Genomic DNA, 108,281 nt, shown 5'->3' on the forward strand with positions numbered 1-108,281 from the left:
TACACCGACCACACCCGGACCCCGTCGCACGTCGCGCCGATCGCCCGCGGTTCGGTCTCGTCCTCGTACGGCGGCTGCCCGGTCAGTCCACGCTGGACGTCGGCGAGGCCGGCCTTGGACAGGATCGCGACGCCGTTCCAGCGGCCGAGTCCGTGCGCCGCGACCTCGTAGCCGAGTTCGGTGACCTCGCCGTGCGGGAACGCTTCCGTCGTGCACTTGAGCTCCTGCAGGCACAGCACGTCCGGCCGGGCGGAATCGAGCCAGGACAGCAGGCGGGGGAGCCGGGCGGCGACGGAGTTGACGTTCCAGGTGGCGATGCGCATGGGGCAGAGGATGGCACACTGCGTTCATGGCAGTCCGGCGCCCCGACGTCGTGTTGTTCGACGTCTTCGAAACCCTGCTCCAGCTCGGCGCGCTGCGCGAGCGGTTCGTGGCGGCGGGCAGGCCGCCGCATGAGCTGGAGCTGTTCTTCGCCCGCACGCTGCGCGACGGCATGGCGTACACGCTCGCCGGCGATGCGCCGCCGTTCCGCGACGTCGCCCGCGCGCAGCTTAAGATCACCAGTGGTCTGGACGGCGAGCGGGCCGACGCGGTGCTCGCCGGGTTCGCCGAGCTGCCGCTGCAACCGGACGCGCTGCCCGCGTTCGAACTGCTCGGTCAGGCCGGGATCCCGTTCTACGCCTTCACCCACGGCGCGGCCGCGGTGGCCGAGTCGGCGCTGACGAACGCGGGCGTGCGGGACCGGTTCGCGGGCGTGCTGTCCGCGGAGACGATCCACTCGTTCAAGCCGCCGGCCCGCGTCTACCACTGGGCGTGCGAGCAGGCCGGCGCCGACCCCGCGGCGACCGCGCTGGTGGCGGTGCATTCCTGGGACACGCACGGCGCGGTGCGGGCGGGCTTGTTCGCGGGCCTGGCGACGCGGCTCGAAGGCGGCCTTTCGCCCGTCGTGGAGCGGCCGCACGTGGTGGCCGAACGCGTGGACGAGGTGGTGTCGGGCCTGCTCGGCCTGGGGTGAGGTCCCCACGGCACAAAGTGCGGCGGCGGTGATTTGATCTTATGCTGCGACTCCGCCGAAGGAGCCGCCATGAAACGCATCGCCGCCGTCCTGATCACGGTCCTGACCAGCCTGTTCGTACCGGCCGTCGCGGCTTCGGCCGCTTCCGGCTGTCAGCCCGTCGTGCTGTTGCACGGCCTCGGCGCCAACGGGCCGGGCAATTTCGCCTACCTCTCGCCGTATCTGCAGAACGCGGGGTACTGCCCGTTCACCTTCACCTACGGCCAGGCCTCCCCGGCGTTCCCGGTGGGCGGCACCATCCCGATCGAGGACTCCGCACGCCAGATCAAGGAGTTCATCGACCACGTCCGGGCGACCACGGGCGCGGCCAAGGTCGACGTCGTGGGTCACTCCGAGGGCGGTTTCCAGTCCCTGTACGGGCCCAAGATGCTCGGCTACGCCGGCGAGATCGGCCACGTCGTGGCGCTCGCGCCGCCCACCCACGGCACCGACGTCGCGGGCACCGTCGCCTTCGCCGACTACCTCGGGCTGCGGCCGTCGCTGGACACCGTGCTGAGCACGTTCGGCTGCCAGTCCTGCCCCGAGATGCTTCCCGGCGGCTCGGCGGTCGACGCGCTCACAGCGGGGCCGATCGCCCAGCCGGGCATCGACTACACGATCATCGCGTCCCAGCTCGACGCGGTGGTCACGCCGCACGAGACGTCCTTCGTCCGTGAGCCCGGCGTGCACAACCTGTTCGTGCAGGACTACTGCCCGGCCGACCCGGTCGGGCACGTCGGGCTGGCCTTCGACAGCGCGGTCGCCGGGCTGGTGCTGGGCGCGCTGAACCCGGGCAAGCCCGTGGCCGTGCAGTGCGCCCCGGGCCCGCCGCTGTAGGGGCCTCTCAAGACTGTCGGAGGTGAGCCATAGGCTTGGAGCGTGGCTGACCCGTCCACCTACCGTCCCTCGCCGGGGAGCATCCCGGATGACCCCGGCGTCTACAAGTTCCGTGACGCGACGAAGCGGGTCATCTACGTCGGCAAGGCGAAAAGCCTGCGCAGCAGGCTGAACTCCTACTTCGCCGACCTCTCCGGCCTGCATCCGCGCACCCGCCAGATGGTCACCACGGCGGCCAGCGTCGAGTGGACCGTGGTCACCACCGAGGTCGAGGCACTCCAGCTGGAGTACAACTGGATCAAGGAGTTCGATCCCCGCTTCAACGTCCGCTACCGGGACGACAAGTCCTACCCGGTGCTCGCGGTCACGATGAACGAGGAGTTCCCGCGCCTGCACGTCTACCGGGGCCCGCGCAAGAAGGGCGTGCGCTACTTCGGCCCGTACGCGCACGCGTGGGCGATCCGCGAGACGCTGGACCTGCTGCTGCGCGTGTTCCCGGCGCGCACCTGCTCGGCGGGCGTGTTCCGCCGCCACACCCAGATCGGCCGCCCGTGCCTGCTGGGCTACATCGACAAATGCTCCGCGCCGTGCGTCGGCAAGGTCACCGCCGAACAGCACCGGTCGATCGTCGAGGACTTCTGCGACTTTCTCGCCGGCCGCACGGACACGATGGTGCGGCGGCTCGAGAAGGAAATGGCGCGGGCGTCGGAGGAACTGGAGTTCGAGCGCGCCGCGCGGCTGCGCGACGATCTGGGCGCCCTGCGCCGCGCGATGGAGAAGCAGGCGGTGGTGCTCGGCGACGGCACCGACGCCGACGTGGTCGCGTTCGCGCACGACGAGCTGGAGGCCGCTGTGCAGGTCTTCCACGTGCGCGGCGGCCGGGTGCGCGGCCAGCGGGGCTGGGTGATCGACAAGGCCGAGGAGATGGACGTCCCCGCGCTGGTCGATCAGTTCCTGGCCCAGTTCTACGGCGAGCAGGTCGAACTGGCCGAGCAGGCGCCGGACAATTCCTCGCCCGTGCCGCGCGAGGTGCTGGTGCCGGAGCTGCCTGCCGACGCCGAGGCGCTCACCGAATGGCTGTCCGGGCTGCGGGGTTCACGCGTGCAGTTGCGCGTGCCGCAGCGCGGGGACAAACGCGCGCTCGCCGAAACCGTGCAGCGCAACGCGGAAGAAGCCTTCCAGCAACACAAACTGCGCCGCGCGGGCGACCTCACCGCGCGTTCCGCGGCGCTGGCCGAGCTGCAGGAGCAACTCGGCCTGGACAGCGCGCCGCTGCGCATCGAATGCATCGACATCAGCCACATCCAGGGCAGCGACGTGGTCGCCTCGCTCGTCGTCTTCGAAGACGGCGTGCCCCGCAAGTCCGAGTACCGCCGGTTCGCGCTGCGGGAGGCCGCGCAGGAGGGCGACGTCGCCTCGATCGCGGAGGTCGTGCGACGGCGTTTTCACCGCTACCTCAAGGAAACGGCCGAGGCCGGGAACGAGAGCACGCCGGGCATCGACCCGGAGACCGGCCGCCCGCGCAGGTTCGCCTACCCGCCGAACCTGCTCGTCGTGGACGGCGCGGGCCCGCAGGCGACGGCCGCCGCGGACGTGCTGGCCGAACTGGGGATCACCGACGTCGCGGTGGTGGGCCTTGCCAAGCGGCTGGAGGAGGTCTGGCTGCCCGCCGATCCGGATCCGGTGATCCTGCCGCGCACGTCCGAGGCGCTGTATCTGTTGCAGCGCGTGCGGGACGAGGCGCACCGGTTCGCCATCCGCTACCACCGCGAGAAGCGGTCCAAGCGGATTCAGGTGTCTGCTTTGGACGGTGTGCCGGGGCTCGGGCAGAGCCGGCGGGCCGCGCTCATCAAGCATTTCGGCTCGGTGAAGAAACTGAAGCAGGCGGGCGTCGAGGAGATCGCACAGGTGCCGGGAGTGGGGAAGCGCACGGCGGAGGCCGTGCACGCGGCACTCAATACAGGGGAAAGGGAGTCATGAGCGAACACGACGAGCACAAATCCGGGATGGAGGTCGCGGTCGTCACCGGGCTGTCCGGTGCCGGCCGCAGCACCGCCGCGAAATGCCTGGAGGACCTCGGCTGGTTCGTGGTGGACAACCTCCCGCCCGAGCTGATCGCCACCATGGTCGAACTGGGCGCGCAGGCACGGGGCGCGATCACGAAGGTCGCGGTCGTGATGGACGTGCGCTCGCGCGCGTTCACCGACGATCTCGCCTCGGTGATCAAGGATCTCGACGCGCGCGGGTACAAACCCCGCGTCGTGTTCCTGGAAGCCACCGACGCGGTGCTGGTGCGCCGGTTCGAGTCGGTCCGCCGTGGACACCCGATGCAGGGCGACGGCAGGCTCGCCGACGGCATCACAGCCGAGCGCGCGCTGCTGGCGCCGTTGCGCGAGGAAGCCGATCTGGTGCTGGAGACCTCGGCGCTGTCGGTGCACGACCTGCGCGCCAAGATCGAGGACGCGTTCGGCACCGAGTCGGCGACGCAGACCCGCGTCACCGTGCTGTCCTTCGGGTACAAGTACGGCCTGCCGATGGACGCCGATCTCGTGATGGACGTGCGTTTCCTGCCCAACCCGTTCTGGATCCCCGAACTGCGCGACCACACGGGGCTGGACGCCGAGGTGCGCAACTACGTGCTGTCGCAGGAAGGTGCGGAGGAGTTCCTCGACCGCTACCACCAGCTGCTGCGGCTGATCGGCGCCGGGTACAAGCGTGAGGGCAAGCGGTATCTGACCCTGGCCGTGGGCTGTACCGGCGGGAAGCACCGCAGCGTGGCCATTTCCGAGGAACTGGCCCGTCTGCTGTCCAATGAGGACGGTATGGCGGTGAAGGTGATCCACCGGGACCTGGGTCGCGAGTGAGCGAAGCGGCACCGCTGCGCGCGGTCGCACTCGGCGGCGGCCACGGTCTGCACGCGACGTTGACGGCGTTGCGGCGGATCACCGCGGACGTGACGGCCGTGGTGACCGTCGCCGACGACGGCGGCTCGTCGGGCCGGCTGCGCCGCGAACTCGGGCTGCTGCCGCCGGGGGACCTGCGGCAGGCGCTGGCCGCGCTCGCGTCCGCGGACGACGGCGGCACGCTGTGGGCGGAGGTCTTCCAGCACCGGTTCGGCGGCAGCGGAGCGCTGACCGGGCACGCCGTGGGCAACCTGCTGCTGGCCGGGTTGTTCGAGGTGCTCGGCGATCCGGTGGCGGCGCTGGACGAGGCGGCGCGGCTGCTCGGCGCGTCCGGGCGGGTGCTGCCGATGTCCACCGAACCGCTGGAGATCGAGGGCGAGGTCTCCGGGCTCAGTAACGATGGCGAGCTGAGGACGATCAGAGGTCAGGTGGCGGTCGCGAGCACTCCCGGCCGGGTCGAGCGGATCGAGCTGCGCAGCTCGCGGCGGCCGGAGGGCGCGCCGACCGCGTGCCCGCAGGCGGTGGCGGCGGTCCTCGGCGCCGACGTGGTCTTTCTCGGCCCCGGATCGTGGTTCACCAGCGTGCTTCCGCACCTGCTGGTGCCGGAACTGCACGACGCGCTGGTCCGTACCGAGGCGACGAAGGTGGTGATCCTGAACCTGGTCCCCCAGCCGGGCGAGACGCCGGGCTTCTCACCCGAACGGCACCTGGACGTACTCTGCCAGCATGCTCCGGCGCTGCGCGTCGACGCGGTGATCGCGGATCGGTCCTCGGTGCCCACACCAGCGAGGCTGCGTGACGCGGCGGCGGAGCTGGGGGCGCGGGCGCTGCTCGCGGACGTGGCTGACCCGAACGTGGTGGGTTTGCACGATCCGGATGCGCTCGCTGACTGTGTGCGGGAAGCTCTCGGACGCCGCTGGAACGCGACCGGCCGGGACGGAGAACAGCAGGAGGGGACATGGCGATGACCGCCGCGGTGAAGGACGAGCTGAGCAGGCTCACGATCACCAAGATCGGACCGCGCCGCGCCGAGGTCGCGTCGATGCTCCGGTTCGCGGGCGGATTGCACATCGTGGGCGGCCGGGTCGTGGTGGAGGCCGAGCTGGACACCGGTTCGGTGGCGCGGCGGCTGCGCAAGGAGATCCAGGAACTCTACGGTCACCATTCCGACGTGCACGTGCTTTCCGCGGGCGGGCTGCGCAAGACCACCCGCTACCTGGTGCGGGTCGTGAAGGACGGCGAGGGCCTGGCGCGGCAGACGGGCCTGATCGACAACCGCGGCCGCCCGGTGCGTGGCCTGCCCGCGGCGGTCGTGTCGGGCGGGATCGCCGACGCGGAGGCCGCGTGGCGCGGCGCGTTCCTGGCGCACGGGTCGCTGACCGAACCGGGCCGCTCGTCGTCGCTGGAGGTCACCTGCCCCGGCCCGGAGGCGGCGCTCGCGCTCGTCGGCGCCGCGCGCAGGCTCGGCATCCAGGCGAAATCGCGCGAGGTGCGCGGTGCGGACCGGGTCGTGGTGCGCGACGGCGACGCCATCGGCGCGCTGCTGACGCGGCTGGGCGCGCACGCGAGCGTGCTGCAGTGGGAGGAGCGCCGCATGCGCCGCGAGGTGCGCGCGACGGCGAACCGGCTCGCGAACTTCGACGACGCCAACCTGCGCCGCTCCGCGCGTGCCGCGGTGGCCGCCGCCGCGCGGGTGGAGCGCGCGATGGACATCCTGGGCGACACCGCGCCCGATCACCTGCTGGCGGCGGGCAAGCTGCGCCTGTCCAACCGGCAGGCGTCGCTGGAGGAGCTGGGCCAGCTCGCCGATCCGCCGATGACGAAGGACGCCGTGGCGGGCAGGATCCGGCGCCTGCTGGCGATGGCCGACAAGCGCGCCAAGGACCTCGACATTCCCGACACCGAATCGGCCGTGACCGCGGAGATGCTGGAGGAGGAGGTCTAGCGGCTGATCGGCCATGCGTAGCCTTTGTTACGTGTATTACTTGTGTGGCCGCAACTCGTAACCTAGCGGTTTCATCGCAGCGTGGTCGGTGAAACCCGGCGCACAGACTCTGGATCATGGCTACGACCGGTTCGGGGAAGGGGATAGTCGTGCGTACCAACAGGGCGAACGAGCACGCGGACCTGCACGTTTCCGCCGACGTGGGCAGCTGGCTCCCCCGGCGCAGCAGCCACGCGGCCGACTGGCGGGCCGAGGATCTGCTCGCCGCCAAGCGCGGCACCACGGTCAGTGTCGTGATCCCGGCACGTGACGAGGAGGCCACGGTCGGTGACATCGTTCGCACGATCCGCCGGGATCTGGTGGACGGGGTGCCGCTGGTGGACGAGATCCTCGTGGTGGACTCGCGATCGCAGGACGCGACCGCGCGTGTGGCCGCCGAGGCGGGCGCGACCGTCGTCGCGCAGGATTCGGTGCTGCCGATGCTGCCCGGTATGGCGGGCAAGGGTGAGGCGCTGTGGAAGGGCGTCGCCGCGACCACCGGCGATCTCGTGGTGTTCGTCGACGGCGACCTCTACGACTTCACCAGCGACTACGTGACGGGGCTGCTGGGCCCGCTGCTGACCGACGAGTCGGTGGCCTACGTCAAGGGCTTCTACCACCGGCCGCTGGTGGGCTCCACCGGCACGGACGCCGACGGCGGCGGCCGGGTGACGGAGCTGGTCGCGCGGCCGCTGCTGAACATGTACTGGCCGGAGCTTGCCGGTTTCGTGCAGCCGCTGGCCGGGGAGTACGCGGGCCGTCGCGAGGTGCTGGAGAGCATCCCGTTCGTGGTGAACTACGGCGTCGAGGTCGGGCACCTGATCGACATCCTGGAGTGGCGCGGGCTCGACGCGCTCGCGCAGGTCGATCTCGGCAAGCGCACGCACCGGCACCAGACCACGCAGGCGCTGGGCCGGATGTCGGGGCAGATCATGCTGACCGTGTTCGACCGGCTGGAGCGTTACGGGCGCCTGGTGTCCGCGCAGCCGCCCGCCACGCTGCTGGCCCAGTTCCGGCGTGGCGAAGGCGCCGACGGCGTCGAGCGGGAGATGGTGCTGACCGATCTCACCTGCGAGCAACGCCCACCACTGGCAACCCTGCACACCGCAGACCGCGAAATCGCCTAACCCACCCCCGCGAGTCGAGCGCTGCGCGCGCCCGAGTCGGGGGTTGCGTGCGCCTGAGTCGGGGGTTGCGCGTGCGCGAGTTGGGCGTTGCGTGCGCCCGAGTCGGGTGTTGTGTTTGCGCGAGTTGGGCGTTCCGTGCGCCCGAGTCGGGTGTTGTGTGCGTCTGAGTCGGGCGTTGCGCGTGCCCGAGTCGGGCGTTCGGTGTGCCCGAGTCGGGGGTTGTGTGCGCGCGAGTCGGGCGTTGCGCGTGCGTGAGTCGAGTGTGCTGTGTTGTGCGCGAGTTGGGCGTTGCGCGTGCCCGAGTCGGGGGTTGCGTGCGCCTGAGTCGGGTGTTCCGCGCGCCCGAGTCCGCCCTTCGGAGTGCGTGCGAATTCAGGCCGCGTCGTGGAAGACGAGCCCCAGGGTGTGCCGGATGCCGGACCGGACAGTGCTGACGCCGTGCCGGACCGGCGCCGCCGACCAGCCGGGCTGTCGCCCACTACCCTCGACGGACGCGCTGCGCGCAGCTTGCCTCGACCGGGACGAGCGCACCGGACGATCCCGCGTGGTGAAGATGAGCCCGTGCCCCTGCGGCAGCTGCGTCACCGTGCCGCGTGACTGCGCGCGCGGCCGTTGTTCGACGAGCAGGAACTCACCGCCGGTGTGGTCGGTGCCCGGCACGTCGAGCCCGATCACGACCTGCAGCGGGAAGACCAGCTCACCGTAGAGATCGCGGTGCAGCGCGTTCCAGTCGTTTTCCCGGTACCGCAACAGAATCGGCGTCGGCTTGACCTGGCCGGCCCGGTGACAGCGCGCGAGCCAGCTCTCCAGGTCCTCCGGCCACGGCGCGTCCCACCCGAGCTTGGCGGCCCAGTCGCGCGCGATGGGCAGCAGCCGCGGGTAGAACGCCTCCCGCAGTTGCCGCACCGCCTCCGGCAGCGGATAGCCGAAGTACTGGTACTGGCCGGAGCCGAACCGGTAGCGCGCCATGTCGATCGTGGACCGGAACCGCCGCTCGTCGTCGTAGAGCGCCGACAGGTCACGGCATTCCGCGGGTTCGAGCAGCTTCGGAGTGAGCGCGTAGCCGTGCTCGTTCACCTCGGCGGACAGCTGCGCCCAGTCCAGCTTGTCGATCCGTTCGCTGAGCTTCACACCACCCAGTCTGCGTGGCACGCACGGTCCGGGCTGGCGGAAATCAGTCGGCGAGATCGGCGTGCGCGACGACCTTGGTGATCTTCGCGCGGACGAGGTACTCGCCGTGTACGGCGTTGCGTTTGCCGAACTGCTCGGCCTGGTCCTCGCCCATGTAGCGGGCGCCGAGCCTGGTGGCCCACGGCAGCGTCTCGTCGGGATCGTCGATCAGCGTCGCGACGCCGGTGAAATGCACGTACGAGTAGGGCGGCCGCTGGTCGTCCACGGCCATCGAAATCCGCGGCTCGCGGCGCAGCGCGCGGCCCTTCACCGCTTCGTGCCAGGTCGTGAAGATCAGTTCGTCGCCGTCGGGGCCTTCGTTGAGCACGAACCAGATCGGCGTCACGTGCGGCGACCCGTCGGCGCGGACCACGGCCAGTTTCCCGGTGCGGGTGCCCTCGCTCGCGAAGGCCCACCACTCATCCCTGCTCATCTCACGCATGATCCAAGAAAATACGTCATGGCAGGATTGGCGCATGGCGACCGGGCCGAGCGTGGACGAGGGCGTGCGGACCATGCTGCTGCTGATGCCGCGGCTGGTCGGGCGCGCGAAGCGGCTGCCCGTTCCGGAAAGCCTGCGCTCGTTCTCGCTGGCGCCCCGGCACCTTTCGCTGCTGGCGTACCTGCTGTTCGACGGCCCGCTCGGGGTCAACGAGCTGGCCGCCCGGCTGGAGGTCGCGCCGACCACGGTGAGCCTGATGGTCGGCGATCTGAGCCGCAGCGGCATCCTCGAACGCAACGAGGACGAGGCCGACCGCCGCCGCACGATCGTGAGCATCGCCGACCGCTACCGCGCCGACGTCGAGGGCTGGCTCGCCGGCGGCGCCGGCGCGTGGCGCAAGGCGCTCGACCCGCTGACCCCGGAGCAGCGGCAGATCGTCATCGACACGCTGCTCACCTACGAGCGCGAAGTCGAACGCGCGGCACCGAAGAGCGACGGCTAGTCTGGGCGGCTGTGCGTGACTCCGAGCTGATCAGCGGCGGACTGGTCGACGAGGGCCTGGCCCGCCGGCTCAAGGCGCTCGCCTGCACCGCGCCGCTGCACGACCTGGACGCGCGCAAGGCGAAACTCGACTGGGCCGACGCCACGGTGTACCAGATGGCCGAGATCGCGCTGCACACGATCGACCAGGTCACCATCGCGATGGACTTCGACACCGGTGCGAACCACGACGACGTCGTGCGCAGGCTCGGCCCGTTCATCGCCGCGCAGGCGCCCGGCCGCCGCGCGAGCGAACACGAGCGCGTCGCGCGCTGGGTGCTGGACAACCTGATCAACGTCGGCACCGCCGACCGCGGCTTCCGGCGGGTCTACGGCAGCGTCGACGCCCACGGTGTCTACCAGCGCCGCGCGTTCGACTTCAAACTGCTGATCGAGGTCGCCGCCCCCGACGGGGAGGTGTACCTGCGCGCGAGCGACGAGGCGATCAACGTGCTCGTCGGGGCGCTGGACACCGACGTGGAGTCGGCGCAGATCGCGGCCGAGGTGAAGCTGGAGAACCTGATCAGCCGCGGCCGTCTCGCCGACGCGAAGCTCGCCGCCGAGCAGGCCCGCTACCGCACGGTGCAGTACGGCGAGACGCTGCGCGCGAAACTCGACGCGACGCGCCGTGACGTGCGCGCCGTGGACTGGGCCGAGGAGATGCCGGAGCTGCTGGACTCGGCGCTGTCCCACATCGAGACCCGGTTCCGCGCCGAGAACGCGATCCTGCGCAACATCACCCGCGCCCGCGACGAGGCCGAAGACCCCGACCACAAACGCCGCGCCGCCGAGCTGGTCGACATCGTCGGCGACTGCATCTCCCGGCACACCCAGCTCCAGTCACGCCTGCAGGCCGCGGGCGCGATCTTCCGCGCCGAGCAGGACCGGCAGCAGTTCTCCGGCCCGCCGCAGCGCGCGACGATCGACCTGTTCGGCCAGCTGCTGGTGCCCACGCTGGAACTGCCGATCGCGGACGCGGTGAGCCCGGCCGAGAAGTTCTTCCACGCCTCGGCGGGCCTCAACGTGCCCGTGGTGCCCGCGCTGCCGTCGCTGGTCTCGCTGCTGCTGCGGCCGGCGCCCGAACGCGACAAGCTCATCGGCGAGATCCCCGAGCCGGAGCTCGTCCCGTCGGAGAGCACCGACTACTACAGTGACGAGCAATGGCGGCGTGCCGACGAGCTGCTGGACCTGCCTGACGTGCCGCGGCGGCTGTCCGGTCTGCTCGCCGAGGCCAGGGAGAGTGATCCGCAGCTGGCCCGTCTGGTCGCGCTGCGGGCGCTGCACTCCTACAGTCCGGAGGTCGGCGCGGCCGTGCGGCAGGGGGACCAGGCCACGCTGCTCGCCGTTGACGACGGCACGCTGCTGGAGGACGACGAGTTCGGCGGTGCCGATCTGCTGCTGGGGAACGCGAAGATCGAACGCGGGGAAGAAGAGGAGGAGGTCGCGTGAGTGCCGAGGCCCGCACGAAGCGTCCGCGACGGAGGAGCGGGCGCGGCGGAGGACCGATCGGGTGCGGGTGTCCCGCATGAGCACGAGTACCGATGTGGAGTCGGCCGCCCGGCTGATCTCCTTCGGGATGCGGCCGAAACAGCTGCCGGGCCGCGACGTCGTCTACGCCGAACTGGTCCGCCGCTACGGCGAGGACAGCGCGTTCAAGCAGCTCACCCACTCCGTGGCCGCCGGGCTCGGACTGATGGTGCTCGACGTGTCCACCCAGGCCGGGGCCGTGCTCGCCGCCACCGACGAGTCCGTGTTCGAGATCAAGATGGACTCCTACGCGCGGCAGAGCAAGATCCGCGAACGTCGCGAGACGGAGAAGGTGCTGCACGGCCTGGTGCACCTGGCCACCGCCGCGCTCGGCTACCCGCGGCCCGACGATCTCGCCAACGACACCTACATCGGCCGGGTGAGCGTCGAGCAGGTCGACGGCGTGGTGCGCGAGGCGTGCCGGATCCTTGACGAGCGGGCGGCCAAGGCCGAGCGCAACAACGATCCGCTGTCCGACGCGCCGGAGCTGGAGCAGGCGTGGCGTGCCTACGCCCGCCGTCCCGCCGCCGCGGCCACCAAGGACGGGCGGCTGGCTTCGGACACCACCCGCGGCATGGTGTCGCGGGCGCTGCGTTTCCTTGCCGACCAAGGATTTCTGGTGCAGGTGAACTCCGAGCAGGGCGGCACCTACCGGACCACACCGCGGTACCAGGTGCAGGTGCGGGAGCTGGCCGCGGACAGCGCTTTCGAGGAACTGCTGGAACTCGGCGTGGTGGCGGTGGGGGATTCCGCCGGCACGCTCCGTCCGTCCATTTCGGACACTCTGTAGGGGGAGCATGTACGAGCTTTCGCGGGTGCGCCTGCATTCGGTGGGTCCGGCGGGTGCGCGGTATCAGGACGTGCTGCTGGACTTCTCCGGCGTCGGGCAGGTCGTCAAGGCACCCACGCAGGACGCGCTGTTCAGCGCGGGCATCCACTCCGCCGAGCAGGGGCTGCCGCGCCGGCCCTCGCCCGCGAGCGTGCTGTTCCTGGAGAACGGCGGCGGGAAGTCCGTGCTCATCAAGCTGATCTTCTCCGTGATGCTGCCCGGCCGTCGCCAGGTCGTGGGCACCACGAACACGCGCGTGCTGGAGAAGTTCGTCGCCGCCAAGGACGTCTCGCACGTCGTGCTGGAATGGCAGCACACCGAGACCGGACAGCGGATCATCACCGGCAAGGCCTCCGAGTGGCGCGGGCACGTCGTGTCCAACGACCCGGCCAACCTCGTCGACACCTGGTACTGCTTCCGCCCCAGCGCGAACACCGGTCTGACGTCGCTGCCGTTCACCGCCGACGGGCGGCTGCTGACCATGTCCGGGTTCCAGGAGAAGCTGGACGAGGCGCACCACGCCGAACCGGAGCTGGAGCTGTCCTGGACGCGCCGTCACCACGAGTGGACCGAGCGGCTGGACGCGCTCGGGCTGGACACCGAGCTGTTCCGTTATCAGCGCGCGATGAACGCGGGCGAGGGCGAGGCCGCCGACGCGTTCGCCTTCACCTCCGACGAGGCGTTCGTCGAGTTCCTGCTCAAGGCCGTCATCACCGAGGACGATCCCCGCGATCTCGCCGACGTCGTCAAGACCTACGCGCACAACCTCGGCCAGCGCGGCGCGCTGATGTCCGAACGCGATTTCGTCGCCGGGGCGCTGGAACTGCTCGGCCCGCTGGTCGACGAGGAGTCGCTCGCCGCCGCGTCACGCAAACTGGCCACCGTCGCCCGGTCCGACGCCCGCGCCTTCGCCGGATCCGTTGCGGCACGGCATAAACTCGAGGACGACCGGCTGTCCGGTCTGGCCGCGTTCGCCGACGAGACGCGGGACGCCGAGAAACTCGCCGAGGGCGACCACCGCAGGCTGTCCGCGGTCGTGACCGAACTGCGCCGGGTCGTGGCGGAGCTGCGGCTGGCCGACGCGACCGCCGGCAAGAAGCGCATCGACGGCGAGCTGGCGCAGGCCAGGGCGGGCGCCGAGGCTTGGCGCGAAACGGGAACCGTGCTCGCGCACCGGCACGCGGTGCGCAAGGCCAGTGACATCCGCGAGCTGGTGGGGGAGCGCGAGCAGTCCGCGAAACCCGCGCTGGAGGCGAAGAACGCGGCCGCGAACGCGCTCGCCAGGGGCCTGCTGGCGCTGGCCCGCGACGCCGAAGACCAGGCGAAGGCCGCGGAGGAACGCGCCGGGGCCGCCCGTGCCGAGGCAGCCGCGGCGCAGGACCAGCGCGATGAAGCGACCACCACCGCGGCCCGTCATCGCGCCGAGGAGGCGCAGCTCACCGCGCGCATCGAAGAGGTCCGCGGCCAGGTGCAGCAGGCGGTGCGCGAGGGGTTGCTCAGCGACGGCACGCAGGTCGCCGCCGCGGCGCAGGAAGCCCGTGCCCGCCAGGAGAACGCGGGCACCGAGCTGGCGGCGCGGGAGGCGGAGCTGGAACGCGTCGCCGAAGAACACGCGACCGCGCAGTCGGCCCTGCACGCCGCCCAGCAGAAGGCCGCCGCCGCGCAGTCCCGGGCGGACCGGGCGGCGAGCGAACTGTCGAAGGCGCATCGGCGCACCGACAGTCTCGCGGCGCACCCGCGGCTGCTGGAACTGCTCGGCGGCGACAACGTCCAGCTGGAGACCGACACGCCCGCGTTGCTGAAACGCCTGCGGGAAGCCAGGTCCACGGCCGAGCGTGAGCAGACCTCGTTGCGTATGGAGGAATCCGTCGACGAGCGTGCGCTGGCCGCGCTCGGCAGCGGTGGCCTGCTGCCGGCGTCGCCCGAGGTGCAGGCCGCGCTCGACGTGCTGGAGGAAGCCGGGATCACCGCGTGGTCCGGCTGGCGCTATCTGTCCACTATGGATGCGAAGGCGCGGGAGGACGTGCTGTCGCGGCTGCCGCACCTTGTCGGTGGTGTGCTGGTCAACGACGCGGCACAGTTGTCGCGGGCGCGGCAGGCCCTCGCCGACGCGAAGCTCCTGCCCAGCGTCGTGCTCCCGGTCGGCACCAAGGACGCGCTCAAGGCCGGCGGGTCGACGCCGGGTGTGGAATTCCTGGTCCCGCCCAATCCGGCGATGTACGACGAGGAGGCCGCCGACACCGAACGGCAGGCGATCCTCGCCCGGCATTCGCGGCGGCAGAAGCAACTGGAGGCGCTGGCGACCGCGATCGGCGACGACGCGGCCCTGGAGTGGAAGCTGACCACCTGGCGTGAGGACTACCCGCCCGGTGCGCTCGCGACGCTCGCCGAAGAGGCCGAAGCCGCGACGAGCGAGCGCGGTGACGGCCAGGAGGCGGTCACGGTGGCGCAGCGCGAACTGGACGAGCTGGCGGCACGGCGGAACCGGTTGCGCGAAGCGATTCCCGCGCTGCGCGCCGAGGCGCGCACCGGAGAGGAACGCGCACGCAAGCTCGGCGAACTGGCCGAGCGGGCCGCTCGTCTTCCACAATGGACGGATGAGGCCGAGCGCGCGCGGGAAATCGTGGCGCGGGCGGAGGCCGAGGCGGAGCAAGCGGGTTCGCGTGCGGCGCGGGCACGCGAAGAAGCCGCGGAGGAGCAGCGGACCGCGGATGGGCACCGGCGCACGGTCAGCGGCGCCCGTGCGGAACTGGCCGAGGTGCCTGGCGGCGGTTCGGTGTCCGAAGAGGACGCTCCGCCGAACGAACCGGTCGACGTGCTGCGCCGCGCGTTCGCCTCGGCGAGCGATGCCTACGCCAAGGTCGAGGTCGGCAGCGACCTGCGTGCCGAACTGGAACAGGCGGAAAGCGCGGAGTCCTCGGCACGGGCCGCGCTGGAGGTGCTCGACCCGGTGGTGCGCGAGCAGGCGGGCAAGCTGCTGGAGACCGCCGACGGCGCGGACGCCGCGACACGGGCGGCCGCGCAGGCGCGGGCCGGGCGTGCCGTGGCCGCGCTGGAAGCCGAGCACAGCGAGGCGATCGGCCTGGTCGCGACCTGCAAGGCCGAGCTGGACCAGCTGCCGAAGCAGAACGCGTCGCTGGAGACCCGGCCGCGCGACGTCGAACACGGTCGTGAGCTGATCGATGAGGCCACCGAGGAGGCCGGCGCCGCCGCGCGGGCGTGGGAAGAGGCGCAGGCGCGGCGTGCCGAGGCCGAGCACGCGCTCGAAACGGCGAACACGTCCGCGGCCGGTTTCCGCCTGCTGGCCGAGTCGATGGCGCATCTGGTGCCCGACGGCGAACCGGACAGTGTCTTCGACGGTGACGTCGAGGCCGCGCAGGCGCGCTACCGCAAGCTGACCACGGCGCTCGCCGACGCCGACGCGGCCGTCGAGACGGCGGAGAAGCGTGTGCGCTCGGCGGCCGACGCGCTGGCCCAGTACGCCACCGAGAAACGGTTCGAGCACCTGGCCAGCCCGGTGCGGCAACAGATCATCTCGGTGCGCCGCGACAGCCTGCCCGCGAACGCCGCGGAGTGGGCGAACGCGCTGAAGCCGCGGCTGCGCACACTGACCGACGACCTGGCGCAGATCGACCGGCACCGGTCGGGCATCGTCGCGCGGCTACAGGGAATGGTCGAGGGCGCGCTGCGGATGCTGCGCTCGGCGCAACGGCTCTCGCGCCTTCCGGAGGGGCTCGGCGACTGGTCGGGCCAGGAGTTCCTGCGCATCCGGTTCGGCGACCCCGACGAGGCGGAGCTGGCCGAGGCGCTCGGCGAGGTCGTGGACGAGGCCGCCGCCGGCAAGACGAGCGACGGCCGCGACGTCAAACGCGACGGCATGTCGCTGGTGCTGCGCGGGGTTCGGGCCGCCGTGCCCAAGGGGTTCCGGGTGGACATGCTCAAACCGGACTCCGTGTTGCGCACCGAACGGCAGCGCGTGTCGGAGATCCGGGACGTGTTCTCCGGCGGGCAGCAGCTCACCGCGGCGATCATCCTGTACTGCACGCTCGCGGCACTGCGGGCGAACAACCGGGGCAAGATGCGCAACCGGCATTCGGGCGTGCTGTTCCTGGACAACCCGATCGGCCGCGCGTCGGCGGGGTACCTGCTGGAGCTGCAGCGGGTGGTCGCCGAGGCGCTGGGCGTGCAGCTGATCTACACGACGGGCCTGTTCGACGCCGGTGCGCTCTCGGAATTCCCGCTGATCATCCGGCTGCGCAACGACGCCGACCTGCGCGCGGGCCGCAAGTACCTCTCGGTCGACGCGACCCTGCGCAACCATCTGGACGCCCTGTCCGACCCGGACGGCACGTCCCATCTCTCGGCGACGCGGCTGTTCACGAAGGCGGAGTCCGCCTGAGGGCGGTGTCCAGCCCGCGCCCGCGCTTCCTGCGCGCACTCGGCGGCGTAGGCGGCAGTGCTGAGCATCAATCCTTGCGGCCGTTGATCGCCAGCCCCGCGCCGAGACCGATCATCACCAGCCCGCTCGTGCCGCCCACCAGCGCCAGCCTGCGGGGCGAGCGGGCGAACCACGCACGGGCCCCGCTGGCGACCAGCGCCCACAGCGAATCGGACACGAGCGCGATCACCGGAAGGCACACGCCCAGCAACAGCACCTGCCCGGGCACCCAGTCCGCCGAGGGCACGACGAACTGCGGCAGCACCGCGCCGAAGAACGCCAGCGTCTTCGGGTTGGTGAAACCGACGACGAACCCGTCGCGCAGCACCGTCAGCGTGCGGCGCGTTCCGGTGCCGACCTCGGCGCCCAGCGCCTCGCTCAGCCGATGGCGGTGCCGGATCGCCTGCACGCCCAGACAGATCAGGTACGCCGCGCCGGCCAGCTTGATCGCGGTGAACACCGCGGTGGAGGCCGACACAATCGCCCCGAGCCCGAACGCCAGCGCGACCACCTGCAGGTAGGAGCCCGTCGCGTTGCCGAGCACGGTGAGCAGCGCGCCGCGCTTGCCGACGGTGAGCGCGCGGCTCACGGTGAACAGCACGCTCGGGCCGGGCACGACCACCATCAGGAAGACAAGCGCCGCGAACGCGGCGAAATGACTTGAAGACACCACGGCGGAAGCCTAGTTCCGCGGCCTGTGCCCGCGCGACGATTTTTGTCGGACACCCCTGGTAGGAAGAGGTTCGTGACCCGAAGATTCTCCGTCGCCGAACGGCGCGCGCGGCTGGTCGCCCGGCATCACCTCGGCACGCCCGCGGGCAGTGTCGAGCAGATCGCGGCCGGTCTCGTCGCGCTGCACGCCACCGACCCGGCGTCGGTGCACCTGTCCGCCGCGGCCCGCCTGCGTGAACCGGACACGGCGGAGCGCGCGCTGTACGAGGACCGCACGCTGCTGCGGATGCTGGGCATGCGCCGCACGGTGTTCGTCGTCCCGGCCGGGCTCGCGCCGGTCGTGCAGGCCGCGTGCGCCGACGACATCGCGGCCAGACAGCGCAAGCTCCTGCTCCAGCACCTGACCACGGCCGGCCTCGACGAGGATCTGGACGCCTGGCTCGCCGACGTCGAGGAGGGCGCCTTCGCCGCGCTCGCGGCCCGCGGCACCGGCTACGCGGCCGAGATCGCCGACGGGGAGCCCCGGCTGCGCACGAGAATCGTGGTCTCGCGAGGAAAACCCTACGAATCGAACGGCTACATCACCAACCGCGTGCTGTTCCTGCTCGCCGCGCGGGGCCGGATCGTGCGCGGCCGCCCGCGCGGTTCCTGGCTGTCCACCCAGTACGAGTGGGCCACCGCCGAGTCGTGGCTGGGCGGCATCCCGGCGATGCCCGCCGGGCAGGCCCGTGCCGAACTGGCCCGCCGCTGGCTGTCCGCGTTCGGTCCCGCGCCGGTCGAGGACCTCAAGTGGTGGACCGGCTGGACCGTCGGCCAGGTCAGGAAGGCACTGGCCGAGATCGGCCCGGCCGAGGTCGACCTCGACGGCGTCCCGGGCATCGCGCTCGCCGACGACCTCGAGCCGGTGCCGGAGCCGGAGCCGGCCGCCCGGCTGCTGCCCGCGCTGGATCCCACGCCGATGGGCTGGGCCGAGCGCGACTGGTACCTCGGCCCGCACCGCGAGGCACTGTTCGACCGCAGCGGCAACATCGGCCCGACCATCTGGTGGGGCGGCCGTGTGGTGGGCGGCTGGGTGCAGCGCGCGGACGGCGAGATCGCCTGCCGCCTACTCGAAGACGTCGGGGCGCACGCTGAGGCGGCCATCCGGGCGGAGGCGGAGCGGCTTCGCGAGTGGCTCGGGCCGATGCGGGTAATCCCGAAGTTCCGGACACCGCTGGAGCGGGAACTGGCTTCGTGAAACGCCTCATCTTGATCGATTCGCCTGGGTGGCGGATATCTCGCCGGTCGGGGTCAGTACGCGCAGGCCAGCACGCTAGGGTGGCCAGGAGCCCGAAGACGTGTGGCCCGGTAGCGACCGGGCCGGACCCGAGGAGAGAAGAGCAGTGACGGTTCGCGTAGGTGTGAACGGCTTCGGCCGGATCGGCCGCAACTTCTTCCGTGCCGTGCAGGCCGGCGGTCACGACATCGAGATCGTGGCGTTCAACGACCTTGGCGACGTCAACACGATGGCCCAGCTGCTCAAGTACGACAGCGTCCTTGGCCGTTACCCGGAGGAGGTCACCGTCAGCGGCGAGGGCATCGTCGTCGGCGGCAAGACCATCAAGGCCCTCGCCGAGCGCGACCCGGCGAACCTGCCCTGGGGTGACCTCGGTGTGGACGTCGTCGTCGAGTCGACCGGCTTCTTCACCAACGCCGACGCCGCCAAGGCCCACATCGCGGGCGGTGCCAAGAAGGTGATCATCTCCGCGCCGGCCAAGGGTGAGGACCTGACCGTCGTGCTCGGCGTCAACGACAACCTCTACGACGGTTCGCAGACGATCATCTCCAACGCGTCCTGCACCACCAACTGCCTCGGCCCGCTCGCCAAGGTTCTCCACGAGAACTTCGGCATCGAGAAGGGCCTGATGACCACGATCCACGCCTACACGCAGGATCAGAACCTGCAGGACGGCCCGCACAAGGACCCGCGCCGTGCCCGTGCCGCCGCGCTGAACGTCGTGCCGACCTCCACCGGTGCCGCCAAGGCCATCGGCCTCGTGCTGCCGGAGCTCAACGGCAAGCTGGACGGCTACTCGCTGCGCGTCCCGGTGCCCACCGGCTCGATCACCGACCTGACCGTCAACCTCACCAAGAAGGCCACGGCCGAGGAGATCAACGCCGCCTACAAGGCCGCGGCGGACGGCGCGCTCAAGGGCATCCTGCGCTACAGCGAGGACCCGATCGTCTCCTCCGACATCGTCAACGACCCGGCCTCGTGCATCTACGACGCGCCGCTGACGAAGGTCATCGACGACCAGGTCAAGGTGTTCGGCTGGTACGACAACGAGTGGGGCTACTCCAACCGCCTCGCCGACCTGGTGAAGCTCGTCGGCTCGAAGCTCTCCTGAGGCCATGGCTGTCAAAACGCTGGAAGACCTTTTCGCCGGCGGTGTCGCGGGCAAGCGCGTTCTGGTCCGCTCGGACCTGAACGTGCCGCTCGACGGCACCACCATCACCGACGACGGTCGGGTGCGCGCCGCGCTGCCCACCATCAAGCGGCTGGCCGAGGCCGGCGCGAAGGTGGTCGTCGCGGCGCACCTCGGTCGCCCCAAGGGTGAGCCCGACGCCAAGTACTCGCTGCGGCCGGTCGCCGACCGGCTCGGCGAGCTGCTCGGCGCCGAGGTCGAGCTCGCCGGGGACGTCGTGGGTTCCTCCGCGAAGGAGCTGACCGCCGCGCAGGCCGACGGTTCGGTCGTGCTGCTGGAGAACGTGCGGTTCGACCCGCGCGAGACCAGCAAGAACGACGCCGAGCGCGCCGAGCTGGCCGCCGAGTTCGCCCAGCTCGCCGACGCGTTCGTCTCCGACGGGTTCGGCGTCGTGCACCGCAAGCAGGCCTCGGTCTACGACGTGGCGCGTGCGCTGCCGGCCTACGCCGGTGGCCTCGTGCTCGCCGAGCTGGAGGTGCTGAGCAAGCTCACCGGCAACCCGGAGCGGCCGTACGTGGTGGTGCTCGGCGGTTCGAAGGTCTCGGACAAGCTCGCGGTCATCGAGGCCCTGCTGCCCAAGGTCGACACGCTGCTCATCGGTGGCGGCATGGCGTTCACGTTCCTCGCCGCCCAGGGCCACAGTGTGGGTTCCTCGCTGCTGGAGCAGGACTTCGTGCAGACCGCGCGCAAGCTGCTCGACGAGCACGGCGGCAAGATCGTCATCCCGTCCGACGTGGTGGTGGCGGACAAGTTCGCCGCCGACGCCGCGACGGACACCGTCGCCGCCGACGCGATCCCGGACGGCTGGATGGGCCTGGACATCGGCCCGAAGACGACCGAGGCGTTCGCAGCCAAGGTCTCCGGTGCCAAGACGGTGTTCTGGAACGGCCCGGCCGGCGTGTTCGAGATGGCGCCGTTCGCGGCCGGCACCAGGGGTGTGGCGCAGGCGATCGCCGATTCGGCCGCGTTCAGCGTGGTCGGCGGCGGCGATTCGGCCGCCGCGGTTCGGGTGCTCGGCCTGCCGGAGGAGAAGTTCTCGCACATCTCCACCGGTGGCGGTGCGTCGCTGGAGTATCTCGAGGGCAAGGAACTGCCCGGTGTGGCGGTACTGGGGGAGGGTGCCTGATGGCGCGCAAGACGTTCATCGCGGGCAACTGGAAGATGAACCTCAATCACCTCGAGGCCATCGCCCTGGTGCAGAAGATCGCGTTCTCGCTGCCCGAGAAGTACTACGCGAAGGTGGATGTCACCGTACTTCCGCCCTTCACCGACATCCGCAGCATCCAGACCCTGATCGACGGGGACAAGCTCCTGCTCACCTACGGCGCGCAGGACCTCTCGCCGCACGATTCGGGTGCCTACACCGGGGACGTGTCGGGTCCGATGCTGGCCAAGCTCGGCTGCTCCTACGTCACCGTCGGCCACTCCGAGCGGCGCGAGTACCACAACGAGGACGACGAGATCGTCAACAAGAAGGTGCGCGCCGCGATCAAGCACGGCATCAAGCCGATCCTGTGTGTCGGCGAGCAGCTGGACGTGCGTGAGTCCGGCGGGCACGTCGAGCACTGCACGAGCCAGCTGATCGCCGGGCTCAAGGGGCTCAAGGCCGAGCAGGTCAAGGACAGTGTGGTCGTCGCCTACGAGCCGGTGTGGGCGATCGGTACCGGCAGGGTCGCCACCCCGGCCGACGCCGAGGAGGTCTGCAAGTCGCTGCGTGCGGCGCTCACCGAGAAGTACGGCGCCGAGGTGGCCGACGAGGTGCGCGTGCTCTACGGCGGTTCGGTGAAGTCGGGCAACATCGCCGAGCTGGTCGGGTGCGACAACATCGACGGTGCCCTGGTCGGCGGCGCGAGCCTGCAGGCCGAGGAGTTCACGAAACTGTGCGCGCTGGCTGCCGGGGGTCCGCTGCCGTAAGGGTTGCGGCCGCCGAGTAGTCTGACAACCTCAGACCGTCACACCATCAGGGCACACCTTTGCGGTGACGTACGATCGGGCTGCGGATCGTACGTCACCGGTGAAGACACAGAGGATGAGATGAAGCTGTTCCTCCAAATCCTGTTGATCGCGACCAGCGTGCTGTTGGTGGTCGCCGTGCTGCTGCACCGTGGGCGGGGCGGCGGCTTGTCTTCGCTGTTCGGTGGTGGCATGCAGTCGAGTCTCGCGGGATCGAGCGTGGCCGAGAAGAACCTCGACCGCATCACCCTCTTGCTCGGCGCCGTGTGGTTGATCAGCATTGTGGGTCTGGGCCTGCTGCTGAAGGTCTGAGTGCACGGGCGTGCCTATGGGGGGCGCGCCGCCGATAACACTGTGAGGATTCATGGTTGGCGGTAACGCGATTCGAGGTACCAGGGTCGGTGCCGGTCCTTCCGGCGAGTCCGAGCGCGGCGAGTCCGCGCCCCGGCGCCGGGTTTCCTACTGGTGCGCGAATGGGCACGAGTCCCGTCCCTCGTTCGCGATGGACGCCGACATTCCCGAGGAGTGGGACTGCCCCCGCTGCGGGCTGCCCGGCGGGCAGGACTCGCAGAACCCACCGGCCGCACCCCGCACCGAGCCGTACAAGACGCACCTGGCGTACGTGAAGGAACGGCGCAGCGACGCCGACGGTGAGGCCATTCTCGCCGAGGCGCTGGAACGCCTGCGCCAGCGCCGCCAGATCAACTAGCCCAATCTCGTGAGGGACCCCCTGATGGTGCTCAAGCACCATCAGGGGGTCCCTCACGGTGTTTTTGGGGCAACGGAGGCAGAGGCCGGGCGAGGATGGCGAGGCCGAGCGAACGCCAGACCTGCCCCGATCCCCAGCCGAACAACGCCGCGCTCCGCCGTGTCCAGGCTTGCGCAGCAACCGCGCAGCGGCGCGGAAGGCGGCTTCAGCTCCCTACCGGGTAACTGGCCCGGACCCGGAAACCGCCGTCCGGAGTCGGGGACGTCTCGAAGCTGCCGCCGAGCAGCCGGGCGCGTTCGGCCAGGCCCATCAGGCCGTGGCCGCCCGAGGGCAACGGGGTCACCGTCTCGCGCGGGCTCGCGTTGCAGACCTCGATGTTCAGCTCGTCCCCGGCGCCCAGGATCCGGACGGTCGCGGACGCACCCGGCGCATGTTTGCGCACGTTGGTGAGGCATTCCTGCACTGTCCGGTACGCGGCGGCGGACACCTTCGCGGGCAGCTGCTCGGGCAGGCTGTCGACCGTCAGCTGCACCGGCACCTCGCAGTCCTTCACCAGCTGGTCCAGTTCCCCGAGGCCGGGCTGCGGACCGTCGTCGGCCAGTCCCGAGCGCAGGACGCCCACCAGCGAACGCAGCTCCTCGAGCGTGCGGGTGGACAACTGCCGGATCACCTTGGCCGTGTCCTGCGCGCTCTGCGAGTCCGAACCCGCGGCGAGCACCCCTGCTTGCATGGCGATCAGGGTGATGTCGTGCGAGACGACGTCGTGCATCTCCCGCGCCAGCCGGGCACGTTCCTCCGCGCGCACAGCGTCGGCATGCAGCTTCTGTTCCCGGTCACGGCTCGCGGCGAGCTCACCGAGTTTCTGCGACAGCTGGGCCCGCGCGCCGATGAGCAGCCCGATCGCGATCGGCATTCCGGCGACCAGGACGCCGTAAATCGCATCGAGGACGTGTTCGCGCCAGGACAGGGTGGCGAAGTCCGACAGCGGCCACTGGATGAAACGGCACGCCCACACCAGCGCCGCGCCGACCCACACCTGCCAGTGTGTCTGCTTGCGGGTGGCGAGCATGCCCAAGGCGATCATCGCGGCGAGTTGCGACCAGCCGGTGAGAAAACCGGGCACCGTGCCCAGCACGACGACGAACGGCAGCCAGCGCCGCGCTGCGAGCGCGAGGCACGCCAGTCCGGACAGGTAGATCGAGTAGGTGGGTGCTTTGTCCGGGATGACCAGCCAGACGTCGAGCACCGCGAGCACGATCGCGGTCGCGTCGATCGCCAGCGGCGCGAGGGCCACTCGTTTGAGCCGCAGATGCCGCCGGAAATCTGTGTTTCCGTGCGCCCGGTCGGCGCCTGCTGGGATCCCGATGGAGATTCCCTGTGTGCTCATGCCCTTGCCCCTCGTCGTCTCGTGGACTCGAGAGTGAGATGTCTGAACAACTCGATCGGGACGCATATTCGCAAATAAATGTGCGGATGCTAACGCCCCACCTTTCACCCCGCGAGTTCAGGTTTCCCGGCGGCCGAGTCCCGAGTTCCCTGCGGCCGGGATGGCTGAAAGAGTGGACGCAAACGCCGGGAAACCCGAACTCGCACGCCAGGAAACCTGTACTCGCCGGGGGCCGGGAAGCCCTGACTCGCCCGCCGGGGAACAGGGACTCGGGCGCCCGTAAACCCGAACTCGCGCGGTTGGAAACCCAAACTTGCACGCCTGGAAAATCTCAACTCGGGCTCCCAGAAACCTGACCTCGCGCGCTCCTAAGCCCGGACTCGGACGCCGGCAAACCCGAACTCGCTCGCCGCCAAACTCAGACTCGGCCCCTGAGAAACCCGGACTCGCACGCCTGGAAACCTGAACTCGCGTGCCCGAAATCCGTACTCAAGGCCGGGAAGCCCGATTCGCGCGCCGTCAAGGCCGGACTCGGGTGCCCGGAAACCTAGACTCGGGCGCCGCCAAACCCAGACTCGCGCGCTTCGAAGCCCAGACTCGTGCGGTCGGAAGCCTGGACTCGGGCACTCCCAGGCCTGGACTCGGGCGCTGGGAAGGCTGGACTCGCGGGGTTAGGCCGTGGGGGGTTTGTAGACGTGGGAGAGTTTTGAGGCGGCGGGGGTGTCCAGCAGCCACAGGGTGCGGCGTTGGCCGCGCGCGCCTGCCACGGGTATCTGCACCTCGCCCGCGCCCGACAGCGCGAGCGCGACGGCGTCCGCCTTCGCCTCGCCGGTGGTCATCAGCCACACGTCGTGCGCACGCCGGATCGCGGGCAGGGTCAGCGAGACCCGGGTCGGCGGCGGCTTCGGGCAGTTGCGCACCGCCACCACCGATCGCTCGGTCTCGTACACCGCGGGCGACTCCGGGAACACCGACGCCGTGTGCCCCTCGCCGCCGAGCCCGAGCAACATGATGTCGAAGCTCGGCACGTCGCCGTGGTCCTCCGGCAGCGCGTTCTCGGCCAGCACCCGTGCGTAGGCCTCGGCCGCGGCGTCGACGTCGTCGCCGAACTCGCCGTCGGAGGGCGCCATCGCGTGCACCCGCTTCGGGTCGACGGGCACGTGGTTCAGCAGCGCCTCACGGGCTTGCTTCTCGTTGCGCTCGTCGTCGTCCGCGGGCACGAACCGCTCGTCGCCCCAGTACAGGTCCAGCCGCGACCAGTCCACCGCGTCCCGCGCGGGGGAGTCACGCAGCTGCTCCAGTACCGCGATGCCCGTGCTGCCGCCGGTGAGCACCAGCGAAGCCGAGCCCTTGGCCGCCTGCAGATCCACCAGCCTGGTGACGAGCCGGGCGGCCGCGGCCGCGGCGAGCAGATCCGGATTGGCGTAGACCACGACCTCGCCGTCGCTCATGACGCGGACGCCTTCGCCGGAGTCTTCTTACCGTTCTTCGCCTTGGCCGCCGTCTTCGGCGCGCTCGCGCTGAGCTTGTCCAGCCCGTGCAGAGCGGCCTCGTAGATCTCGTCCGGATCCAGCCGCCGCAGCTCCTCGATCAGGCAGTCCTTGGTGCTGCGCCGGTGCAGGGCGATCCGCCGGGTGGGCTGACCGGGCTGCGCCAGCGTGCCGATCTTGCCGTCGGGCCGGTGCAGCTCCACCACACCGGAGCGGCGCTCCAGCGTGACCGACACGATGCCCTGCGCCGAGGCCGTCTTGACCCGCTTCACCGGCACCCGCAGGTATTCCGCGAGCCAGCCGGCGAGCAGCTCGGTGGACGGCGAGTCCGACTCGCCGGTGACCGTCGCCGCGGTGATCTTCTCGTACGGCGGCAGGTCCAGCGCGGCCACGAGCTGGGCACGCCAGTTCGTCAGCCTGGTCCACGCCAGATCGGTGTCACCCTCCACATAGGACTTTCGGCGGGTGGCCAGTGCCCTTATCGGGTTGCGCTCGGCGGCGGAGTCGGTGATCCGGCGCTGCGCGAGCTGGCCGATCGGGTCCTCCGCCGGGACCTTCGGGCCCGAGCTGGGCCACCAGATCACGATCGGCGCGTCGGGCAGCAACAGCGGCACGACCGCGCTCTGCCCCTGCGAGGCGAGCGGACCGTACAGTCGCAGGATCACGACCTCGCTGGCACCGGCGTCGCCGCCGACGCGGATCTGGCCGTCGATGCGCGCCGCCGCCGTGCGGGAGCCGCGCGCGATCACGATCACCCGGCACGGGTGCTCGCGGCTGGCCTCGTTGGCCGCGTCGATGTGCTCTTCGAGGTGCTCGCCGTCGTCGTCGACGATCACCAGGGTGAGCACGCGGCCGAGCGCGACGGCACCGCCGCGTTCCCGCAGTTCGACCAGCTTGCGGTTGACCTGCGAGGTGGTGGTCGAGGGCAGGTCGATGATCACGGGCGCCTCCAGTTCCGGCCGGACCGTTCCAGCACCTCGTCCGCCGACGCGGGGCCCCAGCTGCCCGGCGAGTACGGCTCCGGGGCGCCCTGCTTTGCCCAGTGCTCCAGGATCGGGTCGAGGATCCGCCAGGACAGCTCGACCTCTTCGTTGACCGGGAACAGCGACGGCTCGCCGAGCAGTACGTCCAGGATCAGCCGCTCGTAGGCCTCCGGCGAGGACTCGGTGAACGCGTGGCCGTAGCCGAAGTCCATCGTGACGTCGCGGACCTCCATCGTGGTGCCGGGCACCTTGGAGCCGAACCGCATCGTCACGCCCTCGTCCGGCTGCACCCGGATCACCAGCGCGTTCTGCCCCAGTTCCTCGGTCGAGGTGTAGTCGAAGGGCAGGTGCGGGGCGCGTTTGAACATCACCGCGATCTCGGTGACGCGGCGGCCGAGCCGCTTGCCGGTGCGCAGGTAGAACGGCACCCCGGCCCAGCGCCGGTTCTGCACCTCCAGGGTCACCGCGGCGTAGGTCTCGGTGGTCGAGTCCTTCGCGAACCCGGCCTCCTGCAGCAGGCCTGGCACCTTCTTGCCGCCCTGCCAGCCGCCCGCGTACTGCCCGCGCGCGGTCGTCTCGTCCAGCGGCCTCAGTGGTTTGGTCGCCGAGAGCACCTTGACCTTCTCCGCACGCAGGGCACGCGGCTCGAAGGACAGCGGCTCCTCCATCGCGGTGAAGGCCAGCAGCTGCAGCAGGTGGTTCTGGATCACGTCGCGCGCCGCGCCGATGCCGTCGTAGTAGCCCGCGCGGCCGCCGAGGCCGATGTCCTCGGCCATGGTGATCTGCACGTGGTCGACGTAGTTGGCGTTCCAGATCGGCTCGAACAGCTGGTTGGCGAAGCGCAGCGCCAGGATGTTCTGCACCGTCTCCTTGCCGAGGTAGTGGTCGATGCGGAACACCGACTCCTCGGGAAACACGTCGTTGACGATGCCGTTGAGTTCCTTGGCGCTGGCCAGGTCGTGCCCGAACGGCTTCTCGATCACGACCCGGCGCCAGGAGTCCTCATCGGACTGCGCGAGGCCGCACCGGGCCAGCTGCTTGGTGACGACCGGGAACGCGCTCGGCGGGATCGACAGGTAGAAGGCGGTGTTGCCGCCCGTGCCCCGCTCGTTGTCCAGCTCGTGCACGGTCTGCGCGAGCCGGTCGAACGCGTCGTCGTCGTCGAAAGTGCCCTGCACGAAACGGATGCCCTCGGCGAGCCGGTGCCAGACCGACTCCCGGAACGGCGTGCGGGCGTGCTCGGCGACCGAATCGTGCACGAGCTGGCCGAAGTCCTCGTTCTCCCAGTCCCGGCGCGCGAAACCCACCAGCGAGAAGCCGGCGGGCAGCAGACCGCGATTGGCCAGGTCGTAGATCGCCGGCATCAGCTTCTTGCGGGACAGGTCACCGGTCACGCCGAAGATCACCATGCTCGATGGCCCGGCGATCCTCGGCAGTCGTTTGTCGCGGGGGTCCCGAAGCGGGTTGGTCCACCGCTGGCTCATTCACCGACCTCCTGTACGGCGCGAACGAGTTGAGCCAGGCCTGCGGCCCGGTCGGTCAGGTGCAGCCGTAGTACGGGCCTGCCGTGTTCGGTGAGGACCTGACCGTCGCCGAGGGCCTGCGCGTGCTGCAGCTTGCCCAGAGTGTAGGGCCGGTCCGGCACTTCCAGGTCGCTTTCCGCGTTACCGGTGAGCTGCAGGAAGATGCCGTTCTGGTGACCGCCCTTGTGGTACTGGCCGGTGGAGTGCAGAAAGCGCGGGCCCCAGCCGAACGTGGTCTGCAGCCCGGTGCGCTTGGCCAGCTCCGCGCGCAGCAGCGACGCCGAGGCGTCGTCGAGGCGGTCGAGGTAGGCCTGCACCGCGAGGTACCCGTGCTCCGGTGCGGAATCCAGGAACTCCTTGAGCACGTCGAGCAGCTTGCCCTCGCCCGAGACTCCTGCCGACGCGAAGATCTCCACCGAGCCATCCACAGTGGACGGTGTCTCGCCGCCCTCCAGTTTGGCCGGATCATCCAACAGCGCGCGCGCCGCGGCCTTGGCGGCCTCGACGTCGGGCTGGTCGAACGGGTTGATCTCCAGCAGCCGTCCCGCGATCGCGGTGGCGAACTCCCACAGCAGGAACTGCGCTCCCAGCGGGCCCGAGGTGGCGATCTTCGCGCCGCGCGCCGCGGATCCGATCGCCACCGCCGTGGCGTCGGAACCCGCGTCGGCGAAGCCCGGCGCCTCCGGGCCCTCGACCGCGACCGGCAGCAGGCCGGTGCCCTGCTTGCCGGTGGACTCGGCGATCAGCTGCTCCGCCCAGTCCGGAAAGCCCTTGATACCCGAGCCGGCGTCGGCCAGCACGACCTTCTCCGCGCCGTCGGCGTGCGCCGCGCCCCACGCCGCCGCCAGCCGCAGCGCCGGGTTGTCCGCGTCATCGCTCGCCAGCGTCTGCGCGACCGCGGCCGCCTGGTCCAGCAGCCGCGCCACGTCCGCACCGGCCAGCCCTGCGGGCACGAGCCCGAACGCGGTCAGCGCCGAGTACCGGCCGCCCACGTGCGGGTCGGCGAGGAAGACCTTGCGGTAGCCCTCGCTCTCGGCCAGCTCGGACAGCGGCGAACCCGGGTCGGTGACCACGACGATGCGGCTCGCGGCATCGATTCCCGACTCCTCGAACGCCTTGGTGAAGATCCGCCGGTGGCTGTCGGTCTCGACGGTGCCGCCGGACTTCGACGACACCACGATCACCGTGCGGCTGAGGTCCCCGGCGAGCGCGTCCGCGACCTGACCGGGGTCGGTCGTGTCGAGCACGGTCAGCGGGGCGCCCTCGGTGCCGGTGATGACCTCGGGGGCGAGCGAGGAACCGCCCATCCCGGCGAGCACCACCCGGTCGATCCCCTCGCCGCGCAGTTGCTCGCGCAGCGCTTCGATCTCGCCGATCAGCGGGCGTGAGGTCTTGTGCAACGTCGTCCAGGACAGCCGGATCGACGCCTCGGGCTCGGCGCCGGAACCCCACAGCGTGGCGTCACCGGCGGCGAGCTTCGAGGCGACCTGGTCGGCGACCAGCTTGTCGATCAGCGGGGCGGCCTTGGCCGCCAGCTCGCCGTCGACGATGGAGACCGCGGTCTCTTCCCCCACCATCTCAGTTCTTCGCCTTCCCGAGCTGCCCTTCGACCGTGTCGAGCAGCTCCTGCCAGGACTTCTCGAACTTCTCCACGCCTTCGTCCTCCAGCACCCGGAAGACGTCGGCCACGTCGATGCCCGCGGCGGCGAGGTTGTCGAAGACCTGCTGCGCCCGCGTGCCGGTGCCGGTGACCTTGTCGCCCTCGATCTGGGCGTGGTCGGCGACGGCGTGCAGCGTCTTCTCCGGCATGGTGTTGACCGTGTTGGCCACGACGAGCTGGTCGACGTAGCGGGTGTCGGAGTAGGACGGGTCCTTCACGCCGGTGGAGGCCCACAGCGGGCGCTGCGGCTTGGCACCGGCGTCGGCCAGCGCCTTCCAGCGGTCGGAGGCGAACAGCTCCTCGTAGGCGGCGTAGGCCAGCCGCGCGTTGGCGATCGCGGCCTCGCCGCGCAGCGCCTTGGCCTCGTCGGTGCCGATCGCGTCCAGCCGCTTGTCGACCTCGGTGTCCACACGGGACACGAAGAACGACGCCACGGACTCGATCATGCGCAGGTCGTGGCCGTTGGCCTTGGCCTGCTCCAGCCCGGCGAAGAAGGCCGCGATGACGTCCCTGTAGCGCTCCACCGAGAAGATCAGCGTGACGTTGACGCTGATGCCCTCGGCCAGCGTGCGCGTGATCGCGGGCAGGCCCTCCTCGGTGGCCGGGATCTTGATGAAGATGTTGGGCCGGTCCACGGTCTTCCACAGGTCCTTGGCCTCGGCCGCGGTCTTCTCCGCGTCCTTGGCCAGCCGCGGGTCGACCTCGATCGACACGCGGCCGTCCACCCCGTCGGTGGCGCGGTAGACGTCACGGAACAGGTCCGCGGCGTTGCGCACGTCGGTGGTGGTCAGCTCGCGGACGGTGGCGTCCAGGTCGGCGCCGCGCGCGGCCAGCTCACGGACCTGCTCGTCGTAGGCCTCGCCGGCGGACAGCGCATTGGCGAAGATCGTCGGGTTGGTCGTGACGCCGACGACGTGCCGGTCTCGGATCAGCTCGGCGAGGTTGCCGGAGTTGAGCCGTTCGCGCGACAGGTCGTCGAGCCAGATCGAGACACCCGCTTCGGAAAGCTGTGCGAGTCGGTCGCTCATGACAGACAATCCCCTTTCTGGGTCAGGCTTTCTTGGTCTTCGCGAGCGAGGTGCGCGCGGCGTCGACCACGGCGTCGGCGGTGAACCCGAACTCGCGGAACAGGGTCTTGAAGTCGGCCGAGGCACCGAAGTGCTCGATCGACACGATCGCACCGGAGTCGCCGACGAAGCGGTACCAGGGCTGGGAGATACCGGCCTCGACCGCCACCCGCGCCTTGACTCCGGACGGGATCACCGACTCCCGGTACGCCTCGTCCTGCGCGTCGAACCATTCCACACACGGCATCGAGACCACGCGGGTTCGAATCCCGTCGGCTTCCAGGCTCGCGCGGGCCTCGACGGCCAGCTGCACCTCGGAACCGGTCGCGATCAGCACGACCTCGGGCGTGCCGCCGGAGGCCTCGGCGAGCACGTACCCGCCCTTGGCCACGCCCTCGTGCGAGGTGCCTTCCAGCACCGGGACGTTCTGCCGGGTCAGCGCGAGGCCGGTCGGGTGGTGGATGTCCTCCAGCGCGGCCTTCCAGGCGCCGGCGGTCTCGTTCGCGTCGGCGGGCCGGACCACGTTCAGGCCCGGGATGGCGCGCAGCGCGGCGAGCTGCTCGATCGGCTGGTGCGTCGGGCCGTCCTCGCCGAGGCCGATCGAGTCGTGCGTCCACACGTAGACGACCGGGGCCTTCATCAGCGCGGCCAGCCGCACCGGCGGGCGCATGTAGTCGGAGAAGATGAGGAAGGTGGCGCCGTAGGGCCGGGTGCCGCCGTGCAGCGCGATGCCGTTGAGGATCGAGCCCATCGCGTGCTCGCGGACACCGAAGTGCAGCGTGCGGCCGTAGGGGTTGGCCTGCCACATGCCGGTGGAGGCCTTCTCCGGCCCGAACGAGTCGGCGCCCTTCATCGTGGTGTTGTTCGACTCGGCCAGGTCGGCCGAACCGCCCCACAGCTCCGGCAGCACGCCGGAGAGCGCGTTGAGGACCTCACCGGAGGCCTTGCGGGTGGCGATGCCCTTCGCGTCCGGCTCCCAGGTGGGCAGGTTGTCCGCGAAGCCCTGCGGCAGCGAACGGGTGGACAGGCGGTCGGCCAGCGCCTTGCGCTCCGGGTCGGCCTGGCCCCACGCGTCGAACTTCTCCTGCCACTCGGCGCGCCACTGCTTGCCGCGGTCCACGGCCTTGCGCGTGGTGGCGAGGACCTCGTCCTCGATCTGGAAGTCCTTGGCCGGGTCGAAGCCGAGGATCTCCTTGACCGCGGCGACCTCCTCGGCGCCCAGCGCGGCACCATGTGCCTTGCCGGTGTTCATCTTCTTCGGCGCCGGGTAGCCGATGATCGTGCGGAGCAGGATGAACGACGGGCGCGGGTCGGCCTTGGCCGCCTTGATCGCGTCCTGGATCGCGACGACGTCCTCGCCGCCGTCGACGACCTGCACGTGCCAGCCGTAGGCCTCGTAGCGCTTGGCGGTGTCCTCCGACAGCGCGATGTTGGTGTCGTCCTCGATCGAGATCTTGTTGTCGTCGTAGAAGACGATCAGGTTGCCCAGTTCCTGGCGGCCCGCGATCGAGGAGGCCTCGGAGGTGACGCCTTCCTCGATGTCACCGTCGGAGGCGACCACATAGATGTAGTGGTCGAAGATGCTCTCGCCGGGAGCGGCGTCGGGGTCGAGCAGGCCGCGCTCGCGGCGGGCGGCCATCGCCATGCCGACGCCGTTGGCCAGGCCCTGGCCCAGCGGGCCGGTCGTGGTCTCGACGCCGGGGGTGTGCCGGTACTCCGGGTGGCCGGGGGTCTTGGAGTCCCACTTGCGCAGCTGCTTGAGGTCCTCCATCTCCAGGCCGTAGCCCGCGAGGAACAGCTGGATGTAGAGGGTCAGGCTGCTGTGCCCGGCGGAGAGGATGAACCGGTCACGAGCGGGCCACTCGGGGTCGCTGGGGTCGTGCCGCATCTCACGCTGGAAGAGCGTGTAGGCCAGGGGTGCCAGGCTCATCGCGGTGCCGGGGTGACCACTGCCACAGTTCTCGACTGCGTCCGCGGCCAGGACCCGGATGGTGTCCACGGCGCGAGTGTCGAGGTCGGTCCAGTCGGCGGGCACGTTCCGCCGGAGCAGAGGGTTGTTCTCGCTGATAGAAGCGGTTTCGGACACTGAACTCGAACTCCCCGTGCGGTCGTTGGGTCGGTTTGCTCACACTTGTCGCGCTCCGCGGCGGCCCTCATTCATCTCAATCGATCCCGAAGGAACAATATTCCTGCTAGGAGCCGTGCGCGCGCCGACAGTCAGGCAGCCTAGTAGGTCGGGTACCCGAGCGTCGGAAGGCCAACACCCCGGCCCGCCTGCCCGGCCGCCACCCCTGGTGGAAGTCGCTCCGCTCCTTTCGTGCCGAACCCCCACAGCGCGGAGATCAATCGCCGATGACTACGATCAATCGCGGTGCCGCGTTTCGCGTGACACCACCCGAAACTGACTCAGGGAGCGAAATGTCGTTGGTGGACGCTGCGCACGGTCGCAGTGACAGCACCAGCGCTGCACATCCCGGTAGCGGAAACCGCCTCCGGCAGCGCGTCGGCGCGTATCTCGCGCTGGCCAAGCCACGGGTGATCGAACTGCTGCTGGTGACCACCATCCCCGCGATGTTCCTCGCCGCGCGCACCATCCCGTCGCCGTGGCTCGTGGTGGCCACCCTCGTCGGCGGCACGATGGCCGCCGGCAGCGCGAACGCCCTCAACTGCGTCATCGACGCGGACATCGACAAGGTGATGAACCGCACGAAGCGCCGCCCGCTCGTGCGGGACTCGGTGCCGCGGCGCAACGCACTCGTGTTCGGCCTCGCGCTGGGCGTGGCCTCGTTCACGTTGCTGTACTTCACCGTGAACCTGCTCGCGGCGGTGCTCGCCGTCGCGACGATCCTGTTCTACATCTTCGTGTACACGCTGGTGCTCAAGCGCCGCACCGCGCAGAACGTGGTGTGGGGCGGCGCGGCGGGCTGTATGCCGGTGGTGATCGGCTGGGCCGCGGTCACCGGCACCGTGCAGTGGCCCGCGTTCGTGATGTTCGGCGTGATCTTCTTCTGGACGCCGCCGCACACGTGGGCGCTGGCGATGAAGTACCGCGAGGACTACGAGCGGGCCGGCGTGCCGATGCTGCCGGTGGTGGCCACGGCCGAGCACGTGGCGCGGCAGATCGTCATCTACTCGTGGGTGATGGTCGCCTGGACCCTGCTGCTGATCCCGGCGACCAGCTGGCTGTACGCGTCCTTCGCGGTCGTCGCGGGCGCGTGGTTCCTGTTCTACGCGCACCGGCTGCAGATCCAGGTCCGCCGTGGCGTGGAGACCAAGCCGATGGCGTTGTTCCACCGGTCCAACACCTACCTGATGGTGGTGTTCGTCGCACTGGCCGTCGACTCGGCGATCGGGTTGCCCGCGCTCGGGCTGCCGTTCTGACGCTTCCCGGGAATTCTCCCGGCGGGTGCCGCGTTGGACTTGGGCCGACCAAACACCTGAAGCGAAAGTGGGTTGCGTCTTGTCCGTGTCCCAGAAACGGGAACCAGACAACAGCACCGACGATCTCGCGGGGGAGCAGGACTATGTGTCGATGCTCTACCGCAAGCTCGACGCCGAACGCGATTCCGCGCAGCGCAGGCTGACCGGAGCGCTGGAGCAGACCGGTGGCACACCGCAGGCCCGCAGCGAACGTGACGTCGCGACCACCACGTATTCCGACCGCCTGGCACAGCTGTCGTCGGTCGAGCAGGGCCTGTGCTTCGGCAGGCTCGACTTCCACGAGGGGGAGACCGCCTACATCGGCAGGCTCGGCCTGTTCGACGAGGAGGGCGACTACGAACCCCTCCTGCTCGACTGGCGTGCCCCGGCGGCGCGGCCCTTCTACCTGGCCACCGCCGCCTCGCCGGACGGTGTGCGCCGCCGCAGGCACATCCGCACGCTGAGCCGCAAGGTCGTCGCGCTCGACGACGAGATCCTGGATCTGCGTGCCGAAGACCAGGGCCACGACCTCGGCCTCGCGGGGGAGGCCGCGCTGCTGGCCGCGCTCGAACGGCGCCGCACCGGCGAGATGAGCGACATCGTCGCGACCATCCAGGCCGAGCAGGACCGCATCATCCGCGACGAGCTGAACGGCGTGCTCGTCGTGCAGGGTGGTCCCGGCACCGGCAAGACGGCCGTGGCGCTGCACCGCGCCGCCTATCTGCTCTACACCTACCGCCAGCAGCTCGCGACGCGTGGCGTGCTCGTGGTCGGCCCGAACAGCACGTTCCTGCGCTACATCGGCCAGGTGCTGCCCTCGCTCGGCGAGACCGGCGTGCTGCTGTCCACCGTCGGCCAGCTGTTCCCCGGCGTGCGCGCCACCGGCCAGGACACCCGCGACGCCGCCGAGGTCAAGGGGCGCGCCGCGATGGCCGAGGTGCTCGCCAACGCGGTCGCCGATCGCCAGCAGGTGCCGGACGACTTCCTCGAGGTGGAATTCGACGACGGGATCCTCCGCGTCGACCGCGCCACCGCCGAACGCGCCCGCGACAAGGCGCGTGGCACGCTGCGGCCGCACAACCTCGCCCGCCGCGTCTTCCACGACTTCGTGCTGGACGCGCTCGCCGAACAGGCCACGAGCCGCTTCGAGGTGGACCTGTTCGAGGGCGTGCCGGAGATCCCGCTGAGCGAGGGCGAAGACCCCGACGTGCCGGTGCTCGACGCCGGCGACCGCACCGAGATCCGCGCCGAACTGGCGGCCTCGGACACGGTCGGGCGGCTGCTGGACTCGCTGTGGCCCAAGATCACCCCGCAGCGGCTCCTGCGTGACCTGTTCGCCTCGCCAGGGCGGCTGGCCTCGGCCGCCGGCGGCGTGCTCAGCGAGCCGGAGCGGGAGTTGCTGGTGCGCCCGGAGAAGTCCCGCTGGACTCCCGCCGACGCGCCGCTGCTCGACGAGCTGGCCGAGCTGCTGGGCGAGGACGACTCCCAGCGGCAGGCCGAACGCGAACGCCGCCAGCGCGAGGAACGCGCCTACGCCGAGGGCGTGCTGGACATCCTCGAACAGGACGAGGAGATCATCGACGAGGAGATCCTGCGGGTCCGCGACATCCTGGACGCCGAACTGTATGCCGAGCGCCAGCAGCGCCGCAGCGAGCTCACCGCCGCCCAGCGCGCCGCGCGCGACCGCAAGTGGACCTTCGGGCACGTGATCATCGACGAGGCGCAGGAGCTCTCGCCGATGGACTGGCGGCTGCTGATGCGCCGCTGCCCGAGCCGGTCGATGACGCTCGTGGGCGACGTGGCGCAGACCGGCGCCCCGGCCGGTGCCTCGACGTGGCACGACATGCTGAGCCCCTACGTGGAGGACCGCTGGCGGCTGCGCGAGCTGACCGTGAACTACCGGACCCCGGCCGAGATCATGAGCGTCGCCGCGGCCGCACTGGCCGAGGTCGATCCCGCGCTGCGCGTGCCGACGTCGGTGCGGGAAACCGGTGTGCTGCCTTGGCATCGGCGGGAAGCTGAAGTAAACCTGAAGTCCATTGTGGACGACGAGCTGGCCGCGGCGGACGGTGGCACGGTCGCGGTGCTGTGCCCCGCGGGCCGGCACGCCGAACTGTCCGGCGTGCTCGCCGAGGACGAGCGGCTGTCCGTGCTCACCGTCGCCGACGCCAAGGGGCTCGAGTTCGACGGCGTGCTCCTGGTGGCGCCCGAGGAGATCGTGACCGGTTCGCCACGCGGCTGGAACGACCTCTACGTCGCGCTGACCCGCGCCACCAAACGGCTTGGCATCGTCTACTCGGGACAGGGCGTCGCGGACGTTCTCGTGGGTGCCGGATAAGGACTGGTCAGCGCCCGGATAAGGTGAGCGCCATGCGTAACGCTGGCAAGATCTTGTTCGCGGTGGCCGCTGCGGTGAGCCTCGCCGCCTGCGTCCCCAACCAGGAGCCGACGTCGTACCCGCCGGGCGGTGGCCCGACGTACCCGGCGCCCAACCCGGCGACCGGCGCGTCCTCGTCGGCCCAGGCCGCCCCGAGCAGCGGGCAGCAGCATGAATGCACCGCCGACGACATCACCGTGACCGGCGCGTTCGGCAGCAAGCCGACCGTCACCATCCCGGACACCTGCAGCGCGCCGACCAAGCTGCTGAGCAAGGACCTCACGCCGGGCACCGGCGCGGCGGCCAAGGCCGGCAGCGCGCTGCAGATGAACTACGACCTGGTGACCTGGTCGGACAAGCGGGATCAGCAGAACTCGTTCTCGGGTCAGCCGTTCTCGTTCACGCTCGGCCAGGGCACGGTCATCCCCGGCTGGGACCAGGGCCTCGTCGGCATCAAGCAGGGCGGCCGCAGGCTGCTCGTCGTGCCGCCGGACCTCGGCTACGGCTCCGCGGCGCAGGGCACCATCAAGCCCAACGAGACGCTGGTCTTCGTCGTCGACGCGGTCGGCGTCACCGGCTAGCGATGGACATCCGCGGGGCGGTCGCGGTGGTGACGGGGGCGTCGTCGGGTATCGGCGCGGCCACCGCGACGCGCCTGCACGCGGCCGGGGCACGGCTGGTGCTGCACGGCCGCGACGGCGGCAGGCTCGCCGAACTGGCCGAACGCACCGGCGGGGTGGCGCTGACGGCCGACTTCGCCGATCCGGCCGCGGTGCGGGCGGCCGCGGCGGAGATCAACGACCGGTTCGCGGGCGTGGACATCCTCGTCAACAACGCCGGCATCGGCTGGGCCGGGCCGTTTCACGAGATGGCCGCGGAGGACGTGCGGCGGCTGGTCGAGGTGAACCTCACGGCGCAGCTGGAACTGACGCGCGCCCTGCTTCCCGGCATGCGTGCGCGGCCGAGCGCGAGCGTAATTTTCGTCACGTCGATCGCGGGCCGTGCGGCGGTCGCGGGAGAAGCCGTTTATTCCGCGGTCAAGGCGGGCGTCGACGCTTTCGCCGAAAGCCTGCGTTTCGAATCGGCGGGCACCGGGCTGCGTGTCGGCGTCGTCGTGCCCGGTGTCGTGGACACCGAATTCTTCGCGCGCCGTGGACGCCCGTACGAACGCGGCACTCCTCGGCCGATTTCCGCCGGACGGGTGGCGGAGGCCATTGTTCACGCGATCGAACGCGACCGCGCCGACGTCTACATTCCCCGCTGGCTGCGGCTGCCGATTCTGGTGCGGGGCGTCGTACCCGGGGTGTACCGTGCGTTAGCGGTTCGTTTCGGTGGTTCCGGCTGATCTCCGGAATTTTTTCGCGTTGGGGAGCGCTGCGGTTCGTGTGTTCGTTCCGGTCATTCTCGGCTTCGTCGCGGCCTTTCTTTTCGCCGCTTCCGCCGCGCTCCAGCGGAGCGCGGTGCTCGAGGTCGCGGACGCCGATGTCGAACACCGGGCGAGCAGGCACCGGATCCCGATTCTCTGGCTGATCCGTTCACTGCTCCGCCGCCGGGTGTGGCTGCTGGGCTGGGTCACCAACCTCACCGGTTTTCTCTGCCAGGCGGCCGCGCTGCATTTCGGGTCGATCGCGCTCGTGCAGCCGCTGCTGGTGACGCAACTGCTGTTCGCGCTGCCGATGGCCTCGGCCGCGATCCGGCAGTGGCCCGCACTGCGGGACTGGTTCGCCGCGCTGGCGATCAGCGGCGGCGTCGCGGTCTTCCTCACCGTGGAAGGGGCCGCCCCTCTGCAAGGCTCGCCCGACCGGGGGCGACTGCTTCTCGCGGTGCTCGTCGCGGCCGCCGCGGTCGTGACGCTCGTGCAGATCGCGCAGGGCCGGGGCCCGCTCGCGCACAGTGCGCTGATCGCCTGCGGCGCGGGTGTCTGCTACGCGATCAGTGCCGCCATGATGAAGCTGACCACCGACGATCTCATCAATCGCGGAGTGCTGGCCACGGCACTCGACTGGCCTGGTTACGTGCTCGCGCTGTCCACGCTGACCGGGTTGCTGCTCGGCCAGCAGGCCTACGGTTCCGGATCGCTGTCGGCGGCGATCGCGATGATGTCGATCGTCAACCCGGCGGTCAGTTACGCACTCGGCCTGCTCGCGTTCCACGCGGTGCTGGCCACCTCACCCGCGCCGCTCGCCGCTTCGGCGGGTGCGGCGTTGCTGCTGGTGCTGGGTGTGTTCGGGCTGGCACACTCCCCGACGGTGCAGCGGGAGACCACGCGAACGGCAACACATGGCGTTTACCCACACGTTGATAGGTTGCCCGCCGAAGTTGCGACCCCCGTGCATCCCCAGGACACTTGTCCACAGGAGTGAAACAAACCCGTGCAGCAGCCCACCGCGAAACCAGCTGAACCGCGTCACCTGGTTATCGAGATCCCGCACCTGCGGAGCACCTTGGTCCGGGCGCTGATCCTGCTCGTCGAAACGGTTGTCGTGCCCAGCGTGCTGCTCGCCGTGTTGCTGCAGTTCGCCGGGCTGGTGCCGGCGCTGTGCGCGGTGATCGGCTGGGCGGCGCTGGTGATCGGAGCCCGCAGGGTGCTGCGGCGGGACCTGCCGGGCACGCTGCTGCTGTCCACGGGGATGCTGGTCAGCAGGGCGATCGTCGCGCTGATCATGTCCAGTGCCGTCGTCTACGTCCTGCAGCCCGCGCTGGGATCGGTGCTGATGTTCCTGATCTTCGTCGGCAGCGCGATGCTCGGCAGGCCCATCACCGCGCGGCTGGCCAGGGACTTCGTGCGCCTGCCCGCGGAACTGTTCGCACACCGGACCGTCAACCGCGTGTTCGTCGAAGTGGCACTGCTGTGGGGCGGTTCGCGGCTGATCGACGCCGGGATGACCATCGGCTTTTTGCACTGGGGCGTCGAGGCGGGGCTGCTGTCGCGGGGTTTGCTCAGCGGTCTGCTCACCACGCTGACCGTCGCGATCTGCGCCGGTCACGGCTGGCGAAAACTGAGCCGGGTCCCCGGGCTCACGCTGCGGATGCGCTGGCACACGGCCAAGACCTGATCATCTAGGCCGAGCGCCGACGGGGACATCCGTGCTATATGACGGATGTGCTCACAGCCGGCTCGTCAACCAACAGGTCGTTAACGGCGAGACAAGACCCTGGGGCCATCGGGCGGCCGAGCTGGTGGCGGGAGCTGCTGGCCGGCCTGACGCTGTTCGCCGTCTATCTGCTGATCGAGGCACATCCGCTGCCTTCGCCTGAAGTCCGCGCGCTCAATGCCGGCGAGTCGATCCTCGCCCTGGAACGGGCGCTGCACCTGGATTTCGAGCTTCCGATGAACCAGTGGCTGGCCGCACAGGGCTGGCTGCGCACGTTCGCGAACTACGAGTACGCGATCACCTACATCGCGAGCGCGCTGGTGCTGCTGGTGTGGGTGTACGCGCGCCACCCCGGCCACTACCGGACCGTGCGCAACTCGTTTCTCTGGCTCAACCTGCTGGCACTGGCCTGTTTCTGGCTCTACCCGGTGGCCCCGCCGCGGATGCTGGCCGGCGCGGGCTTCATCGATACCGTCCGGCTCGGGCACACGTGGGGTTCCTGGGGCTCGCCCATGGTGGACAACGCCAACCAGCTGGCCGCCATGCCGTCGCTGCACGTGGGCTGGGCGCTGTGGGTTTCGGTCGTGCTGGCCAGGATCCGCGGCGGGCGGGGAGTGCAGGTGGTCAGCGCCGGGCACGTGCTGATCACGCTCGCCGTGATCCTCGCGACCGGCAACCACTACTGGCTCGATGCGGCCGGTGCTGTCGCGGTGGTGGCCGCTGGTGCCATGATCGCTGATGTGGTGAGCAAACGAACGGACCGCGTCGCCGCATCCGACGCGTTCTTCCTGCAGGTGGAGCGGCCGTGGTCGCCGCAGCACGTCGGCGGCCTGATCATGCTGGACACCTCGCGCGCGGACGGTATGCCGACCCATGAGCTGGCACGGGCGACCATCACCGCGAAGCTGGACGAGCTGCCGCGGTTCCGGCAGCGGCTGTCCGAACCCTCGGCGTGGCGGCCGTTGCGCTGGGTCGAGCATCCCGACATCGACTGGAACTGGCACGTTCCGGTGTTCGACCTCACCGGGGCCGACGGTGCCCCTGGCGGGATGGACGCGCTGCACAAGCTCGTGGCCGAGCTCGCCGGGACGCCACTGCCGCGTGACCGGCCGCTGTGGCGGTACTGCGTGGTCACCAACATCGAGCACGACACGGCGGCCGTGATCTCACTGGTGCACCATTCGATGGCCGACGGCATCGGCACCATCAACCTGATGCTGCGGCTGTTCGACTCGCCCGATCTGACCTCCGCGCTCGGCGAGGTGAAAACCCCTGGCGCGGCGAAGAAGCTGCTCGGCGGCGTCGTCGGGCTCGCCCAGCTCGCCACCGACCACCGGCCCGAATCCCGGCTGCTCGCGCGCGAATCCTCCGAACGCGTCTTCGGCACGCTCCGGCTCGACCTGGAGGGTATGAAGCGGCTCGCGCGCGAGCGCGGCGTGCGGGTCACCGATCTGCTGCTGACCGGCACGGCCGCGGCACTGCGGCGCGTGGCGAAGGGCCCGTTGCCGTCGAAGCTGCTGGTGTCGGTGCCGCTGATGGCGGCCGAGCCGCGAGCCGATCTGGCGGGCAACTCGACGGCGGGCGTGATGGTCGAGGTCCCGATGGGCGAGATGCCGGAACGGCAGCGGCTGGCGGCGGTGGCGAAGGCCGGCAGCCGGCTGCGGAGCGGCACGCGGGTGATCGCGTCGCGGTTCGTGATGCACACCGTCGCGAACCTGATGCCGCCGTGGTTTCACCGGTGGTTCGCGCGCAACGTCTACGGCGGGCGGTTCTTCCACGGCACCGCGTCGAACATGCCGGGCGCCGACTGGCAGGTCGCGTGGGGGCCCTATCCGCTGATCACGGCGCTGCCCATCATCCCGCTCGCACCGGGTACGCCGTTCGTGGTCGGGGTGCTGGGCTGGTACGGCTCGTTCTCCATGAGCATGGCCACCGACCCGGCGTTCGTCGACGACGTGGAGCCGTTCTTCAAGGAGTTCCAGAAGGCGCTGGACGAGCTGGCCTAGTTCTCTTCGGGAAGGCCCCAGGCCAGCGCCAGCGTCAGGCGGCGGCGGTTTTCCGGGTCGTCGATGGACTCGCCGAACAGTTCGCGCAGCTGGCTCATCCGGTACCGCACGGTTTGCGGGTGGATGTGCAGTTCCTCGGCCACCGCCCGCCGGTCGCCGAGATGGCGCAGCCACGACGCGAGCGTCTCGCACAACCGCTGCCGGGTGACGGGCCCCAGCTCGGTCAGCGGGGCGAGGGCCTGGTGCCGGAACGCGTCCAGCAGTTTGGGGTCGCGGTGCACGATGATCGAATCGAGATGCTCGTCGACGAACACCGGATCGTCGCGCAGCACGTTCGTGCGCCGCAGCTGCGCCGCCGATTCGGCCACCCGCAGGCTTGCCGGGAGGTGTTCCAGCGTGACGGCGTGCCCCACGACGGCACCCGCGCCGTGCAGCGCGGAGGCCAGCCGCTGCCGTCGCTGCGGGCCGTCGGGGTCCGGGATGATCGCGCACACCATCCGCTGGCGCCGCACGTGCAGGCACGACTGGTCCAACCGCGCCAGCAGCGCGCTACCGACCGGATTGTCCGGTTCGACGAGGATCACCGCGGCGTGCTGGGGCAGCGGCCAGTCCAGCCGCGCGGCCGCCGCGCGGATCGCGGCCGTGTCCGAACGGTCGGACAGCAGCATGTTGCCGAGTTCGTCGCGCAGGCGCTCCCGCGCGGCCGCGGCCTCGGACTGCTCCAGCACGTAACCACGCGCGGACGCCGAGGACAGCTGGTCGATGAAGATGAAGACCGCTTCCGCCAGCGACGCGAACACGTCCGAGGGCACGCCGACCTCCAGCGCCACCTCCGCGACGTGATGCCACGCGACCCGTGCGCCGATCTGGTACGCCGAAAGCAGGCTCGTCAGATCCCGGCCCTGCTGCCACTGGGCGCGCCCGATCTCCTCGAACAGCGACTGCTCGCCGAACTGGTCGGAGTTCTGCGCCGTCGCGCCGGACAGTTCGGTGATGTCCCATTTGGCCATCCGCACCAGCCGGTGCAGGAACATGTTCGCCGCGACCAGGACCTCGTCCCGCTCGGTGACGATGAAGTCCGCGTAGTCCGGCCAGTGCGGACTGAGCAGGCGAATCACGTCGTCAAGCATCCTGGGTAGCCGGTCCGCTGTGGCCGCCGACAGTCTTTCGAGCTTTGTGTCACTCGCCTCAACTCTTCTGCCCACTGCCGTGGCATCCTCCCCGCTCGATGTCCCAGGCGTCCTTCGTTCGGGTCAATACTGTTCGCTCGTGACAACCCGCGGTTCCCCGAATTTGTTTCCCGCGCGAAGAATCCCGGTCGCCTTCCATTGGATTATGGGCCGATGGAACCAGCACCGGCAGGTCATGACACGGTCGGCGACCGGGTGCTGCCGCGACTGTTACCGGGACGAGTGGTTTCGTCCGGTTCGTCGCTGGAAGATAAGCGACGTGCGGAGAATTTTCCCGTAGCACTACGGATACTCCCGGCTGCGCTCCGCCGTGATCTCGGTGCGGTGTATGACGTCGCGCGGGTTGTCGACGATATCGGTGACGAGTCAACCGGGGATCGTACGGCTGAGCTGACCCGCTTCCAACAGGATTTAGTACGCGCGTGGGACGGCGAGCCCGAAGAACCGGTGCTGCGCCGCCTGGTTCCCACCATCCGCGCGCGGGGGCTCGAGCGCGAACCGTTCGACCGGCTGGTCCGTGCGAACCTCGCCGACCAGCGAATTTCCCGCTACGCGACACAGGCGGACCTCGAGGCGTACTGCGAACTGTCGGCCGATCCGGTGGGCCGGATCGTGTTGCGGATCTTCGGCGTTCGTTCGCCGGAAGCCGAACGGCTGTCGGATCTGGTCTGCACCGCGTTGCAGCTGATCGAGCACTGCCAGGACGTCGCCGAGGACCGGCGCAACGGCAGGATTTATCTGCCGCAAGAAGATCTCGAAACGTTCCGCGCCAGGGAAAAAGATCTCGACGCCGCGTCGGCGAACGTCGCGGTGCGCCGCACGGTGGCCGCGCAGGCACGCAAGGCGCTGGCCAAGCTGGACGAAGGCCGCGCGCTCGTCGGCCTGCTGCACGGCTGGGCGCGCCTGGCGATCGCGGGCTACATCGCGGGCGGGCTGGCCACCGTGGACGCGTTGCGGCGCGCCGGCTGGGATCCGCTGACCGCCACACCCCGTCCGCGCAAACGGGACGTGCTGATCCATCTGGTGACCCTGTTGGCAAGAGGAGGACGCCGGTGACGGACGTCGAGAGTGCCTACCAGACGTGCGAGCAGATCACCAAGACCGAGGCTCGTAACTTCTACTACGGCATCCGGCTCCTCACCCGGCGGCGGCGCGCCGCGCTGTGTGCGGTGTACGCGCTCGCCCGGCGGGTGGACGACATCGGGGACGGGGAGCTGCCGATCGAGGAGAAGTCGGTCCAGCTGGAAAACGTCCGCAAATCCCTGGCCGAGCTGGAACGTTCGCCCGATCCGGTGCTGATCGCGCTCGCCGACGCCGCGAAGCACTACCCGATCCCGCTCGGGGCGTTCGAGGAACTGCTCGATGGCGTGTGGATGGACATCGAGGGCCGCAAGTACGCGACCTTCGAGGACCTGACCGAGTACTGCCGGTGCGTGGCGGGCTCGATCGGGCGGCTGTGCCTCGGTGTGTTCGGCAGCAAACCGCATCCGGACGCGGCCCGCTACGCCGACGCGCTCGGAATCGCGTTGCAGCAGACCAACATCCTGCGCGACATCCGCGAGGACCTCATCAACGGCCGGGTCTATCTGCCCAAGGAGGACCTCGACGCGTTCGGCGTCGAACTCGCGCTGGACGCCGAGGGCAGGCTGATCGACGCCGACGGCGGGCTGAGCGCCCTGATCCGGCACAGCGGCGCGCGCGCGCGTGAATGGTACGCCGACGGGCTGCGGCTGGCGCCGTTGCTGGACCGGCGCAGCGCCGCGTGCTGTCTCGCGATGGCCGGGATCTACCGCCAGCTGCTGGAACGGATCGCGGAGGCCCCGTCGCTGGTGTTCGACCGCAGGATGTCGCTGTCGGGACGGGAGAAACTGGGCGTGGCGGCGCGAGCGCTGTCGGGGCGGCTCAAGTGAGCCGCAGGGTCGCGGTCGTCGGCGGTGGCCTCGCAGGCATCACCGCGGCCCTGCGCTGCGCGGACGCCGGAATGGACGTGACGCTGCTGGAGGCGCGCAACCACCTCGGCGGACTGACCCATTCGTTCCGCCGCGGCGCGCTGGACGTGGACAACGGGCAGCACGTCTTCCTTCGTTGCTGCACCTCCTATCTGGATTTGCTGCGCCGGCTCGACGTGATGGACAAGGTGTTCCTGCAGCGCAAGCTCGCGATTCCGGTTCGCTCGCCGAAGCTGTCCGAACCGGCCTGGCTGCGCCGCAACGCGCTGCCTGCGCCGCTTCATCTGGCGGATTCGGTGCTGATGTACCGTCCGCTCGGTCTCGGCGACCGGATGCGGTTCGCGGGTGCCGCGCTCGCCCTGCGCGGGGTGGACCCGGCCGCGCCGTCCTCGGACGGCCAGTCCTTCGCGGCCTGGTTGTCCGCGCACGGGCAGAGCAAGCAGGCCATCGAGAAGCTGTGGGACCTGGTCGGTATCGCCACGCTCAACGCGCCCGCGACCGGCGCGTCGCTCGGTCTCGCCGCGACCGTGTTCCAGATCGGCCTGCTGACCGGTGCCGACGCGGCCGACATCGGCTGGTCCAAGGTGCCGCTGCGGGAACTGCACGGGGATCCGGCCAAGGCGCGGCTGACCGAGGCCGGTGCGCAGGTGCTGCTGGGCACCAAGGTCAGCGGGCTCGGCCGGGCGAACGGCCGCTGGCGGGTGGCGACGGGGGAGAGCGAGATCGTCGCCGACAGTGTCGTGCTAGCCGTGCCGCCGCCGGTCGCGGAGGCGCTGCTGCCACCGGAGGGTGTGGACCTTCCGCAGGGCTGGGCGGCCGGGCTCGGCAGCTCGCCGATCGTCAACGTGCACGTGGTGTTCGACCGTGTGACCATGAAGGAGCCGTTCTTCGCCGCCGTGGACTCGCCCGTGCAGTGGGTGTTCGATCGCACCGCACAGTCCGGTTTGGACAGCGGGCAGTACCTGGCGGTGTCGATGTCGGCGGCTGACAACCTTATCGACGTCCCGGTGCGGGAGATCCGGGAACTGATGCTGCCCGCACTACGGGAAGTGCTGCCCGCCGCCGGGGACGCCGCCGTGCGCGACTTCTTCGTCACACGCGAGCGGCACGCCACTTTCCGCCCGGCGCCGGGGTGTGCGGCGCTGCGTCCGCACGCGGCCACGGCGGCCGAGGGGATCGTGCTCGCCGGAGCGTGGACGGCGACCGGGTGGCCCGCGACGATGGAGGGCGCCGTGCGCAGCGGCGAAGCGGCCTTCCACGTTCTTACTGGTAGTGAAGGGGAATCCGCATGACCGCTGTTCTCGACTCCCTGCAGCAGGGCCGGCAGACGATCATGCCCGCGATGCGGGCGGCGCTGGACCGGCTCGATCCCGCCAGTCGCTCGATCGCGTACTACCACCTCGGCTGGACCGATTTGGACGGCAACCCCACTTCGGGTGGGGGCAAGGCCGTCCGGCCCGCGCTCGCGCTGCTGTCGGCCGAAGCGGCCGGCGCGCCACCGGAGACCGGCCTGCCCGGCGCGGTCGCCGTGGAACTGGTGCACAACTTCTCGCTGTTGCACGACGATCTGATGGACGGTGACACCGAGCGCAGGCACCGGCCGACGGTGTGGGCGGTCAAGGGTGCGGCCAGCGCGATCCTGACCGGCGACGCGATGCTTTCCCTTGCCCAGGAGGTACTTCTCGACGGCGACGGGCCCTGCGCGATCGCCGCGGCGCGGCTGCTGGCCGAAGCGACCAACGAGCTGATCCGCGGCCAGGTGCTCGATGTCGCGTTCGAACAGCGGGGCGACGTCACGCTCGACGAGTGTCTCGACATGGCCGCGGGCAAGACCGGCGCACTGCTGTCGGCGAGCACCGCCATCGGGGCCGTGCTCGCCGGTGCTCCACAAGGGACGGTCAACGCGCTCGCCGGTTTCGGCGCGGACCTGGGACTGGCCTTCCAGCTCGTGGACGACGTGCTCGGCATCTGGGGAGATCCGGCGACCACCGGGAAACCGGTGTACTCCGATCTGCGTGCGCGCAAGAAGAGTCTTCCGGTCACGTACTCGGTCACTCACGGCGGTGCCCTTGGCCGCGAGCTCGCCGAATGGCTGGCCCGGCCCGAGGCTCCCGGCGAGGAGTCGGTGCGGCACGCGGCCGAGCTCGTGGAGCAGGCCGGTGGCCGGAAATGGGCGCTGGAGGAGGCATACCGGCGCATGGCATCGGGTCGGCAGAAGCTCGAAGAGGCGCGGATCCCCGACCGGGCAATGGCTGAGCTGCTCTCACTGGGGCAGTTCATCGTCACGAGGGAGGCTTGATGACTCAGATCGCTGAAACACCTGCCACCGTTGCGAGTCCGCAGCACACGCTCGAGCGTGCCGTCGCGCACCTGAAGAGCCTGCAGGAAGCCGGTGGCTGGTGGAAAGGCGAACTGGAGACCAACGTCACGATGGACGCCGAGGACCTGCTGCTGCGCGAGTTCCTGGGCATCCGCACCGCCGCCGAGACCGAGCAGGCCGCCCGGTGGATCCGCTCGCAGCAGCGGGAGGACGGCACCTGGGCCACGTTCTACGGCGGGCCGGGGGAGCTGTCCACGACGATCGAGGCCTGGGTCGCGCTGCGGCTGGCCGGTGACTCGCCGGACGCGCCGCACATGCGCGCGGCGCAGGAGTTCGTGCTCGCCAGCGGCGGGCTGGAGGGCAGCCGGGTGTTCACCCGGATCTGGCTGGCGCTGTTCGGCTTGTGGTCCTGGGACGATCTGCCCAACATGCCGCCGGAGCTGATCTTCCTGCCGTCGTGGTTCCCGCTCAACGTCTACGACTGGGGCTGCTGGGCGCGCCAGACCGTGGTGCCGCTGACGATCGTCGCGACGTTGCGCCCGGTCCGCCCGCTTCCGTTCGGAGTGGACGAGCTGCGCACCGGCAAGCGTCCGAAGCAGACGATCACACCGTGGACCTGGTCCGGTGCCTTCCACTACCTGGACAAGGCACTGCACACCTACGCGAAGCTGCCGGTGAAACCGTTGCGGGGCCTGGCGATGAAACAGGCCGCGGAATGGATTCTCGCGCGGCAGGAGGCCGACGGCTCGTGGGGCGGCATCCAGCCGCCGTGGGTGTACTCGCTGCTGGCGCTGCACCTGCTGGGCTATTCGATGGAGCATCCGGCGATCCGCGCGGGTCTGGAAGGACTGGAAGGCTTCATCATCCGCGAGGAGACACCGGACGGTGTGGTGCGGCGGCTGGAGGCCTGTCAGTCGCCGGTGTGGGACACCGGGCTCGCCGTCACGGCGCTGCGCGACGCGGGCGTGCCCGACGACGATCCGGCGGTGCTCAAGGCCGCGGACTGGCTGCTCGGGGAGGAGATCCGGGCGACCGGCGACTGGTCCGTGCGGCGGCCCGCCACGCCGCCGGGAGGCTGGGCTTTCGAGTTCGCCAACGACGTCTATCCCGACACCGACGACACGGCCGAGGTGGTGCTGGCGTTGCGCCGCGCCGCGCATCCCGACCAGCCGCGGCTCAAGGATGCGATCGACCGTGCGGTCACGTGGCTGCAGGGCATGCAGTCCGCGGACGGCGGCTGGGGCGCCTTCGACGCCGACAACACCCGCACGCTGACCACGCAGCTGCCGTTCTGTGACTTCGGCGCGGTGATCGACCCGCCGTCGGCCGATGTCACCGCGCACGTGGTGGAGATGCTCGCGGTGGAAGGACTCGCGGGCACCAGGGAATGCCGGCGCGGCGTGCGGTGGCTGCTGCGCGCGCAGGAGAAAGACGGCTCCTGGTTCGGCCGGTGGGGCGCCAACCACCTCTACGGCACGGGCGCGGCGGTGCCCGCGCTGGTCGCGGCCGGGGTCCCGCCGACCGCGCCGGAGATCCGCAGGGCGGTGGCCTGGCTGGCCGGACACCAGAACGCCGACGGCGGGTGGGGCGAGGACCTGCGGTCCTACCGCGATCCCGAGTGGATCGGCGTCGGCGCGTCCACCGCTTCGCAGACGGCGTGGGCGTTGATGGCGCTGCTCGCCGCCGGGGAGCGCGGATCGTCCACTGTGGAGCGCGGGGTGCGATGGCTGGCCGAGACGCAGCGGGAGGACGGTGGCTGGGACGAGCCGCAGTTCACCGGTACCGGTTTCCCCGGTGACTTCTACATCAACTACCACCTGTACCGGCTGGTCTTCCCGATCTCGGCGCTGGGACGCTATGTGGAGGGCTCATGACTGGTGTGGTGTGTGCGCCGATGTACGTCGAGGCGGCCGCGTTGCGGGCGCCCGGCGTGCGGGTGCTGCACACGGGAATGGGGCCGCGGCGCGCCGCGGAGTCGGCGAGCCGCTTCAAAAGCGGCACCCCGATTCTGGTCGCGGGGGTCGCCGGCGGGGTGACCGAAAGCGTACGGCCCGGTGATCTGGTCGTGGCGACGGAGATCGACGGACCGGACGGCCCGATCTCCTTGCCTTCGGCGCCGCTGCTGGCGGCGAGTCTGCGCCGGCTCGGGTTGACGGTCCACTTGGGACCGATCGCCTCCTCGGAGGCGCTCGTCGATGGCGCGGATCGCACCCGGTTCGCCGAGCGGGGTGCGCTCGCGGTCGACATGGAGTCCGCGCAGTTCGCGTCGGTACCCGGTCCGCTGGCCGTGGTCCGCACCATTGTGGACACTCCGGAACATCCGTTGTTGCGGCCCGGCACGGTGTTGCGCGGTATCGGCGGGCTGCGGTCACTGCGCGCCGCCACGCCGGTGCTGCGCGAGTGGTGCGAGGCGGCGGGGCCGGGCGAGATCCTTCTGGCCAGTCCCCGGTCGTTCTGCGCCGGGGTGGACCGTGCGATCGAGATCGTGGAACGTGCGCTGGAACGGTACGGGGCGCCGGTGTACGTGCGGCGCCAGATCGTGCACAACGCGCATGTCGTGCGGCGGCTGGAAGGCATGGGTGCGGTGTTCGTGCAGGAGGTCGAGGAGGTACCGGCGGGTGCCACGACGGTCCTCGCCGCGCACGGGGTCGCGCCCGCCGTGCGCGAGGCCGCGGCCGAACGCGACCTGAAGGTGATCGACGCGACGTGCCCGCTGGTCACCAAGGTGCACAACGAGGTCCGGCGGTACAGCTCCCGCGGTGACACGGTGTTCCTCATCGGGCACGCCGATCACGAGGAGGTCGAGGGAACCGTCGGGGAGGCGCCGGACAGCGTCGTCGTGGTGGAGGACGCCTCCGCGGCCGCGCACGTGCAGGTGCCGGATCCGCGACGGGTGGCCTACGCGATGCAGACAACACTCGCGGTGGACGAGGCGGAGGAGATCGCTTCGGTGCTGCGTAAGCGCTTTCCCGCGATGTCCGCGCCGCGGCGCGACGACATCTGTTACGCCACGACGAACCGGCAGCGCGCCATCCGCGCGGTCGCCGACAACGCCGACCTCGTGCTCGTGGTCGGCTCGACCAACTCGTCCAACTCCAAACGGCTGGTCGAGGTGGCACAGCGGCAGGGTGCGCGTGCGCACCTGGTCGACGATGTGTCCGAAGTGGACCTGCGATGGCTGGCAGGTGCCCGCACCATCGGGATCACGGCGGGGGCTTCGGCACCGCCGCATCTGGTCGAGGAACTGACCGGATGCCTCGCCGGGATGGGCCGCAACTCGGTGCGGGACACGCAGGTCGCCGACGAAGACGTTCGATTCACACTACCCCGGGAGGTGGGATAAGACATGGGTATGCCGTTACGGCAGTCCATCAGGCTGGGGATGTTCCTGGCCAAGCAGAAGCTGCTCCGCAAGGAGAAGTACGCGATCCTGGTGGAGCTGGAGCCGCTGTTCGCGTGCAACCTGAAATGCGGTGGCTGCGGCAAGATCCAGCAGCCCGCGCACCTGCTCAAGCAGCGGATGCCGGTGCAGCAGGCGGTCGGTGCCGTGGAGGAGAGCGGCGCGCCGATGGTGTCGATCGCCGGTGGCGAGCCGCTGATGCATCCGCAGATCCACGAGATCACGCGGATCCTGCTGGAGCGCAACAAGATCGTGTTTCTGTGCACGAACGCGCTGCTGCTGCCCAAGCACATCCACAAGTTCAAGCCGCACCCGAACTTCACGTGGATGGTGCACATCGACGGCCTCGAGGACAAGCACGACGCGTCGGTGCGCAAGGAAGGCGGTTTCCAGCAGGCCGTCGAGGCGATCAGGCTGGCGCAGTCCAAGGGCTTCAAGGTGATGACGAACACGACGTTCTTCAACACCGACAGCCCGCAGGACGTGATCGACGTGCTCGACTACCTCAACGACGAGGTCAAGGTCGACAACATGCAGATCTCGCCCGGCTACGCGTACGAGAAGGCGCCGGACCAGGAAAGCTTCCTGGGCGTGCAGCAGAGCCGCGAGCTGTTCAAGAAGGCGTTCGCCGAGGGGCGCCGCAAGAAGTGGCGGCTCAACCACTCGCCGGTGTTCCTGGACTTCATCGAGGGCAAGCGGGATCTCGAGTGCACGCCGTGGGGTATCCCGTCGTACTCGCTGCTGGGCTGGCAGCGGCCGTGCTACCTGCTCGACGACGGCTACGCCAAGACCTGGCGCGAGCTGATCGAGGAGACCGACTGGGACAAGTTCGGCCGCGGCAAGGACCCGCGCTGTGCCAACTGCATGGCCCACTGCGGTTATGAACCAACGGCGGTCATCGCCACCACCGGATCGCTGAAGGAAACCATCCGCGCAGCGGTGAGCGTCTGACCGGAAAGCAAGGCACAACAGGAAAACGAAGCCGGCGGGATGACCGCACCTGCGGTGCGGCGCTGCCCTGAACCGGCGCCGGGTCGCTCGGCGGCGGTTCGGTCGTCGGCCGCCGGTAACCTCCTCCACCCCGATCCGCTGATCGTTGTACGCCGCGTTGTCCGGCTGAGGATCGGGGCGGGGGAGGCCTGGCGTGTGCTCGGCCTCGCCGTCGTTGCCGCTGCCTGCGTCTGCGTCCCGGGTGGTGTGGTCAGCGCGTTCGTTCAGGGCAGCAGCAGAAGCTTCCCGGTGGTGCGACGGCCCTGGAGGTCTTCGTGGGCCTTGCGAGCGTCGGCGAGCGGGTACCTGCCTCCGATGCGGACTTTGAGCGAACCGTCCTGGACGGCGGCGAACAGTTCCCCGAAGCGCCAGTCGATTTCCTCGCGGGTTCGCACATAGTGCGCGCTGGTGGGGCGGGTCAGGTAAACCGAACCGGCCGCGTTGAGGCGCTGCGGGTCCACCGGCGGCACCGGGCCACTGGACGCGCCGAACAGCACGAGGAAGCCGCGCACGGCGAGGCTTGCCAGGCTGCCGTCGAAGGTCGTCTTGCCGACGCCGTCGTAAACGGCCGCGACACCTTCGCCGTCGGTGAGTTCACGGGTGGCCTCGGCGAAGTCCACCTGGTCGTACCGGATGACCTCGTCGGCGCCGGCCTCGCGCGCCAGTTGTTCCTTCTCCTCCGTCGACACCGTGCCGATGACGCGCGCACCCCGTGCCTTCGCGAGCTGTACCAGCAGCAGGCCGACACCGCCGGCCGCGGCGTGCACCAGGATCGTGTCGCCCTCCTTGACCGCATACGTCGACCGGACGAGGTAGTGCGCGGTCACGCCCTGCAGCATCGTCGCGGCGGCGGTCTCGTCGGGCACACCATCCGGCACGTGCACCGCGATCTTCGCCGGGACGAGGGCGCGCTGGGCGTAACCACCGAGATGCCCCTGCCACGCCACGCGATCCCCGGGCCGGAATCCGCTCACGTCCGGGCCCACCGCGGCGATGGTGCCCGCGCCCTCCATGCCGAGGGTGAGCGGCAGGTCCAGTTTGTACAGGCCGCTGCGGTGATAGGTGTCGATGTAGTTCACGCCCGCGGCCGCGACGTCGACCAGCAGCTCGCCGGGACCCGGATCGCCGGGATCGACGTCGGCGACCTCCAGCACCTCGGGACCGCCGGTCTGCCGGATACGTACTGCCGTGGGCATCTGTCCTCCTCGTGTTCGCCGTCTACCCGTACCAAGTCTCACACCGCACAAGTCGTTCCGCGTACCTAAGATGCCCACGTGGCTGAAAACAACGAGACACCCTCGACCGAGAACACCCCGACCGCCAAGCAGGTCGCCGCGGCGCGACGCTTCGTCGCGCAGCACGGCAAGCCGTCGAAGGCCGTGGTCGAGAACATCGGCCGGGTGGGCGCACGCGTGGTGCTCGTCGGCAAGGACGGCGCGCTGGGCGATGTGATCGTCAAGGGCCCGGCCGCCGGTGAGGCGCTGGTCGAGGCCGTCGAGGATCTCGAAACGGCCGAATGGGACGCCGCGACCGTCGGCGCGACCGTGATCGGGGCCGCGCACCGGCGCCGCATGGCCGGACCGCGGGCGCGCCGGTAAGGACGCCGCGCCCGCTGGTGGCCGCTGCGGTCAGGCGGGCTTCACGCGCTTGGCGGCCAGGCGTTCCGGCTTCGGCCAGCGGACGTCATGGGCGAGCCGCAGCTTCTCGAACGTCCAGATCACCCGTGCCGACACGTCGACCTGGCCGCGCAGCACCCCGTGCCTCGCGCAGGTCGGGTCGGCGTGGTGCGAGTTGTGCCACGACTCACCCATGGACAGGATCGCCAGCGGCCAGAAGTTCGCGGCCTTGTCCCGGCTGGCGAACGGCCGGTCGCCGATCAGGTGGCAGATCGAGTTGACCGACCAGGTGACGTGGTGCAGGAACGCGATTCGCACCAGCCCGGCCCAGAAGAACGCGGTGACCGCGCCCCACCACGACCAGGTCAGCAGGCCGCCCAGCACGGCGGGCAGCGCGAGGCTCAGCGTGATCCACAGCCAGAAGTAGCGGTTGACGAGGCGGAGGTCCTTGTCGGCCACCAGATCCGGTGCGAAGCGGTCGTAGTTGGTGACCTCGCTGCGGAACATCCAGCCCATGTGCGCGTGCCAGAACCCGCGCAGCAGCGCGGCGGGCGAGGTACCGAACAGCCACGGGGAGTGCGGATCGCCCTCGCGGTCGGCGAACGCGTGGTGGCGGCGATGGCTGGCGACCCAGAAGATCACCGAACCCTGCACGGCCATGCTGCCGGCGATGGCCAGCGCGATCCGCAGCGGGCGGACCGCCTTGAACGCGCCGTGCGTGAAGTAGCGGTGGTAGCCGACGGTGACGCCGAGCGTGCCCAGCACGTAGAACAGCGCGGCCAGCCCCAGATCGACCCAGTTCAGCCCCCAGCCCCAGGCGAACGGCAACGCGGCGACCAGCGCGACGAAGGGGACCAGCAGGAAGGTCTTGAGCACGATCATCTGACCGGCTGAGCGGCGATGCGAGATCAGGGGTTTCGCGGCGGTTCGCACGTCGGCGGTACTCATCGGGGGCAACCTCACTCCGTTCGGGATCAAAGCGGACATTCCGCCCTCCCGGTCAAGAGCCTAGTGTCCGGTTCTGGCGCGCACGCCGCCATGGCGTTACAGCCTAATGACCGGCGGCCAACCTCATCCTGTCGCCGTGAGTTCTTCCCGGTCGGCCGAAGCTACCCCACGTTCGCCGGCCACACCCCGGTCGCGCGAGGCACACCACAGTGCCGCCGTGGACACGATCACCAGCGCGGAGCCGAGAACGTGAAGCGACACAAGCGCTTCCGGCACCCCGAGCGCGTACTGGACGGAACCCAGCGCGCCCTGCGCCAGTGCGACGATCCACACGGCGGAATACCGCTTCCACAACCGCTTCGGCGCGTTGCCGCGTAGCAGTGCGAGCCCGAACATGGTCAGCACGAGCAGGTACACCACGAGCAGTCCACCGTGGATCTGCGCGAGCGTCTCGATCGGCGCGTCGAGCCGGTGCGTCTCGGGGTCGCCGCCGTGCGGGCCCGCACCGGTGACCGTGGTGCCCGCGATCAGGATCGCCCACATCGCCACGACAAGCGTCACCAGCAATCCGCGCGCGATCGGCGGGACCAGCCAGCGCGGCTTGTCGTCGCCCTCGGTGAACGCGTGCAGCAGCAGCACGGCCAGCCAGATCAGCGGTGTGGACACCAGGAAGTGGATCGCGACGGTCCACCATTCCAGCTTCGCGAGCACGGTCATGCCGCCCACGACGGCCTGCAGCACCACGCCGGCCGGCATCGTCCACGCCAGCGCGACCAGGCGGCGCCGGTGCGGCTGGTCGATGGCCAGGCGCCACGCGGTGATCACGGCGAGCGCGGCGACCACGATCACGACGCCGGTGATCAGCCGGTTGCCGAACTCGATCCACTGGTGGAGACCGGCGTATTCCGGATGCTCGACGGGGACCATGCTGCCGGGCTGGCACTGCGGCCAGGTGCGGCACCCGAGCCCGGAGCCGGTGACCCGGACGACCGAACCGGTCACGCCGATCCCGGCCTGCGCCACGACCGCCGCGATGCCGACCGACTTCTGGACGGTCCGCGACGGAAGGGGCAACCGGGCGACGAGAGACGTCAAGAACACGCATCCGAGGATAGGCGCGGGACTTTGGTCCCGCCGACATGGGCCCCGGCGAAACCGCTCAGGTCAGGCGCGTCGTGCGCGTCGCGACCGCACCGGCGAGCACGCCCCAGCCGACGAGCACCGCGACGGGTTCCCATGCCAGAACGCCGTTCACCAGCGCCTCACGCAGCCCCTCGGCGAGCGCGCCCGAGGGCAGCAACTCGACGATCTGCGCGGCGGCGGAGGGCATCGCCGACGGCGCGAGCAGGATGCCGCCCGCCAGCAGCAGCACGAACCACACGATGTTGGCCAGCGCCAGCACCGCCTCCGCGCGCAGCGAACCGCCGAGCAGCACGCCGAGCGCGCCGAACGCGAGCGTGCCGAGCACCAGCAGCAGCACCGCCTCGGCGAGCCCGGCGCCCGAGGGTGACCAGCCGAGCAGTGCCGCCACGATGCCGAGCACGATGACCTGCAGCAGCACCACGACCAGTGCCGCGACCATCCGGCCGGCCACCAGCAGCCAGCGCGGCAGCGCGGTGGCGGACAGCCGCTTGAGCACCCCGTAGCGCCGGTCGAAGCCGAGCGCGATGGCCTGCCCGGTGAAGGCCGAGGACATCACCGCCAGCGCGAAGATCCGCGGGGTTACCCAGTCCACTTTGGACACGCCCTTGAGGTCGCCGGTGGGCAGGATGTCCAGCAGTGTCAGGCCGATCAGCAGGGCGAGCGGGATGAGCAGGGTGAGCAGGATCTGCTCGCCGTGGCGCAACGTGAGCGAAGTCTCGACCCTGGCGTGCGTGAGCAGCATCCGGCCGCGTTTGCCCGCGCCCGGTTTCGGCGTGAAAGTGCCCGGTGCGAACGTGGTCATGAGCGCAGCTCCCGCCCGGTCAGTTCGAGGAAGACCTCTTCCAGGTCACGCTTGCCGACGTGCAGCTCCTCGGCCAGCACGCCCTGTTGCGCGCACCAGGACGTCACCGTCGACACCACCTGCGGGTCGACGTGCCCGGCCACCTGGTAGCTGCCGGGCGAGGACTCCTGCACCTGGTAGCCCTCGGGCAGCGCGGCGGCGAGCAGCTCGGTGTTGAGTCCCGGCCGGGCCTTGAACCGCAGCTGCGCCGCGTCGCCGTCCTCGGCGGTGAGCGCGGCCGGCGTGCCCTCGGCGATCACCTGGCCGTGGTCGATGATCACCACGTCGTCGGCCAGTGCTTCGGCTTCCTCCATGAGGTGTGTGGTGAGCAGGACGCTGACCCCGTCGGCCCGCAGCGCGGACAGCAGATCCCACACCAGGCGGCGGGCCTGCGGGTCCATGCCCGCGGTCGGCTCGTCGAGGAACACCAGCTCCGGCCTGCCGACCAATGCGCACGCCAGCGACAGCCGTTGCTGCTGACCGCCGGAGAGCCGCTTGAACGGGGTTCGGCGTGCCGAGGCGAGGCCGAGAATCTCCAGCAGCCACGCGGGATCCAGCGGTTCGGCGGCACACGAGGCGACCAGGCTCAGCATCTCCCCGGCGTGCACGCCGGGATACGCTCCGCCGCCCTGGGGCATCACGCCGATCCTCGGCCGCAGCGCGGCACCGTCGCGCACCGGGTCGAGGCCCAGCACGCGCACGGATCCGCTGTCCGGACGCAAGAATCCTTCACAGATTTCGACCGTGGTGGTCTTTCCAGCGCCGTTCGGCCCGAGCAGCGCGAGCAGACGGCCGCGGTCCATCTTCAGGTCCAGGCCGTCGACGGCGGTTTTGGGGCCGTAGCGCTTCACCAGCCCGGTGATCTCGACGGCAGGTGTGCTCACGACATGCAAGCGTACGACCCCGGGTCAGGCCTTCTCGCGGCGGAGCAGCATAGGTGCGCTGCGCCTCACTATCAGCAACGCGATCACCAGCACGATCAGCGCCGCCACGTAGGCCTGCGGGATCACGTACGCCCGGCCGCCGAAGGTGCTTCCGGTGGGCGGGTACAGCAGCGCGATCACGACGCTGACGACGGTGGCCGCGTTCCGGAAGCGTGACGTGCCTGCCGAGGCGGCGAGCGGGATCACCGCCCACAGCAGGTACCACGGCTGCAGCGAGATCATGAGCAGCGCCGTGACGCCCAGCGACACCCCGAGCCCGATCATCGGCCGGTAGCGCCAGCGGAAGCAGTCCCAGAGGAACTTGATCGTGATGAGCCCGCTGATGACGTACCCGACCGTGCCGAGGATCGACACGAGCGCCCCGGTGTGGTTGCCGAGCCCCAGCGCGACCCCCATCAGCCCGCCGACCTGGGCGAGCTCGGTGACCGGCGAGGTCCAGCTCCACACCACGCCCGCGGTGCCGAAGAACGCGTTGATCCAGCCGAAGCCCAGTCCGGTCGCGAAACAGACCGTGACCATGGTCGCCGCGCCCACCGCCGTCATCAGCAACGCCGCGCGCACCAGGTCGACGATGCGGCCGTGCCAGCGTCTGGCGATCATCACCCCGAAGAAGCCCAGCGCCCACAGCGCGTTGAACTTCACCATCGCGCCGAGCGTGATCACCACGGCGCCGAGCACGATGAACGGCAGTTCGCCGCGCGCCAGCGGCGGGGGAGTGTCCCCGGCGACGCGCACCGGCAGCCGCCGCACGCCCAGTTCGAGCCCGGCCATCATCAGCCCGATGCCGAGCGCGTCGTTGTGCGCGCCCGCGACGAGGTGGAACAGCACGAGCGGGTTCATCGCGCCCAGCCACAGCGCGGTCGCGGGCTCGACGCCGAACCGCCGCGCCAGCCGCGGCAGCGCCCAGATGATCAGCACCACGCCGACGAGCGCGAGCGCGCGCTGCAACAGCACGCCCGCCACCACGTTCTGCCCGACCAGTCCCGCGATCCAGCTGCCCAGCCGCAGGAACAGCGGCCCGTAGGGCGCGGGTGTGTCCCGCCAGATGTTGGGCACCCCGCTGGTCAGCGGGTCGCCGATGCCCAGCGCCTGCGCCGGGCCCAGCGCGTACGGGTCCATCCCGCGGTGCACGATCTCGCTCTGCGCGAGGTAGCTGTAGACGTCGCGGGAGAACATCGGCGGCACGAACATCAGCGGCGTCAGCCACATGATCAGCGTGCGGGTCACCTGCGGGCGGGTGACCATCCGGCTGCGGCCGGGCCGGGCGAAGCGGCCGAGCAGCAGCCAGCCCACGATCAGCATGAGCATGCCGGTGAAGGCGATGGCCAGCGACACGGTGGGGATGCGGGCGAACAGGCGCAGGCCGACAATGTCGAGTACCGGGTTCAGCACGGGAGCGGCACCGGCGCCGAGTGAACCCAGGGCGAGCAGGAGCGCGCCGATCGTGCCGAACCGCCGCGTGACGTCGAGTGCGCGCAGTTCGTCCTTGGTCAGCGGGTCGGTGTCCGGTGGCCGCACGGGCGACACGACAGGCCGCTCCTCGGTTTCCGGCTCGGCTACCACGTCACGCAGCCTATCGATAAGCCCGCACGGTGACTCCGGTCACTGCGAATTGATCCCTCTTTGCCCTCGCGGCGGAAATACGACACACTTATGTTGTGAAAAACGACGGTGCACCCCAGACGCCGGGGATCACCGTGCCCGCGCAGCTGAGCACCGAGGGCCGGACCCGGCACGAAGTGGCCCGGCTGCTCCTGGAGGACGGGCCGATGACCGCGGTCGTGGTCGCGGACCGGCTGGGTATCAGCCCCACGGCGGTGCGGCGTCATCTCGACGCACTGGTCGCCGACGGGGAGGCCGCCACCCGGGACGCGCCGCGGCGCGGCCCGCGCGGCCGGGGCCGTCCGGCCAAGCTCTTCCTGCTGACCGAGGCGGGACGGGCGAGGTTCGGGCACGCCTACGACGACCTGGCCTCCTCGGCCATCCGGTTCCTTTCCGAGCACGCGGGCGAGGACGCGGTGCGCGCGTTCGCGGAACGCCGGGTCGCCTCGCTGGTCGAGCCGCACCGGGCCGCGGTCACCGCGCGGCAGGAGCCGTCCGGCCGTGCCGAGGCCCTGGCCGCGGCGCTGACCAGGGAGGGTTACGCTGCGTCGACGCGCCATGTCGGCAGCGGCGAGCAGCTGTGCCAGCACCACTGCCCCGTCGCGCACGTCGCAGCTGAGTTCCCGCAGCTGTGCGAGGCCGAGACGGAGGCCTTCGCCGAGCTGCTCGGCACTCACGTGCAGCGGCTGGCGACCATCGCACGCGGTGACGCCGCGTGCACCACCCACGTCCCCGCGGACGATCCGCGGGGAAGAGCACGAACTCCGAAGGATGGAGGGACAGGCGAATGACTGCCGCTGCCGAGCAGCGCAATCCCACCACTGCGCCGCTGACCCAGGAAGAGACCATCGACTCCCTGGGCAACTACGCGTTCGGGTGGGCGGACTCCGACGCCGCGGGTGCCAGTGCCCGGCGCGGGCTGAACGAGGAGGTCGTCGCCGACATCTCCGGGAAGAAGTCCGAACCGGAGTGGATGCGCGACACGCGACTGAAGGCGCTGAAGCTCTTCGAGCGCAAGCCGATGCCGAACTGGGGCGCCGACCTGTCGGGGATCGACTTCGACAACATCAAGTACTTCGTGCGTTCCACCGAGCAGCAGGCCGCTAGCTGGGACGAGCTGCCCGAGGACATCAGGAACACCTACGACAAGCTGGGCATCCCGGAGGCGGAGAAGCAGCGCCTGATCGCCGGTGTCGCCGCCCAGTACGAGTCCGAGGTCGTCTACCACAAGATCCGCGAGGACCTCGAGGCGCAGGGTGTGCTGTTCCTGGACACCGACACCGCGCTCAGGGAGCACCCGGAGATCTTCAAGGAGCACTTCGGTTCGGTGATTCCGGCCGGTGACAACAAGTTCTCCGCGCTGAACACCGCCGTGTGGTCGGGTGGTTCCTTCATCTACGTGCCGCCGGGCGTGCACGTGGACATCCCGCTGCAGGCCTACTTCCGGATCAACACCGAGAACATGGGCCAGTTCGAGCGGACCCTGATCATCGTCGACGAGAACGCCTACGTGCACTACGTCGAGGGCTGCACCGCGCCGATCTACAAGTCGGACTCGCTGCACTCGGCCGTCGTGGAGATCATCGTGAAGAAGGGCGGCCGCTGCCGCTACACGACGATCCAGAACTGGTCGAACAACGTCTACAACCTGGTCACCAAGCGCGCCAAGTGCGAAGAGGGCGCGACCATGGAGTGGGTCGACGGCAACATCGGCTCCAAGGTGACCATGAAGTACCCGTCGGTCTTCCTGATGGGCGAGCACGCCAAGGGCGAGGTCCTCTCGGTCGCGTTCGCGGGCGAGGGCCAGCACCAGGACGCCGGCGCGAAGATGGAGCACCTGGCACCGCACACCTCCTCGACGATCGTGTCGAAGTCGGTGGCGCGCGGCGGTGGCCGCACCTCCTACCGCGGTCTGGTCAAGGTCGCCAAGCGGGCGCACCACTCGCGCTCGACGGTGAAGTGCGACGCGCTGCTGGTGGACAACATCTCCCGCTCCGACACCTACCCCTACGTCGACATCCGCAACGACGACGTGTCGATGGGGCACGAGGCCACGGTCTCGAAGGTGAGCGAGGACCAGCTGTTCTACCTGATGTCGCGCGGCCTGACCGAGGACGAGGCGATGGCGATGGTGGTGCGCGGCTTCGTCGAGCCGATCGCGCGCGAGCTGCCCATGGAGTACGCGCTCGAGCTGAACCGCCTGATCGAACTGCAGATGGAAGGAGCCGTCGGCTGATGGCCGTGGCTGACAACAATGTCGCGGAGGCCGCGGAGGTTCGCGCGCCCGCCGGCGCTGGAGGCAACGGCTCCAGCCCGGCGGTCTCCCGCGCCGAACGTTTCACCGGGTACGACGTCGAGGCCTTCGAGGTGCCCGGCGGGCGCGAGGAGAACTGGCGCTTCACCCCGATGAAGCGGCTGCGCGGGCTGCACGACGGTTCCGCCGTGGCCACCGGCGAGGTCAAGGTCGACGCCGACGTCGCGCCCGAGGTGCGGGTCGAGACCGTCGGCCGCGAGGACGCGCGGCTGGGCCAGGCGGGCAAGCCGAGTGACCGGATCGCCGCGCAGGCGTACTCGTCGTTCACCTCGGCCACGGTGGTGACCGTGCCGAAGGAAACCCGCGCGTCGAAGCCGTCGGTGATCCGGCTGACCGGTCCCGGCGAGGGCAACGTCGCGTACGGGCACGTGCAGGTGCGCGCGGAGGCGTTCGCCGAGGCCGCGGTCGTGCTCGACCACGTCGGCTCCGGCACCTACGCCGACAACGTCGAGTTCGTCATCGGCGAGGGCGCGAAGCTGACCGTGGTCAGCGTGCAGGACTGGGCCGACGACGCGGTGCACGTTTCCGAACAGCACCTCAAGCTCGGCAAGGACGCGACGCTCAAGCACATCGTGGTCACCCTCGGCGGCGACCTGGTGCGCGTGTCGCCCACCGCGACCTTCGCCGACAAGGGCGGCGACGTCGAGATGCTCGGGCTGTACTTCGCCGACGCGGGGCAGCACCAGGAGCACCGGCTCTTCGTCGACCACGCCGTGCCCCACTGCAAGTCGAACGTGATGTACAAGGGCGCTCTGCAGGGCGACGGCGCGCATGCGGTCTGGATCGGCGATGTCCTGATCCGCGCGGCCGCCGAGGCCACCGACACCTACGAGCTCAACCGCAACCTGGTGCTCACCGAGGGGGCCCGTGCGGACTCGGTGCCGAACCTGGAAATCGAGACGGGCGAGATCCTCGGTGCCGGCCACGCCAGCGCGACGGGAAGGTTTGACGACGAGCAGTTGTTCTACCTGCAGTCGCGCGGGATCGAGGAGGAGTCCGCGCGGCGGCTGGTCGTTCGCGGGTTCTTCCACGAGATCCTGATGAAGATCGACATCCCGGAGGTGCGCGAGCGCCTTCAGGCGGCGATCGAAACCGAGCTCGAAGCCGTCGGCGCCTGACCCACTCCACCACGAAAGACGAAAGAAACCTCATGGCCACACTGGAAATCAAGGATCTGCGCGCCGGCGTCACCACCGACGAGGGCAGCAAGGAGATCCTCAAGGGCGTCAACCTGACGATCCGCTCCGGCGAGACCCACGCGATCATGGGCCCCAACGGTTCGGGCAAGTCGACGCTGTCCTACGCGATCGCCGGGCACCCCAAGTACGAGGTGACCTCGGGCGAGGTGCTGCTGGACGGCGAGAGCGTCCTGGACATGACCGTCGACGAGCGCGCGCGGGCCGGCCTGTTCCTCGCGATGCAGTACCCGGTCGAGGTGCCGGGCGTGTCGATGTCGAACTTCCTGCGCACCGCCGCCACCGCCGTCCGCGGCGAGGCGCCGAAGGTGCGTCACTGGGTCAAGGAAGTCAAGGAGGAGATGGCCAAGCTGGAGATCTCCCAGGAGTTCGCCGAGCGCAGCGTGAACGAGGGCTTCTCCGGTGGCGAGAAGAAGCGCCACGAGATCCTGCAGCTGTCGCTGCTCAAGCCGAAGATCGCGATCCTGGACGAGACCGACTCCGGCCTGGACGTCGACGCGCTGCGCGTGGTTTCCGAGGGTGTCAACGCCTACAAGGCGGGCAACGAGGTCGGCGTCATGCTGATCACGCACTACACGCGGATCCTGCGGCACATCACGCCGGACTTCGTGCACGTCTTCGCCGACGGCCGCATCGTCGAGTCGGGCGGCAAGGAGCTGGCGGACGAGCTTGAGGCCAACGGCTACGTCAAGTACGTGGGCAAGCCCGAGCCGGCCTCGGTCTGAGCTCCGTTCCGAACTGACTGACACCGGAGAGGAGTTGGCGCGGATGACCACCACGCGTTCAGACGCCAACATGACGGCTACATCGCTGGATGTCGCTGCGATACGCGCCGACTTCCCCATTCTTTCGCGCACGGTCCGTGACGGAAAACCGTTGATCTACCTGGACTCCGGCGCGACGTCGCAGCGCCCGCGCCAGGTGCTCGACGCCGAACGGAAGTTCCTGGAGACCTCCAACGCGGCGGTGCACCGCGGTGCGCACCAGCTCGCCGAGGAGGCCACCGACGCCTACGAGTACGGCCGGGCCCGCACCGCCGAGCTCGTCGGCGCGAACCCCGACGAGCTGGTGTTCACCAAGAACGCCACCGAGGGCATCAACCTGGTCGCCTACGCGATGAGCAACGCGGCCACGGCCGGCCCCGAGGCCGAGCGGTTCAAGATCGGTCCCGGCGACGAGATCGTGATCACCGCGATGGAGCACCACGCCAACCTCGTGCCGTGGCAGCAGTTGTGCCAGCGCACGGGGGCCACGCTGCGGTGGTTCGACCTCGACGACGGCTTCCGGCTCGATCTGTCCAATCTGGACGAACTGGTCAACGAGCGCACTAAGGTCGTCGCGTTCACGCACCAGTCGAACGTGCTGGGCACGGTCAACCCGGTCGCGCCGATCGTCAAGCGCGCCAAGGAGGTCGGCGCGCTGACGTTGCTGGACGCGTGCCAGTCGGTGCCGCATTTCAAGGTCGACTTCCACGCGCTGGGCGTGGACTTCGCGGTGTTCTCCGGGCACAAGATGCTGGCCCCGTCCGGCGTCGGTGTCCTTTATGGACGCCGTGAGCTGCTCGAAGCGATGCCGCCGTTTCTGACCGGCGGTTCGATGATCGAGCTGGTCACCATGGAGCGCACCACGTTCGCCCCGCCGCCGCAGAAGTTCGAGGCCGGCGTGCCGATGACCTCGCAGGTGGTGGGACTCGGCGCGGCGGTGGACTACCTGAGCGCGATCGGGATGGACCGCATCGAGGCGCACGAGCACACGCTCACCGAGGCCGCCGTCGCCGGGCTCGCGAAGATCGACGGGGTGCGGCTGATCGGCCCGCCGGAGGCCAAGGACCGCGGCGCGACGATCGCGTTCGTCGTGGACGGGGTGCACCCGCACGACGCCGGGCAGGTGCTGGACAGCCTCGGCATCGCGGTGCGCGTCGGGCACCACTGCGCGTGGCCGCTGCACCGCGTGTGCCAGGTGCCCGCCACCGTGCGGGCCACGTTCTACCTGTACAACGATCTGTCCGAAGTGGACGCGCTCGTGGACGGGGTGCGTGAGGCGCAGAAGTTCTTCGGAGTGGACACAGCGGCGCGCAGCGCCTCCACCGGGGGCGGCGGTCGGGAGAGGGGCCGGCCATGAATCTCGAGTCGATGTACCAGGACATCATCCTGGACCACTACAAGAACCCGCACGGCCGCGGCCTGCGGGAACCGTTCGACGCCGAGTCGTTCCAGGTCAACCCGACCTGTGGCGACGAGGTCACGCTGCGGCTCAAGCTCGACGGCGAGAAGGTCGCCGACGTCTCCTACGAGGGGCAGGGCTGTTCGATCAGCCAGGCGTCGGTTTCCGTGCTCACCGACCTGGTCGTGGGGCACACTGTGGGTGAGGCGCTCAAGACGATGGACGCGTTCGTCGAGCTGATGCAGGGCCGCGGCCAGGTCGAGCCGGACGAGGACGTGCTGGAGGACGGCATCGCCTTCGCCGGGGTGGCCAAGTACCCGGCGCGCGTGAAGTGCGCGCTGCTCGGCTGGATGGCGTTCAAGGACGCGCTGGTCAAGACCGAGGGAGTGAAGGCATGACCGAGCAGCCCCAGACTCGCGAGGGCCGCACCGCGGCCGATCTGCCCGAACAGGCTCAGCCTGCCGGGGCCGAGGTCGCCAAGATCGAGGACATCGAGGAGGCCATGCGCGACGTGGTTGACCCCGAACTCGGCATCAACGTGGTGGATCTCGGTTTGGTGTACGACATCCGCGTCGAGGACGACAACACCGCGACGCTGGACATGACGCTGACGTCGGCGGCGTGCCCGCTGACCGACGTCATCGAGGACCAGACCGCGTCGGTGCTCGTCGGCAGCGCCGGTGTGGTCAAGGACTTCCGCATCAACTGGGTGTGGATGCCGCCGTGGGGTCCGGAAAAGATCACCGAGGACGGCCGCGAACAGTTGCGGGCCCTGGGTTTCACCGTCTGATTTCTCAAGTGGGTACCGTGCGGGACTTCGCTTCGGCGGGGTCCCGCACTTTTGTCCGTCGCGACTTTCGTCATGGCCGCCGCCGTGCATCGACCAGGCGGCGACGAAGGTGACGCGAAACTTCGGCGGGCGGCCGGAACGCCTCAAGCGGTCTGGCCCAACCGCGGCCTCGGCTCCGCCATCGCGTGCCTGCCGCGGCCGCGCAGCACCTCGACCCGTTCGGAATCCGGGCGGGCCAGCACCCAGCTCGATCCGGGCACGGCCTTCGCGCGCTTCTTCAGCGGCGCCAGCCGCCGTGAGGCCTCGCGATAGGAAGCGATCGAGGACGTCGCGCACACGAGCGTCGCCAGCGACACCGTCACCGGCATCCCTTCCGCCGACCACGGCGTGTCCAGCAGTGCCGCCGCGATCGTCGAGATCTCGTCCACATCGCACGCGATCAGGAAATCGTCGCCCCCGACGTGGCCGACCGTCATCTTCGGCAGCCGCGAGGACAGGTCGGTCAGCGTCCGGCCGAGTGCACGGATCAGGTCGTCGCCCGCGGCGAAACCGGCGTTGTCGTTGACCGCCTTGAACGAGTCGACGTCCAGCCAGGCCACGACGAACGGCTCGCGCGCCGCGATCCGGCGGTCCACGTCGCGGGCGACGGTTTCGCTGCCGGGCAGCCGGGTCAGCGGGTTGAGCGCCGCGGCCTCCTCGACCTTGGCCTCGGCCACACCGCGCACGACCTCGGTCACCAGCACCACGCCGAGACACCGGCCCGCCTCGTCGACCACCACGACGTCGTCCCCGGTACGGCTCCAGTCCGCGTCGGTGACCAGTTCGAGCAGTTCGAGCGCGCCCGCGTCGACGCCGATCACGTGCGGCGAGTCCGCCAGCCGGGCGGCCGGGCGTTTCGCGTGCAGGGCGTGTCCGTAGGGGCCGGTCACAGAGACGAGGAAACGCGTCCGGTCGATCGACCACTGTGGACGGTTGTGCTCGTCGACACCGACGATGCCGGACGGGCCTTCGCCGGCCGCGAGCGCGTTGCGGACGTCGTCGCAGGTCGCCGTTTCGGGCAGCGTCGCGGCGGGGCGCAGGAAATCGCCCACCTTCGGCGCGGTCAGCGGACCCGGCATCACGCGCTCGTCGGGATCGGGCGTCGCGGGAGTGAGCAAATGCGACAGATTCACGGTGTCACCGGCCGGAGCGAACAGGTTGCCCTGCGCGATCCGGATGCCGAGCTTGCGCACGGCGGTCAGCTGCGCCTCGGTCTCGATCCCGGTCGCGACGAGCCTGCTGTTCGTACGCGAGGCGTAGTGCAGCAGCGACTCCACGATCGCGACCGAACCGGGATCGCGCGGCAGCCCGTAGAGCACACCGCGATCCAGCTTCAGCACGTCGGCCGGGGCCGCGGCGATGAGCGAGAACGGCAGATCGGCGCGCCCGAGCCCGTCGAGCGCGAGCCGGAAACCGAGTTCGCTGAGCCGGTGCAGGCCGGCCAGCAGCTGTTCGGGCCACACCTGCGCGAACGGCGGCCCGACCTCCAGCACCACCTCGCGCGGCCGCCTGCCGACCTTGGCCAGCGCGTCGAGCAGTGGATCGAACGCCGATTCCGGGGCGGCCGCGGTGGGCGCGGTCACGTTGAGGTGCAGCGGGAGCAGCGTTTCGTGGTCGGCTTCGGCGAGCGCGGCCTGCGCGGCGAGCTCGATGTCGACCTCGGCCAGTCTGCGTTCGCGACGGGCGAGGTCCAGCAGCTCGTGCACGGAACCCTTGCCAGGTCTGGCGAGGGCTTCGAGCGCGACAATGCCGCCGGTGTGCAAGCTGTACAACGGCTGGAAGGCGAATCGGACCGAGGTCGGGGACGCGCGCACGAGAGAGATACTCGCCGGTTGGGCAGCGATTATCCATAGATGTTGACTGATGTTCATTCACAGTCAGCCTGAGTTCGCTGGATCGGCGTAGGTCGTGTGGCCGGTGTCATAGCGCCAGGCGTGCGCGCAGCCGCCACGGCGCGGCGCGGAACAAAGCGGCCATCGCCGCCACGGTTCCCGCGACGTCATTGCGTCCCGACGTGAACGCGCGCTGTAATTCGGTTGGCAGGCCGAAGAACAGTTCGAAGAACTCGGGCAGGTCGCGGCCCTGCATTTCGCCGATCGCGCGCAAACCGAAGCGGCGCAAGGCATGCACCGTACGCGCGGCCGGCGGCCACACCTCGTGTCGAGCCGCGCGCATGGCGTGTTCACCGCTGGTTTTCAGGCCCTCCCGCAAGGTCGCCGCCACGGCGGGGGCGAGCCGGAGCGCGTCGGCGAGCAGATAGCCGGTTGCAGGATGCACCATCGCGGCGGCAAGTCCGAACGCGAGTCCGCGGGGGCGCGGCACATCCAGCGGCAGCCGGACGAATTCCTCCGAGCCCGCCGGGGAAATGCCCGCTTTGGTCAGCCGGTGCCGCAATCGGCCGGCGAGAATATCCAGCGGCAGACCGGGTTGGCGCGCGAGGCAGGTCTCTTCGATCAGCACGCGGTCACCGCGCAGCGGCAGTGCGTAAAGGAAACTGGGGTCCCGTTCGACGCGGGCCCAGTCCATGAACACCGCGGTGTCCGGCGGCACGATCCGTTGCGCGTCCCCGGCGCCGATCACCAGCCCGTACGCGGTCTGCGACATTCCATGACCCGCGCGCCGCACACCGGTGGCGTTCACGAACACCGGAGCCTCGATGCTCGCGCCACCGGCCAGGTGCACCCTCGCCGAACTGAACCCGGCGACCCGGCCGGTCACCGTCGCGACCCGGGCATCGGTCAGGTGCCGTCGCAGGCCGTCGTTGTCCGCGACCAGATAGTCGCGCTCCAGCCAGTGCTCGGTGGTGCCCACGGCGAGGGTCCGCCGCGGGGCGGTGGCGATCGCCTCGTCCGGCAGGTCCGGCACCTCGTCGCGCCACAGGCCGTAGGTCGCGTGCCACGGCTGCGCCGGATCGGGCGCGACGACGGTGGTTTCCAGTCCCTCACGCGCGCAGGCCGAGGCCAGCGCCCACCCGGCCGGGCCGGCGCCCGCCACGACCACGTCAGCCATGTCCCCATCTCAGCACAGGGCGGCGGCCACGGTGGGCCGGCCGGCTTCCCTGCCGCCACCCTCAACCGCGCCGCTTCGCGTCGCTAGCCTGGACCGATGCAACGCGACGAACGCGCGGTCCGCAGGGACGGCGCCGCGGAAACCGGCGACACCTGGTCCGACCTCGCGGACACGCCCTACCGCGTCGACCGGGATCGCATCGTCGTGTCGCCGTTCTTCGCGCGGCTCGGCGGGGTCACGCAGGTGGTCAGCGCCGCGGGGTCCGGGCTGCTGCACAACCGGCTCACGCACAGCCTCAAGGTCGCGCAGGTGGCGCGGGCGGTCGCCGACCGGCTGGTGGACTCACCCGTCTCCGCGGAACTGATCGCCAAGTTCGGCGGACTGGACCCGGACGTCGCCGAAGCCGCCGCACTCGCGCACGATCTCGGGCATCCGCCGTTCGGGCACCTCGGCGAGCAGGTGCTCGACCGCATCGCGCGGCACCGGTTCGGCCTCGCCGACGGGTTCGAGGGAAACGCGCAAAGCTTTCGCATCATCACCACCACCGACGTGCGCGGCCCGTCGGCGATCGGCCTCGACCTGACCGCCGCCGTGCGCGCGGCGGTGCTCAAGTACCCGTGGGCCCGGCTGCACCGGCCCGATCCGCACCCGTCGACGATGCCCAATCCGCCGCGCGGGGCGGCCGAACCGAAGGACGCGCCGGGCACCGGGTCGGCGAAGTTCTCGGCCTACCTGACCGAACTCGACGACGTCGCGCAGGCGCGCGCACCGTTCGTGGGCCGCATCGAGCCGTGGCAGCAGACGATCGAGGCCTCGGTCATGGACACCGCCGACGACATCGCCTACGCGATCCACGATCTGCAGGACTTCCACCGGATCGGTGTGCTGCAGCACGCGCCGGTCGCCGCCGAACTCGGGCAGTGGCTCTCCCGCGCACTCGAACTGGCCGAAATGGACAGTGCGAAGCTGGCCGCCGACGAGCGGAAACCCGGTCACTCGCTGGAACTGCTCCGTCGCCGCATGCACGCGCGCGACGCGTGGATCGTCGACGACGACGCCTTCGCCGCCGCCGTGGCCAGGGTGCGCGCGGACCTGGTGGACGGCCTGCTCGCGCAGTCCTTCGACGGGTCGATCGAGGCCGAGCAGGCCACCGCGGTGTTCTCCGCACGCTGGACGTCGCGGCTGGTCGAGGGCATGGTCGTGCTCGAATCGCCGACCACCCGCTCCGGCCACGTCACGCTGCGGCCCGCGCAGTGGCACGAGGTGGCCGTGCTCAAGTTCGTGCACCGGCATTTCGTGTTGCTGCGCCCGGAACTGGCGCTGCACCAGCGTGGCCAGGCGAGCCTGCTCACGACGCTGGTCGACGCGCTGGACGCGTGGCTCGGCGACCGGGACGAGACGTCGCGGCTCCCGCGCCGCCTGCACGATCTGGTCGAGCTGGCGCACGCCGAGTTCACCGAACTGGCCGCGACCGCGCCGGAGCTGCTCGTCGGGGCGACCGGCGAGCAGGTGGGCGGGGCCGACGCGATCCGAGGGCTGGCGCGCGGCCGGGCGGTGATCGACTTCGTGTCGTCGCTGACCGACGCGCAGGCGGTCGCGCTGCTGGACGCCCTGTCGGGCCGGTCCTCGCAGCCCTGGTCGGATTCGTTCGTCCTGTGAGCCCGGTCCGGGAGGCGCCGGGTGGCGGGCGCGTGGTGGAGGTGTCGCCGGAGCGGCTCGCGGGCTGGTTCGACCGCTTCGCCGCGCGCAACGACGGGATCAGCGACACGCGCGAGGACGGCGAAACCGTCGTGGTGACGGGAAAGAACGGCACCACGGCGACCGTCGCCGTGCCGTTCCCGCCGTTGCAGGGTGCCGGGCCGCCGACCGTGCGGCTCTCGATCCACGCCAAGCAGCCGCGGCGGATCGGCCTGCTGCTGGTCCGGCTCGGGGCGCACAGCATCGGGATCGCCGAGAACGGCAAGGTCGTGGTGTCCCGCACCGACCGCCACCACGTGCACGGCCGCTCGGCCGCCGGTGGCTGGTCGCAGCAGCGGTTCGCCCGGCGCCGCGAAGGGCAGGCGCGGCAGGCGCTGATCGATGTGGCCGACGACGCGCTGGACGTGCTCGGGCCGCATCTGGCGGAGCTGGACGCCGTCGTGCTCGGCGGGGACCGGCGGGCACTGGACGAACTGCGCCAGGACCACCGTCTCGATCCCATCTTTTCCCTTGCCCTGCCGAGGGTTCTCGATGTGCCGGAGCCGCGGCGGGCGGTGCTGGACGAGGCCGCCGAGCGGGCGCGTGCGGTGGAGATCGTGCTCCGGGATGGGTGAACCCGGTCACCGCGGCGGAAAACCCCTGGACGACGGTTTGTACACTGGTGTCGTGGACGTATTGCTGGAGTAATTCCGTGCCGGTCGCCTCGCGGCCGGTCTCGTCGAGTTGTCCACCTGCACCCCCTGCGTCCGGGAGTTTCCTTGATCACGGCCACCGGCCTCGAGCTGCGCGCCGGCTCGCGCATTCTGCTCGCCGACACCACCCTGCGCATTCAGCCGGGAGACCGCATCGGTCTCGTCGGCCGCAACGGCGCGGGCAAGACCACCACGCTGAAGGTGCTCGCCGGGGAGGGCCAGCCCTACGCCGGCGACGTCCGGCACGGCAGCGAACTCGGTTATCTGCCGCAGGATCCGCGCGAAGGTGATCTTTCGGTCACCGCGAAGGATCGCGTGCTGTCCGCGCGCGGGCTCGACGCGATGCTGCGCGACATGGAAAAAGCGCAAAGCGCGATGTCCGAACTCGTCGACGAGAACGCGCGGGACAAAGCGATCCGCCGTTATGGGCGGCTCGAGGAACGCTTTTCCGCGCTCGGCGGGTACGCGGCGGAGAGCGAAGCCGCGCGAATCTGCGCGAATCTCGGCCTCGCCGAGCGTGTTCTGGCACAACCGCTGAGCACTCTGTCCGGCGGGCAGCGGCGGCGCGTCGAACTCGCCCGGATTCTGTTCGCCGCGTCCGATGTGGGTGCTTCCGGTCGTTCCGACACGATTCTGTTGCTGGACGAACCGACCAACCACCTCGACGCCGACTCCATCAATTGGCTGCGCGGGTTCCTCAAGAATCACGAGGGCGGGCTCGTGGTGATCAGCCACGACGTCGAACTGCTCGACGAGGTCGTCAACAAGGTGTGGTTCCTCGACGCCACGCGCGGCGAACTCGACCTCTACAACATGAACTGGAAGCGCTATCTCGAAGCGCGCGCGACCGACGAGAAGCGCCGCCGCCGTGAGCGCGCGAACGCGGAGAAGAAGGCCGCCGCGCTGCAGCAGCAGGCCGCGAAACTGGGCGCGAAGGCCACCAAGGCCGTCGCCGCGAAGAACATGGCCCGCCGTGCCGAGCAGATGCTCGCCGGTCTCGACGGCGAGCGCCAGGCCGACAAGGTCGCGCACATCAAGTTCCCGGCTCCCGCGCCGTGCGGCCGCACGCCGCTCACCGCCGAGGGACTGTCCAAATCGTACGGTTCGCTGGAGATCTTCACCGGGGTCGATCTCGCCATTGATCGCGGTTCAAAGGTCGTGGTGCTGGGCCTCAACGGCGCGGGAAAGACGACACTGCTGCGGTTGCTCGGCGGAATGGAGCGGCCGGACACCGGCGAGGTCCGCGAGGGCCACGGAATGCGCCTTGGCTACTACGCACAGGAGCACGAGACGCTCGATCACGATGCCTCGGTGTGGGAAAACATCCGCCACCTGGCGCCCGACACCGGCGCACAGGAACTGCGGAACCTGCTCGGCTCGTTCCTGTTCAGCGGCGAGCAGCTCGAACAGCCGACCGGAACTCTGTCCGGTGGCGAGAAAACCCGGCTGGCGCTGGCCGGTCTGGTCTCCAGTGCGGCGAATGTCCTGTTGCTGGACGAACCGACCAACAACCTGGATCCGGCCAGCCGCGCGCAGGTTCTGGACGCGTTGCGCAGTTACGAGGGAGCGGTCGTGCTCGTTACTCACGACCCGGGCGCGGTCGAAGCACTCGAGCCGGAACGCGTGATCCTGCTTCCGGACGGCACGGAGGATCACTGGTCGTCCGATTATCTTGAACTCGTCCAGTTGGCCTGATCCGAACCGCCCTCACGTTGCTTAGTTGTTGTAGGCAACCACACCGTAATGGCCCAATATTGGGTCTCTGAGACAGGTTTTTCGCTCGCCGTCTGGCATTCCGGCGTCCCGTGTTCGATCATTGCGAGTGCAGGGCCGCGCCAGGCCCCCAACACCTGTCTGGAGGAAGGCGGAACGACGTGGCTGACCTGAAGAAGGGCGCGCGAATCACCGGAAACACGCGCGACAAGCTGGCCGCTGACCTGAAGAAGAAATACGAGAAGGGTGCGAGTATTCGTGCTCTCGCGGAGTCGACCGGACGCTCGTACGGTTTTGTGCACCGCGTACTTTCCGAATCGGGTGTTCAGTTGCGGGGGCGCGGTGGCGCTACTCGCGTGAAGAAGAAGTAGTACCAATAGGAGTTTTTGTCTCCGCACGGCGAAAACACAACATCGCACCGAGCAGCACGAGTGGGTACACCAGATATCCGTAGCGCGTGGCGGGCGTGAGTATGGTGAACGCTCCGAGCCCGACGGCGACCCGCAGCATCGCGTCCGAACCTGTGGTGGGGGGCCTGCGCAGCAACCAGGCCAGGATCGCGGTCGCGGCGGCGCCGAGGAGCGCGAACGCGACGGCCTTCCCGGCCGGTCCCGTACTCGCTATGAGGTAGCCCGGCAGTGGGCTGGCCGCCGGCGAGGTGACCACCCCGAGCCCCGCCGGGAAGCGGATCACGTGCTCGACGAACGCGCTGGGGTCCACCAGCAGTACGGGGATGTTGACGATCGCACCGGCCGTCACGAGTGTGGCCAGGAAGCGGGCGAGCGCCCGCCGGCCGAGCCGCGCTGCCACCAGCGCGGCCAGCACCACGGCGGCCGGTGCGACGATCAGTTTCGCGCTCACGACGAGGGCGAGCACGATCGCCGAGGACACCGGCCGATCGCGCGCCGCCAGCGCGCCGGCGACCAGCAGCAAGCCGACGATCGCGAGATCGGGCCCGGCGACGGACCAGGTCAACGCGGTCAGCGGGCAGGCCACCGCGAGTTGGGCGGTGAGTACCGGAATCCGTGGCGAGCCCATGAGCTTCCACGTGATCCACACGCAGACGGTCGCGGTCAGCGCGAAAACCAGCCGCGCGTCGGTCAGCGCGTCGGCCACCGGCGTGCCGCCGAACAATGCCCGCGGCAGGCCGAACAACGCCATGACCGGGCCGTAGGGCGTGTAGTCGTTGACCTCGGGCGGGCGGCCGAGCGCGGTTATGTCCACATAGGGCGTTCCGTGGTGCACCAGCAGGCTCGCGGACCGCTCGATCACCCACACTTCGGGCTGCGCGCTCCACGAGTACGGCGTGATCAGCCAGTCGACGCCGGTCAGCCGGCGCACGACCAGGAAGGCCAGCGGCACCAGCATCGCGAAGACGCCGACCGCGGCCATCCCGAGCCAGCGCGACCGCCACCAGCCCGTGCGTGCACGCTGGGTGAGCAGCCACGCACTGTGCAGCGCGGCGAACCCGTATCCCGCGCTCGCGAAGGCGCCCCACATCCGGAATCCGTAAAACTCCGAGGTGAGCGCGGCCGCGACCGCGTAACCTGCGCAGGCCAGGTAAATGGCCAGATCCAGCGCCCGCGGGGAGGTGGCCGGTCGCCGGGTGCGGGCGCGGGTGGAGGTTGACGCGTCGACACCCATGGGACGCAAGATTACCGGGGTGTTCTCCGGTGGCGGAAAATGTCCGGTGCGGTTCGGGAAGCTTCTCTTACGACCCGGCGTTGTCCAGGTCATCTGTGACTTGAACTTTGAGTAATGTAGAGCTTTGGGGTGGGAGGGTTCGTGGACAACACGTGGGCGTTGCTGAGTTCGGCGATGCGCGGGCAGGACACACCGAAGGGCCTGACGCCGGGCACCGTGCGGCGGGTCGCCCGGTTCGCCCGGCCGTACTGGCGCGGCCTGGCCGTCTTCCTGGTGCTGACCGTGGTGTCGGCGGTGATCGCGGTGACCACGCCGCTGCTCGCGGGCAAGGTGGTCGACGCGATCGTCGCGCGCCACGGCGCGGGCATCGTGATATTGCTGGCGATCGTGGTCGCCGTGCTCGCCGTCGCCGACGCCGGGTTCGGGCTCGTCGAGCGGTGGCTGTCCGCTCGCATCGGGGAGGGCCTGATCCTCGATCTGCGGCGCGCGGTGTTCGAGCACGTGCAGCGGATGCCCGTCGCCTTCTTCACCCGCACCCGCACCGGCGCGCTGGTGAGCAGGCTGAACAACGACGTCATCGGCGCGCAGCGCACCTTCACCGCGACACTGTCCGGGCTGGTCACCAACGTGATCCAGCTGGTGCTCTCGCTCGCGGTGATGATGACGCTGTCCTGGCAGGTGACCGCGCTCGCGCTGGTGCTGCTGCCGGTGTTCGTGCTGCCCGCGCGGCGGATGGGGCGCAGGATGGCGAGCCTGCAGCGGGAGTCCGCGCAGCTCAACGCCGGGATGACCACACAGATGACCGAGCGGTTCTCCGCGCCGGGCGCGACGCTGGTGAAGCTGTTCGGGCGGCCGAAGCTGGAGGCCGACGAGTTCGGTGCGCGCGCGGGCCGGGTGCGTGACATCGGGGTGCGCACCGCGATGCTGACCCGCTGGTTCATGACGAGCCTGACCCTGGTCTCGGCGCTCGCGCAGGCGCTGGTGTACGGGCTCGGCGGGTATCTCGCGATCCGCGGGCAGCTGGAGCCGGGCACGGTCGTGGCGCTCGCGTTGCTGCTGACCAGGCTCTACACCCCGCTGACCGCGCTGGCCAACGTGCGGGTGGACGTGATGACCGCGCTGGTGTCGTTCGAGCGGGTCTTCGAGGTGCTCGACCTCAAGCCCATGATCACCGAGAAGCCGGACGCGCGCGCCGTGCCCGACGGCGGGGTTTCGGTGGAGTTCTCCGACGTGCGCTTCAGCTACCCGGCGGCCGAGAAGTTCTCGCTCGCGTCACTGGAAGATGTGTCCACTTTGGATGGCCGGGGTGGGGACGAGGTGCTGCACGGGATCAGCTTCCGTGCCGAGCCGGGCCAGATGGTCGCATTGGTCGGTTCCTCGGGTGCCGGGAAGTCGACGATCGCCTCGCTGCTGCCGAGGCTCTACGACGCCGATTCCGGTGCGGTGCGGCTGTCCGATGTGGACGTCCGCGATCTGTCGTTCGAGTCGATCCGGTCGGCGGTGGGTGTGGTGACGCAGGACGGGCACCTGTTCCACGACACGATCCGGGCGAACCTGGAGTACGCGCGGCCGGGCGCCGGCGAGGACGAGATCTGGGACGCGCTGGAGCGGTCGCGGCTGGCGGAGCTGGTGCGGTCACTGCCGGACGGGCTGGACACGCTGGTGGGGGAGCGTGGATACCGGCTGTCCGGCGGTGAGCGGCAGCGGCTGACGATCGCGCGGCTGCTGCTGGCCCAGTCGAGGGTGATCGTGCTGGACGAGGCGACGGCGCACCTGGACTCGGAGTCCGAAGCGGCGGTCGGGGAGGCGCTGACCCACGCGCTGGCCGGGCGCACCGCGCTGGTGATCGCGCACCGCTTGTCCACGGTGCGGGCGGCGGACCAGATCCTGGTGATCGAGGCGGGCCGCGTCGTGGAGCACGGCACGCACGAGGAACTGCTCGCCGCCGGCGGCCGGTATGCGGAGCTCTACCACACCCAGTTCGCGGAGGAGCCCGCCGCGGCCTGAGGCGGCTCAGCGCAGCGCCGGAACGCGCGGCAGATAGCGCTCGAACAGTGCCGCGTTGGCCTCGTCGCCGCCGGAGACGTTGGAGCTGCGCCAGAGCGGGACGTCGAAGTCGGCCATCGTGCCGAGCTGGGCCAGAACGCAGTTCCACAGGAAGGCGTTGAGCACCGTCGACAGCGCGGCGGTGCGCGGCGCGTCCGGCGGGAAGCTCGCGTCGCCCGGCCGCACGCCCGTGTCGAGCACGACGTCGGCCTGCTCGGGCAGCGTGCTCGCCGCGCGGCGCGGTGCCTCGGTGGCCGAGGCACGGGAGGTCACGGCGAGCACCGGCGTCCCGGCCGCGCAGGCGGCCATCGCCAGTTCGACGGGGTAGGGGTTCACGCCCGAGGTCGAGAAGACGACCAGCACGTCGCGGGGCGTGAGTGCGTCGCCGAGTACCTCCGCCGCCAGGCCACTGCGCCGCTCCGCACCGGTACTGGCTCGCGCGCCGTGCAGCGGCAGCAGCTCCGGGTGGTACAGCGGGTACACACAGGCCAGCCCGCCCGCCCGGTAGAACGTCTCGGCGACCGCCGCGAGCGAGTGGCCCGCACCGGCGGTATAGACCAGTCCGTCCGCGCGCACGCAGGCGAGCACGAGCTCCGCGGCCTGCCGGATTTCCGTGCCATTGCCCGTTTCGGCGTCTCGTATCGCCCGCGTCACCAGGTCCCCGATCACCTGAGCGACCCTATCGGGAAGAAACCGCGCGCGGGTGCGTTGATCAGGATGTGACCGATCCGCGACCGAGCCTGACCACGTGGGCGGCGCAGGGCCCCGTCCGCGCCGTGACGCTGGTGCTGCATGGCGGCGCCGAAGCCGGTCTCTCCCAGGTGCGCCCCTGGGGGCTGGCCTACCTGCGCATGGTGCCCATCGCCCGCGCGCTCCACGGGGCCGTCGCTCCGCACGGCGTCGAGGTCCGGCTGCTGCGCAACCGCGTCCGCGGCTGGAACGCCCCCACCATGCACCCGGTCGCCGACGCCCGGTGGGCGCTGGAGCGCATTCACGCCGAACGCCCCGGCCTGCCGGTCTTCCTCGTCGGGCACTCGATGGGCGGCCGCGTCGCGCTGCGGGTCGCCGACGATCCGGCCGTCACCGCCGTCTGCGCCCTCGCCCCGTGGACCCCGGCGGGCGAACCGGTCGAACCGGTCAAGGAGCGCTCCGTCGTCATCGCGCACGGCACCCTCGACCGCATCACCAGCCCCGCCGAGTCCTATGCCTTCGCCGACCGCGCACAGCACCTCGCCGCCCGGATCGCCCGTTTCGAGCTGATGTCCGAGGCGCACGCCATGCTTCTGCGGCCCGGCGTGTGGAACGCCCTCGTCCGCGAGTTCGGTCTGGACGCCGCCGGGGTGCGCCCGCTCACAGCCTGGGAGACCCCACCCGACCAGCGGCTACGCCTTCCGCGCTGATCGCGCACAACCCTTTCGGGGTGCTAACCGTCCTTATCGTGGAGGTTTGCGGTTCACTAGGGGCCGCACACCAGTGATCGGGAACGGTGGAGACGATGACCTACGGCGGCGACTACCCCTCGCGTCCGCGCGGGCCACGCCAGCACCAGCAAGCACAGATGATGCCGCTGCCCGGCAGGCCGGCGCCGCAGGGCACCAGAGCGATGCCCGCGCAGCCGCCGCAGGGCCCGCCCCCGCGGCGCCTCGGCGACGGGGAGTATCCGCAGCCGCCGCGGCCCCGCCGCAAGCGCAAGTTCGGCATCGGCAAGATCCTGCTCTCTCTCGTACTCGCCTTCGTGGTGTTCCTCGTCGCCGTGTGGATCTACCTGGACAGCTCGATCAACCGGGTTCAGGCGCTCGCCGACTACAGCGGCCGCCCTGCCGCGGCCTCCGGCACGAACTGGCTGGTCATCGGCTCGGACAGCCGGGACGGGCTGACCCCGCAGCAGGAGCAGCAGCTCTCCACCGGGGACAGCGCGGCCGCGGGCACCGGTTCGCGCACCGACACGATCATGATCGCGCACCTGACCGACAACTCCACCAAGCCGACCCTGCTCAGCCTGCCGCGCGACTCGGAGGTCTCGATTCCCGGCCACGGCAAGGGAAAGATCAACTCCGCGTTCACGCTGGGCGGTCCGACGCTGCTGGTGAAGACCGTCGAACAGGCCACCGGGCTGCGCATCGACCACTACGCCGAGATCGGCTTCGGCGGCTTCGCCAACATCGTCGACGCCATCGGCGGGGTCGACATGTGCATTCCGAAGGCAATGCACGACGACTACACCAACATCAGCATCCCGGCGGGCTGCCAGACCCTCGACGGGCCGCACGCGCTCGGCTTCGTGCGGATGCGGCACAGCGATGCGACCCCGCGCTCGGACCTCGACCGGGTGGAGAACCAGCGCAAGTTCATCGGTGCGCTGGCCAGCCAGATCGCCTCGCCCGGCGTGCTGCTCAACCCGTTCCACTTCTTCCCGCTGCTGTCCTCGGCGCCCGACGCGCTGACCATGGACTCCGGCGACCACCTGCAGAACCTGCTGGCGCTCGCCTGGTCGATGCGCGGCATTTCCAGCGGCGGCGTGGTCACCACGACCGTTCCCGTCACCTCGGCGTCGGCGGAGAACTGGGACAAGACCAAGTCGAAGCAGCTTTTCGACTCGCTGCGTAACGACTCGCCGATCCCGGACAACGTCATCAGCAACTAGGACCGCCGATCACGAGAAAAGCCGATGCGCGGGACCTCGTGCCCGCGCGATGATTCGGCGCATGGAGCCCGCGGAGACCCTGTCCGACGGCGAGATCAGGCTGCGCCGGTGGCGGCGCGGCGATGCCCGCACCGTGCACCGCGTTGTCAACGCGTCGCTCGATCACCTGGCGCCGTTCATGCCGTGGGCGGTCGGAGGTTACAGTCGCGCCGACGCGGCCGACTTCATCCGGTCCTCCGACGAGGAATGGCGCGCGGGCAAGGCGTTCTCCTACGCCGTGCTCGGCGCTCGCGGCGAGGTGATCGGCAGTTGCGGCCTGATGCGCCGCATCGCCGAGGGCGGGCTGGAGATCGGGTACTGGCTGGCCCGCGAGCACACCGGCCGGGGCATCGCGACCCGCGCGGCCCGGCTGCTGACCGACGAGGCGTTCCGGATCGGCGCGCGGCACGTCGAGATCCACCACGACCCCGCCAACATCCGCAGCGGGCTGATCCCGGAGCGGCTCGGGTACACGCGGATCGGCACCATGCCGGCCACCCAGCCGGGTGGCTCCGCGGGCACCGGGAAGCTCGTCGTCTGGCGCGCAGAGGTTAACGGTTGCTAACGTAGGTGCCCGGTCGATCGCCAAAGGGGGCGAGCTTGGACACCGACGCCGACACCCTGCGCCCGGAAATCGCCTTGTCCTGGCGCCGGTCCGAACTGAGCGGGCTCACCCCGGCCAGTTCGCTCGACACGTTCACCGTCGCCGACTACGACCGGCGCAGTCGCCTGGTCGTCGCGGCCGACCCGGTGCTCGACGAGGCGGCGCGCGAACTCGCGGGCACGGCGTTCAGCCTCGTGCTCGCCGACCGGGACGCCTGGATCGTCGACCGCCGCTACGGTGCGCGGCAGGCCGAGTCGGTGCTGGACAGCATCGGCGCCGTGCCGGGGCGGCGGTTCACCGAGGAGACCACGGGCACGAACTCGATCGCGACGGTTTTCGAACTGCGCCGCGGCCTGTCCGTGCACGGCAACGAGCATTTCATCGAGTCGCTGAAGCAGTTCGCCTGCTACGGCCATCCCATCACGCATCCGGTCACGCACCGGCTCGAAGGCGTCCTCGACATCACGTGCCCGGCCACCCAGGACAATCCGCTCCTGGCGCCGTTCCTGCGGCGTGCGGTGGTCGATATCGAGCAGCGGCTGCTGGAGGGTTCGCGCGCCGCGGAACAGCGGATGCTGGCCGCCTACCAGGCGGCCGCGCCCGGCCGCTCGCGCGCGGTGCTGATGCTCGGTGAGGACGTGGTGCTGGCCAACGCGGTGGCGACCGACCTCCTCGACGCGGCCGACCACGCCGTGTTGCGCGGGATCGCGATGGACGCGCCGTTCGGGGTGCGGCAGGCGCGCGAGGTCGAGCTGTCGTCGGGACGCGTGGCCGCGGTGTCGTTCGAGCGGATCACCGGTGCCTCGGGCGTGCTGTTCGAGCTGGACCTCAGCGAACGGCGTCCCATTCCGCGGCGCAGCCGACCCGCCGAGCCGGATCTCGCCGGGTGCCGTGCGCAGCGGGTCAACGTGCTGATCAGCGGTGAACCGGGCACCGGACGGTCCACGGCGGCCCGTGAGCTCGCGGGCGACGAGCCCGTCAAGGTGCTCGACGCCGCCGAAGCCGGGCCGTGGCCGCCGGACGCGCTGACCGCCGAGGGACTGCTGGTGGTCGAGAACATCCACCTGCTGTCCGAAGCGCTCGCCGCCCGCATCGCGTCCACAATGGACCAGCGGTGGGTGGTCGTGACCTCGCCGCCGGTCGCGGACCTCACCGGATCCGCCGCGGACCTGGCCAGCAGGTGCATCGTGCGGCGCGAACTGACCCCGTTGCGTGCCCGGCGAGACGAGCTGCCCGGCCTGGTGACGGGTATGCTCGGCCGCCTCGGCGTGCGCAACACGCTCCGCTTCGCGCCGCGCACGCTGGAAACGCTCGCCGCGCAGGACTGGCCGGGCAACCTGCGCGAGCTGTACGCGCTCGTCAGCCATGTCGTGCGCACCCGCCGCGTGGGCGACGTGTTGCCGCAGGACCTGCCCGAGTCCTATCAGGGCAGCCCGCGTGCCCGTCAGCTCAGCCCGATCGAACAGCTGGAGCACGACGCGATCATCGCGGCGCTGCACGCGTGCGGCGGGAACAAGGCACATGCGGCCAAACGGCTCGGCATCAGCAGGTCCACATTGCACAGACGAGTGCGCAGCCTCGGGATCTGATCAGGCTCGGCGAACCGGTTGCCGCAGAACGGTCCTGAGCCTGGGCTGTTGGCCATGGCGATCAGGACACGGGCCCGCGGCGGCGTCAGCGCCGTCAGCGCCTCCCGGGTGGCGGCGGCACAGGCCTCGTGGCCGGAGGGCGTGGCGCGGAATGTGGCCCGTGACTTCGGGGACGAGGCGGCACGGGCCGTTTCGAGCAGGCCGCGCTCGGCGACACTGTGTCAACCTGACACAGTTAGCGTCGGCCTCCTGCCGCCACGCTTGCCGTGATGGCACCTGACAAGGAGGTTGGTGTGACAGCGGTAGCGGATCTGACCGTCGGGCAGCAGGCGCGGGACTTCGTGTCCGGCACCAAGAACATGCTGATCGGCGGGCACTGGGTGACCTCGGCCTCGGGCCGGACGTTTCCCACCTTCGACCCCGCCACGGGGGAGAAGATCACCGACGTGGCGCACGGCGGCGCCGAGGACATCGACCGCGCGGTGGCCGCCGCGCGGCGGGCGTTCGAGGACGGGCCGTGGGCGCGCACGACGCCGTCGGAGCGGCAACGGCTGATCTGGCGCGTCGGCGATCTGCTCCTGGCGCGGGCCGAGCAGTTCGCGCAGCTGGAAGCCATCGACAACGGCAAGTCGGTCGCGGTCGCGCAGGGCGTGGACGTCGCGTGGGCCGCCGACATCTTCCACTACTACGCCGGCTGGGCCACCAAGATCGAGGGCCGCACGATCACGCCGTCCGTGCCGTGGATCCCCGGCAGCCAGTGGCACGCCTACACGTTGCGCGAACCGGTCGGGGTGTGCGGGCAGATCATCCCGTGGAACTTCCCGCTGGTGATGGCCGCGTTCAAGCTCGCGCCCGCGCTGGCCGCCGGCAACACGGTGGTGCTCAAGCCCGCCGAGCAGACCCCGCTGACCGCGTTGCTGCTCGGGGAACTGTTCTGCGAGGCCGGTTTCCCCGACGGCGTGGTCAACGTCGTCACCGGTTTCGGCGACGCCGGTGCGGCCCTCGCCGCGCACGACGACGTGGACAAGATCGCGTTCACCGGCTCCACCGAGGTCGGCAAGAAGATCGTCGACGCGGCCAAGGGCAACCTGAAGAAGGTGTCGCTGGAGCTGGGCGGCAAGAGTCCCAACGTGGTCTTCGCCGACGCCGATCTCGACGCCGCGATCCCCGGCTCGGCCAACGCCTGGCTGTTCAACCACGGCCAGTGCTGCGTCGCGGGCACGCGCCTGTTCGTCGAGGACCGCGTCTTCGACGAGTTCACCCAGGGCGTCGCGGAGTTCGCGAGCAAGGTCAAGATCGGGCCCGGGCTCGACCCGGCCACGCAGCTCGGACCGCTGGTGTCACAGGAGCAGCTGGACCGCGTCACGAGCTATCTCACCCAGGGTCTGGCCGACGGTGCTCGCGCGCTGACCGGCGGAAAGCGTTACGGCGACTCGGGTTTCTATGTCGAGCCGACCGTGCTGGTCGACGTGCACGACGGGATGAGCGTCGTGCGCGAGGAGATCTTCGGCCCCGTCGTCGCGGCGATCCCGTTCTCCGCCGAGGAAGGCGTGTCGATCGCGGCCAACGACAGCGAATACGGTCTCGCGGCCGGCATCTGGACGCAGGACATCTCCAAGGCGCACCGCGTCGCGAAGCAGATCAAGGCCGGCAGTGTCTGGATCAACTGCTACAACGGCTTCGACTCGGCCATCCCGTTCGGCGGCTACAAGCAGTCCGGCTGGGGCCGCGAACTCGGCGCCGAAGCCATCGACCTCTACACCCAGACCAAAGCCGTCAACGTCGCGCTCTGAAGGGAAAACCCATGAAGGTCAAAGCAGCCGTACTCACCGATTTCAAGAAGCCCTTCGAGATCACCGAACTCGACCTGGACGGGCCGCGCGAGGGCGAGGTCCTGATCCGCTATGTCGCGGCCGGGCTGTGCCATTCGGACCTGCACCTGACCGACGGCGACCTGCCGCCGCGGTTCCCGATCGTCGGCGGGCACGAGGGTGCCGGCATCATCGAGGAGGTCGGGCCCGGCGTCACCAAGGTCAAGCCCGGCGACCACGTGGTGTGCAGCTTCATCCCGAACTGCGGCACGTGCCGGTACTGCGCCACCGGGCACCAGAGCCTGTGCGACATGGGTGCCACGATCCTGGAGGGCAGCTTCCCGGACGGCAGCTTCCGGTTCCACAGTGGAGGAACCGACTACGGGCAGATGTGCATGCTCGGCACTTTCGCCGAATACTCTACGATCTCGCAACACTCGGTGGTCAAAGTGGACGAGAACCTGCCGCTGGAGTCGGCGGTGCTCGTCGGCTGCGGCGTGCCGACCGGATGGGGCACGGCGGTGTACGCCGGTGACGTACGTGCCGGGGAAACCGTTGTGGTGTACGGGATCGGCGGTATCGGCATCAACTCGGTGCAGGGTGCCGCGCACGCCGGCGCGAAGAACGTGATCGTGGTGGATCCGCTGGCGTTCAAACGGGACACGGCGATGAAACTCGGCGCCACGCACGCCTTCGCGACCGCCGAGGAAGCGCAGGCGGCGCTCGTGGACCTCACCCGCGGCCAGGGTGCGGACAAGGCGCTCGTGACGGTCGGCGTGGTGGACGAGACCGTGATCTCGGCGGCGTTCGACGCGGTCGGCAAGGGCGGCATGGTCGTCGTGACCGGTCTCGCGGACCCGGCGAAGGCGACGATCCACGTGTCCGGCGCCGTGCTGACCCTATACGAAAAGACCATCAAGGGCAGCCTGTTCGGCTCCGGCAACCCGCAGCGCGACATCCTCAAGATGCTCGACCTCTACCAGGCGGGCACCCTGAAGCTGGACGAGCTGGTGACGAACACCTACCGCCTCGAGGACGTCAACCAGGGCTACCAGGACCTGGTCGAGGGCAAGAACATCCGCGGAGTCGTCGTCCACGGCTCCTGACAGCGGTCGTCCTGCGCGCTCAGGTCCCTCAGGCGGCCTGGGCGCGCAGGATTTCCAGGGCCTTGTCGGCGTGCACGGCCATGCGCACCTCGCTCTTGATGACTTCCAGCACGCGCCGGTCGGTGCCGATCACGAACGTCTGGCGGCGCGTCAGCAGCGGGCCGAACTTGCGCCGCACCCCGAACTGCTTGGCGACCTCGCCGTCGGGGTCGGACAGCAGCGGGTAGTCGAAGCCGTGCTTGGCCGAAAACTCCTGCTGCTTGCTCACGTCGTCGGGGCTGATGCCGAGGCGTTGCGCGCCGACCTCGGCGAACTCCTTGGCCAGATCCCGGAAATGGCAGCTTTCCGCGGTGCAGCCCGCCGTCATCGCGGCCGGGTAGAAGAACAGCACCACCGGGCCCGAGGCGAGAAACTCCGACAGCGAACGCTTCTCGCCCTTGTCGTCGAGCAGCGTGAAGTCCGGAGCGAGATCTCCCTTGTCCATGACCGACCCTATCCCTTCAGGCGCTCGATGAGCTCGTCGACTTCGTCGTCGGTGGCGGATTCGAGGACGAACGGGCCCCGGCCGGCGATCACCCCGTACGCGCGCAGCCGCTCCGCGTGCCGCTCGTCGCGCACGCCCTGCGCGCCGATCCGCAGGTCCAGCTCCCGCGCCCGTGTGATCAGCTGCTCCAGATGCCGCACGGCGGCCGGGTCGGGCTCGTCCTCGGCGAGCGCCTCGACGACCGATCCGGCCAGCATCACGACGCGCACCGCGAGATCGTGCTGAGGGATCAGCTCCAGATCCGCGGAGCCGGTGACCGTCAGGACCATCTTCGCGCCGAGATCCGACAGCACGGACAACGATTCCAGCACCTCACCGCGTGGATCGGTGATCGAACGCGGATCGGTGCACAGCCGCAGCGCCGACGCCGGCAGTTCGTGCTTGTCGAGCTGTTCCTTGATCAGGCGCACCAGGTCCGGGTCGATCGCGAGCCTGCCGGGCAGGCTGATGCACACGTCCGGCGCCGCCCCGCCGTACCGCTCGTGCCACCGTGCGGCCGCGGCGAGCGATTCGGTGAGCAGCCACTTGCCGAGCGGGATCGTCATCCCGGTGGTCTCGGCGAGCGGGAAGAAGTCTTCGGCTTCGAGCTCGCCCTGTTCCCGGTGGTTCCACCGCAGCCCCGCGTTGACGGCGGCGATCCCGCCCGCCGCGCCCAGCTCCACCGTCGGGTGGTAGACGAGCGTGAACTCGCCGTGCTCCAGGGCGCCCGCGATCTCCGCGCCCAGCCGGTACCGTGCCCGGTCCCGCGCGTCGAGTTCGGGATCGAAGAGCATCCACTGCGCCTTGCCCGCTTCCTTCGCGCGGTGCAGGGCGATCTCGGCGGCTCGTTGCAGGTCTTCCGGGCCACCCTCGGCCGCGTCGCGGACGACGATGCCGACGCTGGCGCTCACGCCGACCCCGTGGTCGTCGAAATAGATGGGCTCGGCGAGATCTTCGAGCGCCCGTTCGACGAGCGCGATGACCTCGCCCGCGGACAGCTGCCCGCGCAACAGGATCGCGAACCCGTCGCCGGACAGCCGTGCGACGAGCGCTTCGTGCGTGGTGAAGACGTCACGCAGCTTGCGGGCGATCTCGCGCAGGATCTTGTCGCCGATGCCGGCGCCGAGTCCGTCGTTGATGACCTTGAAGCCGTCGATGTCGAGGTAGATGAGCGCGATCTTGCCGTGCGAGGTGGGCCTGAGCGCGTTCTCGAGCATCGTGTGGAAGCGCGAGGAGTTGGACAGGCCGGTGAGCGGATCGTGCACGCTCTGGTGCCGCAGCGTTTCCTGCAGTTCATGGACCTCGTTGGCGTCCATCACCATCAGCACGGGGAAGGTCACGCCGGGGGTGTCGCCGGGCAGCGCGGCCAGCGTGATGTCGGCGTAGACGGGCGCGTCGTCGGCGTGCGCGAGCTGCACCCGCTGGCGGTAGGGCTCGCCGTCGGAGTCCTCCAAGTCGTCGAGACCGCTACGCAGCCGCGAGGCGTCCCGGTCGGAGAAGCAGAGGTCGGTGAGCTTGCGGCCGCGCAGATCGTCGGGCTTGTGGCCGAGGAACGAACCGAGCGCGCTGTTCGCCTCGACGATCACGCCGTCGGGACCGGCCAGCGCGATGCCGACCGGGGAAGTGGCGTAGAGCGCCGTGAAGCGGCGGACCGCGGCCTCACGAGTGGCCTCCGCCTTGGCTACGGCATCGTGGACGACACCGGTCAGCATCTCCTCGAGCCGCTGGGAGGGAAGCGATACCCCATCCGTGTTGGCCAGCCTCGCCGCCCACCGCTGGACGACGTCCGCCAACCCTGGCGCTGCACCAGGCTCCGGCACACTTCACCTCTTACTCGACGAACAAAGGGCAGCTCAGCCGGGTGCGGGTCGCACACAACCCGTGCCCGGCCGATGCCGACCCGGAGTCATGTCACGCCACCACTTCGGCAACTGCACTGTCTACCGGCTGAACGAGTGATGATCAGTGTAGATGCGGTCACTTTTCGTATTTGTTTTGGCTGCCGCGGCGTGTCGCGGTGAGGCGCACAGGTAGCCCGTCCACGGGAACCGGCAGTGACACGTAGTCCCAGCGCAGGCGGTAGTTCGCGGGCACCGTCCACCGGTAGGCACGCAGCATCTCGTGCAGTACGGCCTTGACCTCGTAGGTGCCGAAGTGCAGTCCGATGCACTTGTGCGCACCGCCGCCGAACGGCATCCAGGCGAACCGGTGCGACTTGTCCTCGCGACGGCCTTCGGCGAACCGCTCGGGGTCGAAGGCATGCGGGTCGGTCCAGTGCTCCGGCGAGAAGTGGTTCGTGCTGGGGCTGATGCTGACCATCGTGCCCGCCGGGATGTAGTGGCCGAGCACCTCGACGTCCTTGACCGCCTTGCGGGGCAGGGACGGGACCGGGGCGGTCAGGCGCAGCGCCTCCTTCATCACCAGGTCCAGGGTGGTGAGCTGGTCGAGCGCGGCGAGGTCGGGCAGGTCGTCGCCGAGTGCGAGCGACTCCTCGCGGGCGCGTTCCTGCCACTCCGGATGCTTGGCGAGGTGGTAGGCGACGGCGGTGCTGGTGATGGTCGTCGTGTCGTGCGCGGCCATCATCAGGAAGATCATGTGGTTGATGACGTCTTCGTCGCTGAACTGCTCGCCGTCGTCGCCGGTGGCGTGGCAGAGCGCGGAGAACAGGTCGACCCCGTTCGCGCGGCGCTTGGCGGGCAGGTTTTCGGCGAAGTAGCGCTCGAGGAGCTTGCGGCCGTGCAGCCCGGCCGCCCAGCGCCCGCCCGGCACCGGGAACCGCACGAGCGCGGTCGCGGCGCGTACCGAGTCCACGAAGGCGCGGTTGATCTTGGCGGCGTCGCGGTCCGGCGGCATGTCCATGAACACGCGGGTCGCGACGTCGAGGGTCAGCCGCTTGAGGGCCCAGTAGAGCCGGGGCCGGGACTGGGCGCCCCAGGCCGCGACGCCGTCGCGCAGTACCGGGCCGAACTGGCGGGCGTATCCGGCGAGGCGGTCGCGGGTGAAGGCCTCCTGCATGATGCGGCGGTGCAGGAGGTGCTCCTCGAAGTCGAGCAGCATCAGCCCGCGGTGGAAGAAGCGTTCGATGAAGAATTTCCAGCCCTCCTGCGAGAAGGCCTTGTCCTTGTTCTGCAGGCCGATCTGCGTCGCCTCGGGCCCGCCCAGCACCGCGATCTTCTGGCCGAACGCGCCCATCCACGACACCGGTCCGTAGGTCTCGAACCGGTGGATCGCGAACTCGTAGCCGAAGCGCATCGATTCGAGGGAGTGCCCGACGACGGGTGCGCCGGCGTCGCCGAGGACCGGTGCGAGACCGCTGCCCGGTGGCGGGGAGGCGAGTTCCCGGACCGGCCACCGCTGCTTGAGCAGCCGGCGATCGAGCGCCCGTGGCAGCGGAATGGACGTCAAGGGCGGTACCCGTTCGCGGCTGACCACTTCATGCCTCCTCGCACGCTTTGGCTACTCCCCAGTACCTTCCCGCATCGACCAGCCGCGCGGCAAGGGGGAAGGTACGGAAACGTACCGGCCCGGCTTGGGTGTGACATGCAGGGGTTGGGGTGCACGGAATTCCCGGCTCGGGTGCCCGGACGGCTGGGCTCGGGCGCAGGGAATCCTGGACTCGGGCGCAGGGAATCCCGGACTCGGGCGCAGGGAATCCCGGACTCGGCCGCGCGGACGCCTCGACTCGGCCGCAGGGAACTCCGGACTCGCGGACCGCCGGACTTGCGCGCACGGAACTCCGGACTCGGGCGCGCGGAACGCCCGACTCGGGCGCGCGGACGCCTCGACTCGGCCGCAGGGAACTCCGGACTCGCGGACCGCCGGACTCGCGGGCACGGAACGCCCGACTCGGGCGCGCGGAACGCCCGACTCGCGGGGGTCAGGGGTGCCAGGGGAGGTAGCCCGGGAGGTCGTTGTTGACCTTCAGGGTGAACTCCGGTGGGCGCTTTTCGAAGAAGGACGCGATGCCTTCCACCGCGTCGGCGTGTTGCGGGAGTCCGGCGATGAGCTTCGAGTCCAGTTCGTGCACCGGGAACGGCGACTCGGCGGCCGACATGCGATACAGCAGCTGGCGGGTGATCGCCACCGACACCGGCGCCGTGTTGGCGATCAGGTCGCGGGCGAGTTCGTAGGCCTTGTCCAGTACCTCGTCCGGCTCGTACACCGCGTGCACGAGGCCGGCCTCCATCGCCTCGTCCGCGCCGAAAACCCGGCCGCTGAGCAGCCAGTCGGCCGCTTTGCCCATGCCGACGAGCCGGGGGAGATACCACGCGGAGCCGCCTTCGGGGAAGATGCCGCGGCGCACGAAGACGAAACCGAACTTCGTGTCGCTGCCCGCGAGGCGGTAGTCCGCGGCGAGCGTGATCGTGATGCCCGCACCGACGGCCGCACCGCGCATCGCGACGATCACCGGCTTGTTCATCGTGTAGATCCGTTTCGAGCAGCGGCCGGCCGGTTCCTGCCATGGCCCCTGCGACGCCCCGAAGTCGAAGCCGCCCGCCGAGAGGTCCGCGCCGACGCAGAACTTGTCGCCCGCGCCGGTGAGCACGGCGACCCGCACGTCCTCGTCCTTGTCCGCCCGGTCGAACGCGTCGGCCAGCTCGTCGGACATCGTCACCGTGTAGCCGTTGCGGGCCTGCGGGCGGTTCAGCGTGATGGTCGCGATGCGGTCGGCCACCGCATAGGTGATCTCGGAGTACTCGGTCACGTCTCTCCCTAGTTCGGCAAAACAATCAAGCGTGCTTGATTTTTCTTACCGGTACTGACACCCTCGCATCAAGCGCGAGGAGGCGACTGCTGTGGTGGATCTCGGACCGATCTTGAGCGATCTGGCCGCCGAAGGCCAGTCACTGGACGACGTCGTGAGCGACGTCGCGGTGGACTGGCGCATCGCGACCCCGGCCGAGGGCTGGACGATCGCGCACCAGATCGCCCACCTCACCTGGACCGACGCCAAGGCCCTCATCGCGGTCCGCACGCCCGACGATTTCGGTGCGGAACTCAAGCGCGCACTGGCAGCCGGGGAGACCTACGTGCACGACGGCGCGCTGGAAATCGCGGAGAAACCGCGTGCGGAACTACTGGCCGAATGGCGCGCCGGGCGCGCGGATCTGGCGGCGGCGCTCGCCGAGGCGCCGCCGGGCACCAAGTTCCCCTGGTACGGCCCGCCGATGAGCGCGGCATCCATGGCGACCGCGCGGCTCATGGAGACGTGGGCACACGCGCAGGACGTGTACGACGCGCTCGGGCTGGAACGCGAGCCGACCGACCGGATCCGGCACATCGCGCGCTTCGGCGTGCGCACCCGTGATTTCGCGTTCTCGGTCAACTCGCTGGCCCCACCGACCGAGGAGTTCCGGGTGGAACTGCGCGCACCCAGCGGCGAGTTGTGGGCCTACGGGCCCGAGGACGCGGCGCAGCGCGTCACCGGGTCCGCGCTGGACTTCTGCCTCGTCGTCACGCAGCGACGGCACCCGGACGACACGCATCTCGTCGCGGAAGGGCCGGAGGCGGCCGAGTGGCTCGGCATCGCGCAGGCGTTCGCCGGCCCGCCCGGACAAGGCAGGAAGGCAGGGCAGTTCGAGTGAGTTTCCGCGTCGGCAACGCGTCCGGCTTCTACGGCGACCGGTTCGCCGCGGTGCGGGAGATGCTCACCGGCGGCCCGCTCGACGTGCTGACCGGCGACTATCTGGCCGAGCTGACCATGCTCATCCTCGGCCGCGACCGCCTGAAGGATCCGGCCCGCGGGTATGCGAAGACGTTCCTGCGGCAGCTGGAGGAAAACCTGGGGCTGGCCAAGGACAACGGCGTCAAGATCGTGACCAACGCGGGCGGGCTCAACCCCGCCGGGCTGGCCGACGCGATCCGCGAACTGTCCGGCCAACTCGGGCTCGACATCGCGGTGGCACACGTCGAGGGCGACGACCTCCTCGCCCGCGCCGACGCACTCGGCCTCGGGAAACCGTTGACGGCCAACGCCTATCTCGGCGCCTGGGGCATCGTCGAATGCCTGAACGCGGGCGCGGACGTGGTGGTGACCGGCCGTGTCACCGACGCCTCGCTCGTCGTCGGCCCCGCGGCCGCGCACTACGGCTGGCGCCGCGACGACTACGACGCGCTCGCCGGGGCGGTCGCGGCCGGGCACGTCATCGAATGCGGCGCGCAGGCCACCGGCGGCAACTACTCCTTCTTCACCGAGCACGACCTGGGCACGCCCGGCTTCCCGATCGCCGAGATCGAGGCCGACGGGTCGAGCGTGATCACCAAGCACGACGGCACCGGAGGAGTGGTCACCGTCGGCACCGTCACCGCGCAGCTGCTGTACGAGATCACCGGCGCCCGCTACGCAGGACCGGACGTCACGACCCGGTTCGACACCATGACCCTGGAGCACCAGGGCCGCGACCGCGTGCGCATCAGCGGCACGAAGGGCGAACCGCCGCCCCCGGCGCTCAAGGTGTGCCTCAACGCGCTGGGCGGTTTCCGTAACGAGACCACGTTCGTGCTGACCGGGCTCGACATCGAGGCCAAGGCCGCGCTCGTGCGTGAACAACTCGAATCCGCGCTCAAGGACAAGCCGCCCGCGCAGATCCGGTGGACACTGGCCCGCACCGACCACGAGGACGCCGACACCGAGCAGCGGGCCAGCGCCCTGCTGCACTGTGCGGTCAAGGACGCCGATCCGAAGGTCGCCGGGCGGGCGTTCAGTGGCGCGGCGATCGAACTGGCACTGGCCAGCTACCCGGGTTTCCACGTCACTGCGCCGCCTTCGGACGCCTCGCCCTACGGCGTGTACACGGCGTCCTATGTGGACTCGACCGAGGTGCCGCACGTCGCGGTACTTCCGGACGGTTCGCGGGTCGACATATCGCCCGCCGGGGAAACGCTCGCCTTGTCCGATGTGGATGATCCGGCGCTTCCGGAACCGCTGACGGGGACGACTCGCCGCGCGCCGCTCGGTGCCGTCGTCGGCGCCCGAAGCGGGGACAAGGGCGGCGACGCGAACCTCGGCGTGTGGGTGCGCACCGACGAGGCCTGGCGCTGGCTCGCGAACGCGCTGACCGTCGAGGAGTTCCAGCGGCTGCTTCCCGAAACCGCGGACCTGCGGGTGCGCCGTCACCTGCTGCCGAACCTGCGCGCGGTGAACTTCGTGGTCACCGGACTGCTCGGCGAGGGCGTCGCGTCACAGGCGCGCTTCGACCCGCAGGCCAAGGCGTTCGGCGAATGGCTGCGGTCCCGCCACGCCGAGATTCCCGAGGTGCTGTTGTGAGCGAGCTGCGCGAACTCGTCCGGCGCTTCACCGAGAACGAGGTGCTGCCGTATCTGGACGACTGGGAACGCGCCGGCGAGCTGCCGCGCGAACTGCATCGCAAGGCGGGCGAGATCGGCCTGCTCGGGGTGTCGTTCCCGGAGAGCGCCGGCGGAGGCGGAGGCAGCTACCTCGACGCGATCGTCGTCGCCGAGGAAATGCTGTACGCGGGCGGGTCCGGCGGGCTCATCGCGTCCCTGCTCACCAACGGCATCGCGGTGCCGCACATCGTCGCGGCCGGCGACCGGGCCCAGATCGACCGCTGGGTCAGGCCGACACTGGCCGGGGAGCTGATCGGCTCGCTGGCCATCACCGAACCCGACGGCGGCTCCGACGTCGCCTCGATCCGCACCACCGCCCGCCGCGAAGGCGACCACTACGTCGTCAACGGGGCGAAAACCTACATCACCTCCGGCTGCCGCGCGGACTTCGTCACCACCGCCGTGCGCACCGGCGGACCGGGCGCGCACGGGATCTCGCTGCTGGTCGTGGAGCGCGGTACGCCGGGCTTCACGGTGAGCCGCAAGCTGGAGAAGATGGGCTGGCACTGCTCCGACACCGCCGAACTGTCCTACGTGGACGTGAAGGTGCCCGCGGAGAACCTGGTCGGCCCGGAGAACAGCGGGTTCATCCAGATCGCGACCCAGTTCGTGACCGAGCGGGTTTCACTGGCCGTGCAGGCCTACGCGCACGCGCAGCGCGCGCTGGAGCTGACGCTGGACTGGTGCCGCCTGCGGGAGACGTTCGGCCGCCCGCTCATCTCGCGGCAGGTGGTGCAGCACAAACTGACCGACATGGCCCGCAAGATCGACGTCGCCCGGGTGTACACCCGAAGCGTCGCCGAACGGTACGTGGCGGGCGAGGACGTGATCGCCGAGGCGTGCTTCGCGAAGAACACCGCGGTCGAGGCGGCCGAATGGGTGGTCAACGAGGCGGTGCAGCTGCACGGCGGCCTCGGTTACATGCGGGAGTCCGAAGTGGAGCGGCACTACCGGGATGTCCGGCTGCTCGGCATCGGAGGCGGGACCAACGAGATCCTCACGGGTCTCGCCGCGAAACGATTGGGGTACACGGCTTGAGCGTCTTTCGATCCTCTGTGGACTCCTCGGGAGAGGAGTTCGCCGCCAACCGCGAGGCGATGCTGGACAAGCTCGCCCAGCTGGAGTCCGAGCACGCCAAGGCCATCGCGGGCGGTGGCGAGAAGTACGTCGAGCGGCACCGCAAACGCGGCAAGCTGCTGGCCCGCGAACGCATCGAACTCCTGCTGGACGAGGACTCGCCGTTCCTCGAACTGTCCCCGCTGGCCGCGTGGGGCACCGACTACCAGGTCGGCGGCAGCGTGGTCACCGGCGTCGGCACCGTCGAGGGCGTCGAATGCCTGATCGTCGCCAATGATCCGACCGTCAAGGGCGGTTCGACCAACCCGGCCGGGTTGAAGAAGGGTTTGCGTGCCGCCGAGATCGCTGCCGAGAATCGGCTTCCCACGATCAACCTGGTCGAGTCCGGCGGCGCGGATCTGCCCACACAGAAGGAAATCTTCATCCCGGGTGGGCGGACGTTCCGTAACCTCACCAACTCCTCGGCCGCGCGGATCCCCACCGTCGCGCTGGTGTTCGGCAGCTCCACCGCGGGCGGCGCGTACCTGCCCGGCATGTCCGACTACGTGGTGATGGTCGCCGAACGCGCGAAGGTGTTCCTCGGCGGACCGCCGCTGGTCAAGATGGCCACCGGTGAGGAGTCCGACGACGAATCCCTTGGTGGCGCGGAGATGCACGCGCGCACGTCGGGACTGGCCGACTACCTCGCGGCCGACGAGCAGGACGCGATCCGGCTGGGCCGCAGCATCGTCAAGCGGCTCAACTGGCACAAACTCGGGCCGTCGCCCAAGCCGGACTACGACGAGCCGATGTATGACGCCGAGGACCTGCTCGGCATCGTGCCCGGCGACCTCAGGGTGCCCTTCGATCCGCGCGAGGTGATCGCGCGGATCGTGGACGGATCCGACTTCGACGAGTTCAAACCGCTCTACGGCACGAGCCTGGTGACCGGCTGGGCGAACCTGCACGGCTATCCGGTCGGGATCCTGGCCAACGCGCAGGGCATTCTCTTCAGCGAGGAGTCGCAGAAGGCCACGCAGTTCATCCAGCTGGCCAACCAGAACGACACCCCGCTGATCTTCCTGCACAACACCACCGGCTACATGGTCGGCAAGGAGTACGAGCAGGCGGGCATCATCAAGCACGGCGCGATGATGATCAACGCGGTGTCGAACTCGAGGGTGCCGCACCTCTCGGTGCTGATGGGCGCCTCCTACGGCGCCGGGCACTACGGCATGTGCGGGCGCGCGTACGGGCCGCGCTTCCTCTACGCCTGGCCCAGCGCCAAGTCCGCGGTGATGGGGCCGCAGCAGCTCGCGGGCGTGCTCTCGATTGTGGCGCGCGCGTCCGCCGAAGCCCGAGGCCAGGTCTACGACGAGGACGGGGACAAGGCCATGCGCGCCATGGTCGAGCAGCAGATCGAGGCCGAGTCGCTGCCGATGTTCCTGTCCGGGATGCTCTACGACGACGGGATCATCGACCCCCGGGACACCAGGACCGTGCTCGGGCTGAGCCTATCCGCCATCCACAATGGACCGATCAAGGGCGCCGAGGGCTACGGCGTCTTCCGGATGTGAGCGCCGTGATCACCAATATCCTTGCCGCCAACCGGGGCGAGATCGCCAGCCGGGTCTTCCGCACGTGCGCCGAGCTGGGCATCGCCCGGTCCGCGGTGTTCTCCGACGCCGACGCGGGCTCGCCGCACGTGGACGACGCCGACGCGGCCGTCCGGCTGCCGGGCGACGCGCCTTCGCAGACCTATCTGCGCGTCGATCTGCTCATCGAGGCCGCGAAGGCCACCGGTGCGGACGCCGTGCATCCTGGATACGGCTTCCTGTCGGAGAACGCGGCCTTCGCGCGCGCCGTGCTCGACGCCGGGCTGACCTGGATCGGCCCGCCGCCCGAGGCGATCGAGACCATGGGCTCCAAAGTGGAGTCCAAGCGGATCATGGATGCCGCCGGGGTACCGGTACTGTCCGAACTGGACCCCCCCGAGGTGACCGAGGCGGAACTTCCCGTGCTGGTCAAGGCTTCCGCCGGGGGCGGCGGCCGCGGCATGCGCATCGTGCGCGCGCTCGCCGAACTGCCCGGTGCGGTGGAAAGCGCGAAGGCCGAGGCCGCCTCCGCGTTCGGCGATCCGACGGTGTTCTGCGAACGCTACATCGAGACCGGACGGCACATCGAGGTGCAGGTCCTGGCCGATCAGCACGGCACCGTGTGGGCCGTGGGCGAGCGCGAATGCTCGATCCAGCGGCGGCACCAGAAGGTCATCGAGGAGGCGCCGTCGCCGCTGGTCGACGGGCCCATGCGCGAGAAGCTGTTCGACGCGGCGCGCAAGGCCGCCGGGGCGATCGGGTACGTGGGCGCGGGCACCGTCGAGTTCCTCGCCACCAACGATGGCAGGTTCTACTTCCTGGAGATGAACACCCGGCTGCAGGTCGAGCATCCGGTCACCGAACTGGTCACCGGCCTCGATCTGGTCGCGCTGCAGATCCGCGTCGCCGAAGGGTACGAGCTGCCCGCCGAACCGCCGGAAACGACGGGCCACGCGATCGAGGTCCGGCTCTACGCCGAGGATCCCGCCGCGGACTGGCAGCCGCAGACCGGCACGCTGCACCGGTTCGAGATCCCCGGGGACGTGCGCGTCGACAGCGGGGTGCGCGACGGTTCGGTGATCGGTGTGCACTACGACCCGATGCTCGCCAAGGTCATCGCGTGGGCGCCGACCCGGGCCGAGGCCGCGCGCAAGCTCGCCGCCTCGCTGACCGCCGCGCAGCTGCACGGCGTGCGCACCAACCGCGATCTGCTGGTGAACGTGTTGCGGCACAACGAGTTCCTCGCCGGGAACATCGACACCGCGTTCTTCGACCGGCACGGGCTTGCGGCGTTGTCGGCTCCGCTGGGCGACGAACGGCTCGCCGCGATCGCCGCGGCCTTCGCCGACGCGGCGGCGAACCGGGCAGGAAAGCGCTTCCCGGGCGGCTGGCGCAACATCCGCTCGGCGCCCCAGCGCAAGCGCTACCTGGTGGGAGACAGCGAATACGAGGTCGCCTACACCGGCGATCGCGTCGAAGGCGAGGACATCACGCTCGTGCGAGCGACGCCGGAGCAGGTCGTGCTCGACGTGGCCGGTGTACGGCGGAGCTTCGATGTCGGCCGCTATCCCGGGCTCGTGTGCGTCGGTCCGGTCGCGCTCGCGCCGGTGCCACGGTTCACCGAACCCGGTTCGGCCCTGGCCGCCGGCTCGCTCGTCGCGCCGATGCCGGGCACGGTGCTGCGGATCGCGGTGGAGTCCGGTGCGAGCGTGCGTGCCGGGGAGCCGTTGCTGTGGCTGGAAGCCATGAAGATGGAACACAAGATCACCGCACCCGCCGACGGCGTGGTCGCGGAACTGCCGGTGTCGGTGGGGCAGCAGGTCGAAATGGGGGCCGTGTTGGCCGTAGTGAAGGAGCAGCAGTCATGACGTTTACCGAATCCGAAGAGCGCCAGGCGCTGCGCAAGGCGGCGGGCGATCTGGCCCGTCGCTACGGCCACGAGTACTACTCGAAACTCGCCCGCAGCGGCGGGCACACCACCGAACTGTGGAACGAGGCCGGGCGCCTTGGCTACCTCGGCGTCGCGGTACCCGAGGAGTACGGCGGTGGCGGCGCGGGCATCGGCGATCTGGCCGCGGTGTGCGAGGAGTTCTGTGCCGCCGGCACGCCGATGCTGCTGATGGTCGTGTCCCCGGCGATCTGTGCGACCGTGATCGCCCGATTCGGCAAGGACGAGCAGAAGAAGCACTGGCTGCCCCGGTTCGCGAGCGGTGAGGCGCGCATGTCCTTCGCCATCACCGAGCCCGACGCGGGCTCGAACTCGCACAAGCTCACCACGACCGCCCGCAAGGACGGCGCCGACTGGATCCTCAACGGACGCAAGGTGTACATCTCCGGCGTGGACGAGGCCGAGGCGGTGCTGGTCGTCGGGCGTACGGAGGACGCCAAGACCGGCAAGCTCAAGCCCGCGCTGTTCATCGTGCCCACCGACACGCCGGGTTTCGAGTACAAGCAGATCGAGATGGACCTCGTCTCCGCGGACAAGCAGTTCCAGCTCTTCCTCGACGACGTCCGCCTGCCCGCCGATGCGCTCGTCGGTTCGGAGGACGCCGCGCTGGCGCAGTTGTTCGCCGGGCTCAACCCGGAGCGGATCATGGCGGCGTCGTTCTCCGTCGGTTTGGCGCGCTACGCCCTGGAGAAGGGCACCGCGTACGCGAAGGAGCGCAGCGTGTGGGGCACGCCGATCGGCGCGCACCAGGGACTGGCGCATCCGCTGGCGACGGTGAAGATCGAGATGGAACTGGCCAAGCTGATGACGCAGAAGGCCGCCGCGCTGTACGACTCGGGCGACGACATGGGCGCGGGCGAGGCGGCGAACATGGCCAAGTACGCGGGCGCCGAGGTCGCGATCAAGGCCGTCGACACCGCGATCCAGGTCCACGGCGGCAACGGCCTGGCCACGGAGTACGGACTCGGTACCCTGCTCGGTGCGGTCCGGGTCGGCCGGATCGCCCCGGTGAGCCGGGAAATGGTGCTGAACTTCGTCGCCCAGCATTCGCTCGGCCTCCCGAAGTCCTATTAGGAGCTGGTTATGTCCACTTTGGCGGGTAAGACCCTCATCATGTCCGGTGGCAGCCGGGGTATCGGCGAGGCCATCGCGGTGCGAGCGGCGCGGGACGGCGCGAACGTGGCGCTGCTGGCCAAGACCGCCGAGCCGCATCCGAAGCTGCCGGGCACGATCTACACCGCGGCCAAGGCGATCGAGGACGCGGGCGGTTCGGCGCTGCCCGTCGTGTGCGACGTGCGCGAGGACGACGCCGTGGCCGCCGCGGTCGCGAAGACGGCGGAGACCTTCGGCGGCATCGACATCGTCGTCAACAACGCCAGCGCGATCGACCTTACGCCGACCGAGCAGGTCAGCATGAAGCGTTACGACCTGATGCAGGACATCAACGCGCGTGGCTCGTTCCTGCTGTCGAAGCTGGCGATCCCGCACCTGCGCCGGGCGGGCAACGCGCACATCCTGACCCTGTCCCCGCCGATCAGTCTCGACCCCAAGTGGTTCGTGGCCGGGCATCTGGCCTACAGCATCGCCAAGTACTCGATGAGCCTGGTCACCGTCGGGCTGTCGGCGGAGCTGCGTGAGGCCGGGATCGCCGCGAACTCCCTGTGGCCCCGCACGACCATCGACACCGCGGCGATCCGCAACGTCGTCGGCGCGGAGCTGGCGAACCGGTCCCGCACGCCGGAGATCATGGCCGACGCCGCGTACGCGATCCTGACCAAACCGAGTACCGAGGTCACCGGGCAGTTCTTCATCGACGACGAGGTGCTGCGCGCCGAGGGCGTCACCGACTTCGCGAAGTACCGGCTCTGCGAACGGGAATCCGACCTCGAACTCGACTTCTGGGTGGAGGGGCGGCCCTGAGCACCCCGGCACGGGAACCGCAGCAGGAACGCAGCCGCACCACGCGGCGGCGGCTGATCGAGGCCGCCGTCGAATGCCTCGGCGAGCACGGCTGGAGCGGCACGACGGTGGCCGTGATCGCCCAGCGCGCCGGGGTGTCGCGTGGTGCGGCGCAGCACCATTTCCGCACGCGCGAGGAACTGGTGACCGCCGCGGTCGAGTACGTCGGCGCCGAGCAGGTCACGCGGCTGCGGGAGTACGCGGGCCGGCTGCCGTCGGGGGAGTCGCGGATCGAGCCCGTGGTCGACATGTTGCTCAACCTCTATACCGGCCCGATGTTCCGTGCCGCGCTGCATCTGTGGGTCGCGGCGTCGGCGGACGAGGCGCTGCGGTCGGTGCTGGCGCCGCTGGAGGCGCGGGTCGGGCGCGAGGCGCACCGGGTCTCGGTGGAGCTGCTCGGCGTGAACGAGTCGCATCCGGGGGTGCGGGAGATGGTGCAGGCGACCCTGGACCTCGCGCGTGGCCTGGGTTTGGCGAACCTGCTCCGCGACGACGCGCGCCGCCGCGCGCGGATCGTGCGGCAGTGGGCGCGCGTGCTGGGCACGGCCTTACCGGAACCGGGCAGCGCCATAACACGTCCTACCGACATCACAATGCCTACCCCGTAGTTAACGCTAATGGAGCAGTCTGCGATAACAGGGTGTAGTAGATGTTGGCCCGAGGGGGTTGATTCCGGTGTCGGAGGACTTGTCGCATCGCGCGCTGGCGATGCTGAGGGCGGTCGCGGAGGGCCGCGCGGTGATGTCGAGCAGCTGTGAGCCGGACCTGTTCATCGACGGGGTGCCCTGCTGCGACCAGATGACCGCGCACATACTCGCGCATCGCGGGTTCCTCAAAACCGCCGCCGACGGGTTCACCGCCGAGCTGACCGCGGGCGGCCGCGCCGCCATCGGGCTGACCGTCGCCGCCTGACGACCGTCAGCGCGGCTCGCCGATGTCCTCGAACCACAGCTCGGGGCGTCGCTCGATGAACTCCGTCATGAGCGCGACGCACTCCGGATCCTCGAGCAGGGTGATGCCGACCCCGTTCTCGGCGAGCCAGTCGTGGCCACCGGAGAACGTCTTCGCCTCGCCGATCACCACGTGCGGGATGCCGAACTGGCGCACCAGACCACTGCAGAACCAGCACGGCGACAGTGTGGTGACCATGACCGTGTCGCGGTAGTGCGGCCGGCGCCCGGCGTTGCGGAACGCCGCGGTTTCGGCGTGCATCGACGGATCGTCGTCCTGCACCCGCCGGTTGTGGCCCCGGCCGAGCAGTTCGCCGTCCACAGTGAACAGAGCGGCACCGATCGGCACCCCGCCCTCGGACTTGCCGAGCAGGGCTTCCTCCCTGGCGACGGCGAGCAGCACGGCGGGATCGAGGCTCATGGGCCGAGCCTAGAGGAAGAAGGCGCGGATATCGCCGCTGAGCAGCTCCGGCTGTTCCATCGCCGCGAAATGCCCGCCGCGGTCGAACTCCGTCCAGTGCGTGACGGTGTTGAACTCCTCGGCGAAGCGCCGGATCGGCAGCAGCAGATCGCGCGGGAACACCGCGACGCCGGTGGGCGTGGGCGAGGGCCGCGGCGGCGTGACCCACACGCGCAGTGCCTCGCGGTACAGGCGCGCCGACGAGCCCGCCGTGCCGGTCAGCCAGTACAGCATCACGTTGGTCAGCATCTGATCGCGATCGACCGCGTCCTCCGGCGCGCTCGCGGAATCGGTCCACTCCCGGAACTTCTCCACGATCCACGCGAGCTGCCCGGCCGGTGAGTCGTTGAGCCCGTAGGCCAGCGTTTGGGGCCGCTGGGACTGGATGGACGCGTAGCCGGACAGCTCCCGCTGGTACCGCTTGCGCTGCGCCAGCCGTTCCCGCTCGGTGTCGTCGCGGGGTTCGGCGTCGGCGGGCTGTCCGGGGACCGTCGTCAGGTGCACGCCGACGACGTGCTCGGCGTCGATCCGGCCCAGTTCGCGGGTGATCGGGCCGCCCCAGTCGCCGCCGTGGGCGCCGTAGCGCCGGTAGCCGAGACGGCGCATCAGCTCGGCCCACGCGCGTGCGATCCGGTCCACGTCCCAGCCCGGCTCGCTGGTGGGGCCGGAGAAGCCGTAGCCGGGGATGGACGGGATCACCAGGTCGAAATCGGCCGACAGCGGTTCGATCACGCGCAGGAACTCCACGACCGACCCCGGCCAGCCGTGCGTGAGCAGCAGCGGCAGTGCGCCCTGCGTCGCCGCGCGGATGTGCAGGAAGTGCACGCGCTGGCCGTCGATCTCGGTGGTGAACTGCGGATGCGCGTTGAGCGCGGCCTCCTGCGCGCGCCAGTCGTAGCCGTCGCGCCAGTACCCGGCCAGCTCCTTGAGGTAGCCGAGCGGAACGCCGTAGCTCCAGCCGAGGCCGGGCAGTTCGTCGGGCCAGCGCGTGTGGTCGAGGCGCCTGGCGAGATCGTCCAGCTGTGCCTGCGGGATGTCGACGCGGAGCGGGGTGATCGCGGTCATGGGGTCACGGTAGCGGTGACGGGTGACAAGCCCGGAGGTTACCGACCGCTTAGTATGTGCTGTAGCGTAGGCGGCATGGCGAAGCGGCCAGACCTGATTCAGACGGTGGCGCCCAGCATGCGCAGCACCAGGTCCGCGTACTCGCGGCCCAGTGCCTTCGGCGTCTTGCCGACGCGGTCGCTGTACCAGCGCGCCACGTCCACGCCGAGCGAGAGCACGGCGCGTGCGGCCGTGCGCAGGTCGCCCACGGTGAACGAGCCGTCCTCGACCCCGGCCGCGATCACGTCCCGCACGTGGTTCTCGATGCGCCGTCGCAGGTCGGTGACCACGGCGTACTCGTTCGCGGGCAGCGCCTGCAGTTCGTACTGCACGACGCGGGCGACCGTGTGCCGCCGCGCGTGCCAGGCCACGAAGTCCTCCACGATCGACCGCAGCTTCTCGCGCGGGGTTCCGTCGCGCTCGACGACGCTCTCCACGAGTGCGAGGGTCTGTTCGTGGCCGCTCTGGCTGATGGCGAACAGCAGCGCGGCCTTCGACGGGAAGTGCACGTACAGCGCGGCGGGGCTCATCCCGGCCGCGCCGGCGATGTCGCGGGTGGTGGTCGCGTGGTAGCCGCGCTCCGCGAAGGACTCGACCGCGGCCAGCATCAGGCGGCGGGCGGCCTCGGGCTGCACATCGGGCCAGAGTTCGGCGGACAGCGTGGTGGTCACGTCGGGATCCTCCCAGGAGCGGGCCAGTCGAGGTCGTGGCCGTGCTACAGACAGTGTAAGCGGGCGCTTAGCAGCGTCCAGGAACGGACAGGAGCAGCACAGTGAACTCGTTCAAGGGCCGCGTGGCGATCGTCACCGGGGCGAGCCGCGGAATCGGTCTCGGCATCGCCCGCGAGCTGGTGCAGCGTGGCGCGAAGGTGTGCATCACCGCGCGCAAGCCCGAGCCCCTGGCCGAGGCGGTGAACGAGCTCGGCGGCAAGGACGTGGCGATCGCGGTGCCGGGCAAGGCCGACGACGCCGAGCACCAGCAGGAGGCCGTCGCCAGGACGATGGAGGCCTTCGGCAGGCTCGACATGCTGGTCAACAACACCGCCATCAACCCGGTCTACGGTCCCATCGTCGACGTCGATCCCGCGGCGGCGGCCAAGATCCTCAACGTGAACGTGCTCGCCCCGCTGGCGTGGATCCGGCAGGCGCGGGACGCGTGGATGGGGGAGCACGGCGGCTCGATCGTCAACGTCGCGTCGATCGCGGGACTGCGGGCGTCGAGCGGGATCGGCATGTACGGCGTGAGCAAGGCCGCGCTGATCCGCATGACGATGGAGCTCGCGGTCGATCTCGGGCCGAACATCCGCGTCAACGCGGTCGCGCCGGCGGTGGTGAAGACGAAGTTCGCGACGGTGCTGTACGAGGGCAAGGAGGACGAGGTGTCGGCCGCCTACCCGCTCAAGCGGCTGGGCGTGCCCGAGGACATCGCGGGCGCGGTCGCGTTCCTGCTCTCCGAGGACGCCGGATGGATGACCGGCCAGACGCTGGTGCTCGACGGCGGCGTGACGCTGGGCGGTGGGCTGTGAACCTGGACGACGCGGGTGTCGTGATCACCGGCGGCGGCGGCGGGATCGGCGGTGCGCTGGCCCGGCGCTTCGCCGCCGCCGGTGCGCGCGTGGTCGTGGCGGATCTGGATGCCGAGGCGGTCGAGCGCGTCGCCCGCGAGGTCGGCGGCGTCGCGGTCGTGGGCGACGCCGCGTCCGAGGACGGGGTTTCGCGGCTGATCGAGCGGGCGAAGGCCGAGCTGGGCGAGATCGAGCTGTTCTGCGCCAACGCCGGGGTCGCGCCGCACGGAGGGCCGGAGGCGCCCGAGGACGCGTGGGCGCGCGCGTGGGAGATCAACGTGATGGCGCACGTGCGGGCGGCGAAGCTGCTGCTGCCGGACTGGCTGGAGCGCGGCCGGGGGCGTTTCCTCGCGACGGTGTCGGCCGCGGGCCTGCTCACCATGCTGGGCTCGGCGCCGTACTCGGTGACCAAGCATGGCGCGCTGGCGTTCGCGGAATGGCTGTCGGCGACCTACCGGCACCGGGGGATCACCGTGCAGGCGGTGTGCCCGCAGGGGGTGCGGACGAACATGCTCGCCGGTACCGGCAGTGGTGGCCAGCTGCTGATGGCCGGGTCCGCGATCGATCCGTCCGATGTGGCCGATGAGGTGATGAAAGGCCTGGCGGACGGGCGTTTCCTGATCCTGCCGCATCCGGAGGTGCGCGAGTACTACGAGACCCGCGCGACGAGCACCGACCGCTGGCTCGGCGGCATGAACAAACTGCAGCAGAAGATCGAAGCGCTGCCGAAATGAGGCGGCGTGCCGTGCGATCCCTCACGGCACGCCGACGCGGTCGCCGAGGTGCAGGCGCAGCATCGCCGCGCGTGCCCAGGACGGGGGGCGTCCGCGTACCGAACCCGCGATCATCACGGCGAACGCCAGCGGCACCGCCCACGGCGCCGGCCGGGCGACGAGCACCGCGAACCAGCCGGGCAGCGGCGGGCCGAACAACGCCACCAGGATCGAGCCGGACACCGTCACCAGCCCGGTCAGCACACCCGCGATCGCGCCGGGGGCGGTGAGCCGGGGCCACCAGATGCCCAGCACCAGCAGCGGGCAGAACGTCGCCGCCGCGACGGTGAACGCCCACGTCACCAGCACGTCGGCGTCCAGCGGCGCCGCCGGCAGCGCGAGCAGCACCACCCCGGCCGCGGTGACGAGCACCGTGGTCCGCAGGGTGCGCAGGCCGCCGGTCATCAGATCGTGCGCCGTCGCCCCGGAGATCACCAGCAGCAGCCCGAGCGAGGTGGCCAGGAACGCCGCGAACGCACCGGCCGTGAGCAGCCCGGTGAACGCCGTCCCGGCGCCGCCGCTGTCGACCTGGCTGGGCAGCGCGACCACCGCGGTGTCGGTCGCCCCGGTCAAATACAGTTGCGGCACAAGGACTTTCCCCAGCAGCCCGTAGATCCCCGGCACCAGGTAGAACACGCTGAGCAGGCACACCGTGATCGCCGCCGTACGGCGTGCCGAGCGGCCGTCCGGCGTGGTGTGGAACCGCATGATCACGTGCGGCAGCCCCATCGTGCCCAGCACCGTCGCGAACAACACGGACAGCGTGCCCAGCAACGGGTAGCCGTCGACGTCGAGCAGCGGCCGTTCCCAGCCCGGCGCGCCCGGCAGCCTGCCGCCGTTCGCCTCGGGCACCGCCGCTCCTGCCGGGAACTCCAGCCGGGTCCCGGAACCCACCGACAGGTCGCCGGGCGGGTAGAAGTGCGACACTCCCTCGGCGTTCCGGATCTGTGTCGGCTCGCGCAGCCGCAGCGTGACGTCGGCCTCGAACGTCACGGCGGTGTCCTGCGAGAAGTGGGTGAACTCGACCGGATGCACGGCCTCGTGCCGCACCCCGGCACCGACCGTGGCGAGCAGCCAGATCGCGGGCACCACGAGCAGAACCAGCTTGAGCACGAACTGGAACGCCTGCACATACGTCGCCGCCCGCATCCCGCCGAGCGCCAGCGTCACGCTCACCGCCACACCCGCGATCACCACGCCCACCCAGTACGGCGTGCCGCTCACCACGCTGAGCACGAGACCCGCGGTGCGGAACTGCGGCACCAGGTAGACCACGCCGATCACCAGCACGGCGATCGCGGTCAGCCGCCGCAGCGCGGGCGAACCCAGCCGCGCCTCGGCGAAATCGGGCACCGTCAGCGCGCCGGAACGGCGCATGGGAGCCGCGACCAACGCCAGCATCGCGACGTATCCGGCGGTGAAACCCACCGGATACCACAGAGCCCCGATCCCGTCCTTGACGACCATTCCCGCCACACCGAGGAACGACGCGGCGGAGAGGTACTCGCCGGACACGGCGGCCGAGTTGAGTACGGGGGAGATCCGCCGTGAGGCAACGAGAAAATCCGAGGTGGTGCGCATCGCCGCGACCCCGCGCACCCCGATGAGCAAGGTCATCAGCACGACCGGCAGCACCGCGAACGCGACGATCACGGCTCGTCCTCCAGCCGCTCCGCACGCCGCAGCTGCCACAGCGTGAGCGTCACCATCACGGGGAAGGGCAACGCGCCCAGCATCAGCCAGGACAACGGCATTCCCAGCAGCCGCAGGTGATCCAGCCCCGGCACGAACTTGAACAGAACGGCCACCCCGCACAGGAACCCGGCCAGTGCCGCGAGCAGCAGCAGCGCCCGGCCGCGCTGGCGGCGGTAGAGCCACGAGGCGTGGCTGGTGTCGGCGCCGTCCAGCCGGGGCGGCCGCCACGGGCCGTTCGCCCGCCGGTGCCCGCGGGCGAGCCTGGTCTGCGGGCTGGTGACCGCGACGCGCTTGGTGCGGGTCACCGGCCCAGCTCACCGCGTTGCGCCGCCTGCAGCAGGCGGTCCCGCAGCTCGCGTGCGTGCCTGCGGCTGACCGGGACGTCGCCGGAATCGGTGTGCGCCAGCACGCCACCGACGGAATCGCTGCGCAGTTCGCGCACCGCGTTCAACGCGACCAGGAAACCGCGGTGCACGCGGACGAAACCGCAGTCCTCCCAGTAATCCTCGAGCCGCGAGATGGGCATGCGCACCTCGTGCACGCCGTCGGGTGTGTGCAGCCGGACGTAGTCGCCGTGTGCCTCGACGAAGCGGACCTCGTCCCTGCGCACGTAGCGGGTGCGGCCCGCCGCGTCGACCGCGAGCGCGGGCATGGTGTCCGGTGTGGACGTTCGGCCGTCGTCGTGTTCCACCCGCAGCGCGTGCACCATCCGGTTCACCTTGGTCAACGCGGCCGCGAGGCGTTCGGCGCGGATCGGCTTGAGCACGTAGTCGACCGCGCCGACCCCGAAGGCGCTGACCGCGTGCCTGTCGTAGGCGGTCACGAACACGATCACCGGCGGATGGGACAGCTTTCCCAGCAGCGCGGCCAGTTCGAGTCCGTCGAGGCCCGGCATCGCGATGTCGAGGAACGCCGCGTCGAACTCGCCGGCCTGGATGTTGCGCACGGCCGACAGCGGATCCCCGACCGCGGTCACCTCGCCGACCTCCGGGCAGTCCCGCAGCATCCGGCTGAGCTCCTCCAGTGCCGGTGGCACGTCGTCGACGGCCAGCACGCGTAACCCCGTCATGGCATCACTCCAGGTTGGAACCGGGGCACTCGCACGATCACCTTCGTGCCCGCACCCTCCGCGGTCTCCACGACCAGCCCGAACCACGGCCCGTACACCGTGCGCAACCGACGGTCCACATTGGCCAGTCCGAGACTGCCGTTGCCGGCCCGTCCGGCGAGGATCTCCCGTGCGAACTCGGGGTCCATTCCCACGCCGTCGTCCTCCACGCTGATCACGCAGTCGGTGCCTTCCGCCTCGCCACGGACGTGCACGGTACCGGTGCCCGATCTCGGCTCGATACCGTGCCTGATCGCGTTCTCCACCAGCGGTTCCAGCACCAGGTAGGGGACCGCGACGGCGAGCACCTCGGGGGCGACCCGGATCTGCACCTGCAGCCGTTCGCCGAGCACCGCCTTCTGCAGCGCGAGATAGGTCTCGATCGCGTGGAACTCCTCCGACAGCATCGTGAACTCGTTGTGTTTCGCGAGGCTGTAGCGCGTGTAGTCGGCGAAATCGAGCATCAGTTCGCGGGCACGGTCCGGTTCGGACTTCACCAGCGCGGCGATCACGGTGAGTGCGTTGTAGACGAAGTGTGGGGAGATTTCCGCGCTCAGCGCACGGAGTTCGGCCTGCGCCACCTGATCGGCCGAGGCCTCGAGCTTCCCGCGTTCCAGCGCGTGCTCCACCAGCACGGCGACCTCGCGCACCGCGGCGGCCTGGACCTCGCCCGCGACCAGTAGCACGCCGCCGAGCTCGTCCCTGACCTGTAGCGGAACGGCGATCAGCGTCGGTTTTCCTTGTGTAGTCTCGTGGTGGAGCGCATCGCGGACGATCGCGGCGACCGTTTCGTCCCGTTGGGTACGCCCTGTCCAGAATGTCGCACCCGCCAGATCGGCGAATCCGGCCGCCTCCGCGCCGAGGAGTCTGCGGATGCGGCGCAGCGCGCGAAGCGCTCGAGGGGTGTCGAGGCCGCCCTTGACGTCACGGGTGATCCGGCGCGATCTCGCGAGGATGCTCGCGAGATCGCCGCGTGCCGTGCGGACAAGCATCGCAGCCACCCATCGTCGTCGGCGGTCGGTCATCGATTGTATGCCGACGTTCGTCAACCGTTCGTCCCGGTATCGCTACCGTCTGTCGCGGACCCGGTGACCGGAGGCACAACGGCTCTTATCGTCGCCAACCGCGACGACGCGTGGAATGGGAGCCTGCATGAGCAATGAGGCATTGTCGAACCTGTTGACCGAAAACAGGACCTTCCCGCCGGATGACCGTTTCGCCGCCGCGGCCAATGCCACGGCTGAGTGGTATGAGAAGGCGGATGCGGACCGGGATGCGTTCTGGGCTGAGCAGGCGGAGCGGTTGCACTGGGACACGAGGTGGTCTCGGGTGCTGGATTGGTCGGGGGCGCCGTTCGCGAAGTGGTTTGTCGGCGGGAAGTTGAACGTCGCCTACAACTGTGTGGACCGGCATGTGGAGGCCGGGCATGGGGATCAGGTGGCGATTCACTGGGTGGGTGAGCCGGGCGATCGGCGTGATATCACCTACGCCGAGCTCAAGGACGAGGTGTGCCGGGCCGCCAACGCCCTGCTCTCCCTCGGCGTGACGGCCGGGGACCGGGTGGCGATCCAGCTGCAGATGGTGCCCGAAGCCATCGTCGCGATGCTGGCGTGTGCCCGGATCGGTGCGATGCACAGTGTGGTGTTCGGCGGGTTTTCTCCGGCGGCGTTGCGTTCTCGCGTGGATGACGCGGAGGCGAAGGTGGTGATCACTTCTGATGGGCAGTATCGGCGGGGTAAGGCGGCGCCGATGAAGGCCAACGTGGATGAGGCTTTGGCGGGTGCCGCGTCGGTGCAGAAGGTGATCGTGGTGCGCCGCACCGGGGATGAGGTGCCGATGGATGTGGCGCGGGATGTGTGGTGGCACGACCTGGTCGAGGGCCAGTCGGCCGAGCACACGCCGGAGGCGTTTGATTCCGAGCATCCGTTGTTCATTCTCTACACCTCGGGTACGACGGGGAAGCCGAAGGGGATTCTGCACACCTCGGGGGGTTATCTGACGCAGGTGGCCTATACCCATCATGTGGTGTTCGATCACAAGCCCGGGGAGGATGTGTATTGGTGCACCGCGGATATCGGGTGGGTGACCGGGCACTCCTACATCGTGTATGGGCCGTTGGCGAACCGGGCCACGCAGGTGGTGTATGAGGGCACTCCGAACACTCCGCACGAGGGCCGGCATTGGGAGATCATCGCCGAGCACCGGGTGTCGATCTACTACACCGCCCCCACCCTGATCCGCACGTTCATGAAGTGGGGCGAGGACATTCCCGCCCGCTACGACCTGTCCAGCCTGCGGGTGCTGGGCAGTGTGGGTGAGCCGATCAACCCCGAGGCGTGGATGTGGTATCGCGAGCACATCGGCGCGAACCGCACCCCGGTGGTGGACACCTGGTGGCAGACCGAGACCGGGGCGATCATGATCTCCCCGCTGCCCGGGGTGACCGCCACCAAACCCGGCTCCGCGCAGAAACCGCTGCCGGGGATCTCGGCCAAGGTCGT

At 70.1% G+C, this 108,281-nt stretch carries 95 protein-coding genes (1 of these 95 cut by a window edge); 62 read left to right on the plus strand and 33 right to left on the minus strand.

The features are described 5' to 3' along the window. On the minus strand, positions 1–323 hold the 5' portion of the coding sequence (locus HFP15_RS12575) for an exodeoxyribonuclease III (RefSeq protein WP_168514894.1). The gene continues 457 nt to the left of window position 1, outside the view; the window shows 323 of its 780 coding nt (coding positions 1–323); its start codon is at positions 321–323; the stop codon falls past the left edge of the window. A gap of 26 nt (positions 324–349) precedes the next feature. Between HFP15_RS12575 and HFP15_RS12580 the strand changes: the two genes are divergently transcribed. From HFP15_RS12580 to HFP15_RS12610, 7 genes are all read left to right on the plus strand, one after another. Further along, positions 350–1,015 carry an HAD family hydrolase gene (locus HFP15_RS12580; protein WP_168514896.1) on the plus strand — a complete coding sequence of 222 codons (666 nt, stop codon included), beginning with the start codon at positions 350–352 and terminating at the stop codon, positions 1,013–1,015. Positions 1,016–1,084: 69 nt separating this feature from the next. Further along, positions 1,085–1,891 carry an esterase/lipase family protein gene (locus tag HFP15_RS12585; RefSeq protein WP_168514898.1) on the plus strand — a complete coding sequence of 269 codons (807 nt, stop codon included), beginning with the start codon at positions 1,085–1,087 and terminating at the stop codon, positions 1,889–1,891. A gap of 42 nt (positions 1,892–1,933) precedes the next feature. Further along, on the plus strand, positions 1,934–3,871 hold the full coding sequence (uvrC, locus tag HFP15_RS12590) for an excinuclease ABC subunit UvrC (protein ID WP_168514900.1): 1,938 nt from the start codon (positions 1,934–1,936) through the stop codon (positions 3,869–3,871). Between the two features lie 26 nt (positions 3,872–3,897). After that, entirely contained in the window at positions 3,898–4,755 is an 858-nt protein-coding gene (gene rapZ, locus HFP15_RS12595) for an RNase adapter RapZ (protein WP_168515098.1), read from the plus strand. 14 nt (positions 4,756–4,769) lie between these two features. Continuing rightward, complete coding sequence (locus HFP15_RS12600) at positions 4,770–5,762, plus strand: gluconeogenesis factor YvcK family protein (RefSeq protein WP_168515100.1); 993 nt, start codon at positions 4,770–4,772, stop codon at positions 5,760–5,762. Next, on the plus strand, positions 5,753–6,739 hold the full coding sequence (gene whiA / locus HFP15_RS12605) for a DNA-binding protein WhiA (protein WP_168514902.1): 987 nt from the start codon (positions 5,753–5,755) through the stop codon (positions 6,737–6,739). Before HFP15_RS12600 ends, whiA begins: the two co-directional genes overlap by 10 nt. 149 nt (positions 6,740–6,888) lie before the next feature. Then, positions 6,889–7,905, plus strand: a complete 1,017-nt coding sequence (locus HFP15_RS12610; RefSeq protein WP_312871559.1) for a glucosyl-3-phosphoglycerate synthase — start codon at positions 6,889–6,891, stop codon at positions 7,903–7,905. A 372-nt stretch (positions 7,906–8,277) separates the two neighbouring features. On the opposite strand, the gene HFP15_RS12615 is transcribed toward HFP15_RS12610, so the two are convergent. Together HFP15_RS12615 and HFP15_RS12620 are read right to left on the minus strand one after the other, a co-directional pair. Further along, complete coding sequence (locus HFP15_RS12615; RefSeq protein ID WP_312871560.1) at positions 8,278–9,036, minus strand: 2OG-Fe(II) oxygenase; 759 nt, start codon at positions 9,034–9,036, stop codon at positions 8,278–8,280. Positions 9,037–9,079: 43 nt separating this feature from the next. Next, positions 9,080–9,517, minus strand: a complete 438-nt coding sequence (locus HFP15_RS12620; protein ID WP_168514906.1) for a PPOX class F420-dependent oxidoreductase — start codon at positions 9,515–9,517, stop codon at positions 9,080–9,082. 34 nt (positions 9,518–9,551) lie between these two features. On the opposite strand from HFP15_RS12620, the gene HFP15_RS12625 reads away from it, so the two are divergent. The 4 genes from HFP15_RS12625 to HFP15_RS12640 all read left to right on the plus strand — a co-directional run bounded on the left by HFP15_RS12625 (position 9,552) and on the right by HFP15_RS12640 (position 16,812). Continuing rightward, positions 9,552–10,019, plus strand: a complete 468-nt coding sequence (locus HFP15_RS12625; RefSeq protein ID WP_168514908.1) for a MarR family winged helix-turn-helix transcriptional regulator — start codon at positions 9,552–9,554, stop codon at positions 10,017–10,019. An 11-nt stretch (positions 10,020–10,030) separates the two neighbouring features. Next, the gene (locus HFP15_RS12630) at positions 10,031–11,506 is read left to right on the plus strand and encodes a hypothetical protein (RefSeq protein ID WP_168514910.1); all 1,476 of its coding nucleotides are present in this window, start codon (positions 10,031–10,033) and stop codon (positions 11,504–11,506) included. Between the two features lie 76 nt (positions 11,507–11,582). Further along, positions 11,583–12,374, plus strand: a complete 792-nt coding sequence (locus tag HFP15_RS12635) for a hypothetical protein (protein WP_168514912.1) — start codon at positions 11,583–11,585, stop codon at positions 12,372–12,374. A gap of 7 nt (positions 12,375–12,381) precedes the next feature. Beyond that, entirely contained in the window at positions 12,382–16,812 is a 4,431-nt protein-coding gene (locus HFP15_RS12640; RefSeq protein ID WP_168514914.1) for a hypothetical protein, read from the plus strand. Positions 16,813–16,879: 67 nt separating this feature from the next. Here the strand turns inward: HFP15_RS12640 and HFP15_RS12645 are convergent, their stop codons facing one another. Next, the gene (locus tag HFP15_RS12645) at positions 16,880–17,524 is read right to left on the minus strand and encodes a LysE family translocator (protein ID WP_168514916.1); all 645 of its coding nucleotides are present in this window, start codon (positions 17,522–17,524) and stop codon (positions 16,880–16,882) included. Positions 17,525–17,596: 72 nt separating this feature from the next. Between HFP15_RS12645 and HFP15_RS12650 the strand changes: the two genes are divergently transcribed. The 6 genes from HFP15_RS12650 (at position 17,597) to HFP15_RS12675 (ending at position 22,650) form a co-directional block, all read left to right on the plus strand. Then, positions 17,597–18,760: a winged helix DNA-binding domain-containing protein gene (locus HFP15_RS12650; protein ID WP_168514918.1), complete on the plus strand. Its 1,164-nt coding sequence runs from the start codon at positions 17,597–17,599 to the stop codon at positions 18,758–18,760. A 145-nt stretch (positions 18,761–18,905) separates the two neighbouring features. Then, a complete protein-coding gene (gap, locus tag HFP15_RS12655) occupies positions 18,906–19,910 on the plus strand; it encodes a type I glyceraldehyde-3-phosphate dehydrogenase (protein ID WP_168514920.1) in 1,005 nt (334 codons plus the stop codon). Positions 19,911–19,914: 4 nt separating this feature from the next. Then, positions 19,915–21,114 carry a phosphoglycerate kinase gene (locus HFP15_RS12660; protein WP_168514922.1) on the plus strand — a complete coding sequence of 400 codons (1,200 nt, stop codon included), beginning with the start codon at positions 19,915–19,917 and terminating at the stop codon, positions 21,112–21,114. Continuing rightward, the gene (tpiA, locus tag HFP15_RS12665) at positions 21,114–21,902 is read left to right on the plus strand and encodes a triose-phosphate isomerase (protein ID WP_168514924.1); all 789 of its coding nucleotides are present in this window, start codon (positions 21,114–21,116) and stop codon (positions 21,900–21,902) included. The genes HFP15_RS12660 and tpiA overlap by 1 nt, the downstream gene beginning before the upstream one ends. A gap of 120 nt (positions 21,903–22,022) precedes the next feature. Next, positions 22,023–22,253, plus strand: a complete 231-nt coding sequence (gene secG / locus HFP15_RS12670) for a preprotein translocase subunit SecG (RefSeq protein WP_168514926.1) — start codon at positions 22,023–22,025, stop codon at positions 22,251–22,253. Between the two features lie 52 nt (positions 22,254–22,305). Then, positions 22,306–22,650, plus strand: coding sequence for an RNA polymerase-binding protein RbpA (locus tag HFP15_RS12675; RefSeq protein ID WP_168514928.1), 345 nt, complete (start codon positions 22,306–22,308; stop codon positions 22,648–22,650). A 205-nt stretch (positions 22,651–22,855) separates the two neighbouring features. Here the strand turns inward: HFP15_RS12675 and HFP15_RS12680 are convergent, their stop codons facing one another. The 7 genes from HFP15_RS12680 to tkt all read right to left on the minus strand — a co-directional run bounded on the left by HFP15_RS12680 (position 22,856) and on the right by tkt (position 32,846). Next, positions 22,856–24,037 carry a sensor histidine kinase gene (locus tag HFP15_RS12680; RefSeq protein ID WP_168514930.1) on the minus strand — a complete coding sequence of 394 codons (1,182 nt, stop codon included), beginning with the start codon at positions 24,035–24,037 and terminating at the stop codon, positions 22,856–22,858. Between the two features lie 671 nt (positions 24,038–24,708). Continuing rightward, positions 24,709–25,488, minus strand: coding sequence for a 6-phosphogluconolactonase (pgl, locus tag HFP15_RS12685; RefSeq protein ID WP_168514932.1), 780 nt, complete (start codon positions 25,486–25,488; stop codon positions 24,709–24,711). Then, a complete protein-coding gene (opcA, locus tag HFP15_RS12690; RefSeq protein WP_168514934.1) occupies positions 25,485–26,468 on the minus strand; it encodes a glucose-6-phosphate dehydrogenase assembly protein OpcA in 984 nt (327 codons plus the stop codon). The genes pgl and opcA overlap by 4 nt, the downstream gene beginning before the upstream one ends. Then, positions 26,465–27,994: a glucose-6-phosphate dehydrogenase gene (zwf, locus tag HFP15_RS12695; RefSeq protein ID WP_168514936.1), complete on the minus strand. Its 1,530-nt coding sequence runs from the start codon at positions 27,992–27,994 to the stop codon at positions 26,465–26,467. Before zwf ends, opcA begins: the two co-directional genes overlap by 4 nt. Further along, positions 27,991–29,610, minus strand: a complete 1,620-nt coding sequence (locus tag HFP15_RS12700; protein ID WP_168514938.1) for a phosphoglucose isomerase-related protein — start codon at positions 29,608–29,610, stop codon at positions 27,991–27,993. The genes zwf and HFP15_RS12700 overlap by 4 nt, the downstream gene beginning before the upstream one ends. A 1-nt stretch (position 29,611) precedes the next feature. Next, the gene (gene tal / locus HFP15_RS12705) at positions 29,612–30,721 is read right to left on the minus strand and encodes a transaldolase (protein WP_168514940.1); all 1,110 of its coding nucleotides are present in this window, start codon (positions 30,719–30,721) and stop codon (positions 29,612–29,614) included. 22 nt (positions 30,722–30,743) lie between these two features. Further along, positions 30,744–32,846 (minus strand): transketolase, encoded by a 2,103-nt coding sequence (tkt, locus tag HFP15_RS12710; RefSeq protein ID WP_168514942.1) that lies wholly within the window; start codon positions 32,844–32,846, stop codon positions 30,744–30,746. Between the two features lie 332 nt (positions 32,847–33,178). Here tkt and HFP15_RS12715 point away from each other — a divergent pair, with 332 nt between their 5' ends. The 7 genes from HFP15_RS12715 (at position 33,179) to HFP15_RS12745 (ending at position 41,658) form a co-directional block, all read left to right on the plus strand. Next, complete coding sequence (locus HFP15_RS12715) at positions 33,179–34,141, plus strand: heme o synthase (RefSeq protein WP_168514944.1); 963 nt, start codon at positions 33,179–33,181, stop codon at positions 34,139–34,141. An 85-nt stretch (positions 34,142–34,226) separates the two neighbouring features. Beyond that, positions 34,227–36,518, plus strand: a complete 2,292-nt coding sequence (locus tag HFP15_RS12720; protein WP_168514946.1) for an ATP-binding domain-containing protein — start codon at positions 34,227–34,229, stop codon at positions 36,516–36,518. A gap of 32 nt (positions 36,519–36,550) precedes the next feature. After that, the gene (locus tag HFP15_RS12725; protein ID WP_168514948.1) at positions 36,551–37,138 is read left to right on the plus strand and encodes an FKBP-type peptidyl-prolyl cis-trans isomerase; all 588 of its coding nucleotides are present in this window, start codon (positions 36,551–36,553) and stop codon (positions 37,136–37,138) included. A 2-nt stretch (positions 37,139–37,140) separates the two neighbouring features. Next, positions 37,141–37,902, plus strand: a complete 762-nt coding sequence (locus HFP15_RS12730) for an SDR family NAD(P)-dependent oxidoreductase (RefSeq protein WP_168514950.1) — start codon at positions 37,141–37,143, stop codon at positions 37,900–37,902. Positions 37,903–37,942: 40 nt separating this feature from the next. Next, the gene (locus HFP15_RS12735) at positions 37,943–38,920 is read left to right on the plus strand and encodes a DMT family transporter (RefSeq protein ID WP_168514952.1); all 978 of its coding nucleotides are present in this window, start codon (positions 37,943–37,945) and stop codon (positions 38,918–38,920) included. 9 nt (positions 38,921–38,929) lie between these two features. Next, positions 38,930–39,613, plus strand: a complete 684-nt coding sequence (locus HFP15_RS12740; RefSeq protein WP_168514954.1) for a DUF3159 domain-containing protein — start codon at positions 38,930–38,932, stop codon at positions 39,611–39,613. A 38-nt stretch (positions 39,614–39,651) separates the two neighbouring features. Next, a complete protein-coding gene (locus HFP15_RS12745; protein WP_168514956.1) occupies positions 39,652–41,658 on the plus strand; it encodes a bifunctional phosphatase PAP2/O-acyltransferase family protein in 2,007 nt (668 codons plus the stop codon). Here the strand turns inward: HFP15_RS12745 and HFP15_RS12750 are convergent. Further along, positions 41,655–42,788, minus strand: coding sequence for a PucR family transcriptional regulator (locus tag HFP15_RS12750; RefSeq protein WP_246271625.1), 1,134 nt, complete (start codon positions 42,786–42,788; stop codon positions 41,655–41,657). The two genes, HFP15_RS12745 and HFP15_RS12750, sit on opposite strands and share 4 nt — an antisense overlap. A gap of 282 nt (positions 42,789–43,070) precedes the next feature. On the opposite strand from HFP15_RS12750, the gene hpnC reads away from it, so the two are divergent. Genes hpnC through hpnH form a run of 7 tightly spaced genes read left to right on the plus strand, consistent with a single transcriptional unit; the run spans position 43,071 to position 51,468 of the window. Beyond that, a complete protein-coding gene (gene hpnC, locus HFP15_RS12755) occupies positions 43,071–43,904 on the plus strand; it encodes a squalene synthase HpnC (protein WP_312871568.1) in 834 nt (277 codons plus the stop codon). After that, on the plus strand, positions 43,901–44,758 hold the full coding sequence (hpnD, locus tag HFP15_RS12760; protein WP_168514962.1) for a presqualene diphosphate synthase HpnD: 858 nt from the start codon (positions 43,901–43,903) through the stop codon (positions 44,756–44,758). Before hpnC ends, hpnD begins: the two co-directional genes overlap by 4 nt. After that, on the plus strand, positions 44,755–46,089 hold the full coding sequence (gene hpnE / locus HFP15_RS12765; protein ID WP_168514964.1) for a hydroxysqualene dehydroxylase HpnE: 1,335 nt from the start codon (positions 44,755–44,757) through the stop codon (positions 46,087–46,089). The genes hpnD and hpnE overlap by 4 nt, the downstream gene beginning before the upstream one ends. Continuing rightward, the gene (locus tag HFP15_RS12770) at positions 46,086–47,096 is read left to right on the plus strand and encodes a polyprenyl synthetase family protein (protein ID WP_168514966.1); all 1,011 of its coding nucleotides are present in this window, start codon (positions 46,086–46,088) and stop codon (positions 47,094–47,096) included. Before hpnE ends, HFP15_RS12770 begins: the two co-directional genes overlap by 4 nt. After that, positions 47,096–48,991: a squalene--hopene cyclase gene (gene shc / locus HFP15_RS12775; protein ID WP_168514968.1), complete on the plus strand. Its 1,896-nt coding sequence runs from the start codon at positions 47,096–47,098 to the stop codon at positions 48,989–48,991. The genes HFP15_RS12770 and shc overlap by 1 nt, the downstream gene beginning before the upstream one ends. Further along, positions 48,988–50,460: a 4-hydroxy-3-methylbut-2-enyl diphosphate reductase gene (gene ispH / locus HFP15_RS12780; RefSeq protein ID WP_168514970.1), complete on the plus strand. Its 1,473-nt coding sequence runs from the start codon at positions 48,988–48,990 to the stop codon at positions 50,458–50,460. Before shc ends, ispH begins: the two co-directional genes overlap by 4 nt. A gap of 3 nt (positions 50,461–50,463) precedes the next feature. Further along, positions 50,464–51,468, plus strand: a complete 1,005-nt coding sequence (gene hpnH, locus HFP15_RS12785; protein ID WP_168514972.1) for an adenosyl-hopene transferase HpnH — start codon at positions 50,464–50,466, stop codon at positions 51,466–51,468. Positions 51,469–51,731: 263 nt separating this feature from the next. Here the strand turns inward: hpnH and HFP15_RS12790 are convergent, their stop codons facing one another. Continuing rightward, positions 51,732–52,703 (minus strand): quinone oxidoreductase family protein, encoded by a 972-nt coding sequence (locus HFP15_RS12790; RefSeq protein WP_168514974.1) that lies wholly within the window; start codon positions 52,701–52,703, stop codon positions 51,732–51,734. A gap of 78 nt (positions 52,704–52,781) precedes the next feature. Here HFP15_RS12790 and HFP15_RS12795 point away from each other — a divergent pair, with 78 nt between their 5' ends. Further along, the gene (locus HFP15_RS12795) at positions 52,782–53,105 is read left to right on the plus strand and encodes a hypothetical protein (RefSeq protein WP_168514976.1); all 324 of its coding nucleotides are present in this window, start codon (positions 52,782–52,784) and stop codon (positions 53,103–53,105) included. Positions 53,106–53,135: 30 nt separating this feature from the next. Here the strand turns inward: HFP15_RS12795 and HFP15_RS12800 are convergent, their stop codons facing one another. The 5 genes from HFP15_RS12800 to mptB form a co-directional block, all read right to left on the minus strand. After that, complete coding sequence (locus HFP15_RS12800; protein ID WP_168514978.1) at positions 53,136–54,071, minus strand: acyl-CoA desaturase; 936 nt, start codon at positions 54,069–54,071, stop codon at positions 53,136–53,138. A gap of 123 nt (positions 54,072–54,194) precedes the next feature. Then, positions 54,195–55,172: a COX15/CtaA family protein gene (locus HFP15_RS12805; protein WP_168514980.1), complete on the minus strand. Its 978-nt coding sequence runs from the start codon at positions 55,170–55,172 to the stop codon at positions 54,195–54,197. A gap of 58 nt (positions 55,173–55,230) precedes the next feature. Then, positions 55,231–56,016: an ABC transporter permease gene (locus HFP15_RS12810; protein ID WP_168514982.1), complete on the minus strand. Its 786-nt coding sequence runs from the start codon at positions 56,014–56,016 to the stop codon at positions 55,231–55,233. Beyond that, positions 56,013–56,939 (minus strand): ABC transporter ATP-binding protein, encoded by a 927-nt coding sequence (locus HFP15_RS12815; RefSeq protein WP_168514984.1) that lies wholly within the window; start codon positions 56,937–56,939, stop codon positions 56,013–56,015. The genes HFP15_RS12810 and HFP15_RS12815 overlap by 4 nt, the downstream gene beginning before the upstream one ends. 24 nt (positions 56,940–56,963) lie before the next feature. After that, positions 56,964–58,562 carry a polyprenol phosphomannose-dependent alpha 1,6 mannosyltransferase MptB gene (mptB, locus tag HFP15_RS12820; protein WP_312871561.1) on the minus strand — a complete coding sequence of 533 codons (1,599 nt, stop codon included), beginning with the start codon at positions 58,560–58,562 and terminating at the stop codon, positions 56,964–56,966. A gap of 95 nt (positions 58,563–58,657) precedes the next feature. On the opposite strand from mptB, the gene HFP15_RS12825 reads away from it, so the two are divergent. Genes HFP15_RS12825 through HFP15_RS12855 form a run of 7 tightly spaced genes read left to right on the plus strand, consistent with a single transcriptional unit; the run spans position 58,658 to position 65,064 of the window. Then, positions 58,658–59,392, plus strand: coding sequence for a helix-turn-helix transcriptional regulator (locus tag HFP15_RS12825; RefSeq protein ID WP_312871562.1), 735 nt, complete (start codon positions 58,658–58,660; stop codon positions 59,390–59,392). Then, on the plus strand, positions 59,389–60,837 hold the full coding sequence (sufB, locus tag HFP15_RS12830; RefSeq protein WP_168514986.1) for a Fe-S cluster assembly protein SufB: 1,449 nt from the start codon (positions 59,389–59,391) through the stop codon (positions 60,835–60,837). The genes HFP15_RS12825 and sufB overlap by 4 nt, the downstream gene beginning before the upstream one ends. Beyond that, on the plus strand, positions 60,837–62,033 hold the full coding sequence (sufD, locus tag HFP15_RS12835; protein ID WP_168514988.1) for a Fe-S cluster assembly protein SufD: 1,197 nt from the start codon (positions 60,837–60,839) through the stop codon (positions 62,031–62,033). The genes sufB and sufD overlap by 1 nt, the downstream gene beginning before the upstream one ends. A 32-nt stretch (positions 62,034–62,065) precedes the next feature. Then, positions 62,066–62,836: a Fe-S cluster assembly ATPase SufC gene (gene sufC, locus HFP15_RS12840; RefSeq protein ID WP_168514990.1), complete on the plus strand. Its 771-nt coding sequence runs from the start codon at positions 62,066–62,068 to the stop codon at positions 62,834–62,836. Positions 62,837–62,879: 43 nt separating this feature from the next. After that, positions 62,880–64,232, plus strand: coding sequence for a cysteine desulfurase (locus tag HFP15_RS12845; protein WP_168514992.1), 1,353 nt, complete (start codon positions 62,880–62,882; stop codon positions 64,230–64,232). Beyond that, positions 64,229–64,672 carry a Fe-S cluster assembly sulfur transfer protein SufU gene (sufU, locus tag HFP15_RS12850; RefSeq protein ID WP_168514994.1) on the plus strand — a complete coding sequence of 148 codons (444 nt, stop codon included), beginning with the start codon at positions 64,229–64,231 and terminating at the stop codon, positions 64,670–64,672. Before HFP15_RS12845 ends, sufU begins: the two co-directional genes overlap by 4 nt. Continuing rightward, positions 64,669–65,064: a metal-sulfur cluster assembly factor gene (locus HFP15_RS12855; protein ID WP_168514996.1), complete on the plus strand. Its 396-nt coding sequence runs from the start codon at positions 64,669–64,671 to the stop codon at positions 65,062–65,064. Before sufU ends, HFP15_RS12855 begins: the two co-directional genes overlap by 4 nt. A 143-nt stretch (positions 65,065–65,207) precedes the next feature. Here HFP15_RS12855 and HFP15_RS12860 read toward each other — a convergent pair whose 3' ends face one another. Both HFP15_RS12860 and HFP15_RS12865 read right to left on the minus strand, forming a co-directional pair. Beyond that, positions 65,208–66,917, minus strand: a complete 1,710-nt coding sequence (locus HFP15_RS12860) for a GGDEF domain-containing protein (RefSeq protein ID WP_312871563.1) — start codon at positions 66,915–66,917, stop codon at positions 65,208–65,210. Between the two features lie 106 nt (positions 66,918–67,023). Further along, positions 67,024–68,112: a lycopene cyclase family protein gene (locus HFP15_RS12865; protein ID WP_168515000.1), complete on the minus strand. Its 1,089-nt coding sequence runs from the start codon at positions 68,110–68,112 to the stop codon at positions 67,024–67,026. 96 nt (positions 68,113–68,208) lie between these two features. On the opposite strand from HFP15_RS12865, the gene HFP15_RS12870 reads away from it, so the two are divergent. The 4 genes from HFP15_RS12870 to HFP15_RS12885 all read left to right on the plus strand — a co-directional run bounded on the left by HFP15_RS12870 (position 68,209) and on the right by HFP15_RS12885 (position 72,586). Then, a complete protein-coding gene (locus HFP15_RS12870) occupies positions 68,209–69,771 on the plus strand; it encodes a deoxyguanosinetriphosphate triphosphohydrolase family protein (RefSeq protein WP_168515002.1) in 1,563 nt (520 codons plus the stop codon). Further along, the gene (locus tag HFP15_RS12875; RefSeq protein WP_168515004.1) at positions 69,768–70,424 is read left to right on the plus strand and encodes an acVLRF1 family peptidyl-tRNA hydrolase; all 657 of its coding nucleotides are present in this window, start codon (positions 69,768–69,770) and stop codon (positions 70,422–70,424) included. The genes HFP15_RS12870 and HFP15_RS12875 overlap by 4 nt, the downstream gene beginning before the upstream one ends. A gap of 144 nt (positions 70,425–70,568) precedes the next feature. Further along, a complete protein-coding gene (locus HFP15_RS12880; protein WP_168515006.1) occupies positions 70,569–72,197 on the plus strand; it encodes an ABC-F family ATP-binding cassette domain-containing protein in 1,629 nt (542 codons plus the stop codon). A 179-nt stretch (positions 72,198–72,376) separates the two neighbouring features. Further along, positions 72,377–72,586 carry a helix-turn-helix domain-containing protein gene (locus tag HFP15_RS12885; RefSeq protein WP_005437638.1) on the plus strand — a complete coding sequence of 70 codons (210 nt, stop codon included), beginning with the start codon at positions 72,377–72,379 and terminating at the stop codon, positions 72,584–72,586. On the opposite strand, the gene HFP15_RS12890 is transcribed toward HFP15_RS12885, so the two are convergent. Continuing rightward, the gene (locus HFP15_RS12890) at positions 72,564–73,859 is read right to left on the minus strand and encodes a glycosyltransferase 87 family protein (RefSeq protein ID WP_168515008.1); all 1,296 of its coding nucleotides are present in this window, start codon (positions 73,857–73,859) and stop codon (positions 72,564–72,566) included. The genes HFP15_RS12885 and HFP15_RS12890 overlap by 23 nt on opposite strands. Positions 73,860–74,000: 141 nt before the next feature. On the opposite strand from HFP15_RS12890, the gene HFP15_RS12895 reads away from it, so the two are divergent. Then, positions 74,001–75,866, plus strand: a complete 1,866-nt coding sequence (locus HFP15_RS12895) for an ABC transporter ATP-binding protein (RefSeq protein ID WP_168515010.1) — start codon at positions 74,001–74,003, stop codon at positions 75,864–75,866. 6 nt (positions 75,867–75,872) lie between these two features. Here HFP15_RS12895 and HFP15_RS12900 read toward each other — a convergent pair whose 3' ends face one another. Then, complete coding sequence (locus tag HFP15_RS12900) at positions 75,873–76,571, minus strand: sugar isomerase domain-containing protein (RefSeq protein ID WP_376768868.1); 699 nt, start codon at positions 76,569–76,571, stop codon at positions 75,873–75,875. Between the two features lie 53 nt (positions 76,572–76,624). Here HFP15_RS12900 and HFP15_RS12905 point away from each other — a divergent pair, with 53 nt between their 5' ends. The 6 genes from HFP15_RS12905 (at position 76,625) to HFP15_RS12930 (ending at position 83,698) form a co-directional block, all read left to right on the plus strand. Continuing rightward, the gene (locus tag HFP15_RS12905) at positions 76,625–77,305 is read left to right on the plus strand and encodes an alpha/beta hydrolase (RefSeq protein WP_168515014.1); all 681 of its coding nucleotides are present in this window, start codon (positions 76,625–76,627) and stop codon (positions 77,303–77,305) included. A 95-nt stretch (positions 77,306–77,400) separates the two neighbouring features. Continuing rightward, positions 77,401–78,549 carry an LCP family protein gene (locus HFP15_RS12910; protein ID WP_168515016.1) on the plus strand — a complete coding sequence of 383 codons (1,149 nt, stop codon included), beginning with the start codon at positions 77,401–77,403 and terminating at the stop codon, positions 78,547–78,549. A gap of 61 nt (positions 78,550–78,610) precedes the next feature. Continuing rightward, positions 78,611–79,153 carry a GNAT family N-acetyltransferase gene (locus tag HFP15_RS12915; protein WP_168515018.1) on the plus strand — a complete coding sequence of 181 codons (543 nt, stop codon included), beginning with the start codon at positions 78,611–78,613 and terminating at the stop codon, positions 79,151–79,153. A gap of 35 nt (positions 79,154–79,188) precedes the next feature. Then, positions 79,189–80,781 (plus strand): sigma-54-dependent Fis family transcriptional regulator, encoded by a 1,593-nt coding sequence (locus HFP15_RS12920; protein WP_168515020.1) that lies wholly within the window; start codon positions 79,189–79,191, stop codon positions 80,779–80,781. Positions 80,782–81,140: 359 nt separating this feature from the next. Further along, positions 81,141–82,574 (plus strand): aldehyde dehydrogenase family protein, encoded by a 1,434-nt coding sequence (locus tag HFP15_RS12925; RefSeq protein WP_246271656.1) that lies wholly within the window; start codon positions 81,141–81,143, stop codon positions 82,572–82,574. 11 nt (positions 82,575–82,585) lie between these two features. Continuing rightward, positions 82,586–83,698: an NDMA-dependent alcohol dehydrogenase gene (locus HFP15_RS12930; RefSeq protein ID WP_168515024.1), complete on the plus strand. Its 1,113-nt coding sequence runs from the start codon at positions 82,586–82,588 to the stop codon at positions 83,696–83,698. Between the two features lie 28 nt (positions 83,699–83,726). Here the strand turns inward: HFP15_RS12930 and HFP15_RS12935 are convergent, their stop codons facing one another. The 4 genes from HFP15_RS12935 to HFP15_RS12950 form a co-directional block, all read right to left on the minus strand. Continuing rightward, complete coding sequence (locus HFP15_RS12935; RefSeq protein ID WP_168515026.1) at positions 83,727–84,182, minus strand: peroxiredoxin; 456 nt, start codon at positions 84,180–84,182, stop codon at positions 83,727–83,729. A gap of 8 nt (positions 84,183–84,190) precedes the next feature. Further along, complete coding sequence (locus tag HFP15_RS12940; protein WP_246271626.1) at positions 84,191–86,014, minus strand: putative bifunctional diguanylate cyclase/phosphodiesterase; 1,824 nt, start codon at positions 86,012–86,014, stop codon at positions 84,191–84,193. Between the two features lie 184 nt (positions 86,015–86,198). Then, positions 86,199–87,653, minus strand: coding sequence for a cytochrome P450 (locus tag HFP15_RS12945; protein ID WP_168515028.1), 1,455 nt, complete (start codon positions 87,651–87,653; stop codon positions 86,199–86,201). 445 nt (positions 87,654–88,098) lie between these two features. Beyond that, entirely contained in the window at positions 88,099–88,926 is an 828-nt protein-coding gene (locus HFP15_RS12950; protein WP_168515030.1) for an enoyl-CoA hydratase-related protein, read from the minus strand. 91 nt (positions 88,927–89,017) lie between these two features. Between HFP15_RS12950 and HFP15_RS12955 the strand changes: the two genes are divergently transcribed. The 9 genes from HFP15_RS12955 to HFP15_RS12995 all read left to right on the plus strand — a co-directional run bounded on the left by HFP15_RS12955 (position 89,018) and on the right by HFP15_RS12995 (position 99,038). Continuing rightward, positions 89,018–89,806 (plus strand): TIGR03084 family metal-binding protein, encoded by a 789-nt coding sequence (locus HFP15_RS12955; RefSeq protein ID WP_168515032.1) that lies wholly within the window; start codon positions 89,018–89,020, stop codon positions 89,804–89,806. Beyond that, on the plus strand, positions 89,803–91,488 hold the full coding sequence (locus tag HFP15_RS12960; RefSeq protein WP_168515034.1) for an acyclic terpene utilization AtuA family protein: 1,686 nt from the start codon (positions 89,803–89,805) through the stop codon (positions 91,486–91,488). Before HFP15_RS12955 ends, HFP15_RS12960 begins: the two co-directional genes overlap by 4 nt. Beyond that, the gene (locus HFP15_RS12965; protein WP_312871564.1) at positions 91,485–92,606 is read left to right on the plus strand and encodes an acyl-CoA dehydrogenase family protein; all 1,122 of its coding nucleotides are present in this window, start codon (positions 91,485–91,487) and stop codon (positions 92,604–92,606) included. Before HFP15_RS12960 ends, HFP15_RS12965 begins: the two co-directional genes overlap by 4 nt. Continuing rightward, positions 92,603–94,201, plus strand: coding sequence for an acyl-CoA carboxylase subunit beta (locus tag HFP15_RS12970; RefSeq protein ID WP_210717138.1), 1,599 nt, complete (start codon positions 92,603–92,605; stop codon positions 94,199–94,201). The genes HFP15_RS12965 and HFP15_RS12970 overlap by 4 nt, the downstream gene beginning before the upstream one ends. Positions 94,202–94,206: 5 nt before the next feature. Continuing rightward, complete coding sequence (locus HFP15_RS12975) at positions 94,207–96,087, plus strand: acetyl/propionyl/methylcrotonyl-CoA carboxylase subunit alpha (RefSeq protein ID WP_168515038.1); 1,881 nt, start codon at positions 94,207–94,209, stop codon at positions 96,085–96,087. After that, positions 96,084–97,241, plus strand: a complete 1,158-nt coding sequence (locus tag HFP15_RS12980; protein WP_168515040.1) for an acyl-CoA dehydrogenase family protein — start codon at positions 96,084–96,086, stop codon at positions 97,239–97,241. The genes HFP15_RS12975 and HFP15_RS12980 overlap by 4 nt, the downstream gene beginning before the upstream one ends. Positions 97,242–97,250: 9 nt before the next feature. Then, the gene (locus HFP15_RS12985) at positions 97,251–98,087 is read left to right on the plus strand and encodes an SDR family oxidoreductase (protein WP_168515042.1); all 837 of its coding nucleotides are present in this window, start codon (positions 97,251–97,253) and stop codon (positions 98,085–98,087) included. Next, the gene (locus HFP15_RS12990; RefSeq protein ID WP_168515112.1) at positions 98,084–98,734 is read left to right on the plus strand and encodes a TetR/AcrR family transcriptional regulator; all 651 of its coding nucleotides are present in this window, start codon (positions 98,084–98,086) and stop codon (positions 98,732–98,734) included. The genes HFP15_RS12985 and HFP15_RS12990 overlap by 4 nt, the downstream gene beginning before the upstream one ends. Positions 98,735–98,834: 100 nt before the next feature. Next, a complete protein-coding gene (locus HFP15_RS12995) occupies positions 98,835–99,038 on the plus strand; it encodes a hypothetical protein (RefSeq protein WP_210717196.1) in 204 nt (67 codons plus the stop codon). 6 nt (positions 99,039–99,044) lie between these two features. Here the strand turns inward: HFP15_RS12995 and HFP15_RS13000 are convergent, their stop codons facing one another. The 3 genes from HFP15_RS13000 to HFP15_RS13010 form a co-directional block, all read right to left on the minus strand. Then, on the minus strand, positions 99,045–99,497 hold the full coding sequence (locus HFP15_RS13000) for a nucleoside deaminase (RefSeq protein ID WP_168515045.1): 453 nt from the start codon (positions 99,495–99,497) through the stop codon (positions 99,045–99,047). Between the two features lie 9 nt (positions 99,498–99,506). Continuing rightward, a complete protein-coding gene (locus tag HFP15_RS13005) occupies positions 99,507–100,601 on the minus strand; it encodes an epoxide hydrolase family protein (RefSeq protein WP_168515047.1) in 1,095 nt (364 codons plus the stop codon). Positions 100,602–100,699: 98 nt separating this feature from the next. Beyond that, positions 100,700–101,311 (minus strand): TetR/AcrR family transcriptional regulator, encoded by a 612-nt coding sequence (locus tag HFP15_RS13010; protein ID WP_168515049.1) that lies wholly within the window; start codon positions 101,309–101,311, stop codon positions 100,700–100,702. 101 nt (positions 101,312–101,412) lie between these two features. On the opposite strand from HFP15_RS13010, the gene HFP15_RS13015 reads away from it, so the two are divergent. Continuing rightward, positions 101,413–102,165, plus strand: a complete 753-nt coding sequence (locus HFP15_RS13015) for an SDR family oxidoreductase (protein ID WP_168515051.1) — start codon at positions 101,413–101,415, stop codon at positions 102,163–102,165. Next, complete coding sequence (locus HFP15_RS13020; RefSeq protein ID WP_312871565.1) at positions 102,162–102,938, plus strand: SDR family oxidoreductase; 777 nt, start codon at positions 102,162–102,164, stop codon at positions 102,936–102,938. Before HFP15_RS13015 ends, HFP15_RS13020 begins: the two co-directional genes overlap by 4 nt. A gap of 21 nt (positions 102,939–102,959) precedes the next feature. On the opposite strand, the gene HFP15_RS13025 is transcribed toward HFP15_RS13020, so the two are convergent. Genes HFP15_RS13025 through HFP15_RS13040 form a run of 4 tightly spaced genes read right to left on the minus strand, consistent with a single transcriptional unit; the run spans position 102,960 to position 106,772 of the window. Continuing rightward, positions 102,960–104,630 carry a sodium/solute symporter gene (locus HFP15_RS13025; RefSeq protein ID WP_168515055.1) on the minus strand — a complete coding sequence of 557 codons (1,671 nt, stop codon included), beginning with the start codon at positions 104,628–104,630 and terminating at the stop codon, positions 102,960–102,962. Further along, positions 104,627–104,977, minus strand: a complete 351-nt coding sequence (locus HFP15_RS13030) for a hypothetical protein (protein WP_168515057.1) — start codon at positions 104,975–104,977, stop codon at positions 104,627–104,629. The genes HFP15_RS13025 and HFP15_RS13030 overlap by 4 nt, the downstream gene beginning before the upstream one ends. Next, positions 104,974–105,741, minus strand: a complete 768-nt coding sequence (locus tag HFP15_RS13035; protein WP_168515059.1) for a LytR/AlgR family response regulator transcription factor — start codon at positions 105,739–105,741, stop codon at positions 104,974–104,976. Before HFP15_RS13035 ends, HFP15_RS13030 begins: the two co-directional genes overlap by 4 nt. Then, positions 105,738–106,772 carry a sensor histidine kinase gene (locus HFP15_RS13040; protein ID WP_168515061.1) on the minus strand — a complete coding sequence of 345 codons (1,035 nt, stop codon included), beginning with the start codon at positions 106,770–106,772 and terminating at the stop codon, positions 105,738–105,740. Before HFP15_RS13040 ends, HFP15_RS13035 begins: the two co-directional genes overlap by 4 nt. Before the next feature lie 160 nt (positions 106,773–106,932). Between HFP15_RS13040 and HFP15_RS13045 the strand changes: the two genes are divergently transcribed. After that, a partial coding sequence (locus HFP15_RS13045) for an acetate--CoA ligase (RefSeq protein WP_168515063.1) occupies positions 106,933–108,281 on the plus strand: 1,349 nt, incomplete at its 3' end.

The organism is Amycolatopsis acididurans, from assembly GCF_012328925.1.
GTDB classification, from domain to species: domain Bacteria; phylum Actinomycetota; class Actinomycetes; order Mycobacteriales; family Pseudonocardiaceae; genus Amycolatopsis_E; species Amycolatopsis_E acididurans.

Coding starts and splice junctions, on each gene's coding strand:
- HFP15_RS12725 (WP_168514948.1), top strand. CDS start 36,551: ATGCGTAACGCTGGCAAGATCTTGTTCGCGGTGGCCGCTGCGGTGAGC.
- hpnH (WP_168514972.1), top strand. CDS start 50,464: ATGGGTATGCCGTTACGGCAGTCCATCAGGCTGGGGATGTTCCTGGCC.
- rapZ (WP_168515098.1), top strand. CDS start 3,898: ATGGAGGTCGCGGTCGTCACCGGGCTGTCCGGTGCCGGCCGCAGCACC.
- HFP15_RS12910 (WP_168515016.1), top strand. CDS start 77,401: ATGACCTACGGCGGCGACTACCCCTCGCGTCCGCGCGGGCCACGCCAG.
- HFP15_RS12675 (WP_168514928.1), top strand. CDS start 22,306: ATGGTTGGCGGTAACGCGATTCGAGGTACCAGGGTCGGTGCCGGTCCT.
- HFP15_RS12680 (WP_168514930.1), bottom strand. CDS start 24,037: ATGAGCACACAGGGAATCTCCATCGGGATCCCAGCAGGCGCCGACCGG.
- HFP15_RS12580 (WP_168514896.1), top strand. CDS start 350: ATGGCAGTCCGGCGCCCCGACGTCGTGTTGTTCGACGTCTTCGAAACC.
- HFP15_RS12980 (WP_168515040.1), top strand. CDS start 96,084: ATGACGTTTACCGAATCCGAAGAGCGCCAGGCGCTGCGCAAGGCGGCG.
- shc (WP_168514968.1), top strand. CDS start 47,096: ATGACTCAGATCGCTGAAACACCTGCCACCGTTGCGAGTCCGCAGCAC.
- HFP15_RS12640 (WP_168514914.1), top strand. CDS start 12,382: ATGTACGAGCTTTCGCGGGTGCGCCTGCATTCGGTGGGTCCGGCGGGT.
- HFP15_RS12700 (WP_168514938.1), bottom strand. CDS start 29,610: ATGGTGGGGGAAGAGACCGCGGTCTCCATCGTCGACGGCGAGCTGGCG.
- HFP15_RS12985 (WP_168515042.1), top strand. CDS start 97,251: ATGTCCACTTTGGCGGGTAAGACCCTCATCATGTCCGGTGGCAGCCGG.
- zwf (WP_168514936.1), bottom strand. CDS start 27,994: ATGAGCCAGCGGTGGACCAACCCGCTTCGGGACCCCCGCGACAAACGA.
- HFP15_RS12635 (WP_168514912.1), top strand. CDS start 11,583: ATGAGCACGAGTACCGATGTGGAGTCGGCCGCCCGGCTGATCTCCTTC.
- HFP15_RS12750 (WP_246271625.1), bottom strand. CDS start 42,788: ATGCTTGACGACGTGATTCGCCTGCTCAGTCCGCACTGGCCGGACTAC.
- HFP15_RS12620 (WP_168514906.1), bottom strand. CDS start 9,517: ATGCGTGAGATGAGCAGGGATGAGTGGTGGGCCTTCGCGAGCGAGGGC.
- HFP15_RS12585 (WP_168514898.1), top strand. CDS start 1,085: ATGAAACGCATCGCCGCCGTCCTGATCACGGTCCTGACCAGCCTGTTC.
- HFP15_RS12660 (WP_168514922.1), top strand. CDS start 19,915: ATGGCTGTCAAAACGCTGGAAGACCTTTTCGCCGGCGGTGTCGCGGGC.
- HFP15_RS12790 (WP_168514974.1), bottom strand. CDS start 52,703: ATGCCCACGGCAGTACGTATCCGGCAGACCGGCGGTCCCGAGGTGCTG.
- HFP15_RS12810 (WP_168514982.1), bottom strand. CDS start 56,016: ATGACCACGTTCGCACCGGGCACTTTCACGCCGAAACCGGGCGCGGGC.
- secG (WP_168514926.1), top strand. CDS start 22,023: ATGAAGCTGTTCCTCCAAATCCTGTTGATCGCGACCAGCGTGCTGTTG.
- tal (WP_168514940.1), bottom strand. CDS start 30,721: ATGAGCGACCGACTCGCACAGCTTTCCGAAGCGGGTGTCTCGATCTGG.
- HFP15_RS12935 (WP_168515026.1), bottom strand. CDS start 84,182: ATGGACAAGGGAGATCTCGCTCCGGACTTCACGCTGCTCGACGACAAG.
- HFP15_RS12745 (WP_168514956.1), top strand. CDS start 39,652: ATGACGGATGTGCTCACAGCCGGCTCGTCAACCAACAGGTCGTTAACG.
- sufC (WP_168514990.1), top strand. CDS start 62,066: ATGGCCACACTGGAAATCAAGGATCTGCGCGCCGGCGTCACCACCGAC.
- HFP15_RS12890 (WP_168515008.1), bottom strand. CDS start 73,859: ATGGGTGTCGACGCGTCAACCTCCACCCGCGCCCGCACCCGGCGACCG.
- HFP15_RS12845 (WP_168514992.1), top strand. CDS start 62,880: ATGACCACCACGCGTTCAGACGCCAACATGACGGCTACATCGCTGGAT.
- HFP15_RS12730 (WP_168514950.1), top strand. CDS start 37,141: ATGGACATCCGCGGGGCGGTCGCGGTGGTGACGGGGGCGTCGTCGGGT.
- HFP15_RS12995 (WP_210717196.1), top strand. CDS start 98,835: ATGCTGAGGGCGGTCGCGGAGGGCCGCGCGGTGATGTCGAGCAGCTGT.
- ispH (WP_168514970.1), top strand. CDS start 48,988: ATGACTGGTGTGGTGTGTGCGCCGATGTACGTCGAGGCGGCCGCGTTG.
- HFP15_RS12770 (WP_168514966.1), top strand. CDS start 46,086: ATGACCGCTGTTCTCGACTCCCTGCAGCAGGGCCGGCAGACGATCATG.
- HFP15_RS13005 (WP_168515047.1), bottom strand. CDS start 100,601: ATGACCGCGATCACCCCGCTCCGCGTCGACATCCCGCAGGCACAGCTG.
- HFP15_RS13000 (WP_168515045.1), bottom strand. CDS start 99,497: ATGAGCCTCGATCCCGCCGTGCTGCTCGCCGTCGCCAGGGAGGAAGCC.
- pgl (WP_168514932.1), bottom strand. CDS start 25,488: ATGAGCGACGGCGAGGTCGTGGTCTACGCCAATCCGGATCTGCTCGCC.
- HFP15_RS12800 (WP_168514978.1), bottom strand. CDS start 54,071: ATGAGTACCGCCGACGTGCGAACCGCCGCGAAACCCCTGATCTCGCAT.
- sufB (WP_168514986.1), top strand. CDS start 59,389: ATGACTGCCGCTGCCGAGCAGCGCAATCCCACCACTGCGCCGCTGACC.
- whiA (WP_168514902.1), top strand. CDS start 5,753: ATGGCGATGACCGCCGCGGTGAAGGACGAGCTGAGCAGGCTCACGATC.
- sufU (WP_168514994.1), top strand. CDS start 64,229: ATGAATCTCGAGTCGATGTACCAGGACATCATCCTGGACCACTACAAG.
- HFP15_RS12930 (WP_168515024.1), top strand. CDS start 82,586: ATGAAGGTCAAAGCAGCCGTACTCACCGATTTCAAGAAGCCCTTCGAG.
- HFP15_RS12870 (WP_168515002.1), top strand. CDS start 68,209: ATGCAACGCGACGAACGCGCGGTCCGCAGGGACGGCGCCGCGGAAACC.
- HFP15_RS12915 (WP_168515018.1), top strand. CDS start 78,611: ATGGAGCCCGCGGAGACCCTGTCCGACGGCGAGATCAGGCTGCGCCGG.
- HFP15_RS12625 (WP_168514908.1), top strand. CDS start 9,552: ATGGCGACCGGGCCGAGCGTGGACGAGGGCGTGCGGACCATGCTGCTG.
- sufD (WP_168514988.1), top strand. CDS start 60,837: ATGGCCGTGGCTGACAACAATGTCGCGGAGGCCGCGGAGGTTCGCGCG.
- HFP15_RS12855 (WP_168514996.1), top strand. CDS start 64,669: ATGACCGAGCAGCCCCAGACTCGCGAGGGCCGCACCGCGGCCGATCTG.
- tpiA (WP_168514924.1), top strand. CDS start 21,114: ATGGCGCGCAAGACGTTCATCGCGGGCAACTGGAAGATGAACCTCAAT.
- HFP15_RS12925 (WP_246271656.1), top strand. CDS start 81,141: ATGCTGATCGGCGGGCACTGGGTGACCTCGGCCTCGGGCCGGACGTTT.
- HFP15_RS12715 (WP_168514944.1), top strand. CDS start 33,179: ATGTCGTTGGTGGACGCTGCGCACGGTCGCAGTGACAGCACCAGCGCT.
- HFP15_RS13040 (WP_168515061.1), bottom strand. CDS start 106,772: ATGCTTGTCCGCACGGCACGCGGCGATCTCGCGAGCATCCTCGCGAGA.
- HFP15_RS12865 (WP_168515000.1), bottom strand. CDS start 68,112: ATGGCTGACGTGGTCGTGGCGGGCGCCGGCCCGGCCGGGTGGGCGCTG.
- HFP15_RS13035 (WP_168515059.1), bottom strand. CDS start 105,741: ATGACGGGGTTACGCGTGCTGGCCGTCGACGACGTGCCACCGGCACTG.